Here is an 89,160-nt window from a genome sequence, read left to right on the forward strand (position 1 = left end):
CAGGCGTAGCCAAAGGGCAATGGCTGCTGGCCGAGCTGTCGATTCTCGCCACGGACCTGGCGGAAGTGCTGGGTGCGGCGTTGGCGTTTCACCTGTTGTTAGGTGTGTCGATTACCACCGGGGTCGTCCTGACCGCGTTTGACACGTTGATAGTGCTTGCACTGCAAGGGGCTAACTTTCGCCGTCTTGAAGCTATTGTGTTGGGGTTGATCGCGACCATTGGTGCCTGCTTCACCGTGGAACTGGTGCTGATCAAACCTTTCTGGCCTGACGTCGCTGCGGGCCTCAAGCCCAGTTGGGATGTGCTGAGTAGTCAGGAGCCACTGTACCTGGCTATCGGTATTCTCGGCGCGACAGTGATGCCTCATAACCTGTATCTGCATTCATCGGTGGTGCAGACCCGGGTCAATGGCAGCGATAACGCGAGCAAAGCCAGTGCCATCAAGTTCGCCCGGCTGGACACTATTGCCTCCCTGAGCCTGGCACTGTTGATCAATGCCGCCATCCTGATCCTTGCCGCCGCGGCTTTTCACAAGAGCGGGCATACCGACGTGGTGGAAATTCAGGACGCCTACCACCTGCTTGATCCTCTGGTAGGCGGAGCGGTGGCCAGCGTGTTGTTTGGCATCGCGTTACTGGCGGCGGGACAGAGCTCCACTTTCACCGGGACCATCGCTGGGCAAGTGGTGCTGGAGGGCTTTTTACAGGCGAAAATCCCGTGCTGGCAACGGCGTTTGATTACCCGCGCCCTGGCCTTGATCCCTGCGCTGATCGGAGTGATCTGGCTGGGCGATGGGGCGGTGGGCAAGATGCTGGTGCTCAGTCAGGTTGTGCTTAGCCTGCAACTGCCGTTCGCCTTGTGGCCGTTGATCCGCTTTACCAGTGACCGGCAATTGATGGGGCCTTTCGTCAACAGCCGCCTGGTCAAGACCGCGGCGTGGGGCCTGTTTGGATTGATCTCGACAGCGAACCTCACGTTGATGTGGTTTTGGGTGAGTTGAGTCAACGCTGAACTTTTACCCTTTAGGAGCTGCCGAAGGCTGCGAAAGCGTTATATCTGGCATACCCTCTTCGCAGCCTTCGCCAGCTCTACCATAGCCATGTTGATGGCGCGATGGGGCTGTCTACTCCGACGGAAATGGAGCGGCTTTTGAACAGCACAGCTTCACTGACGACTGGCCAGAAAAGCCCCGAAGGCCAGGTCTTCGAAACCGATCTCCCCGCACGCCTGGATCGTTTGCCATGGGGGCGCTTTCATACCCTGTTGGTTTTCGCCCTCGGCATTACCTGGCTACTCGATGGCCTTGAAGTGACGCTGGCAGGTTCGGTGTCCGGTGCGCTGAAAAGCAGCCCGGCGCTGCAGATGTCCAACAGCGATATCGGGCTTGCAGGTGCTGTCTACATTGCCGGGGCGGTACTCGGTGCTTTGTTGTTCGGCTGGCTGACTGACCGTCTGGGGCGACGCAAACTGTTCTTTATCACCTTGCTGCTGTATGTCGGTGCCACAGCGGCGACCGCGTTTTCGTTCAGTCTGGGCAGCTTTCTGCTGTTCCGCTTCCTCACAGGCATGGGCATCGGCGGTGAGTACACCGCAATCAATTCCACCATTCAGGAATTCACCCCCGCGCGTTACCGGGGCTGGGTTGACCTGACCATCAACGGTACGTTCTGGCTGGGTGCGGCGTTGGGCGCTGGTGGCTCTATCGTGTTGCTGGATCCGCAGTGGGTGGGCGGCGATCTTGGCTGGCGACTGTGTTTCGGGATTGGTGCGGCATTGGGGCTGCTGATTTTGTTGATGCGCCTGTGGTTGCCAGAGAGCCCGCGCTGGCTGTTGATCCACGGGCAAGCGGAGGAGGCGACCCGCATTGTTGAGCAAATCGAGAACCGGCTTCGCGATCAAGGCCATGAACTGCCACCTCTGACCGGCAAACCCTTGCGCCTGCATGCGCGCGATCACACGCCCATCCGGGAAATCTTCCACACCCTGTTTGTCAGCTTCCGCCAGCGAGCGCTGGTCGGCATGACGCTGCTCACCGCTCAGGCGTTCTTCTACAACGCGATCTTTTTCACCTACGCGCTGGTGCTCACCGATTTCTACAACGTGCCCTCCGAGCAGGTCGGCTGGTATGTGTTGCCGCTGGCACTGGGTAATTTCTGCGGTCCGTTGCTGCTTGGAAGACTGTTCGATGTGATCGGCCGACGCGTGATGATCAGCCTGACCTACGCCATATCCGGTGTGTTGTTGGCCATCAGCGGTTATCTGTTTCAACAAGGCTTGCTTGATGTCACCCAACAAGCGGTGGCCTGGATGGTGATTTTCTTTTTCGCGTCGGCGGCGGCCAGCTCGGCGTATCTGACCGTGGCAGAAACCTTTCCTCTGGAGATTCGAGCCTTGGCGATTGCTGTGTTTTACGCCTTCGGCACCGGTCTGGGCGGGATCATCGGGCCCACGCTGTTCGGTGAGTTGATTCAGACTCAGGACCGCAGCAACGTGTTGATCGGTTACCTGATTGGCGCAGCGCTGATGATGATTGCTGCGGGTGTTCAGGGGGTATGGGGCGTCGCGGCGGAGCGCAGGTCACTGGAGGAGGTCGCCAGGCCATTATCCCAGGCCAAAGACTGAGTCAGCAGTCGATACGCTGGGCGACGTCGCGCAAGTCTTCTACGGAGGCTTGCAACTTGTCGATCTGCTGGACCACGTCTGTGACATCCCGAGCGTGGATGGAGTGCTGTAAATACAGCAGATGCCCGGAAAGGTTGAGGGAAACACCTTCGAGATCGTTGGCAGTGCGCTGCAAGTCGCTCTGGATGTTTTTCAGGTCTTCGATGTTCAACGTATAACTCCGGAAGTCAGGGGCCGAGTGGCATTGACATCCAGGTCAAAGCAGCCATCGACAGAACAGAGATGGCCAATTGATATATTGCGCAAATTCAGCGTGTTTGTCGCGTGTTTTTTACTCGTCTTCCAGGTCGGACTCGGAATAGGAGTCCAGTAACGCGGCCAATGCCAGCGTGCGCTGCAGGCCGGTCGTGGTTTTCATGATCTCGGCCACGGCCTCGATGGCTGCCGCTTTGGCCTGTGCACGTTCTGCGTCGGTGTTGTTAGGTGTCGCGTCCTGAGCCGCGGCGATGATTGATTCTTCAAAACTGTTCATGGCTTGCGCTCTGCAAATGAAGGCATCTGGCGGGCAAATCTGTTTAGTTGCCCGTCCAGTGCGGGCCATTCTGCCTGATTCCAGCCACAAGAGTCAGGGGTGCTGTGCACTGGGTGATTTTCTTCAATACGCCGCCACGGCTGATCCCTACTTTGACCGGGTCATTTCTGATCAGGTTAAAGGTGTTCGAATGAGTGTGTTGGTGTCCATGGCGGCCTTTGCGCTGGCTTCTTCAATTACCCCCGGCCCGGTCAATATCGTGGCGTTGAGTTCGGGAGCGCGTTATGGCCTGGGGGCGGCGCTGCTGCACGTGACCGGTGCGACGCTGGGGTTCACCCTGCTGTTGATTCTGATCGGCTTTGGCCTGCATGAAACGCTGCTGCACTTGCCGTTTCTGACCCTGGCAATCAAATGGGCCGGGGTGGCATTCCTGTTGTACATGGCCTGGAAGCTGGCGTGGGATGACGGGCAACTGGACGTCGAGCGTGAGGGTGATAAACCTTCGATGCTGGTGGGCGCGATCATGCAGTGGCTGAACCCCAAGGCGTGGCTGGCGTGCATTGCCGGAATGGGGGCGTTTGTCGCCAGTGGCGAAACGCGCCTGATCTGGCAATTTGCGCTCATCTATTTTGTGATCTGCTATCTGTCCCTGGCGTGCTGGGCTTTTGCCGGGACCTTCCTGCGTCAGTATTTGAAAAGCGCGCTGGGCATTCGCGTTTTCAACCGCAGCATGGCGTTATTGCTGGTGGGTTGCGCGTTGTATCTGTTGGCGTATTAGGCTCTATTGCAGACGATATTGCCCCGGTGTTGCGGCCAGATGCTTTTTGAACGCACGTTGAAAGTGCGCCTGATCAGCGAAGCCCAGCTCCAGAGCCACGTCGGCGATCAACTGGCCGCCTTTGAGTTGCCTGCGAGCATGCTGGATGCGGCGGTTGATCAGGTAAGCGTGGGGCGTCATGTGGTAACGCTGTTCAAAGGCGCGAATCAGGTATGAACCGGACAGGTTTGCCGCATCGCACATGTCGTCAAGAGTGATCGGTTTTTTGAAGTTATCGTTGATGTACTGGGCTGCACGTTCGACTCGCTGCGTTGCCAGCTCCGGGCGGATCGAGACGCTACCAAGGGTGTGTTGCATCTTGCTGAAGAAAGCGACAGCGGTGCATTGCTTGTGCAGAACGTCAGCCTGGTTGTCGATCAGGGTGGTGTAGAGGTGATTCAGACCCCTGAACAGGTCGGGCGCAGTGCTGTGGGTTTGCGCAATCGGCTGAAAGTCATGATTGTGATCGAGGCCCAGTTCATGTTGCAGGCGGGTCAGCCATTGAGTGTCGACATACAGCATCAGGTATGACCAGTGCTGATCGGCGATGGGATTGCAGGCATGGACGTCGCCGGGATTCATCAGCACCACCGTACCCGCACGCACCTGCTGGCTGCTTTTTTCATGCAGATAAGTGCTTTGACCGGCCGTGATCGCACCAATGGAAAATATTTCATGGGAGTGCTTGGCATAACACAGCTTTCGCCCATCGCCCACCGAACGCGCCTCGATGAAAGGCAACTGCTCCTCACGCCAGAAGTAGGGCGCTTGTGGTGGTGGGTTCATGTGGTGTCGATCCTTTGAATTGAAATGGATTTCCTGCAGGAAGATCGGCCAGTGTCCCTGACACCGCGCTGTCTCGCAATAACCGGGATCTGTAGGAGCGCGCTTGCCCGCGATTCGGTCTGTCAGTCGTTGCATCTATCGCCTGTGCTGACGCTATCGCGGGCAAGCGCGCTCCTACAGGTAAAAAGCATTAAAAATCATGTGTTTATTCGTTTTTGATACGGGTTCCAGGTTGCTGCGCTCCAGGGTGGGATCAGGAACACCGGGGTGTAGCTCACAGGTTCGTATTTGCGGAGAGTAGCGCATCCTTGCCAACACTCAAGCCGTCAGCAATAAATCCCGCAGCCGGTCCAGCGCCGGGTCGATGTCCAGGGTTTCAATGGCACCAAAGCCCAGGTAGATACCGGCGCGGTCAGGCGTGGACTGGTAATACGGCGCCAGGGAGTAAATGCCTACATGGTGTTGGCGAGTCTGCTGGATGAGGTGATTGATATCCTGTGGCACCTTGCACCAGAGCGCCATGTGAAAGCCTGCCGTGGCCGGTATGACTTCAAACCATGGCGCAAGGTCGGTGGTAAAGCGGGCGAGAATACGTTCCCGACGCCCGGCATAGATCCCGTGACAGCGACGAATATGCTTTTGCAGTAAACCGTCGTCGATGAACTTGGCCAGCGCCCACTGATTCAGCGTACTGGTATGCCAGTCGGTCAGTTGCCGCGCCTTGATGACCGCTGCATAAATGGCAGCAGGCAACACCGCGTAACCCAGGCGCAGTTCCGGCAGCAGGGTTTTCGAAAAAGTCCCGACGTAGGCGACCACGCCATGGCGGTCCATGCTCTGCAGTGAGTCAGTAGGCTGGCCTTCGTAGCGGAATTCGCTGTCGTAATCGTCTTCGATGATAATCGCGCCAATCCGCCGCGCCTTGTCTAGCAAGGCCTGGCGTCGCGCCAGGCTCATCGGCATGCCCAGCGGCATCTGATGCGACGGCGTGACGTAGATAAACCGGGCGTCCTCTGGAATCGCATCGACCTGCATGCCGTCTTCATCCACGGGGACGCCCACCACCTTCGCGCCTTGCGCCGAGAATAATAGACGCGCCGGTCTATAGCCTGGCTCTTCCATGGCAACACAGCAGCCGGGTTCGGTCAGAACCCGTGAAATAAGGTCCAGTGCCTGTTGCGCACCGTTGCACACAACAATGTCATCCGCGACACAGCGCACACCGCGGGCGAAGGCGATATGCCCGGCTATGGCCTTGCGCAGAATCTCCAGCCCTTGCGGTTGACTGTAGAGGCCGGGTGTTTTGGCCAACTGCCGCAAGGCATGCTGCACGCAGCGTCGCCATTGCTCGGCGGGGAAGTGGTTATGGCTGATCGCGCCGCCAATAAAATCGCCGCGTCGGGTTTCTTCACGCGTGGGGTGACGCAAACCCAATTCGAGGTTTTGCCACCTTTCCAGAACGGCGGCACTGGCCAGATCACAGGCTTCCTGCTTGCGCGATTGCGCCGTAGGCAAGTTGTTGACGAAGGTACCGCTGCCAATCTTGCCGACCAGCAGGTTTTCGTAGGTCAGACGTGAATAAGTGTCGGAGATGGTTTTGCGCGACAGACCCAGTTGCGCCGCCAGCAAACGGCTGGGCGGTAACTGCACACCGGCAGCAAGCCGCCCGGATTCGATGCTGTCACGTAATTGCTCGTAGAGCTGATTCGCCAGATCTTTGCGGCCTTTGATGACAATGTGCAGTTCCATCGCGTGCTCCGGGGCGACCGCGACACGCGGCGTTGAAGGGGCGCCGATTCTTTCAGGGCGCGTTGTATTCGGCAATCAGCTTCTGCAGCCAGTCCATGAATACCCTGCAACGTTCTGGTAAATGTCGACGATGCGCGTACAACAGAGAAATTTTCATGGGCAGCGGACGATGATCGGGAAGGATCTCCACCAGATGGCCGCTGAGCAGGTGTTTGCGCATTCCCATACGTGGCGACTGGATGATCCCGAGGTTACCCAGACAGGCCGCCTCATAGGCCTGTACATTATTGACGGTAATGCTGCGGGGCATGGCTACGGTGCGGGATTTGCCCTGTTCCTGATATTCAAAGAACGCCGTATTGGCACCGAACGACATCACGTAATGGATCATCCGGTGTTGCTGCAGGTCGGCGAGGGTTTGTGGCACACCATGTTCGCTGGCGTAACCGGCGCCGACACAGTTAACCATCGACAAGTCACCCAGGTGGCGCGCAACCAACGTGGTGTCCGGTAAATCACCGACTCGCAGTACGCAGTCAAAGCCTTCCCGGATGAGATCCACGCGGCGGTCAGTGCTGCTGATTTCCAGATCGATGCCGGGATGTTCGGCGAGGAAATCGCTCAGGCGCGGCAGGACGATGTTGTGCGCCATGGCGGTGGGCATGTCGACTCGCAGACGACCGCTGAGCATCGCGTCGCTTCGAAACAGACTTTCCAGCTCGTCCATTTGCGCCAGCATATCTTTACTACGCTCATACAACACCGCGCCGTCCGGTGTGGCCTGCACTTTGCGCGTGGTGCGCAGCAGCAAGCGGGTACCGAGCAGTTCCTCCAGCGCCTGCACATGTTCGGACACCGTGGAGCGCGGCAGACTCAAGGCTTCACTGGCCTGAGTGAAACTCGACAATTCGGTAACGCGGACGAACGAGCGCAACAGTTCCAGTTTGTTCACGGTATGGCCTTTATTGTTCGTTTTTACCGATCACTGATTTCGGTTTGGCAGGGTTTATCGGTCTGTAAGCGAACAATAGACTTTTCCTCAATCGCTGCACACCTAAAGCTGAACTCACCAAACGAAGGGCATCATCATGAGCAGAAAAATCGCGATCATCACTGGCGCCAGCCGTGGCCTGGGTAAAAGCACTGCATTGAACCTTGCGGCGCAAGGCGTGGACATCATCGGTACCTATCAAAGTCGTCAGGCAGACGCCGAGGCCGTGGTGGCAGAAATCCAGGCGCTGGGTGGCAAGGCGCATATGCTGCAACTGGACGTAGGCCGCAGCGACAGCTTTGATGCATTCGCTGACCAGCTGCGAGGCGTACTGAAAGACGTATATGGTGCTGAACACTTCGATTTTCTGGTCAACAACGCGGGTACCGGCATCTATAACAGCATCGCCGAAACCACCGAAACGCAGTTTGACCAACTGGTGAACATACATTTCAAAGGGCCGTTTTTCCTGACCCAGAAACTGCTGCCACTGATTGCTGATGGAGGCCGGATCATCAACCTGTCCAGCGGCCTGGCGCGCTTCAGTATGGTCGGTTACGCGGCCTATGCGTCCATGAAGGGCGCAATTGAAGTCTGGACCCGCTATCTGGCGCAAGAACTCGGGCCACGGGGTATTAACGTCAACGTGCTGGCCCCTGGCGCTATTGCAACTGACTTTGGCGGTGGGACCGTACGGGACAATCCAGAGGTCAACAAAATGATCGCCTCCAGCACCGCGTTGGGCCGGGTTGGCGAAGCAGACGATATCGGTTCGGCGATCAGCATGTTGCTGGGGGATGGCGGGAAGTGGATCAATGGGCAGCGCATCGAAGCGTCGGGAGGGATTTTTCTTTAAATCAAACGGCAGCTTCCATTAAAAGAAGCTGCAATCCTGCGGATTTAAGCCGGTCCTGCAGGGTGTTTGCTCGCGATAACGTCAGGTCAGGCGATTATTTACCGACTGAAAAAACGTATCGCGAGCAAGCTCACTCCTACAGCGTTCAATGTCTACCGCAAGACATCGGAGTTTGACCTACAAGGCCAATACTTTTACTTCTTCACCGGCACGATTTCAGTGATCTGCCCGTTGGTGAGCTGTACCTGCACGTATTTGTCGTGGATCTGCACCCACTGAGATTCTTTGGCCGGCTCTTTCAGGCCACGCTTGCTCCAGTCCTTCAGGCCTTCTTCAGGACGGCGGAATTTCTCAGGTGCACGGGAACCCAGTTCCAGCTCATGCATGTTGTCCTTGGATTTTTCAATGGTCGGCTCTGGGGCATCGGCGGCCTGCACTGACAGGCTGGTCAAAGAAACGCAGCCAAGAATTGCCAGGCAAGCGACGAGTGATTTGCTCTTCATATACAGCTCCTAGGGCTCAGTGCGTAATGCTCTGTTCGTAGCTCTAGGACAGCTGCGGGGAAAAATCATTCGGTTTAAATCAACCCGGCGCATCCGATCCGTGAACCAGTACTCGCCCTGACGAGGCAGAGCGAGCAGCGATGTCGTCAGCGCTTCAGCGCTTGGGCGACAGTAATGGCAAGCGGCGTAGTAGGGCGTCCGATCAAGGCGCTCAATTGGCGGCTGTCGTCGAACAGTGCGCCCTTGGCGGCGGCTGCATCCGAGTCTGACAGCAGCTCTGCGACGAAGTCCGGCAGGCCTGCCTGCATCAGCGCAGCTTTGAAGTCAGCCTGCGGCAGGTCGGTATACGGCACGGTTTTGCCGGTCTGCTTCGATATCTCGGCGGCAAAGACGCTCAGGGTGTAAGCGTCATCACCTGCCAACTCATACACTCGACCAGCCTGATCTTCAGTCGAGGTCAGCACCGCCACGGCTGCATCCGCATAATCAACACGGGCCGCCGAGCTGATACGGCCCTCGGCGGCACTGCCGAACACTGCGCCATGTTCCAGCGCAGCAGGGACACCAGCGGTGTAATTCTCTGTGTACCAGCCATTGCGTAGCAGAACGAACGGCACACCGGATTTTTGCAGCGCGGCTTCGGTCTGGCGGTGTTCTTCCGCCAGACCCAACAGCGAAGTGTCAGCATGCAGGACACTGGTGTACGCGAGCAGTTTGACGTTAGCGCGTTTGGCTGCGTCGATCACGGCCTGATGCTGCGCGGCACGTTGGCCAATTTCACTGGACGAAATCAGCAGAATTTTTTCCGCACCTTTGAAAGCGCTGTCCAGGGTTGAGGCTTGGGAGTAGTCGGCGTGACGTACCTGCACGCCCAGTGCGGCGAGGTCGGCGGCTTTTTCCGGGCTGCGCACGGCGGCGATGACTTGCCCGGCGGGTACGGTAGCAAGCAGCTTTTCAATAACAAGACGGCCGAGTTGGCCGGTGGCTCCAGTAATGACGTACATGCTTGGTTCCTTGGATGTATTTAAGGGAAGCCAGAGCATAAACATGATGCTAACCTTTCGTAAGTACGTACAAAAAGGTAAGTGTCATGAATGGATCAGAGCAGCACAGCAGTTCATTGCTCGCAGCAGTAATCGACGCGCGAGTGGGCGAGGTGATGGCGGCGGATTGTCCGTCGCGGCTGGTGCTCAATCATGTGTGCAGTCGCTGGGGTGTATTGGTGCTGGTAGTACTGCGCAGCGGTATGCACCGCTTTAGCGAGCTGCGCCGCAAAATCGGCGGTGTGAGCGAGAAAATGCTCTCGCAGACCCTGCAGCATCTGGAGGCTGACGGCTTTATCGACCGCAAGTCGCTGCCGGTGGTGCCGCCCCATGTGGAGTATCGCCTGACGCCACTGGGAGAAGAAGTCGCTTTGCAGGTCGAGAACCTGACCAACTGGATCGAGCACAATTTGCCGCGGATCATGCAGGCGCGCGAAGAGATGGATTTAGCCAGGTTGATCTGAATCCCGTTTAACTCCGCTATCTCGTAGGACTGGCTAAAGCCGGTCCTACAAAGTGAAAGACAAAAAAATGCCCGGCGACATGACGAAGCCGGGCAAAGGGGAGGTGAATCGTTTACTTCGGCTGCAGGGCCTCGCGCACGGCTTTCACGTCCGCACTGGACACCGCAGGAGCCGCGTTGCCCCAGCTGTTACGCACGTAGGTCAGCACGTTGGCGACGTTGTCATCGGACAGCGCCCAGCCGAGTGCCGGCATGGCCGGTGCGGTCGGCGCTGCATCGGTGGCCCCGGCGCGACTGCCTGCCAGCACCACGCGGATCAACGACGATGGGTCGCTGCTGTTGATCAGCGGGGCCATCGCCAGTTTCGGGAACAGGTTCTCTGTGCCTTCACCATTGCCCACATGACAGGCTGAGCAGCGATCTGCATAAACCATCTTGCCTGCAACCATGGCGGGATCTTTCGCATCCACCGCTTTGGGCGGCGCAGCCGGTTTCGCGCCATCCTTGAGGTACACCGCCACGGCCATGAGATCCGCATCCTTCCAGTGTTGCGAGGAGTGCTCGACCTCTTCAGCCATCGGCCCGGAGGCAATGTCGAAACGGTTGGCACCGGTCTTCAGGTACTTGACGATGTCGTCCTCGGTCCAGCTGCCAATACCGCTGTGGGCGTCGCCAGTGATGTTCGGCGCGACCCAGTTCTGCAGGTTGGCACCGGTCAGAAACTGGTCATTCTTGTCGCCCCCCGTCAGGCCTTTAGGGGTGTGGCATGTGCCGCAATGCCCAAGGCCTTCGACCAGATAAGCGCCGCGATTCCACTGTTCGGACTTCTGCGGATTGGCCTTGAATTCGCCTTCCTTGAAGTTCATCAGGTTCCACGCCAGCAGGCTGGTGCGCACGTTGAACGGGAAGGGCAACTGGTTGGTTTCAACCTTGTTGTCCACCGCATCCAGCGTTTGCAGGTAGGCCCAGATCGCCTGATTATCCTGACGCGTGACTTTGGTGTAAGCGGTGTACGGCATGGCACCGTACAAACGTTTGCCGTCCAGGCCGTGGCCTTTGGACATAGCGTTCTGGAAGTCTTCGAACGTCCAGCGGCCAATCCCCGTGACGGGGTCAGGCGTGATATTCGCCCCCAGCAGTTTGCCGAAAGGTGTATCGAGCACTACGCCGCCGGAGAAGGCCGGTTTGCCGGGCAGGGTATGGCACGCGGTGCAGTCACCGAGCGTGGTCAGGTAGCGGCCCTTTTCCACCAGATTGTACGAGTCGGCACCTGTACCGGCGTGCGCGACGTTAAGGGTCAGCCCCAGTACGCCGACACAGACAGAAAGTAGAGTTTTCATACCGGGATCATCTCCCCAGGGCGCTTCAGGTATCGGGTGCGAATCGCATCGGCTGCCTTGAAAGCCAGTGCTGCGACAGTGCCGGTGGGGTTATAGCCAGGGTTCTGCGGGAAGGCCGAGGAGCCGACCACAAACAGATTCGGTACATCCCACACCTGCAGGTATTTGTTCACCGAGCTGGTCTTTGGGTCCGCGCCCATGATGAAGCCGCCAACGATGTGCGAGGACTGATACGGCGCGCTGTTCCAGTGCCCGGTCTGGGCGCTGTCGACCATTTGAATCGGGTTCATGCTCTTGGCGATTTCGTGGACCTTGCCCGTCACATAGGCAGCCATTTTGCGATCGTTTTCCGGGAAGTCGAAGGTGATCCGCAGCAATGGTCGCCCCAGTGGGTCCTTGTAGGTCGGGTCCAGCGACAGGTAGTTGCCGCGGATCGAATAGCTGCTGGCTTCACAGCCGATGGACATGCTGTTGGCGTAGTTCTTGACGGTCGCCTGCTTCCATTGCGAGCCCCAGGTTGGCGTGCCGGGTGGCACCGGGCGCGATTCGATAGGCGCTGCGCCGATAGGGGTGACCCGAGTGCTGCCGCCGCCGACGAAACCCAGACCGGAGTGGTCGAAGTTGTCGTTGTTGAATTCGTCGATGCCCATGCCAATGGCACCGCCGCCGATGAATGGGTTGAAGTTCTTGTCATCGAAGAACAGACGCACGTTGTTGGCGGTCTGGTAAGCGTAATTACGGCCCGTGGTGCCGGTATTGGTCACCGGGTCGTAAGGCTTGCCGACTCCGGATAGCAGCATCAGGCGTACGTTTTCAAAGATGAACGCGCTGATCACCACCAGCTCGGCAGGTTGCTCGAACTCTTCGCCATTGGCATCGACAAAGATGATCCCGGTGGCGCGCTTGCCAGTGCTGTCCATGGTCACGCGTAACACTTCACAATTGGTCTTGGCGGTGAAGTTCGGCTTGCGAATCAGGACCGGCAGTATCGTGGTGATAGCGCTGGCCTTGGAGTAGTTGGCACAACCGTAGTTGGTGCAGAAACCACAGAAAGTGCAGGCACCCATGGTCACGCCCAGCGAGTTGGTGTAAGCCCGGGAAACCAGCGCCGACGGCACCGGGAAGGGCTTATAGCCGAGGTTTCGGGCGGCCTCGGCAAACAGCGTTGGCGCGTAGGTCTGCTCGGTAGGCGGATTCGGATATTCTTCCGAGCGCGCACCTTCGAATGTGTTACCGCCTTCCTGAATCACGCCCTTGATGTTGCCTGCCTTGCCAGACACGCCGGCCAAGCGATCAAACTTGGTGTAGAACGGCTCCATCTCTTCCCAGTCCGTGCCCCAGTCCTGCAGGGTCAATTCGGCGGGCAGCTCTTTACCGTAACGCTCGGTCAGGTGGCTGTGCAGGCGGAATTCTTCAGGCTGAAAGCGAAAGGCAATGCCGGCCCAGTGGTTGCCCGCGCCGCCGGTGCCATTGCCGGGGTGAAAAGAACCCCAGCTGCGCATGGGCAAGGCTGTTTCCGTGACGTTGTTGCGGATGGTGCAAGTGTTCTGCCTGGTGCGCAGCATCAGATCCTGACGGCGCGCATAGCGCAATTCGTCAGTGGCCGAAGCGATGTTGAAGTCGGCAGCGGTGTCACGCCACGGGCCGCGTTCGAAGCCCATCACGTTCAATCCTTCATCGGCCAATTCGTTGGCAATGATGGATCCGGCCCAGCCGAGTCCGACAACCACCACGTCGGTGGAAGGTAGTTTTCTAGCCATGACGATTAACCCTTCTTCTGCCAGGCGGCGTTGCCGATGATGGAAATCGGTATGAGGTCGAGCTTCTGGTTGTGCCGCCCGATGTAGTCGCGGTAGTCATAGCGGGCACCGGGGAAGCCGATCATTTTCCACGACACCATGTCGCGGTTGCCGCCATAGACCGGGTCAGCAAAGAAGCCTTCCATGGTGTTGCCCAGCACCTGCTGGAAGAACAGTTTCGCGTCGATGTCCTCCAGCTCGATGGTGCCTTTCTCCAGGCCGGTCAAAACCTTGTCCCGTTCTTCACCGTTGAGGGCGCTGAAGGTTTTCTGAAACTGCTTCTGGCAGTACCGGGTCAGGGCAGCAAGGCCCAGGCGATAACGCTCACGGGGCACCAATGGCGATTGATCGCCCTGCATCGGCGTGCCTTTTTCAAAAGGGCCCTGCATGTACAGGCGATCAAAGGTCCCATATTCGCCCGCCAGTTGGCGGTCAATGAACACGGCGCAACCGGCGTCTTTACCGCTGACGCTCAGGTCGTCAGCCGGGATCAGGCGCTCGACAATGGCTTCGACTTCCCGGGCTTCGTCGGCGGTGAAAAATTGCCAGCCGGGGGTTTCGTAGTGCATCGGACCGTTGTGGTCAAAAGGCACCCATTGCGGTACGCCGGTCAGAGTGGCGGCCTTTGCGCTGGCAGCGGCACCGGCAGCCAGGGTGGTAGCGGAAGACACGAGAAGTTGGCGGCGGGTCAGGCCTTTGGGGGGTAGGTCAGGCATTCAGGGCTCCTGCGAACGCTTACGACAGGAGCGGGTCCCATCAGTAGCTGACGTATCGCGGTCAATACACGGTGTTTGTCCGGTGGAGGGACAAATGAAAGCTCACGTGAGGGTGTGACATTAGGTCTCTGGCAACGCCGCATGGACGTAGCGCATGCTGAGCAGGCAACAGCCAGTTTCCGAGATCATCTTTTCCGCACGTCCGCCATGATAGATATGTTGCCAAACGTTGCGCCGCACTCATTTCACAATGGACTGTTACGCTCAAAGTAATAATCCCCTGCTTGTTGCCTACCGTTCACGCTGATCAGGCGAGACAAATCCTCACTGAACAGGCACTTCTTGGTATCGTGCGCACCCTGTCGCGTGCGGAAACATCTCCTCACATATTTTTGCTGTGCGACCAGCATCTGTATTAGCCATCTACCGAGAAGCTGTAGAAATGCCCGATCCAATTCCTTTGAAGGATCACGAGAAAGATGCACGGTTGGTCAACAAGCGATTGATTGCCTGCGCATTGCTCGTGGCTATCCTGAGCGCGTGCCTTGTTGCGCGGATGTATTTCCTGCAAGTCACCGAGTTCGCCTATCACTCGACTATTTCTGAAAATAACCGTGTGCACGTGCTGCCAATCGCACCTGAGCGCGGCCTGATTTACGACCGTAATGGTGTGGTGCTGGCGGATAACCGGCCCAGTTACAACATGACGCTGACTCGCGAGAGGGCGGGGGATTGGCACAAGGTCATCGACGAAGTCATGGTGTTGCTCAAGCTGCCCGAGGAGGAGCGCATCCTCTTCGATAAAGACCTAAAGCAAGTGCGCCACCCGTTTGAACCCGTGACATTGTTGTACGAGCTGACCGAAGAGCAGATCGCAGTGCTGGCAGTGAATCAGTACCTGTTACCGGGCATCGACGTCGAGCCGCAATTCGTCCGGCATTACCCGTTGGGCGCGCACTTTGCCCACTCCATTGGTTACGTAGGACGGATCAACGAGAAGGAAGCCAAGCAGCTGGACTCCGTTGAGTATCGCGGCACTCAATCCATCGGCAAGACCGGTATCGAGCGTTTCTACGAGTCGGAGTTGCATGGCAAGGTCGGTTACGAAGAAGTCGAGACCAACGCCCAGGGGCGTGTGCTGCGGGTGCTCAAACACACCGACCCGACACCCGGCAAGAACATCACCCTGAGCCTGGATATCCATTTGCAGGAAGCTGCCGAAGCTGCACTGGGTGATCGACGTGGTTCTGTGGTGGCGCTCGACCCTGCGACCGGTCAGGTGCTGGCGATGGTCAGCAAACCGAGCTTCGATCCCAACCTGTTTGTGACCGGGATCAGCTTCAAGGAGTACGCAGCGCTGCGTGATTCCATCGACCGTCCATTGTTCAACCGGGTTCTGCGTGGTCTTTATGCGCCGGGCTCGACCATCAAACCCGAAGTGGCAATTGCCGGTCTCGACAGCGGTGTCGTGAACGCCTCGACCAAAGTCTTCGATCCGGGTTATTTCCAGCTGCCGGATTTTGATCACAAATACCGCAACTGGAACCACAGCGGCGATGGCTGGGTGGATATGGACGCAGCGATCATGCGGTCCAACGACACGTACTTTTACACGTTGGCACACAAGCTGGGCATCGACCGCATGTACGACTACATGAGCATGTTCGGACTGGGCCAGAAGGTCTCGCTGGACATGTTCGAAGAGTCGGCGGGGTTGATGCCGTCGCGTCAGTGGAAGCGTGCAACGCGTCGGCAGGCATGGTTTCCGGGGGAAACCGTGATTCTGGGTATCGGCCAGGGCTACATGCAGGTCACGCCGTTGCAATTGGCTCAAGCCACTTCATTGATCGCCAACAAGGGTGTGTGGGTGCGACCGCATCTGGCCATGGAGGTCGGCGGCAGCGCTCCGGTGGACGAGCATCCGATGCCGAACATCGTGCTGCATGATCCCAACGAGTGGAATCAGGTCAACATCGGCATGCAGATGGTCATGCACGATCCGCGCGGCATCGCCCGTGCGGCGGCGCAGGGCGCGCAGTACCGTATCGCGGGTAAGAGCGGCACGGCACAGGTGGTCGCGATCAAGCAGGGTGAGCGTTACGACCGTGCCAAAACCCTCGAACGCCACCGTGATAACGCCTTGTTCGTCGGCTTTGCCCCGGCCGATCATCCCAAGATCGTAGTGGCGGTCATGATCGAGAACGGCGAGGCGGGCGGCCGTGTCGCAGGTCCCGTCGTCAGGGAAATTCTTGATGCGTGGCTGCTGGACAAAGACGGCAAGCTCAAACCGCAATATGCGGCACCCGCCAAACCGGTTGAGCCGCACGTCTAGGTATTGCGGTTTTATGTGGGAGCCGAGCTTGCTCGCGATAAGGCTGGACGCTATCTATCGGATCACTTTGTTGCTTTCATCGCGAGCGAGCTCAGCTCCCACATAGACCGTGCAATTGCGTACGCCCCGCCGGTCCTAAGGTCGAAGGCAAACGAGCAAGCTTGCAGGCAAACATAAAATCTCCCGCAGGTGGGTGATTGGCTGTTGAGGCGAGTGGGCGGCAATTCGATTGGCCCGCGAAAGCGGTCGGGCTAAACCTGGTGAACCACATGTATAGGTTTCAGGCTGGTGTTTTCAGGCAATGATGATTGTGTCGGAGCGAAGGCTTTACATGGAATCTGCGTTTCACTGATCGACCTGTGTCAGATCAAAGGCTGAACTGTGAGCCACACAGTCGGTCGATCATTGATGCGTGCCAAGCCACTGGCTACGTTTTCCACCTGTCTCGACAAGGAAACCAGCATGTCCAAAACCATTGCCGATCACCTCGCTCAAACCCTCGCCAGTGCTGGCGTCGATCGTATCTGGGGGGTGAGCGGCGACAGCCTCAATGGCCTGACCGATAGCCTGGAAAGAATCGACTCGATCCGGTGGATGCACACTCGCCACGAGGAAGTTGCAGCCTTCGCCGCCGGTGCTGAAGCGGCAAGCACTGGGAAACTTGCGGTCTGCGCGGGTAGCTGCGGGCCGGGTAACCTGCACTTGATCAATGGCCTTTACGACTGCCATCGCAATCAGGTCCCGGTATTGGCGATTGCCGCGCATATTCCTTCTTCTGAAGTAGGCCTGGGCTATTTTCAGGAAACCCATCCTCAAGAGCTGTTCAAGGAGTGCAGTCACTTCGTCGAACTGGTCAGCACGCCTGAACAGTTTCCTCGAGTGCTTGAACGTGCCATGCGCGCAGCGATTGGTCAGCGTGGCGTTGCCGTCATCGTGTTACCGGGGGACGTCGCACTGAGCGATGCCCCGGACGCACTGGCCAAGTGGGTCGCTACTGCGCCACCGACGGTCACCCCAAGCGAGCCAGACATTCAGCAACTGGCCGATATCCTCAATGAATCCAAGGCAATCACATTGCTCTGCGGCGCGGGTTGCGCCGGCGCCCACGACGAAATGGTGGCATTGGCCGATCGCCTCGGAGCGCCGGTGGTGCATGCCTTGCGCGGCAAGCAGTACGTCGAATACGACAATCCGTTCGATGTCGGGATGACCGGGTTGATCGGCTTTAGCTCTGGTTATCACGCGATGCTGTCCTGCGACACACTGGTGATACTGGGCAGTAATTTTCCGTATCGGAACTTCTACCCGACGGACGCTAAAATCGTCCAGATCGATATCGACCCCACTGCTCTGGGTCGACGCACGCCGATTGCGTTGGGGCTGACTGGTGGCGTGAAGGAAACGCTCGCAGCGCTGCTGCCCAAACTGGATCGCCATGAGGATCGCCGCTTCCTCGACAAAGCGCTCAAGCATTACGCCAAGGCGCGCGAAGGGCTGGACGACCTGGCCACACCATCGTCGCCCGGCAACCCGATCCATCCGCAGTATTTGACCCGTCTGATTGATGAGCAAGCTGATGACGACGCTATCTTCAGCGTTGATGTCGGCACGCCAACCCTGTGGGCAGCGCGCTATCTGCACATGAACGGTAAGCGCAGCCTGCTGGGGTCGTTCAACCACGGCTCTATGGCCAACGCCATGCCTCAAGCGTTGGGGGCGAAAGCTGCGCATCCGGATCGCCAGGTGATTTCCCTGTGCGGCGATGGCGGGCTATCGATGCTGATGGGGGATTTGCTCAGCGTGCGCCAGCTGGACCTGCCGATCAAAATGGTGGTCTTCAACAACAGTTCGCTGGGTTTCGTGGACATGGAGATGAAAGCCAGCGGCTACGTGCCCCACGGCACTGATCTGTATGAGACCAACTTCGCCGGTATCGCCTTGGGTGCAGGCATTCTGGGTATTCGGGTGGAAAGCGCCGAAGAGTTGCCCGCAGCATTGCGCAAGGCATTCGATCACCCCGGACCGGTTTTGGTAGATGTCGTCACCGCCAAACAGGAGCTGGGTATCCCGCCAAAAATCAAACTGGCCCAGGCCAAAGGCTTCAGCCTGTACATGATGCGCGCGGTATTAAGCGGGCGTGGGGATGAGGTGTTTGAATTGGTGAAGACTAACTTGAGGTAATCCTGCCTTGCGGCAGCTGTCGTGCATCAAGCCCGGATTGTAGGAGCGCACGAGCACTGCGAGGCCGCGATAGCGGAATATCAGAAAAACCGCTATCGCTGGCCTCGTAACCTCGGTGAGGCTCCTGCAGATTGTGTTCAATCTGGAAGACTGCGTCACCTACCAGAGGTTACGTAGGCGCCGACTTCATGTTGTCGATCCACTAATATCTGTCACCTTCGGCAGAGTGTGTGAAATCTTTAGGCCTTAAAATCCATTATATGTAACCATTCATCGCGCACTAACTTGTCATACGTCCGACTATTTGGATCCAATAAATATATTTCTCCCGGCCACTATCCTTTTACACAAAGAGCCAGTACAAACGCCGCAATGTGTTCGCTGTTTCAGTGAACAGCTGTGCGCCGTAGTAACTCTTTTGTAATGGAAGTATCCGTAATGATGAAAAGTCTGGGTTTCAGCAGAAAGATTCTGCTCGCCGCCGCGTTGGTGGTCGTTGTCGCATTTACCTGTTTTATTGTCGTTAACGATTATCGACAACGTCAGACTTTGAAATCCAATGTCTTTGCTGAACTTCAACAGCTCGGTGGCTTGACCACCCAGAACATTCAGACCTGGCTAGACAGCCGCACGCAGCTATTGCAATCCATGGCGCAGCGGGTCGCTGCGGACGGCAAAGCGATTCCTGATCTGCAACGCTCCATTGGCATTCCTGCTTACACCGATAACTTCCAGCTCAGTTATTTCGGCGGCACAGACGGGGTAATGTTTTCGGTGCCTGCGGGTAACCGTGCAGCGGATTATGATCCGCGTGCGCGTGGCTGGTACAAGGCCGCGCAAAATGCGCCTGGCACTGTTGTGACTGAACCGTACATTGCGGCTTCCTCGGGCAAGTTGGTCGTGACACTGGCAGCACCGGTCAAGTACCAGAACCAGTTCATTGGCGTTGCCGGTGCTGATATTTCCCTCGACAGTATTACCAAGACCATCAACTCGCTGAACTTCGGTGGTCATGGTTATGCATTCATTGTCAGCGGTGATGGCAAGATTCTGATTCACCCGGACAGCAAGCTGATTCTGAAAAACATCAGCGAAGCCTATCCCGCTGATACACCGAAAATCGCCGCAGGTGTGAGCGAAATCAACTCTGCCGGCAAAGCAGAAATCATGTCGCTGACCAAAGTAGAAGGTGTTTCCTCGGCTAATTGGTACGTTGCGCTGGTACTGGATCAGGATGCGGCCTACGCAATGCTCGGCGAATTCCGCACCTCGGCTATTACCGCCATGGTCATTTCTGTGGTGATCATCATTGTGTTGCTGGGCATGCTGATCAGCGTCCTGATGCAACCGCTGCATCAAATGGGACGCGCCATGCGTGACATCGCAGACGGTGACGGCGACCTGACCAAGCGTCTGGCCATCACCTCCCAGGATGAGTTCGGTGAGTTGGCGCAGTCGTTCAACCGTTTTGTCGAGCGTATTCACGGCTCTATTCGCGAGGTGGCCTCAACGGCCGGTCAGTTGGGCGATGTGGCGATGCGTGTGGTGAAAGCCTCCAACTCGTCCATGACCAATTCCGACCAGCAGGCCAACCGCACCGAAAGTGTCGCTGCGGCTATCAACGAGTTGGGTGCTGCGGCACAGGAGATTGCCCAGAACGCTGCACGCACTTCTCAGCAGTCTGCCGATGCCAGCCAGTTGGCCAGTGATGGTCAGCAAGTCGTGCAGCAGACGATCAACGCGATGAACGAGCTGTCGACGAAGATCAGCGAATCCTGCGCCAATATCGAGAACCTCAACGGCAAGACCGTCAACATCGGTCAGATTCTGGAAGTGATCACCAGCATTTCCCAGCAAACCAACCTGCTGGCCCTTAATGCGGCGATTGAAGCTGCACGTGCAGGCGAGGCCGGGCGTGGTTTCGCGGTAGTGGCTGATGAGGTTCGCAACCTGGCGCACCGCACTCAGGATTCGGCGCAGCAAGTGCAGAAGATGATCGAGGAACTGCAGGTCGGCGCACGTGAGGCAGTGGTCACCATGACCGAAAGCCAGCGTCAGAGCGAAAGCAGTGTGACTGTCGCCAATCAGGCGGGGGAGCGGTTGAGCAGCGTGACTCGCCGTATCGATGAAATCAACGACATGAACCAGTCGGTAGCGGCTGCGACTGAAGAGCAAACAGCAGTCGTGGAATCTATCAATGTCGACATTACGCAGATCAACACGCTTAACCAGGAGGGCGTCGATAACCTGAAGCTGACGCTGGATGCTTGTTCGTATCTGGAAGAGCAGGCTGCGCGTTTGCAGCATCTGGTGGGCACTTTCAGAATTTGATCTGATTGTTGATTACCGCTAATACCGCAGGACCGGCTAAAGTCGGCCCTGCAGGTCGACGTTCAGGTGCAGGGCGTAGGCTGAAGGTAGGTTACTTGCCTGTCTTGACCGACTGCCCACCTGAAGGGTCAAAGCACTGGCTGTCATACCGAGGACTCTCGCACAGCGATTTCGCGGTCGGTGGAGGCGGGCGGGTTTTTTGGTATTGCTTGTAACTTTCCGTCTCATAGACCGTGAACTTCGCACGCCCGCTGACTTTCAGAACTTCAGTGGCTTTCAGGTTGATCTTGTGCGCGTGATCAACCGGCTCACCCTGGCGCAACATCTTGGGTGGGCCTGGTCTTTGTAAAGAGGTTTGGGCGTTGCTTTCGTCGCAAGGAACTGACGCGAAGCTGACGGAGCCCTGAGGCGATATGCATTTGAATATTTCGCTGCGAGCGGTGCCGCTTGCAAGCAGGGCGGTGATGGCTATCACCAGTGAAGGCCATTTCATGAACTGTCTCCGTGGATGGCGCAAAGCTACCACTGGCGCCGTGCAAGCCCCAGATATTTTTGCGCTGTCACCACGGCAGGGTTTCAAACTTGAGGGTTTTTTCGGCTGTCACTAAGGAACACTTGCAGCGATTTGGCCATGCTGTTCAGTTGTGCTTCCAAGGCTTCAATCTGTTTTCGATCAAAGGTGTTGAGTGGCAGATCGGCACTGAAGCGCGCTTGTGGTTCTGAAATGGTCAGAGGCTGGGTCGAGAAGCCCAATGCCTCCCTCAATAAGCCATTGATCAAGGTCTGATAGCCGATACCCTGACTATCTGCACGCTCCCTCGCAGCTTGAAGCACGATATCGTCCAGCATGATGGTAATTCGGCTTTTGCCTTTGCTTGCTGCGACTGCTCCGCGTTTTGCATTGGAGAAATCATATTGGTCTTTCATTGGATTATTGACCTCTGTATTGATTGATCTCCTGAGGCTCAGCCTTCCTGACAGAGATCAACCTGATGAAATTAGGGTCGCGGTAGGTATAAACCGCAACCAGTATCTGCCCGCTGCCATCGTCTCCAACTGTTACCCAGCGCTGCTCATCATGATCGTTGTCTTCAAGGGTGAGCGCGCTTGGGTCGTATAAGGCAGCTTCTGCATCGGCCAGCCGAACCTTGTGTTTGGCAAGGTTCTGTCTGGCTTTGGCGGTGTCGAACTGAATTCTGAACTTCATTATGCATATCTTATATGTATATTGAAAGGGTGGGTTTACCTGCGCGACGATCAGGCCAACGAAGGCTAGTCGTGCTGGCGGGGCTGAACCGAGCGGTATTGTTTCCGGCTGTTGACGCTCGTTCTGGAAGCGTTTTGCAACACCTCAACCTTTCACAAAACGGTTACCTAACCGTCACTTGCAGTTCACCCCACTGAAACACCCCAGGCCTACTGTCAGTTGCAACTCACAACAACCAGACAGAGAAGCCCATGAACCCAGCCATCCATGTCGAGCGTCTGAACAAGACTTTTGCGCGCAAACCCGCGCTGGTTGATTTGGCATTGTCTATACAACCAGGCGAAATGGTCGCGCTGATCGGTGCTTCGGGTTCTGGCAAATCCACGTTGCTGCGTCATCTTGCCGGGCTGGCGTGCTGTGATCGTGGCAATGGCGGGAGCGTGCAGGTGCTGGGGCGGGAAGTGCAGGCGGCGGGCCGCCTAAACGGCAAAGTGCGCAAGCTGCGTTCCGATATCGGCTACATCTTTCAGCAGTTCAACCTGGTCAACCGTCTCAGCGTGCTCGACAACGTACTGCTCGGTTGTCTGGGGCGCATGCCAGGCTGGCGCGGCAATCTCGGCCTGTTCAACGCCGAGGAAAAGCAACGCGCTTTGCAGTCACTGGATCGCGTCGGTCTTGTCGATCTGGCCGCCCAGCGTGCCTCGACCTTGTCGGGTGGTCAGCAGCAGCGGGTCGCCATTGCACGGGCGCTGACTCAGCGTGCTGAAGTGATCCTCGCTGATGAACCTATCGCATCGCTGGACCCTGAGTCCGCCCGCAAGGTCATGGAAATCCTCGCCGACATCAACCGCACCGACGGTAAAACAGTGGTCGTCACCTTGCATCAGGTGGATTACGCGGTGCGTTATTGCCCCCGCGCGGTGGCGCTCAAAGGCGGACGGATTCATTTCGATGGCGATGCACAGAATCTCAGCAGCCAGTTCCTCAACGACCTGTACGGCGCAGACGTGGACACCAGCCTGATGATTGCAGAGGAGGGCCGACGCATCGTAGCCCCACCTCGTCTGGTGCTGGCTCGTAATTGAGCAGCCACCCATTTTTTAAAAAAAACCGAACACAACAACAGCCAAATCCAAACTGAGGAGTGCTTCCATGTTGAACCGTATCGGTCGCGTCGTTGCGTCTGCCGCGTTGCTGGGCAGTTGCCTGCTGGGCACTGCCCATGCCGACGAGAAAGTTATCAACTTCGGCATCATGTCTACCGAGTCTTCGCAGAACCTGAAAAGCATCTGGCAGCCATTTCTGGATGACATGGGTAAGAAAACCGGGCTGAAGATTAACGCTACGTTCGCCTCGGACTACGCGGGTCTCATCCAGGGTATGCGCTTCAACAAGGTCGATGTGGCCTGGCTGGGCAACAAGGCAGCGATGGAGGCGGTGGACCGCTCCAACGGCGAAATCTTTGCTCAGACGTCGGCCGCAAATGGTGCGCCGGGCTACTGGAGCGTGATCATTGCCCGCAAGGACAGCCCGATCAATACCGTCGAGGACATGCTCAAGAATGCCAAGACCCTGACCTTCGGTAACGGTGATCCAAACTCCACCTCCGGTTATCTGGTGCCGGGCTACTACGTTTTCGCCAAGAACAACGTCGATGCCGCTACTGCCTTCAAGCGCACTTTGAACTCCAGTCACGAAGTGAACGCGCTCAGCGTTGCCAAGGGCCAGCTGGATGTGGCGACTTTCAACACCGAAAGCTGGGATCGCCTCGAGGTCACTCAGCCGGACATGGCTGCCAAGCTCAAAGTGATCTGGAAGTCGCCGCTGATTCCGTCCGATCCGATGGTCTGGAGCAAGGCTCTGTCGGATGAAAACAAAAACAAGATTCGTGAATTCTTTGCCGATTACGGCAACACCGACGAAGAGAAAGCCGTCCTCAAAGGCATGCAACTGGGCAAGTTCCTCAAGTCCAGTGATGACCAATTGCTGCCGATCCGTCAGTTGGATCTGTTCAAGCAGCGCACTGAAACCCTCGCCAGCACCAGCCTGAATGCCGACGAGAAAGCCAAGCGCCTAAAGGACATTGATGCGGGCCTGAGCAAGTTGCAGGAACGCCTGACCGAGCTTGAAAAGAAAAATACCGCCAGCGCGGGTTGATTGATCCAGGGCGCGCCTTTTCAAGGGGTGCCCAGCTCTCAAAAAAAGAACTATCCGAATTGGAATGTTTTTTCTGTAGGAGCTCACGAGCACCGCGAGGCAGCGATAGCAATCTGCCTGATACACCGCCATCGCGGCCTCGCGTTGCTCGTGCGCTCCTACAGGAATCGCGTTTGCTGTGCGACAGCGCGGCGTCCAGACCACGGGCAAACTCCTGCTGAACGAGATCCGATTATGACGAGCATGACCCATGTGGCTTATACCCAGGCCGCTGGTAAACGCAGTTGGCCGCAATATCTGGGCTGGGGCCTGTTCCTGGCCATGCTGGCCTGGGCCTGGAAGGGCGCCGAAATGAATCCGCTGGCGCTGTACCGAGACTCGGGAAACATGGCGACTTTCGCCGCCGATTTCTTTCCGCCTGATTTCCACGAGTGGCGTTCTTACCTCAAGGAAATGATCGTCACCGTACAAATTGCGTTATGGGGCACGGTGCTGGCGATTGTCTGCTCGGTGCCGCTGGGCATCCTCTGCGCCGAAAACATTACCCCTTGGTGGATTCACCAACCGCTGCGCCGGGTCATGGACTCGTTTCGCTCCATCAACGAGATGGTCTTCGCCATGCTGTTTGTGGTGGCGGTCGGCCTCGGTCCGTTCGCTGGCGTTCTGGCGTTGTGGATCAGCACCACCGGCGTACTGGCCAAGTTGTTCGCCGAAGCCGTGGAAGCGATTGATCCGGGCCCCGTTGAAGGCGTACGCGCCACCGGTGCCAGCGCCTTGCAGGAAGTTATCTACGGGGTCATCCCGCAGGTCATGCCGCTGTGGATTTCTTACGCGCTGTATCGCTTCGAATCCAACGTACGTTCGGCAACCGTAGTAGGGATGGTCGGTGCGGGCGGGATCGGTGTGATCCTCTGGGAAAACATCCGTGCATTCCAGTTCACCCAGACCTGCGCCGTGTTGCTGGTGATCATCGTCGTGGTCAGCGCTATCGACATCGTGTCCCAGCGTTTGCGCAAGCAGTTTATTTAATCGCATGGCACACCTTCGTCCCATAGGAACTGCCGCAGGTTGCGAAGCTCGGTGTTTCAAAAAAGCCGTTTCGCAGTCTTCGGCAGCTCCTGCAGAAGGAATTCATACGTTGCTTGAGAAAGGTGTTTTTTAGTCATGGACATGTCTAGACAACAAGCCGAACCGCTGTATCTCGAACTCGCCAACATTCTGCGTGCCGAGCTCGGCAGCTACACCGCAGGTGATTACTTGCCCGCTGAAGTTCAGCTCGCTGCACGTTTCGACGTCAACCGTCACACGATCCGCCGGGCCATCGATGAGTTGGTGCGCGAGGGTAGTGTGTTGCGGCGTCAGGGCAAGGGCACGCAGGTTTTGCAGCGCCCGCTGATCTACCCAATGCGGGCTGACAGCGCTTACAGCCAGTCATTGTCAGCCCAGGGGATTGGTGTCGACGCCACTCTGCTGCAACGTCAGGAATGCCCGGCCAGCGTCGAGGACGCCGAACATTTGCAACTTGATGAATACGCCCCGCTGATCGAACTGCACACCCTGCGCAAACTCGACGGCCATCCCGTAAGCCTGATTCGCCATCGTTTCTGCGCCACTCGCAAAGAGTTGTTGGCCAGTTACAGACGCGGCTCGCTGCGCCAGTTCCTGGCCGACCGCGACTTGCCGCTGACCCGAACCTTGAGCCTGGTTGGGGCGCGTCTGCCCAGTCGCGAAGAGGCGGATCTGTTGATGATGCCGCGTCACTTGCCAGTGCTCACCGTCCTCACCGTTTCCCGCGACAGCAGCGGTCGGCCGGTGGAGCTATCGCGCTCCACCAGTCGCTCTGACCGCTTCCAGTATCAATTCATCGTCTGATGGAGATGCCTCATATGAACCCTGCTACAGACCCCGCTATTGCTGCGCGTCAGCGCTGGATTGGTGTACTCGCCCGCGCCGTCGGCGACGAACTGAGCCGCCATGAATCAGCGTTGCGTGACGCCGAATATCAACTGATTCGCGCCCCGGAAATCGGCATGACGCTGGTTCGCGGCCGCATGGGCGGCACCGGCGCTCCGTTCAATGTCGGTGAAATGAGCGTAACCCGTTGCGTCGTTCGTCTGGCTGACGGGCGCACCGGTTACAGCTATCTGGCCGGACGCGACAAGCCCCGCGCCGAGCTGGCAGCACTGGCCGATGCTCATCTGCAAGGCCCGCAACAGCAGCACTGGCTCAGGGAACTGATCGAGCCGCTGGCCCGCGCCCAACTCAAGCGCCGCGCTGACAAGGACGCCGAAATCGCCGCCAGCAAAGTGGAATTCTTTACCCTTGTCAGAGGAGAAGACTGATGAATGCAGCTCTGTTGCAACCGGCATTCGCCGACCCGGTACTCGACGCCCAGCGCAGTTTTCGCGCAGCCCTCAAGGCGCTGGCAGGCCCGGGTGTCATCCACACTTTGCAGGCGGCACAACGACCCCCGGCACTCATCGGTCTTGATTCAGCCACCCATGCCTTGTGCCTCGCCTTGCTGGATATCGACACCGCATTGTGGCTGGCCCCGGCGTTCGACACGCCGGCCATTCGCGCCAACCTGGCCTTTCACTGCGGCTGCCCGGTTGTCACTGAGCGCCGCCATGCGCGATTCGCCTTGCTGGACGACAGCCAACTGCACGATCTGTCTGGCTTCGACCTGGGTAACGACCGTTATCCGGACCAGTCCTGCACCTTGCTGGTCCAGCTGTCGAGCCTTGGCGGCGGTAGCTCCATGAGCTGGCAAGGACCGGGCATTGAAAGCGAAAACAAAGTCGCCTTGCCGTTGAGCCACGCATTCTGGAGCCAGCGCGAACAGCACAACGATTTTCCCCGTGGGCTGGATGTGTTCTTCGTCGCCGACAGCGATCTGCTCGGCCTGCCGCGCAGCACCCGGGTCACACAAATTGCACAGGAGCGTGCCTGATGTACGTCGCCGTCAAAGGTGGCGAACAGGCCATCGATAATGCCCACCGCCTGCTGGCCAAAAAACGCCGGGGCGATACGTCAATTGCCGAGCTCAGTGTCGAGCAGATTCGACAGCAACTGCCGCTGGCCGTGGCTCGCGTCATGACTGAAGGCTCGCTGTATGACGAGCAGCTTGCGGCGCTGGCCATCAAGCAAGCAGCGGGGGACATGATCGAAGCGATTTTCCTGCTGCGTGCCTACCGCACGACGCTGCCGCGCTTCAGCGCCAGCCTGCCGATCAATACCTCGGACATGCAGCTCAATCGTCGCCTCTCCGCCACCTTCAAAGACGTCCCCGGCGGGCAATTGCTCGGCCCGACGTTCGACTACACCCATCGTCTGCTGGACTTCACATTACTGGCGGACGGCGAATACCCAGGCCCGCAGATAAAAGAAAACGCCGCTCTTGAACCCTGCCCGCGTGTTTTGGGTTTATTGGCCCGGGAAGGCTTGATCAAAAACGAAGCCGACAGCGGCGAAGAGGTCGCCGACATCACCCGCGAGCCCCTGGAATACCCGGCCAATCGCGCGCAGCGCTTGCAAGCGCTGGCCCGTGGCGATGAAGGTTTTCTGCTGGCTCTGAGTTACTCGACTCAGCGTGGTTATGGCCGCAATCACCCGTTTGCAGGGGAAATCCGTATCGGCGAAGTCGAGGTCTGGATCGAACCTGAAGAGCTGGGCTTCCCGATTGCCATTGGTGCTATCGAAGTGACCGAGTGCGAAATGATCAACCAGTTCGTTGGCTCGGCCACTGAACCGGCGCAGTTCACCCGCGGTTACGGTCTGGCGTTCGGCCACGCAGAGCGCAAAGCCATGGCCATGGCGCTGGTGGATCGCTCTCTGCGCGCCGAGGAGTTCAATGAAGAAATCCAGTCCCCGGCGCAGCAGGAGGAGTTCGTGCTCGCTCACTGCGACAACGTCGAGGCTGCCGGTTTCGTCTCGCACTTGAAACTGCCGCACTACGTCGACTTCCAGTCCGAACTGGGGCTGATCCGTAAGCTGCGTGCGCCTGCACACAAGGAGTCCAAGCCATGAATGCTTATCAGCAGGCGAAACCCCAGCCCCAGCGCGACGAGGCCTACAACTTCGCGTATCTGGATGAGCAGACCAAACGCATGATCCGCCGCGCCTTGCTCAAGGCAGTGGCTATCCCCGGTTACCAGGTGCCATTTGGCGGCCGTGAAATGCCGTTGCCTTATGGCTGGGGCACCGGTGGCATGCAACTGACGGCAGCGATTCTGGGCGCAGAAGACGTGCTCAAGGTTATCGACCAGGGTGCGGACGACACTACTAATGCCGTGTCAATCCGGCGCTTCTTTGCCCGCACTGCCGGTGTCGAAACCACCGAGCGCACGCCCGAAGCGACCGTCATCCAGACCCGCCACCGTATCCCGGAAACACCGTTGAGTGCCGAGCAGATTCTGGTCTATCAGGTGCCGATTCCCGAACCGCTGCGCTTCATTGAACCGCTGGAAACCGAAACCCGGACCATGCACGCCCTCAATGATTACGGGGTCATGCACGTCAAACTTTACGAGGACATTGCCACCTTCGGCCACATCGCGACCAGCTACGCGTATCCGGTGATGGTCGATGAGCGCTACGTGATGGACCCGTCGCCGATTCCCAAATTCGACAACCCCAAACTCGACATGAGCCCGGCGTTGATGCTGTTCGGTGCAGGGCGAGAAAAACGACTGTACGCGGTGCCGCCGTATACCAAAGTCGTGAGCCTGGACTTCGAGGATCACCCGTTCGAGATCCAGCGCTGGGAGCACAACTGCGCCATCTGCGGCAGTCGTGACTCTTATCTCGATGAGCTGATTATTGACGACGCGGGCACTCAGAGCTTCGTCTGTTCCGATACCGATTACTGCGCTCAGCGTGTCATCCATCAACAGGAGGCGGGCCAATGATCAGCGCGCAAGCCAGCCACGACATTACGCCTCTGCCCGAGAGCACCCAGCCGCTGCTCAAGGTACGTGACCTGACCAAACTGTATGGCCCCGACAAAGGCTGTCAGGGCGTCAACTTCGAACTGTATCCGGGGGAAGTGCTGGGCATCGTCGGCGAATCCGGTTCCGGTAAGTCCACCTTGTTGTCGCTGCTCAGTGGCCGCTGCCCGCCAGACCGTGGCGGCATCGATTATCGCGGCAAGGACGGCCAGATGCTCGATCTGTACAGCGCCACTGAAGCCCAGCGCCGGACCTTGCTGCGCACTGAGTGGGGGTTCGTCGAGCAAAGCCCGCGTGATGGTCTGCGCATGGGCGTGTCCGCCGGAGCCAACATCGGCGAGCGATTGATGGCGCAGGGCGTGCGCAATTATCAAGAATTGCGGGCGGCCGGAATTGACTGGCTGACTCAGGTGGAGATCGATCCGCTGCGCATCGACGACTTGCCGCGCACTTTCTCCGGGGGCATGCAGCAACGGCTGCAGATCGCCCGCAATCTCGTGTCCAGCCCACGACTGGTGTTCATGGATGAGCCTACCGGCGGACTCGATGTTTCGGTGCAGGCACGCTTGCTGGATTTGCTGCGCGCACTGGTGCGTGAGCTGGACCTGGCGGTGGTAATCGTCACCCATGACCTGGCCGTCGCCAGATTGCTGGCTGACCGCTTGATAGTGATGCGTCGCTCGCGGGTGGTGGAAACCGGTTTGACCGACCAGATCCTTGATGACCCACAGCATCCTTATTCGCAGTTGCTGGTGTCTTCGGTACTGCAACCGTGAACCGCCTTTTGGGGGACGTCTCATGAATACGCTGATCGAGGTCCGCGACCTCTCGAAAACTTTCACTTTGCACCAGCAAAACGGCGTGGTGCTCAATGTGCTGCGCGGTATGAACTTCACGGTTCGCGGCGGCGAGTGCCTGGTGCTGCATGGTGATTCCGGCGCAGGCAAAAGCACCTTGCTGCGTACGTTGTACGCCAACTACTTGCCCGCTGGCGGCAGCATTCGCGTGCAGCAGGACGGCCAGTGGCTGGAGTTGGTCGGCGCAGAGCCCCGGCAGGTGCTGGCGGTAAGACGCCAGACGTTGGGCTACGTCAGCCAGTTTCTGCGGGTGATCCCGAGGGTTTCCAGTCTGGATGTGGTCATGGAGCCTGCGCTGTCACGCGGTTGGTCAAAAGCCGACGCCAAGACCCGCGCCGAACAGTTGCTGACCCGCCTGAACATTCCACAACGCCTGTGGCAACTGGCACCAGGGACTTTTTCCGGTGGCGAACAACAGCGCATCAATATTGCCCGAGGCTTCATGGTGCCGTGGCCGGTGCTGCTACTGGACGAGCCGACTGCATCGCTGGATGACAGTAATCGCCAGGTGGTGCTGGAGCTGATGAATGAAGCCAAAAATGCCGGTGCCGCGTTGATCGGGATCTTCCATGACCGCACCGCCCGTGAGGCGGTTGCCGATCGCTATCTGGACATGACCCCGGTGGACCTGACCGCCAAGGAGCTGCAGCAATGCTGACCGAACAGATTCTGACCAATGTACAAGTGGTCACGGCCGATCAGGTGTTCAACGGCTCTGTGGTAGTGCGCGATGGCTTGATCGCTGACATGCAAACCGGCCGTAGCCAGTTGCCTCAGGCGCAGGATTTACAGGGTGATTTCCTGCTACCTGGCCTCGTCGAGCTGCACACCGACAACCTTGAAAAGCACCTGTCGCCGCGTCCCGGCGTAGACTGGCCGTCAGCTTCGGCCGTGCTCAGCCATGATGCGCAGATCATTGCGTCCGGCATCACCACGGTATTCGACGCGCTGTCTATCGGCGACGTGAATCCCAAGGGCAAGCGCATGCAGCAGTTGCCCGCCATGCTTGAAGCGATCGCCCACGCCAATGCGGCGGGTCTGACCCGTGCCGAGCATCGTCTTCACTTGCGATGTGAAGTCTGCCACCCGGATACCTTGAGCGTGTTCCGCGATCTGGTGGAGCAGCCGTTGGTGCAACTGGTTTCAGTGATGGACCACTCGCCGGGTCAACGTCAGTTCGCGCTTGAGTCCAAGTACCGCGAGTACTACATGGGTAAATACCACCTGACCACCGCGCAGATGGATGAATTCATCGTCGAGCAGGTAGCCAATTCCCGCGAATACAGCGACCGCTATCGCCGCGCCATTGTTGAGGATTGTCTGGCTCGAGGGCTGTCGGTGGCCAGCCATGACGACGCGACGCTGGCTCATGTCGAGGAGTCCGCGGGCTACGGCATGAGCATTGCTGAATTTCCTACCACCCTGGAGGCTGCGCAGGGTTGTCGGCGTCTGGGGATGAGCGTGTTGATGGGCGCACCCAACGTGGTACGCGGCGGTTCTCACTCGGGCAACGTGGCAGCCGTCGATCTGGCACAAGAAGGGCTACTGGATATTCTCTCCAGCGACTATTATCCGGCCAGCCTGTTGCAGGCGGCGTTTACGCTGGCCGGGCAGGGCGAGTCCTGCACGCTGCCTCAGGCGGTGGCGATGGTCAGTCGGGCTCCGGCGGTTTCAGCCGGGCTGGACGATCGCGGGGAAATTCGAGTCGGGTTGCGTGCCGATCTGGTCCACGTCAGGGCTGATAAGAGCCGGGCTGATCATGTCAGGGCTCAAGGTACGCTGCCGGTTATTCAGCAGGTCTGGCGACAAGGCAAGAGGGTGTATTGATGGCGGGCAGGTTGATCTATCTCATCGGGCCGTCCGGTTCGGGCAAGGACAGCCTGCTGGATAGCGCGCGCGATGAACTGACCCGGCGCGGTTGCCGGGTCGTGCAGCGCGTCATCACGCGTTCGGCGGAAGCCGTGGGTGAGTCCGCGCAGGCCGTGACCGTCGAGCAGTTTCTGGCCATGCAGGCGCAGGGTGACTTCGCCTTGAGCTGGCAGGCCAACGGCTTGCATTACGGCATCCCCAGACAGATTGATGAATGGCTGGCCGAAGGGCAGGACGTGTTGGTCAACGGCTCGCGTGCGCATCTGCCTCAGGCTCGCCAGCGCTATCCTGAGTTGTTGGCGATCTTGTTGACGGTCAGTGACGATACCTTGCGCCAACGCTTGCTTGCCCGAGGCAGGGAATCGGTGGCTGACATCGAAGCGAGGCTGCAACGCAACTCCCGTTTCACCGTTGAGTTGCTGGCCAGCGATTCAGCGGTACGCTTGCTCGACAACTCGGGAGCGCTGGAGCAGACCACCGAGCGCCTGTTGCAGTACATCGCCCATGAGCACGTATGCGTCTGACCTTGCTGGGCACCGCGGATGCTCGGCAGGTGCCGGTTTATGGCTGCCAGTGCCCGGCATGTCTGGCGGCAACGGCCGATCATCAATTACGGCGGCTACCGTGCAGTGGCTTGATCGAGTGTGGCGATCAACGCTGGTTGATCGACAGCGGATTGACCGACCTTGCCGAGCGTTTTCCACCGCGTACGTTGAGCGGCATTCTGCAGACTCATTACCATGCTGACCACGCTCAGGGGCTGCTGCATTTGCGCTGGGGGCAGGGACTGATCATTCCGGTACACGGGCCGCAAGATCCGGAAGGCTTGTCTGACCTGTACAAACATCCCGGTATTCTTGATTTCAGCCAGCCGTTCGATGCGTTCGAGACCCGTGAGTTCGGCGAACTGACCGTCATTGCATTACCGCTGCTGCACTCGAAGCCGACCTTGGGTTATCTCTTGAAAGGTGAGGGCAGGAGCATCGCTTACCTCACCGATACGGTGGGTTTACCCGATACCACTGCGCAATACTTGCGACGCGAGCCACTGGATGTACTGGTTCTTGACTGTTCGATGCCGCCGCAACCGCAAACCCCGCGTAACCATAACGATCTGAACCTTGCGCTTGAAATCATCGAGCACCTGCAACCGGGCAAGGCTGTGCTGAACCACATCGGGCACACGCTGGATGCATGGTTGATGGAGCATGGGCATGAGTTGCCGGAGCAGGTGGTCATCGCCAGAGACGGGATGCAGGTCTGATCTACGCCCGAACTTCGCCATACACCACCGCTCAAACGTGACAGATTGATCACGAAAGCGTGGTCAAGATGCATTTGCAGTATCCGGAGACTTACCTATGAGCAATGAGCCATACGCTACAACGGCCCCGAGCCGTGCTGAAGTCGATGCCTATCCGGGTGCGACCCTGATCCAGTTCGGCACCGATTGGTGCGGCTTCTGCAAAGCCGCCGAGCCCTTGGTCGACAGCGTGCTGGCAGACTACCCCGGTGTACGCCATCTGAAAATCGAAGACGGAAGCGGACGACCGCTGGGACGTTCATTCAGAATCAAACTGTGGCCGACGCTGATCTTTATGCGCGACGGCGTTGAACTCAGCCGTCTGGTACGGCCGAGTAATGTCAGTGCGATTGAAGAGGCGTTCGAAGGAATGGTTAAGCAGGGGTAGGGTGGTCAATGCGCTGCTTTTCATGGGGAACGGTGTGACGTGGGACCGGCTTTAGCCGGGAAGAGGCCGGGGCAGGCACTCCATATTCCTTGTCAGAAATACCGCCTTCCCGGCTAAAGCCGGTCCCACGTCAACTTGCCGATAACCATAGAGTCTCCATTTTTTCGCGCTTGGGCAAGATCCCACAGGCTCAACAGGCTTAACTATCCACCCGTCATATTCATGAACCGCACCACCTGCACTTCATCGTTGACGCTGAAGTTATGGCTCCAGGGCTTGAGCTGCATGGCATCGACAATTGCTTTCTCGAGCTTTTCCGGCTGGCCGGGATTGGCGCGCAGCACAGCCTTGAGGTCTGCGGAGTGCTCGTTGCCCAGACATAGCAACAATCTCCCCTCAACGGTCAACCGTACCCGATTACAGGTCGCGCAGAAGTTGTGGCTGTGGGGGGAGATGAAGCCGATACGGATATCCGGCGCTTCAGCCAGTCGCCAGTAACGCGATGGCCCTTGAGTGGATTCGGTGGAATTGATCAGTGTATAGCGCTCGGCGATGCGCTCGCGCACCTGCTCGCTGGAGTAGAAAGATTCGGCCCGGCTGTGATCGCTGATGATGCCCAGTGGCATTTCTTCGATGAAGGAGATATCCAGCTTGCGGTCGATGGCGAAGGCGACCAGATCGTTGATCTCATTGTCGTTGCGGCCTTGCATCACCACACAGTTGAGCTTGGTATGGACGAAACCGGCTGCGTTGGCGGCGTCGATCCCGGCAATGACTTTGCTCAGGTCACCGGTACGGGTCATTTCCTTGAAGCGCGCCGGATCGAGGCTGTCCAGGCTGATGTTCAGGCGGGACACGCCAGCGTCGAACAGCGGCTGGGCGAGTTTGTCCAGTTGCGAGCCATTGGTGGTCATGCACAGCTCACGCAGGCCGGGCAGGGCGGCAATCTGCTGACAAAGCCCGACGATTCCGGACCGAACCAGCGGCTCGCCACCGGTCAGACGAATCTTGCGCGTGCCCAAGGCTACAAACTGTTCAGCAACTTGATAAATCTCTTCAAGCGACAGAATTTGCTGGCGCGGCAGAAAAGTCATTTCCTCGGCCATGCAATACACGCAACGGAAGTCGCAACGGTCTGTCACTGACATCCGCAGGTAATCGACCTTGCGTGCAAAGCTGTCCATCAGGATACGGTCTGACATTTCCACCTTCTCAACACATTCTCCAACAGTCATATAACAGCACTGATCCGGGCAAGTTTCATACTTTTTGCGAGCTGGCGGTCGATGCTACAGGGTTATCGGCCGATGTCATGGTTTTGCCATAAGAAACGTAATAAGCCAGACCCACGAACACTGCGCCACCCACGGCGTTACCCAAAAATACCGCGACGAAGTTGTCCACGAACTGACTCCAGCTTAGTGCGTCGGCAAATATTGCCGCCGGAATCAGGAACATGTTGGCCACAACGTGTTGGAAACCGATGGCCACAAAGGCCATCACTGGAAACCATATGCCGAGGATCTTACCTGCAACGTCCTTGCTTGCGTAGGACAACCACACCGCCAGGCAAACCAGCCAGTTGCAGCCAATACCGGAAATGAACGCTTGCGCAAAATCGGCGCTGACTTTGCCGGTGGCAATGGCGACGGTTTTCGCCAGGAATGGGCCTTCAGTCAAACCCAACAGGTGACCAAAGAAAAACGCTACAAACAACGCACCCAGCAGATTGGCCAATGTCACCAGCAACCAGTTGCGCGCTACCGCCGAGAGTTTGATACGCCCTGCAAACATCGCCATTGGCAGGCTCATCATATTGCCGGTCAGTAGTTCGCCGCCGGCGAGAATGACCAGGATCAGCCCAATGGGAAACACGGCTGCGCCCAGCAGATTACCGAACGAGGCCCACTGCGCGGGAATCATAGTGCTGACGTGGATATCCAGCAGGAAACCCAGAGAGATGAAAGCGCCTGCCAGAAAGCCCAGAATCAGCACTGAAAGCATGGGCAGGTGTGCTTTCTTCACGCCTGCTTCGACGGTCATTTCAGCAATCTGTTGTGGGGTATTCACGGACATAATCATGGCTCTAGTGAAGCGACTTCGCGAGCGCGTGCGGGCACGCGACGGCTGACAGTCATCAGTCAATATTCGGGGTTTTAGCGTCCGGTCTGATTGCGCAACATGCGCCACGGCATGTTGGCAGGTTCCTGTTGTTCATAGGGGTGATTCGAGGCTTGCTCAGAGACGAGTGGTGCGCGGTACAGCGCGGTCGCATGCGGGCAATGCGGGCAATGCGGGCAAGCTGAGCTTGCCCACCGAATTAGTAAGCAAGCTACTGAGTCGAATTGCCGCAGTCCAATCGCTTGTTCCGATGAGGTGATCGATAGACTCAATCACCGGCCTGCAGGCCACGTGTAGTAAGGGTATTCGCCGCCCCTGTCACTGCGCGGTATCCAGCTTCAAGATGAGTTCCACCTGTGCGCCATGACCTGTGGCGAGCGGTTTGTTACTGCGCTGCACGGTCGCGCCGCAGCGTTTCGACAGCGCATCGACAAGGCTCAAGGCTAAAGGCGTGCCAGAAGCGGAGAAGGCGTTCAAGACTTCATCACTGAACCCCGGTCCTTGATCACACATGCAGATCCGCGCCGATGCCGCATCCAATGGCTCAATGTGCAGTTCGATACCTTCGCCATTGCTATGCTTGATTGCATTGTCCAGTAGCTCGTTGAGAATCAAGCCCAGGTTGGATGCAATTTGTAGCGGGACGAGGACCGGATGGGTGTGAAGGCTGAGCGCAATGGTCTTGCCGTACTGGGTCGCGATAAAGCCTCGTGCCAGATCAGGCAGTAACTGCGCGAGATCGACCTGGTTCAGACTATTGCGATGCAAATGCTCCTGAACCGCGCCAATGCCTACCACACGCGCGATAGCTGACTGCATCAGATTTCTGGCTTCATCACCTTGGGCGCGCAGGCTGGAAAGTTGCAGCAGGCTAATGATTAACTGCAGGTTGTTTTTAACACGGTGATTGAGTTCTGCGAGCAGTGCCTGCTGATTCTCGGCCATCTCTCGCTGTTCGGTGATGTCAACGCAACTGCCGAAGTAACCTGCAAACTGGCCGTCACGGTAAAACGGTGCGCCGCTGTCCAGCATCCAGCGGTACTGGCCATCATGGCGTCTGACCCTGTAAGGCTGTTTGAACGGCAGCCGCTCGTCAAACGCTTGGTGATAAGCCACGAGGCAATCGTCCAGATCGTCCGGGTGAATGTCATCTTTCCAGCCATAGCCACACAATTGCTGCTGGCTCTTGCCAGTAAAATCAGTCCAGGGTTTGTTGAACCAGTCACAATGCTTGTCGCTTCTGGCGCGCCAGATCATGATTGGAGCGTGGTCAGCCAATTCGCGAAACTCAATCTCACCGAGGGTCGCCGGCTGATTCTTCTCCTCAGGTTCGGATTTCATTAACGCTGACCGTAGGTAATCGTGACCGGGCTGTATGGAATATCTCCAAGGCATTATGAGCGGGTAGCTTGGCGAGGGACTGACCATCCAGTAATGCTCGGGCCACCTGTGCACACAGCGCAAGATCCTGCGGAGCGTAGGGCTTGCGCAACAGGCCAAGTGCGGCGTCTGCATTGGCTCTGGCGGTCAGAATCTGGCCGCTGATGAACATCGAGCTGAGGCCATGCTGGTCCAGCAGCCTGCGAGCCAGTGCGATACCCTCGTCATTGCCTCCCAGATTGATATCCACGAAGGCGATGTCTGCCCGTTGTTCACCAGCCAGTTCCAGCGCGTGGGACACATCGTGTGCGGGGCCGATCACTTCATGTTCAGCACCTAGCGTGGCGGCCGCAATCATCGCCAGGATCGGATCATCTTCTATCAGGAGGATGCGCATTCTTCATTCCTGCCTTTCAAACGGGTGACGCAAACGTGGGCTCGGAACTCGCCAGTTACGTCGCGAGGCAAAAAGCATTTACTCATGCAAATGCACGTCGTTGAAGATTGGGCTGCCCCTTGAATGAATGGTTCACAATGGTTTCAAAAACATTTAAACGAGTGTAAGTCAGCGTTGTTCCTTGCTCATACTGCGCTCATAGCGCTCCAAAAGCGGCTGAATGCTGACACCGTGCAACAGAATGCTCAGTGCTACGACTGACAACGTCAGGCTGATGCTGACCCGCACAACGTCATCCGGTAACCCGTGACCGAGGGCAAAGCACAGATAGAACAGGCTGCCGATCCCACGAATGCCGAACCAGCCGACCAGTGCCTTCTGACGTTTGTTGAGCAACCGTTTGCTGATCAGCAGCCATACCGCCAAGGGTCTGATGATGCAGAAAAGCACCAGCCCCAGACCGACTGCACGCCAATCCCAATATAAAGCCAGCGATGCGCCGAGCAGGGTGATCAACAGCACCTCCATCGAGCGCTCAACCAGGCTAGAGAAGGCCAACATATCGCCCATCATGACCCCCGCCGCCAATTGCGATTCACTGAGATCCTCTTTTTCCGCGACAGTGGTGCGCTCAATGCTGCCGCTCATATGGCCTATGACCGGTTGTGCCAGATGCTCGGCCGGGACGTCGGACTGGGTAATCTGCGCTTCTGCCTGTCGCAGGCCGAGGCCCGCGGCAAACACCGACAGAAAGCCAAACGCGCCCAAGCCATTCGCGACGACGTAAGCAATGGCAATCAATGCCAAGGCCAGAAAGTCATTAGGGGAGGTATCGCTGTCGGCATTTTTGATCCGCAGATAAATCATCAAGTGCCCGACGCCACGACCCAGGCCGTAGCCGATCAGCAGTCCCACGGGCACACCCCATAGCAGATTCTTTATTGCCCAGTGCTGTATCCAGTTGATGTCACCGGAACCATGGGTCAGAAAAAGCAGGGCAAAGATCACGAATGGAAAGGCGGTGCCGTCGTTCAGTCCCGCTTCACCTGACAAACCGAAGCGCAAACGATCAGAGTCCTGAGCGTTGTTGACCTGAACCAGCGAGGCAAGCACCGGATCAGTGGGCGAGAGCATGGCGCCCAACAGGATCGAAACACCCCAGGACAGCCCGAACAAGTAATGCGCTGCCAGCGCGGTGCCAGCGATGGTCGCCAGCATTACAGGGCCGGACAGCCAGTAAGCTGAATGCCAGGCCTTGCTGTTCAATGGGAGGCGCAACTTGATCCCGGTGCTAAACAATGAAAACAACACGGCGGCTTCGGTCAGACGTTCCAGCCAGCTGGACGCATCGCGGAAATCCAGATCCAGCATGTCTAGCCCGGCAGGGCCAATGGCAAAGCCGAACGCAAGGCACACAGCCGACGTCGTGACGGGTAGCCAGCGCAAATAAGAGGAAGTCAGCGCGAGCATCATTAGCAACGCGCCCAGTACAGTCATGCAAAGAATGAAACTCATCCGGCCTGTGTTCTCACAACGGGGCCCCGCAAATACGGGGCGATAGGGTTGTGACTGCTTAGGGGCGGGATAGTTGAAACATTTGGTATTAAAGGTATTTCACGGGCAAGCACGGCCCTGTAGGAGCCCACCGAGGTTACGAGGGCAGCGATCACAGAGTGTCAGACAGACCGCTATCGCTGGCCTCGCGACCTCGGTGAGCTCCTACAAGGACGAGGTGGCCGGGCGTTTTAACTACCGCTCTACAGTCCGGTTCCAGCGCGCGTTCCATTCTGGACGGGTCTGGTTGACCTGATCCCAATCAATGGTCACTGCGGTTTCCAGGTACTTGTTCATCGCCTCAACCTGACCCTTGGTCTTGTCAGTGGTTGGGGTTTTCGGGTTGGACGGGATCTGGTCCCCGAACTCCAGCGCTGGCGCCTGCGCTTCTGGCGTCAACAGGTAAGCCGCGAGCTTCTGCGCCAGTTCCGGCTGGTCGTTTTTAGCGATGGCGCACTCGGCCACGTTAAGCACCACGCCACCTTCTTTCGGCGGTGCGTACTCGACGGGCACGCCTTTGATCTTCAGCGCCGTTACCTGAGTGGGCGTGAGCGGGAACAGCGCGGCTTCACCGGTTTGCACCATCTCGGAAATCTTCGCCGAGCTGGCGATGTATTCCAGCACGTTCGGGCCTACGGTTTTCGGCCAGGCCTTGAAGCCCGGCTCCACGTTCGTTTCACTGCCGCCCTGAATGCGGTTGAACATCAGGAACCCATGCAACCCGAAAGTGGAGGAGGCCATGGACTGAAACACCACTTTCTCCTTGAACTTCTTGTCTGCCAGATCCATCCACGAGGTCGGCGCTGCCCAGCCTTTTTCAGTGAACATTTTCGTGTTGTAGGCAAGCCCGGTCACACCAAGGCTTACCGCAGCGGCTTCATCCTTGATCTTCGCTTTGGCCGGCAGATCGGCCAGCGACGGGCTTGGCTGCAACTTGTCGCACAAGCCCATGGAAATCGCCCGATACATGATGCCGTCATCAAGGAACATCACGTGCATCTGCGGGTTGTCTTTGCTGGCCTGAACCTTGGCGAGGATGTCCGAAGAGGTCCCCGGCACGATCACCACTTTGACGTTGTTGGCTTTCTCGAAAGCAGGCAACACCTGATCGGCATAGAGACGCTCCATGGTGCCGCCGTTCATGCCCAGATAAAGGGTCGTGGCGGCGTGGGCCGGGGAAGAGGCCAGTAACACCGCAAGGGGCAGACATGACAAGCCGGTAAATGCGATACGTTTTACGTTCTTCATTGCAGCGACCTTCCTCTGTGCAAAGTGATGAAATCAATGGTTAACGGTTTTACAGGGGTGGGCAGTGGGTTGAAAACGGCGGATGGAAAAAGCATCCAGGGCAATCGTTGACTGGCCGGTGCATACATACTCGGCGAGGGCTTCGCCGGCAGCGGGGCCGATCTGGAAGCCGGAACCTGCAAAACCGAAGCCATGCAGCAGGCCTGGTTGCAGCATGCTCGGGCCGAGTACCGGCTCGCGATCCGGCAAATAACCCTCGGTGCCGCTCCAGGTGCGAATCGCCTGGGCACCGGCCAACGGCGGGTATAGCTCGACCGCATTGCGCAGGATCTCCAGTACGGTGGCTTGCCCCGGCCTGGCGCGGGCCAGGTCCAGCGCGAAGCCCTGACCGCCGCCGAGTACGCAATTGCCTCTGGCGACTTGCCGGGCATAGATTCCACCGCCCTCGACACCTGTGCTGACGTCCATAAACATCGGCAGTGGCTCAGTGACCAACATGGCCGGGTGGCCCGATACCATCGGCACCGGCTCACCAAATTGCGCAGCCAGATCGCTGGCCCAGGCACCCGCGCAGTTGAGCAACCATGGCGCACGCAGGTTCAGGCCGTTGGCCGTGCGCACCACAAATGCCTGGCAGTCGTGGCTGACGTCATCCACCTTGGCTTGTTCGAAGATTTGCGCACCCGCTCGCCTGGCCGCCCGGGCGAATGCCGGGGAAACCAGACGGGGGTTGGCGTGGCCGTCGTCGGCGCACAAGGACGCGCCCACCGCGACATCCCCCGCCCAGGCAAAGCGCGCGCGTAACTGCTCGCGATCCAGCAATTGCAGGTCCAGTCCGAAGTCGCGGCTGGCTTCGGCGTAAGCGCGCAAGGCGTTCATGTCGGTTTCACTGCGGGCCAGTTTCAGATGCCCGGAGCGCTGGTATTCGCCGTCGATGCCAATCAGTTCACGCAAGCCGCTCCAGATGCCATGAGCCCGTTGCGACAATGGTAATTGGCTCAACGGCCGACCCTGACGGCGCACGCCTCCGTAGTTGACGCCACTGGAGTGCGAGCCGCAGAAGTCACGTTCAAGCAACGTCACGCGTTTGCCCTTCAACGCCAGAAACAAAGCGGCTGACGCGCCGACGATGCCACCGCCAATGATCAGCGCATCGCTTTCAATCACGGTGCTCATGACTGCGCCTCCACGCCAAACGGCAAAGGCTTGATCGGTGCCTGACCACGCAGCCGTCCAATGCCTTGCAGTTCCCGCCCGCTGCAGTGCGCGACGATTTCCGCTGCCGCCAGCCCGCACATCCGGCCCTGGCAACGTCCCATGCCGACCCGACACATGGCCTTGACCCGATTGATCTCCCAGTGACCTTCTTCGACGACGGTACGAATATCACCGGCGCTCACTTCTTCGCAGCGGCAGATGATGGTTTCGTCAGCAACCTTGGCGGCCCACTCAACGGGAAAGGGGAACGCTGTTTCCAGCCCGTGCCGAAAGCGCTGGATGCTCTGCAGTTTGTTTTTCAAATGCTCACTGCGTCCGCTATCAATGTTTTGCCCAGTGTCGGCAAGCAAGGTCAACGCGGCCAGCTCGCCGGCCATTTCTGCGGCATCAGCGCCCATGATTCCGGCGCCATCACCTGCAAGATAAACCCCCGCAATGCTGCTTCGCCCGGCGTTGTCACAAACAGGAAGCCAGGCACGGTTAAGCGCGCTCCACTGGAAGTCGCAGCCGAGCAGGTCTGCCAATTGCGTTTCACTGCGCAGCGCATGAGCAAAAGCCACGGCATCACAATGCAGCGTTTGTAAGGTGCCGTTGCGTTGCCACTGCACGGCGTTGACGCGCTTGTCACCGTCGATGCGTTGCAACGTCGCGCCTTGATGCACGGCGATGCCATGGGCGGTCAGCCAGGCCCGATAATACAAACCTTTGGCCAAGGTCAGCGGTTGACCCAACAGCGCGGGCAGGGCGCGGCACTGAGCGGAAAAGGGCGCGCTGTCGAGCACTGCAACCACGTTCGCGCCGGCTTTGGCGTATTGATACGCGACCAGGTAAAGCAGGGGGCCACTCCCGGCAAACACCACTTTTTCGCCAATGGCACATCCCTGATACTTCAAGGCAATCTGCGCCGCGCCCAGACTGTAGACGCCGGGCAACGTCCAGCCGGGCACCGGGAGAATGCGGTCGGTGGCACCGGTCGCGATGATCAAATGGCTGTAGTCGATGCTCCCTGCACGGTTTTCCTGCAGGGTATCGAGTCGCTGTTCTTCGGCGTTCCACACTAGCGTTTGCGGACGATAGTCAATGTGCGACGCCAAAGCATCAAGGGTCTGATGCACGGCGACGGCCTTGCCCGCTTCAAAGCCGTACAGCGCTTTTGGATCACGGCGGAAGTTTTCAGGCTGACGGCGATAAATCTGTCCGCCGCCCCGTAGGCCCTCGTCCAGCAAACAGGCTTTTACACCATGAGCATGCAAGGTTTGCGCAGCGCGAATGCCCGCAGGCCCCGCACCGACGATCACCACTGATTGCGCGGTATGCGTATTCATAGCTGCCGTCCCGGATCACGGCTGACGATTTGTCCACCTTCAAGTAACGTCGAACAGGCGCGCACCCGGCGACCATCGCCCAGGCGCACCCAGCAATCCTGGCACGCACCCATCATGCAAAATCCGGCGCGGGGTTCAGCGCTGAAGTCGCTGCCGCGCAAGTGGTCGCTGCTGGTCAATACCGCCGTGAGCAAGGTGTCGCCTTGCAGGCCGCTGGCAGGCTGGCCGTCAAGGGTGAAGGCCAGCGCCGGGCGGTCTTGTTCGGCCAAACGTTTGAGCAATGCCATGAGGTTCGCGCTCCAGGCCTCGGATTAATGTTTGCCGACCAGCACCCGATCCAGGCCATAAACCCGGTCGAGGATGATCATGGTGGCCGCGGTCAACGCGATAACAACCGCGGAAACGGCGGCCATCATCGGGTCGATGGACTCTGTGGCGTAGACATACATGCGCACCGGCAGCGTCTGGGTCGAAGGCGAAGTCACGAAAATCGACAGCGTCACCTCGTCGAAGCTATTGATGAACGCCAGCAACCAGCCACCGGCCACGCCAGGCAGAATCATCGGCAAGGTGATTTTGCGGAACAGCGTGAAGCGGCTGGCGCCCAGTGATTCGGCCGCTTGTTCGGCGCTGCGGTCGATGCCGATGGCTGCGGCAATCACCAGGCGCAGCACGTAAGGCGTGATGATCACCACATGGGCCAGGGTCAGCCAGAAGAAGCTACCGTTGACGCCCATCAGCGCAAACAACCGCAGCATCGCGACACCCAGCACCAGATGGGGAATGATGATCGGCGACAGAAACAACCCGTTAAGGAAGTTGCGCCCTGGAAACTGATGACGGGTAATCGCCAGCGCTGCCGGTACGGCAATAATCGTCGCCAGCGTAGCGGCAACAAACGCCAGAATCAGGCTGTTATAGAATGAGTCGATGAAGTCGGCACGCTCGAAGATCGCCCGGAACCAGCGCAGGGAAAAACCTGAGGTCGGCAAGCTGAGGGTGTTTTCTGGCGTGAAAGCCACCAGGCAGACCACCACCAGTGGCGCGAGCATGAATACCACGACCAAGGCGTGAAACGACAGGGCCAAAGGACCGTTTTTAGACATGGTTCATTCCCCCAGGGTTTTCTTGTAGCGGCCTTCAACCATGCGGTTCCAGGACAGCATGACCAGCAGGTTGACCAGCAACAGCGCCACCGCAATGGTCGCACCCATGGGCCAGTTCAGCTCGGAGAGGTATTGGTCGTAGACCACCGTGGCAACCATCTTCAGGCGGCGTCCGCCGAGCAGGCCGGGGATCGCGAAGGAACTTGCCGACAAGCCAAAAACAATCAATGTGCCGGACAACATGCCCGGCATGATCTGAGGCAACACCACCAGGCGCATTACTTTGGCCTGACTCGCGCCGAGGGACAGCGCGGCCTGCTCAGCCGCAGGGTCGAGTTTCTGCAGTGAGGTCCAGATCGGAATGATCATGAACGGCAGCATCACGTGCACCAGTGCAATGATCACGGCGAAAGGGGTGTAAAGCATTTTGATTGGCTGGCCGCCCAGCGCTTGTATGCCCTGATTGATCAGGCCATCGGCACCGAGCAACAGGCTCCAGCCGAAAGCGCGCACCACTACGGAAATCAACAGCGGCGTGAGGATCAGAATCAGAAAGATCGAACGCCAGGGCGTGCCCATGCGGCTCAGAATATAGGCTTCAGGCACCCCGATAACCACGCACAGCAAGGTCACCAGCGCACTGATCCAGAAGGTGCGCAGGAAGATTTCGTAGAAGTACGAATCGGTCAGCACCTCGCCATAGTTGGCCAGGGTATAAGAGTCGCTTTTAACCCCGACTTCATAGTCAAAGACGTTGAAAGACAGGATCAGCGTGAGTGCCAGCGGGACCAGCAGCAGGCAAGTGAACATCACCAGTGCCGGTGCCGACAGTAAATAGCCGCGCCCGCCGCGGCGCATATCGGCCAGCAGGCTCATGGGTGCACCTCGTCGGCATCCAGTACGCGCAGCAAACCGGCGGGCCAATCCATGCCCACCGCCGTGCCTTCTTCCATGGGCGCATCGCCGTCGTTGCGGCGCACCACGGTCAACTCGCCGATCGCGGTTTCGATGCGGTACAGCCATTGGCTGCCAAGGAAGTAACGGGTGATGACCTTGCCCTGCAAACGCCCGGTGCCAGCGGCCACCAGATCGATCTTTTCCGGACGAAGGCTGAGGGTCAGCGCACCGTCGCCCGGTGTCTGCCGCACTTGAGCACAGCCCTCGTTGTCCAGATCACCGGGCAGCATGTTGGCCTTGCCGACGAAGCCCGAAATGAACCGCGTACGGGGGTGTTCATAAAGTTTGTATGGCTCGTCAATCTGGGTGATACGCCCGGCCTGCATGACCACCACGCGGTCACTGATGGACAGTGCTTCTGCCTGGTCGTGAGTCACCATCAACGTGGTGATGCCGACTTCGCGCTGAATGCGGCGAATCTCGAACTGCATCTCTTCGCGCAGGTTGGCGTCGAGGTTGGACAGTGGCTCATCGAGCAGTAACACCGGCGGCTCAATCACCAGCGCTCTTGCCAGTGCAACCCGTTGCCGTTGACCGCCTGACAGTTCACGCGGGTAACGCTGGGCGTGCTGGCTCAGGCGTACCAGTTCCAGCACCGTAGCCACCCGGCGCTGAATATCCGCCGCTGGCACTTTACGCATGCGCAGGCCAAAGGCGACGTTGTCGGCAACGCTCATGTGAGGGAAGAGGGCGTAACTCTGAAACACCACCCCCAGACCGCGACTGCTGGGTTTGGCGTGAGTGATGTCACGGCCATCAAGGATGATGCGCCCGTCGCTGACATCAACGAAGCCGGCGATCATTTGCAGGGTAGTGGTCTTGCCGCAGCCCGACGGGCCGAGCAGAGAAACGAATTCGCCTTTCTCCACTGCCAGATTCGTGGCGACCACGGCGTCGATGCTGCCGTAGCGTTTGGAGAGACCTTCAAGCTGCAAAAAAGCCATAGCTGCGTTCCACCTTTTCATCACGCACAGCGTTGCAGTGCGTTTTTGTTATGGGCAGATGCGAAATGAAAGCTTTGCAGTTGCTGTGGACGTTGGTGCTCGCTCTGAGTCGGCTACCAGGTTTTGTTCAAATCGCCCTGTGGACTGAGATTAAGACGAAGACTAGGATGGGCGAAAGGGTGAATTTCACTGGACGATATATTTCTTTCAGTTCTTTCGTTCAATGAATTAGTTATCGAAAAGTGATCATATGAATTCCACTGAGCGGAATGAAAATTCAAAGGATACCGGTGTGGGTGCAGTCTCGCGGCTGTTTGCGGTGCTCCGTTGCCTGGGGGATTGCTCCGAAGAGGGCGAGCGCGTCACCCAACTCGCCCAGCAAGTCGGCCTCTCGCAGCCCACCACGCACCGCCTGCTGCGCAGCCTGATGGATGAAGGCATGGTCGAACAGGACCAGCGCAGCAAACGCTATCGGCTAAGCATCGAGTTCTTCGCTCTGGCAGCCAAAGCAGGCAAGACCAGCAACCTGCGCGACGTGGTCCGCCCGAGCATGCTGCGTCTTTCGGCATCTTTGGGCGACTCACTGTTCCTGCTGGCGCGCAGCGGTTTCGATGCTGTTTGCCTGGATCGCAGCGAAGGCCCTTACCCGATCCGCACCTTCACCGGTGATATCGGCGGGCGCGTTGCATTGGGCGTGGGGCAGGGTAGCCTGGCCATTCTCGCGTACCTGCCCGAAGAAGAGCGCGACACCGTCATCCGCTACAACCTGCCACGCCTCAAAGACTTCCATCTCTATGACGAAGTGTTCCTGCGCTCAGAAGTGGAAAACGTCCGCCGCCTCGGCTACGCCGCACGCAACACCGGCGCGCTGCCGGGCATGGCCGGTCTCGCAGTCCCGATATTCGACCGCGAAGGCCGCTCGGTAGCCGCCCTCAGCGTCGCCACCATCAGCGACCGCCTTGGGCCCGATCGGCTGTTGACCGTGGTGGAGTTACTCAAGCGAGAGGCGGCAGTGATCAGCGCAAGGATCAACCCTTTTGACCCGACGTTGCGGCGGCCGAGTCAGGTGTTTGGGCAGGTGGACTGATCGAAATTCATTTTCTGTAGGCGCTGCCGAAGGCTGCGATAGCGTTAAACCTGACGCACCGCCATTGCAGCCTTCGGCAGTTCCTACAGCTGGGTCTTTCAATTCAACGGTTTGTGTTTGGTTGAGAAGAGCTCTCAGTTGCGGGTCTCCAAAAAGAGCTTCGACGCTCGTTTACATAATTCTCGTGATACCACTCAACACGATCAGCGGCCCTCAAGAACCCGCCCCTCAAGCCGATGCGCAGACAGGCACGTTACGAGTCTCTCGTCCGTAACGCTTGCACAAGGAAGTCGAAATTTTCTGGTCTGCGCGCCGCCGCAGATCCTCCCCCCCGAGGTGTTCGTTCAATGGCTAAATCCCTTCGACTCCAGATTCTGGGCATGCTGGGTGGCAGTCTGGTGTTGGTGCTGCTGATTGCGCTGGCTTGTTTCCAGTTCCTTTCCAATAACGTCCAGTCTTACCGCGGCTTGCTCGAAGGTCCGGTGCATGCGTCGCAATTGGTCGACGAGGCCAACCTTGAGTTCAAGATTCAGGTGCAGGAGTGGAAGAACGTTTTGCTGCGTGGCAAGTTGCCAGCCGATCGTGACAAGTTCTGGGCGCAGTTCGAGGAACAGGAACGTCAGGTTCAGGAATCCCTCGGGAAGCTCGCACTGGTAGAGGGTGTTCCGGCTTCGACGCTGACCCAGGTGCAGAAGCTGAGGGATGAACACAAAGCTCTGGGTGTAGCTTATCGCAAGGGCCGCGACGCATTTGTTGCGGCGGGTGGCGATCCGGTAGCCGGTGATGTCGCGGTGAAAGGCGTCGACCGTGCCGCCAGTGAGCAGATGAGTCAGTTGGTAGACAGCCTGCGCAAGATCAGCGGCGAGCAGTCAGTGCTGATCAGCAACGCGGCCGACCGGACGATTCTGTTGGGGGCGTTGATCATGCTGGCTTCCGCGCTATTGGTCGGTGTGCTGACATGGTGGGTGGTCAACCGCAACCTGATCGCGCCAATCCGCATGTTGATCGACTACGTTGCGCAGTTGAGTCAAGGCAAGTTCGGCGAGCGGGTCAATATCACGCGTCAGGATGAACTTGGTCATCTGGCGGTCGCGGCCAATATCCTGCGGGATTTTCTGGCGGATACTTTTAACAGGCTCAAGCGCAGCACGTCGGATCTGGACACTGCAGGCAACGAGCTGAAGTCTATTGCGACGCTTATGGCTCAAGGCACCCACGAGCAGTTCGAGCGCACCGACCAGGTCGCGACGGCCATGACCGAAATGTCGGCAACGGCACAGGAAGTCGCCCGGCATGCGGCTCAGGCAGCCAAAGCTGCTGATGATGCGGATCACCATGCGCGGGAAGGTGACAAGGTCATGCAGTCGACCATGAGCACCATCAATCTGATGCGCAGTGAAATCGGCAATACCGCCAATGTGATTCAGCGGCTGGAAACCGACAGCGTGCGTATCGGCAAGGTGCTCGAAGTGATTCGCGGTATCGCGGATCAGACCAATCTGCTGGCGTTGAACGCGGCTATAGAGGCTGCGCGAGCCGGTGAAGCCGGACGCGGCTTTGCAGTGGTGGCTGACGAAGTGCGCACATTGGCGCAACGCACGGCGGTGTCGACTGCCGAGATCAACCAGATCATCAACTCGGTGCAGACCGGTGCCAGCGACGCGGTAATCGCAATTCAAGGCGGCCAGAGTCGTAGCGAAGAGAGTGTCGAGCAGGTCAGTAATGCCAGCGCCACGCTCAACCGTATCACCACCGCCGTTGAGGCGATTCGCGACATGAACCGGCAAATCGCTACGGCGGCTGAAGAGCAGACGTCAGTGGCTGAGGATATATCGCGCAATCTCACCGAAATCACAGCGATCGCCAGCACCAATCAGGACAACGTCAAACGCACCCAGGCGGCCAGCCATGATCTGCACGGTTTGTCCGTCGGATTGAACGACGTTATTTCCCGATTGAGCGCCTAGTCATTGCAACGGCTTGTAATAGCTCGCCCGCATCGGCACCATTCAGCGCAATCGCCCGCCAGGGCCTCGGTATCACGATAAGCATGGTTGGGCATGAGCAGCGATTTTAAGGACGAAGGGCCGGATAACAGCGGAGCGATTGAGTTTCCGGCAAAAGATGCGGCCGAGCGGTTGCAGCTCGCACTGGATGCCGATGCGATCATCGGCACTTGGGTGTGGCATGTGCAGGACAACCACGTCATTGGCGATGATCGATATGCCGCTACGTTTGGTTTGACTCCACAGGAGGCCGTAGAAGGCTTGCCGCTGGAGAAGGTCACGGCCTCCATCCACCCTGACGACAGGGCGCGCGTGGAAAGCGAAATCGGTCTGACCTTGCTGCGTGGCGGCGTTTTCAAATGCGAATACCGTGTGCTGCATCGCGACGGCACTTATCGCTGGCTGGAGGCCAAAGGCCGGGTCGAGTTTGATCAGGAGGGCAAACCGACGCGCTTTCTCGGCGTGCTTCTGGATATCGAACTGCGTCGCGAAGCTGAAGCTGAACGCGACCGGATTACCGCGCTGTTACGCACGTTTACGGCCGCGGTTCCTGGCGTTGTGTATGCCAAGGACCGCCAGGGGCGCATGCTGGTTGCAAACCGTGGCACCACAGAGCTGATCGGCAAACCTCCCGAGTTTTATATCGGTAAAACCGACCTCGATTATCTTGAGGACAAGGATCAGGCTCGGGTCATCATGGCCACCGATCAGCGGATCATGAATGGTGGCGTGTCTGAGCAAGTAGAAGAACAGGTCAGACTCGCTGACGGCTCAGCAGCGACCTGGTTGTCGGTCAAGGCGCCACTGTTTAGTGACACGGGTGAGGTCATCGGGCTGATCGGCTCGTCCATTGATGTAACGGCCAGGAAAAAGGCCGAAGCAGCGGTACAGGACCTTAACCTGACCCTGGAGCAACGTATCCGCGAAGCTATCATCGAGCGCGAGGTGGCTGAAGAAGCGCTACGTCAGTCGCAGAAAATGGAGGCGGTCGGGCAGCTCACGGGGGGAATCGCACACGACTTCAACAACCTGTTGGCGGGTATTTCCGGCAGCCTGGAATTGATGCAGATGCGCCTGGGTCAGGGGCGCGTTGCCGATGTGGATCGCTATCTGGTTGTGGCTCAGGGGGCGGTACAGCGGGCGGCGGCGCTGACTCACCGGCTGCTGGCGTTCTCGCGCCGTCAGACCCTCGCGCCCATCCCAACCAACGTCAATACGTTGATCATGGGCATGGAAGAGCTGATCCGTCGTACCGTCGGGCCTTCCGTCGACATACAGGTGCGTGCTGACGCAGATCTCTGGACTGCGTTGATTGACCCGGCCCAGCTGGAAAATTCGCTGCTCAACCTCTGTATCAATGCTCGGGATGCCATGCCTCATGGCGGTCGGATTTTGATTGAGACACGTAATGAATGCCTGGATGAAAGCCATGACCTTGATCCCGAAGTGCAGGCGGGCGAGTACCTGAGCATTCGTGTCACTGATAGCGGCTGTGGCATGACCGCCGAAGTGGCGGCCAAAGCCTTCGAACCATTTTTTACGACCAAGCCGGTGGGCGAGGGTACCGGGCTTGGGCTGTCGATGATCTATGGCTTCGCCCGGCAGTCCGGCGGCCAGATAAGGATTCGCTCAGAGGTTGATCAGGGCACGACGGTTTGCCTGCAATTGCCACGTCATGCGCGGGAAATAGATCCTCCGGAGTTTCCACTACCCGTCAGCAATGCAGTTTTGACGGGGCAGGGTGAGACGGTTCTGGTGGTCGATGACGAGTCATCGGTCCGCATGCTGGTGACTGAGGTGCTGAGCAGTCTTGGCTATGTGGCCATCGAAGCCGCTGACAGTCAGGCCGGGTTGCGCATTCTGCAATCGGACGTGCGAATCGATCTGTTGGTGACGGATGTCGGATTACCTGGTGGCATCAATGGCCGGCAAATGGCCGATGCCGGGCGGCAATGCCGACCGGGCCTGCCGGTATTGTTCATCACGGGCTACGCGGAAACCACGGTGCTCGACAAATGCCACCTTGAGCCGCTGACCGAAGTGCTCACCAAACCCTTCGCGCTCGAGGCACTGGCGTCCAGGATCAAGGAATTGATCAGGGCTTTGTGATGATCCTTTGAACGGGCTGTGTTTGAGTGTTTGAAATTTCCAGCTACCTCGGGTTATTCCTCGCTGCATTCGGTGCGGCGACGCTATTGCCGATGCAATCCGAAGCAGTGCTGGTGGGCATGCTGCTTTCCGGGCATTACACAGCGACAGCGCTGCTGCTGGTCGCGACCTTTGGCAACGTGCTTGGGTCATTGCTGAACTGGTTATTGGGCCGCTCGGTGGAGCGGTTTCGCCATAAGCGCTGGTTCCCGGTCAGCGAAACCAGCCTGGAAAAAGCCCAACGCTTCTATATGCGATACGGACGCTGGTCGTTGCTGTTGAGCTGGGTGCCGATCATTGGCGATCCACTGACGATGGTGGCAGGAGTAATGCGCGAACCGCTGTGGAGTTTTCTGTTGATCGTCACATTTGCCAAAGGTATGCGGTATTTGCTGATCACAGCAGCAACGCTGGGCTGGGCATGAATTAACGGTGGGCTATGATTGGTGATATCAATGAGCCATACTTTGCGCCTATTCATCCCATTCCCGCTGTTTTAGCTCCGAGAACTGTCTATGAAGCTGCTTGCCGTCGTGATCGTCGCGTTCCTGTCCATGGCCTCAGTCACCGCGCTGGCTCACAGCGGTGGTACCGATTCCAAGGGTTGCCATCGCAACCACAAGACTGGCGATTATCACTGTCACTGAGTGACGATTCCTGAAGGAGCGCACGAGCACCGCGAGGCGGCGATAGCGGTGTATCAGGCAGACCGTAATCGCTCGCGGTGCTCGTAAGCTCCTACAAGGCAGATTGATGAAAGCAGCCTGGCCACAGACCCCGTCACTGCGCGCCAAACACGCCCGTCCAGTAGATGCCCGCATCACTCTTGGGGTCCACTGCATACGCTGCGCCCAGTTCTTTGAAAGCCGGATTCATCAGATTGGCGCAGTGACCGGGGCTTGCCAGCCAGCCCTCGACAACCTTGGCGACGCTGCCTTGTCCGGCTGCGATGTTTTCGCCGATTTGCTGGCCTGAATAACCGGCCAGCTCCGCTCGATCACCTGGCATACGGCCGTCGCGATCCATGTGGTCGAAGAAATTATTGTTGGCCATGCCCCGGCTGTGGTTTTCAGCTGCCGACGCCAGTGCCGGGTTCCAGGTCAATGGCGTGGTCGCGGCCACGGCCTGAGCCCCGCATTGTCGAGCCTTGGCTCGCGCGGCGTTGATCAGCGCAAGCAGCTTTTGACCCTCGGCCTGCCAGTCTCCCAGACGCGCAGTCAGCAGTGGCCGAGCCAGTACGATGCGCCAGTCACGGCCTTCGCGGCTGACACCGATGTCGACAAACTGTGGGTCTAGCACCACCCGACAGAAGCTTTCCTGAATAGTATTCATGGCTGACTGCGCATCCCGAGGACCAGACAGGCTGATCGCCTGCACATTGACCATCGGGTAAGTGGCGCGCGCCATGGCCTGCTGCAGATCCACCGGGCTGGTCGCAGAAAGCACCAGACGAGTGTCCACAGTGAGAGGTGGCAACTCTTGTGAAACCTGATCGCCGCAACGCTGTGACTGGTTGCGGAAATTGTTGATGGAATCGACCAGTTGAGACTCTTCCGACGCCACAGCGGTGGCGGTAAATACCAAACCCAGTGACAAGGTGGCAAAACGCAAAAAAGATAAAGTAACGCGCATTAATGTCTCCTTGAACTGACCGCGCCCATGATGCGCGATTTTGCGCTGTGCTGCGAAATGCCATTTAGTGAAGCAATATTGAGGGTAACGAGCGCTGTCAGTTCAGTTCCGCAGGCCTCCCGTGGTCAGAAATTGGCTTGCAGAGCGCCCAGACCACCTTCGTAGACCTCTTGAAACAGTGCTTCGGCTTCTGCGTCGGAGATTCCGTCGGGGGTGAAACTGCCGGACCAGGTAACGATTGTCTCCTGATCGCCCGCGGCAGCCACCACTAAGGTCGCGAGATAGTTCGTCACCGGGAACGGACCCTCCACGATCGAGTAGCTGTAAGTGCGGTTGGCTTCGTCGAAGGTTTGCAGCTTTTCGACGATCACTGCGCCGTCAGCGGTGGTCAGCGTACGAACACGTCCGCCTTCAGACGATTCGCTGCTGACAATGAACGGCAGCCAGTCCGGCAGGGACAGAAAACCACCCACCAATTGCCAGACCTGGTCGGCGGATGCGGGTACACGAATGTTTGCAGAGGCTGTTGCCATGGTCTGTGCTCCTGAGTAAATGAGGGGGATAGTAAACGCAATTGCGTTGCGACTGACACCGTTGCGGTGATCTGTAATCCCGCAGTACCAGCTTTAGCCAGGAGGAGGCTGGTACATACGCCGCATTTTTATCGTCAGACATATCGCTCTCCCGGCTAAAGCCAGCCCTACCGGGGGATTTAGGAGTGCCTGCTTTTCATGGCGTTACCGGGTAGCATTCAGTGACTTCTTCGAGAAAAATTGAACATATGTCGTTTTCCCTCATCACCAACGGCTGCCCAGCTGTAACCGAACCGCCTGATGCACTTGAAACATTAGTCCCGTGGTGGAGCTTCACCAAGACGGTCCTCGCCGCAACAGCGCTGACGCTGGTTCGCGATGGCCTCGTCGGGCTGGATGATCAGGTGGCTGAAGGACCGTTTACCCTGCGCCAATTACTGCGTCATCAGGCTGGGCTCGCAGACTACAGCGAGTTGCCCGAGTACCACACCGCAGTGGCCAGCGGCGAGCGTGCCTGGCCTGCGGATGAAATGCTGCAGCGCCTGGACGCCAGTCGATTGCGTTACACGCCCGGCGAAGGCTGGCGTTATTCGAATGTCGGTTATCTGTTCGTGGCCCGCTTGATCGAGCGGCTGACGGGGCTTTCGCTCGAAGAGGCACTCGCTCAGCGCGTGTTGTCTGCGTTGGGAGTTACGCGGGCGCGTTCGGCGAACGCTGGTGAAGACATGCAGGCTGCGTGTCAGGGCATTGCCGCTGGCTACGACCCCGGCTGGGTTTATCACCGTTTGTTGATTGGGCCATTGGCAGAAGCGGCGCTGCTTCTGGATCGTTTGCTGGCGGGCGACCTGTTGCCTCGATGGTTATTAGACGAAATGCAGGCTGCGCTTGTCCTTGGTGGCCCGCTACCCGGGCGCCCATGGCTGACTCCGGGTTACGGCCTGGGCCTGATGCAAGGCGGCGTAGCGGGAGGCCTGACATTGAGCGGCCACAGCGGCGTAGGGCCGGTGAGTGTTATCGCGGTTTATCGCTGCACTCACGGCGGGACTGCCGTGACCTGCGCTGTTTTTCACGAAGGCCCGGATGAAGCCTTGGTCGAAGCCGAGTTAGTGCAGCGCATCACGTCAGCGCTAGCATCCTGACGCCTAACCGTTCACTTACACTCCGTAAGAGCGGCTTCAGCCGCGAAGGCGCCGGGACATTCGCTAAATCTGTCTCGTCAGCAATACCGCACTCCCGGTTAAAGCCGGTCGTGCGAATGCGCGGCGCTGCAGTTTTAAAGCTTCGCTTCTACCGCCATGAAGATTTCCTGCTTTTTGAAGCGGCCGCTGTTGTTCTGGAACTCAGCGATTGTCAGGCCATTGCTCTCAGCGATCTGGCTGACGATTTCTCGATTGGTCAGGCCGTTCTTCTCGTCTGCCAGGTAGCTTTCAATGGGTATCCATTTGGCCTCGGCGATCTCGTCAGTATCGATGACGTCGATGGCTTGAGTCAGCGGCTTGAGGCGGCAGATAAAGTGGATATTGGATTTGCCGAATTCATAAGGGTGCCGGGTGGTGAAGCCAAGAATGGCCTCGAAGCTGACCTCGATACCGGTCTCCTCCAGAACCTCGCGAACGATCGAGTCCTGAATCCGCTCGCCCGGATCCACGTGGCCGCCGGGCAGGTTAAAGCCCGTAAAGCCTTGATCCCTGACCACCAGAATTTCGTTGTTCTGATTGATCACGATTGCCCCGGCCCCGACGATATGCGTCGGAATAAACGGCACGTACGTCGATTCCTGCGGCTTTCTAACCAGCGTGAGGCTTTCGGGCAGGCAGCTGTGAAAGATAAAACCGTGTGCCACGAACTGCTCGATACTGCTGGTTCGGGAGATGGGCAGGGTGATCCAGGCCAGGCCCTTCTTTTCGGTTTCCATGAAAAGCAGAAAGCCCTTGATGGCGGCGTCAAGATCGGCTTTTTCAAAAGAAAAAGACGTCGGATCGATGATCACGCCGTTGTAATCGTTCAGCTTGTACTTCATTGAAAATCCTGGATGGCGTAGGTCAGTGCGGTGAGTTTAATCCTGTCCATTGATTTGCTTCCACTCAATGCCTGAGCGCAGCAAAGCTCCGCGGGCAGTCAATGCGCTGGTAAACGCCCCTTTTATAGGGCCGAACAGGGTCGACTTCGACAAAGGGTTTTTCGGTCTGATGTCGGCTGTGCTTGAGTTCGTAGATGCGTCAGGCCGGAAAAGATTTGCCCGCACCGGTCGGGCCGATCAGTAGCGTCGGTGCCTTGGAGTACGTTACCGTGACCGATGGCGATGGCCGGTGGAGGGAGCTTCACAACACCCTCAACGACGGAGCAGTTGCAGAGCAACATTGCCGTCATTGAGCGCCTGCCGGTTTCAGCAGCGCGGCTGGCCAAGGCCGCGCTGCCCGATTCACGGTTTATAAGCGGAAGCGGCTGACCAGATTATTGAACGACAGCGCCAGATTCGACAGCTCTTGAGTGGAGGCGCTGGTCTGGTTTGCGCCTGCGGCGGTCTGGGTCGACAGGTCTTGGATATTGACCAGGTTACGGTCGACTTCACGTGCCACGTTGGCTTGCTCTTCTGAGGCGCTGGCAATAACCATGTTGCGCTCGTTGATTTGCGAAATGCCTTCAGCGATTTGTTCCAGTGCTTCACCGGTAGCCTGAGCCAGGCTTTGGGTGTCCGTCACCAGAGACTGGCTTTTACCCATGGCACGAACGGCCTGGTCAGCGCTGGTTTGCACCGAGTTGATCATGCCTTCGATTTCCCCGGTCGACGCCTGGGTGCGGGCCGCCAAGGCGCGAACTTCGTCCGCTACCACCGCAAAACCGCGACCTTGTTCGCCTGCACGGGCGGCTTCAATCGCCGCGTTGAGGGCCAACAGGTTGGTCTGCTCGGCAATTCCGCGAATCACATCCAGCACCTTGCCTATATCACGGACTTGTACCGCCAGGTCTTCGACCATCGTGGTCGAGGCCGCGATTTCAGTCGTGGCATTGTTGATGGCGGACACTGCATTTCGGGCTTTGTCGCGACCGTTGGTGGCTTGCTGGCTGGTCGATCTGGATGCTTCGGAGGTAGACACTGCGTTACGCGCAACTTCTTCAACCGCCGAGGTCATCTCGGTAACAGCGGTGGCCGCTTGCTGGATCTCGTCGTTCTGGCGCACCAGGCCACGGCTGCTGTTATCGGTGACGGTGGTCAACTCTTCGGCTGCCGAGGCCAATTGATCGGAGGCGCTGGCGATTTGCTGGATGGTGCCTTTCAGACTGGTTTGCATATCGCTCAACGCGCTCAGCAACTGGCCACCCTCATCACGCCCGGTGCTGGCGATGTTCTGAGTCAGGTCTCCATTGGCAATGCGCTGAGCACTGGTCACCGCTGTTGCGATGGGGCGACTGATCAGGCGACTGATGAATAGGCCAAGAGCAAAGGCGGCAATGAACGCCAGCGTAATGCCGGTGTAAAGCGCAGTCTTTGCCGAAGACTCCATCGCGTCGGCGTCCGCTGCACCCTCGCCGATCTGACGATTGTTGGATTCAACCATGAGAGTCAGTTCGTCCATGACAATCCGGTAATTTTTTTGCAGATCACCGAGCAGCAAGGCGCGACCGCCCTCAAGATCACCGGCTTTCATGAGCGCTACGAATTTTTGCACCAACTCCTGATAAACCGGCCAGTCCTTATCCATTTTGTCGCCAGCGAGACGTTCGTCATCGGCCAGGGGGGTCTTGCGATAAGTCGAATAGGCCAGTTCGCTCGCCAGCTGATTAGCCTTCATGGACGCCAGAAGTTCATCTTTTTCGTTCTGCGGCGCATTGGCGCTGGTGGCGACGTACAGGCGGTACATGTCACGTGTTTGTTCCACAGCTTTGGCTTTCGCCTCTGCAGTTTTAGCCACCGACACCAGGTTGTTGCTGAATACCAGTTTCAGACTATCGGAGAGCTGAGAAACACCCCGGCTGCCAAGCACACCAACACCCAGGGTGATAAATGCGCAAAGCCCGAAGGCGGTAATCAGTTTGGTCGACAGTTTCGCATCATGAAGCCAGCTCATCGGCATGTCCTGCAGAGATTGTTCGAAGAACGTTGGGAGATGACCCGCTCTGCCTTTAATAAGAGAGTAGGTGCCGTAAGCCTATCGGCAAAACTGTTCTGTCCTTAAGGGCGGATTCATATAGCGAAGGTTTTTTCGGCTGGACGGGCAAGAGGCATACTCAACCACAATTCGTACATTTTCCCGGCTTTCTCATAAGCCAGACCGCTGGCACCTGCGACGATCCGTCCGTTGTGGCAACAGGCAAAGGCCTACACATTTGGAAACGGTTCGTAGATAATAACAATTCCCATTAGTGCCCGGAATTGTCCTCTGTGTTCATCCCTATGCGTCGCGCCTATTGCGTTTCCCTGGCTTTCGGCTGTGTGTTGCTGCCTGCCTTCTCTCACGCTGAAGACACCGTTACCGAGCTGCCTGCCACCGACATTCAGGCCGCTGGTGATATCGAAAGCAGCCCGTATGTTCGCTCCACCAGCAGTACCGCAAGCAAGTCAGAAGTGCCGATCAGGGATGAAGCACAGTCAGTCAACGTGGTAACCCAGCAGACTCTGGATGATTTTCAGGTCAAGTCGCTGGACGATGCGATGAAGTTCGTCAGCGGTGTTTCGCAATCCAACACGCTGGGCAATACCAAGGACGCGTTGATCAAGCGCGGTTTCGGCACCAACGACGACGGAGCCATTCTGCGCGACGGCATCCGTTCGGTAGTAGGGCACAACCTGGGGGCCACCACCGACCACGTGGAAGTCCTCAAAGGTCCCGCGTCGCTGCTGTATGGCGCAATCGAACCGGGTGGCCTGATCAACGTTGTCAGCAAGCAGCCTGAATACACCCGCAGCACGACCATCACCGGTTCCGGCTACAGCGAAGGCGGCGGTACGTTCAGCGTCGACACCACCGGGCCTGTCGAAGGTACCGGGCTTGCCTATCGTCTGGTTGCCGAGCGCGGCCACGAAGATTACTGGCGCAATTACGGGGTCAATGAGCACACGCTGGTGGCTCCTTCCCTGAGCTGGACCGGCGAACGCGCCAAGCTGACGCTGGCTTATGAGTACAACGACTATTCCAGCCCGTTCGACCGCGGTACGGTCTTCGCCAATGGCAAACCGGCTGCTGCGAGCTACAAGGATCGTCTGGATGAGCGCTGGGCCAAGACCGTCGGCATCAGCGAAACCGCTACCGCGAAGTTTGAGTATCAGCTCAATGATGACTGGAAGACGCGGGTGACGTATGGCTGGAACAATGATCGCTATAGTCTGGCGATTGCCCAGCCTGTGACGTTGACTGGCAGCAACTTGCGACGTGCCGCGAATGGCGGACATTACGATTATGAAACACGCTACACCAGCCTCGACTTTATCGGCGAGCAGCAATTGTTTGGCCAGCGTCACGACATTCTGGTCGGCGTGGACAATGAGGCGCTCGACAAATACCGGGGCAAAACTTATCGAAATGCGAACATTGCCAGTGGCGCAATCAATATCACTGATCCGCAGTACGGTCGGCTGGCTGAACCCAGCACTGTCAGTCCGACACAAAGCGATGCTCGCAATGAGCTGACTTCAACCTCTGTTTACTTCAAGGACAACTGGCATTTGAATGACCAGTGGATTCTGGTTTTTGGTGGACGTCAGCAGCATTACGATCAGTACGGTGATCAGGGGGTGGGCAGCAGCTTTCAAGTCAACCGCGACGACAATGGTGACACTTTCGTTCCATTCGCCGGGCTTGTTTATCAACCGACTGAAGCTCTGTCACTGTACGGCAACTACAGCCGGTCGTTTGTACCTAACGACACCGTCGATGATCAGGGTAATACCTTTGATCCTGAGAAGGGGCGCAGCTATGAGTTAGGCGCCAAATACAACCCTTCGGAGCGTCTGAACGTTAATGTGGCGGTGTTCGACATCGTCAAGAAAAACGTGGTCACAACAACCACCGTCAATGGCGTATCCGTGGCGGAACTGGCAGGTAAAGTAGGCTCAAGAGGCCTGGAGCTTGATGTCACTGGAAAGCTGGCTGAGCGTTGGGATCTGATCGGTACATACGCTTACACTCATACCGAAATTCTCGACGACCCGACCAACGAAGGCAAACGTCTGAACAATGCCCCGATGCATACTGCGAGCCTGTATCTCACTCACCACCTTGCATTTCCTGAACAAACGGGCCAATGGCATGCCGGTGGCGGCGCCCGTTATGTGGGTGAGCGCCCGGGGGATAACGCGAACAGCTTCTGGATGGATAGCTATACCGTTGCCGATGCTTTCCTGCGTTGGGATCTTCCAACCAAGGATTATAAGACCCGCTTACAGCTGAACGTTGATAACCTGTTTGACAAAGAGTACTACCCGTCCAACACAGGTACCGGCCAATTGCAGGTAAACGTAGGTGAGCCACGCACTGCGCGTCTGACCGCCAGCGTAACGTTCTAACTATGCTTGACGCTGGGAACTGTCGGTATTGCGCGCGACAGTTCCCGGATCTCCTTGACGTTTTACTTCTTGCAGGAGCCTTTGGCACACAGCTCTTTGACCGTCGCCTCAGTGATCGCCTGCAGACCTTCCTCGGTGATGACCTTCCAGTCGCTTTCCACGACCAGTTGCATGGATTCGCGCTTGTCAGTGATGAGACTGATTGGGGAGGGTTGACCTGTGGAGGTGATATTCAGGCGCGCTTTGTTGTTGACGGCAATTGAAAACGCACCGGGCGAAAACCACGACCAGAACTCTGTGATATGCACGGTCACAGCCTGGGTCTCACCGTTCTTTTCTGCAGCCTCGACCACCTGATAACCGGCCTTTCGATAACCTTCAGCGACGCTTTTGGCGATGAGTTGGGAAACGCTTTTGCCTTCGGGAAGCAATACGTCACCCATGGCCATGCCGTAGCTGTTGCGCTTCCTGCCGATGGCGCGCTCGGTGATTTTTTTGTCGGAAATTTCTTCAGCGTGTTTCAGGGAAGGCGTGTCTGCCTGCTTCGGTGCAGTTTCAAAACGACGCTCGTCGAGCGCGGTAATTATCACCTTCTGGCCTGTGCCATTTGCACTTTGTGGCGTCTGTACATGTACGACAGAGCGGCTGCTGACACAGCCGAAAAGTACGGTTGAAAGCATTAGAAGGGCGGCGATTTTCAGGTGTTTCATGACGGCTCCAGTCATTGTTTCTGTCCATTACTCGTGTGCGTACTGCCACTTCGGGTGGCTTTGCGGTGATGTCATTGTGCCTTTTTTGGCGCCGGCATCATGGCGATTCCCTTCCTGCAACACAAGTGCAACTTTTTTCGATCCGGATTTCTGCTAGCTTCGTCGGTCGACATCCATGGCTGATGAGCGCTATCAATGTTCACTATTCGCATCATGACGATGGACGACTACGACGCAGTCATTGCCCTGATGAGCAGCACGCCCGGCGTTTCTGTCCGGGACGCAGATTCTCGCGAGTCGACTGCCAGGTATCTGCAACGCAATCCCGGAATGAGCTTCGTAGCTGAGGCAGATTCCGGACTTGTTGGTTGTGTGATGTGTGGTCACGATGGTCGACGAGGTTATTTGCAGCATTTGCTGGTACTGGATAAGTATCGGCGGCAGGGCATTGCCAATGAGTTGGTGGAGCGCTGCCTTTCCAGTCTCGAACGTGAAGGCATTTTCAAGTGCCACATCGATGTCTTTAAAACCAACCACGCGGCTGCTGATTATTGGCGCAAGCAAGGCTGGCAATTAAGGACAGACATTGACCGGTACTCTTTCGTCCGGACCGGTAATGCCAACGCATGATGAATGAAGGGACATTGTGCTTGTATGGAACCAACGCTCTAGCTCGCGGTTCGAAGCAGTACATTCTCAATCAGGGACATTCACCCCATGCTTAAAACTCTTGCCTACAGTCTGATGCTGGCGTCTACGATTGGCCTGGCCGCTTGTGATCCGAAATCCGAGAACAAGGCGCAGGAAGCTCAGCAACACGCCGAAAACGCGAATGACAAAGCAGCTGAAGCGGCCAAAGAGAATGCCAAGGCTGCAGAGGCGCAGGCCGAGTCCAAAGAAGCCAAGGCCGAAGAAGATAAAACCTTCGTGCCAACTACTCAGGTTCCAGAGTCACTGAAGACACCTGAGAAAAACTGAGGAGCATGGTGTCAGCGTCATTCGACCCTGACACCATGCGTAGTGCGACAAAGAGAAGGCCGGTAGGACCGGCTTTAGCCGGTCCTACAGTTATTCTTCTCCGCAAACCCCACCGCAGAATCAGGCAATCACTCCGAAGGATCGGTCTAATTGCTCCCGCGTTATCGCCTTACTCTGAATGCGTATCGAGCTACCCGGCTCATCACTCAGATAAGGACAACAATCATGTCGAACATCAAAAACAAAGTGGTTGTAATCACCGGCGCCAGTAGCGGTATCGGTGAAGCGACGGCCAGGCTGTTGGCAGAGAAGGGCGCACACGTTGTGCTCGGCGCGCGGCGTACTGAACGGTTGGCGGAGCTCTGCAAGGAGCTGATTGCCGCCGGTGGGAGCGCGCAGTATCAGGCAGTGGACGTGACGGACCGCGCCAATGTGCAAGCCTTCGTCGATTACGCCGTCAACCAGTTCGGGCGTGTCGATGTGATCATCAATAATGCGGGCGTCATGCCGCTGTCCAGGCTGGATGCGTTGAAGGTGGCCGAATGGGACCAGATGATCGACGTCAATATTCGCGGCGTGCTGCACGGTATCGCGGCCGGTTTGCCGTTGATGCAGAAACAGCAATCCGGACAGTTCATCAACATTGCTTCGATTGGTGCTTATGCGGTGAGTCCGACTGCGGCGGTCTACTGCGCGACCAAGTACGCCGTACGGGCGATTTCCGAAGGCCTGCGTCAGGAGACCGGTGCCGACATTCGCGTCACCGTGATTTCCCCAGGCGTCACCGAGTCTGAACTGGCGGACAGTATTTCTGATGAAAGCGGGCGCGCCGAGATGCGCGAGTTTCGCAAAATCGCGATTCCGGCATTGGCCATTGCTCGGGCAATTGCCTACGCCGTTGAACAGCCAGCAGATGTCGACGTCAGCGAACTGATCGTTCGTCCGACCGCCAGCCCCTATTGATTTATCCGGTACCAGTATCGATTGCGAGGGTTTGCCAGCAGGCTAATATCTGGCAAACCCTTGTGCTTAACACTTGTACGATGACTTAAGCCGATGTACAACGAGCATCCCGTCCAACAATAAAACCACGGAGATGCACGATGGATTCATCGCAACGGGACACCACCGCCGACCACGGCCGCAGAGCATTCCTGAAAACCTCGCTGGCCGTATCCGCCGGGGTTGCTGCACTGGGTAGCGCTGCGCTGCCTCGACTTGCCAGCGCCGAGCCGTTGAGCCAGCGTTATCCGGATCCGCTGATCAACATCCTCGATGACAGCTTCATGGAGCTGCGCATCTTCAACGCCAGCGTTGAACGCCTGGCTACCGGTTTGCGCTGGGTTGAAGGGCCGGTCTGGATCGGTGACGGTCGCTACTTGCTGTTCAGCGACATTCCCAACAACCGCATCATGCGCTGGGACGAAGTCACTGGTGGCTTGTCGGTGTACCGCGACAACTCCAACTTTTCCAACGGCATGTGCCGCGACCGTCAGGGCCGCTTACTGGTCTGTGAGGGCTCGACGACGAGCAAGGAAGGTCGCCGCGTGACGCGTACCGAGTACAACGGCAGCATTACCGTGCTGGCAGATAACTACGAGGGCAAACCTTTCAATTCGCCTAACGACATCGTCTGCAAGCGTGACGGTTCGATATGGTTCACCGATCCACCGTTCCAGACCGGCAACAACTACGAAGGGCACAAAGTCACTCCGGAGTTGCCGCATGCGGTGTATCGCATCGATGGGACGAGCGGCAAAGTCAGCCGGGTGATTGACGATCTGGCTGGGCCTAACGGTCTATGTTTTTCACCAGACGAAAAAACCCTTTACGTGGTTGAAGGTCGAGCCAAACCCAATCGGATTATCTGGGCGATTGCCGTCAATGAAGACGGCACGCTGGGCCTTCGTCGCAAGCACATTGAAGGGTTGGAGTTCGCCGGCATCGACGGCATCAAGTGTGATGAAAGTGGCAACTTGTGGTGTGGCTGGGGCAGCAACAGTGATCCCAAGGCTGATCCGGAAAAGCTCGACGGCGTTCGAGTGTTCAATCCGGATGGCAAAGCCATCGGTCACATTTCCTTGCCGGAGCGTTGCCCGAACCTGTGCTTCGGTGGGCGTGAAGGCAACCGGCTGTTCATGGCGGGCAGCCACTCGGTTTATTCGCTGTTCGTGAACACGCGGGGTGCGACGTTCGTTTGATGGGGTAAAAACTACCGCAGTTTCTCGTGACGATATTGATCTGTAGGAGCTGCCGAAGGCTGCGAAGCATTGGTTCTGGTACGCCGCGATCGCAGCCTTCGGCAGCTCCTACAGGTCCTATGTTGCTTTGCGACAGCGTGGTGTCAGAGACACAGCGCTAACTCTTACATAACTACATGTCACCCCCCATCACTTCAACACCAACAACCGGTAAACCCCGGCGTCACTTTCAATGCCATGGGTGTCATGGGTGAAGCCCGGGAAGGACGTGTCGAAACTCTCCAGTGCCTTCAGGTAGGCCAATAGCGGTCCATCTGCAGGCCCCGCATTTTCGCCGGGCATCAACAGTGGAATGCCGGGTGGGTAGGGCACGATACCGGTGGCAACAATTCGTCCCGCTGCTTGTTCCAGCGTCACCAGCTCAACCTGATTCTTGACCAGTTTCTCGTATGCCTCCACGGGGCTGAACTCTGCTTGCGGCAACATGCCGAAAGCTTGAGCCATGGTCGCCGTGGTGCGATGTTTTTTCATGGCCGCGAAGATATCTTCGGCCAGGTCCCTGAGCCCCATGCCGGTGTAACGCTGCTGATTGGCCGCCAGCAAATCGGGCAGACACAGTTCCAGCTCCAGATTGCTGTCGTAGTCGCGTTTGAAGTCCAGCAGAGCGTTGACCAGCGTCCCCCATTTGCCTTTAGTGATGCCGATGGAGAACAGGAACAGAATGGTGAAGTCGGTGGTTTTCTCGACCACGATGCCCTGACGACCCAGATAGGCGCTCAGCACACAGGCCGGGATGCCGAAATCCAGCAACTGCCCGTCGTCGCCCATACCGGGGCTGAGCACCGAGACCTTGATCGGGTCGAGCATGCAATAGCCATCTTCGATGTTGCCGAACCCGTGCCAGACTTCGTCAGGGTGCAGAACCCAGCAATTGGGGTCGGTCTTGAGCGTGACCGGGTCGACTTCGTGAAATGCCACTGCGGCCCCATCCACTTGAACGGTTGGCGGCTGCCAGCAGGAGAAAAACCAGTCGTCACCTTTGAGCATCTCGCTTTTCATACGCGAGATCACCTGGCGGAACGCGATGGCTTCTTCAATGGATTCAGTGGTCAGAATCTCACCGCTAGGCGCTTCCATCATCGCCGAACTGACATCGCAGGAGGCCATGATCGCGTAATTGGGCGACGTCGAGGCGTGCATCATGAACGACTCATTGAAGCGTCCATGCGGGATCGGATTGCGTCCGTTCCGGACATGGATCATTGAGGCCTGTGACAGGGCCGCCAACAGCTTGTGGGTGGACTGAGTGGCGAATACCGTCGGTCGCGACTCATCGTGATCGTCCGGGCTGCCGTGCATGGCGAAGCGGTCGCGATACAGAGGGTTGAAGCGTGCGTAGCCATACCAGGCTTCGTCGAAATGCAGGCGATCAACGCTTTGTCCCAGCAACTCTTCGACACGCGTGACGTTATAAGTCAGGCCGTCGTAAGTTGAGTTGGTGACAATGGCGTGGATCGGAGTCGGGTCGATGCCTTCCTTGACCAGCGGGTTGTTGGCGATCGCCGCTTGAACACCTTCGCGGCTCAAGGTTTGCGGCAGAATCGGGCCGATGATGCCGAAGCGGTTTCGGGTCGGCACCAGATAGGTCGGAATAGCGCCGGACAACGTCATCGCATGCTCGGCAGACTTGTGGCAGTTGCGGTCGCACAGCGCAATCTGATCACGAGTGACGCTGGCCATCAGAATGACCCGGTTTGAGGTCGAAGAGCCGTTGGTGACGTAGTACGTGCGATGAGCGCCGAAGACTTTCGCTGCGTAACGCTCGCCTTGGCCGATAGGGCCGCTGTGGTCGAGCAGTGAACCCAGTTCACCCACTGAAATCGACAGGTCCGAGCGCAGCAGGTTTTCACCGAAGAACTCGTAGAAAGCCCTCCCTGCGGTGCTTTTCAAAAACGCCGTACCACCTGCATGGCCGGGTGTGTGCCATGAATACTCATAGCTGCGGGCAAACTTCAGCAGTGCGCCGAACATCGGTGGCAACACCGCCTGACGATAGCGCTCGATGGCGGCCAGTATCCGTCCGCTGAGAAACCGGCTGGTGTCCTCGGGCAGCCAGATGAAGTCGTCAGCGTGCTGCATCACCACCAGCGGAATGTTCGAGGCAGTGCTGCGATCGCTGATCAGAAACACCGGGACCCGCGTGTTGCGTTCACGCAAATTGGTCAGCAGCTTGATGCATTCCTCATGGTTGTCGCTTTTGTCCATTTCCCAACTGAGCAGTACGCACTGGACGGCCGGGTCCGAGCGCAGGATCGAGTTGGCATCGGCCAGGCTTTCGGAAACCAGAACACTGATGGAGCGTTCTTCGACATCACTGAGCAGTTGATTCAGGGCACGGCCGAACACCGTGCGTTTGTCGGGTGCGCTGCTCACCAATAACGCGAGCATGCCGAGCAAATGGCGGTATTCAGTCATGGTCTTGCCTCCAGGGGCGTGGAATTCAGGCTGTTGACGGGGATGGGGTCTGCGCTGAGGTGCTGCGCGCTGACAGTCTGTACCGGCACGCTATTGTTGACCGCCTCAAGGCGGATCAGCCGGTTGTTGACGAAGCCAAACAGGGTGTAGCCGAAGATGGTGGCGACGCCACCGAGCATCAGTGCCTGGGCGCCCGAACTGTACAGCGCCAGATAGCTGTAAGCGGCGGCTACCGTTGCCACGATGTTGGTGATCAGCGCGGTGTTGGGCGGTACGTTGGACACCTTCTGCATGGTCAGCAGTGCGGCCATCGACAGAATGTACGGCACCAGATTGGTGACCACCGCGAGATTAACGAGCGTGTCGAACTGTTTGCTGAGGTCCGGACTTATCGTCAGAAAACCCAGGGCTGTCTGGGCCGCCAGCAGTATCAGCATGCCCACAATGGGCGTACCAGCCTTGTTGGCTTTGGAGAAAATCGGCACGAAATAGCCGGTGTCCGCCGAACTCTTGAACACTTGTGCGATGGTGAATTGCCAACCCAGCAACGAGCCGATACACGCAAGCACCATCAGGCCCATGACGATGCTGCCGATCATGGGGTTGAACATTTTGGCAAACACCAGACCGAACGGCGCGGTGGACGCAGCCAGTTCCGGGTTGTCGACGATACCAGCGATCACGTTGGTCGAGACGATGTAGATAACCGCCGCTCCCAGCGTGCCGCCCAGTACCGCAATGGGCACGTTCTTCTCCGGGTTCTCCACAGCGTCAGTGTTGGCGCAGGCCGACTCCAGACCCAAGAACGCCCAGAGCGTAATTGCCACCGATGCCCCTGCGGCCTCGAACCAGCTTTTGTCATGGGGGTTCCAGCCTGCGGCGTAGACGCTGCTGTCGAACCAGAACCAGCCAATGGTCGAGACCAACACAACAGGGGCGATGACGCCCCACACGGTAACGGCGCCTATTTTGCCGGTAATACTCGCGCCACCGAAGTTGGCGAAAGTCGTCACCCACAACAGCGCGATAGTTGCCAGACCGACTTGCATGGAATCAAGTTGTACATTAAACAACACCTGGATGTAGCCAACAGCCGTAATACTGATGGCTACGTTGGCAATGAGTAGCGAAAGGCCATAGGTGTAGTTGGTTAGATAGTTACCCGCCTTACCGAAGGTATATTCGGCATAACCGCCCATGCCTCCGGTCTTTCGGCTGAGCATGCCGCAGCGGGCAAAAGCGTAAGCCAGGGCCAGAGAACCCGTGGCTGTGACGAGCCAGGAGAGAATCGAGATGGCGCCAACTTCTGCAAGTTTTGAAGGGAGTAAAACAATGCCCGAGCCTAACATGTTGACGGCAGTCAACATTGTTAGTTGGCTAACGCTCATTTTCTTGGCAGCTGACATTCCATTGCCTCTATCGAGAAAGCGGGGAAGTGTTAGCTATAGCAGAGCATTGAAAGGGCGCAAGTAATTAGCCGGTTAGTGGTAGATGACTGAAGAGCTGACTTAATTGAAAAGTGGGATTTTCTGATTGCGCGGGGTCAATGTTTTGCCAATGAATCAATGCAACCCTCGGATTGAAATGCACTTCCTGTAGGAGCTGCCGAAGGCTGCGAAGCATTCATCCTGACACGCCGCCATCGCAGCCTTCGGCAGCTACTACAGATTTTCATCGTTTGTCGCGAGACAGCGTGATTTCAGGGGCTGCGCCTTGAACATCCATATAGGGCTCAGCGTCGCGCCAGCTCGTGCTTGATGCATTGCTCGTAATAAGTCTGTTTGATCGCAGCGGGTTTGAGTCGCGAGGTGCTTTTATAGGTCTGCTCGGTGATACCCATGGCGGTCATGCGCATCCAGGGCTGATTGAACTTGCGGCCCTGGAGTTTCTTGCGTGCACCGTACAAAGTAATCCCGTCGAGTTTCGACTCCTGAGCGCCTGCGGCAATACCCGAACCCCATGTACAAATCGACCGGCCGCTCTGTGTGACTTCTTTGGCTTGCGACGCCGGTGAAACGCTGGCAAGCGCGAGCGTCGCTACGGTCAATAGAAGAATCCGCATAAATGCCAGCCCCTAAGCTTCTGAAAAGAAAGCAAGTTTGCCAAGCTCGGCTGGAGGCGAGGGGCCAGCAATCGGTTTTATTTAAAGGGCAAAACCGCCGGGGATTTTTCCTCAGCTGAAATGCTTCGTGACCGCATGCGGGGCATCTGGCACGTCCATGTTGATCTTGCGCCATGCGGCTTCGGCAAAGCTGTACACCGAAAATGCGATCAGACCTAGCGCCACGATCATCAGCACAATGCCTCCAGCGGGCAGATCCTGCAGGCCATTGAGCGCGTCTTTAAGACCGGGCGGGTGCATGGCGTCATAGCTCGAACCGCTGATGGCCAGCAACGCAGCGATTTCGATGAATGCCACGCCTCGGGCAATCAGGCCGAATTGCGATACCGGACGCACATAGCGCATCACCTCTTCATCGGCTTCGAAGTACTTCTCGAAAGAGGCTTTCCAGCCTTTGATGATGTGGGTGATACCCACGCCTAACGGCACCAGTGCTACCAGGTAAACGAGGATATTCGAATGATCCCACGACAGGATGGACGCCAGCAGGTCCTGGGTTTTGCCGCCTGAATCACCGGAGCTTTTGAGCGCACTGATTAGCAGGCCCAAGGCAAAAAACGCCAGTGCACCATAGGTCACGCCGCCTACCAGCAGGCCGGTGCGAATCACCAGGCCTTTTAATTCTGTGCCGTGATGGTCCACATCGCGAGTAGCCTGCAGGACGCGCCAGGCTGCAAATGCAAGCAGGCCGACCACCACAATCGCGACCATTACGTTGCCGAAAGGCTGACTCAATAGCGCTTCAAGGCTGCTGTGGCTGTCTTTGGGCTGAGACGAACCTTGCGCAGCGAGCAGGGCAAAAATACCAATGATCAGATACACCACACCCCGAGCGGCATAGCCGCTTCGGGCGAGGAGAGTGAGGCTGCGTTGCGTGGACATAAAAGGGATCTTCCTGAAAGTGATACAGGAGCAGACCGGTGTCGGCACGCGGGGTTCGCTTTAATTGGTGTGTAGCCGGTTCTGCGAAAACCATACCTCAATAGCGTGTGCGTTAATTTTGATAAAAGATCGCCGTGTGTCCCAATAACAACACTGATGCAGAACAGACACAGACCTGTAGGAGCTCACCGAGTTTACGAGGCCAGCGATGACGGTTTACCTGGCACGCCGCAATCGCGGCCTCGCGGTGCTCGTGGGCTCCTACAGATAATGCATTTCAGTCCAGTTGAGAGGCGATGCGGACTGCTCCTTATCGTGCGCAGGCAACCGCGATGGCTTTGCCCAGTGCTTCGGTATTGCCCTTGCCGCCAATATCAGCAGTCAGCGGGGCGTTTTCCGGTCCCATGGCCAACACGGTTTCAATCGCGGTGAGCACCGCTGCGCCTGCCTCTGGATGGCCAAGATGTTCAAGCATCATCGCACCGCACCAGATCTGCCCGATCGGGTTGGCAATGCCTTTACCTGCGATATCCGGTGCTGATCCATGCACCGGCTCAAACAGGCTCGGGAAGTGGCGCTCCGGGTTGATGTTGGCCGAGGGCGCAATACCAATGGTGCCTGTGCAAGCCGGACCCAGGTCGGAGAGGATGTCGCCGAACAGGTTGCTGGCCACCACTACATCGAACCAGTCTGGATGCAGCACGAAGTTCGCGGTGAGAATATCTATGTGGTACTTGTCGACGTTCACGTCCGGGTATTTCTTGCCCATTTCCACGACGCGCTCGTCCCAGTACGGCATGGTGATCGCAATGCCGTTGGACTTGGTCGCAGACGTCAGGTGTTTCTTCGGGCGACTCTGAGCCAGGTCATACGCAAATTTGAGAATGCGGTCGACGCCAACGCGGGTCATCACGGTTTCCTGAAGAACGATTTCGCGATCGGTGCCAGGGAACATCTTGCCGCCAACGCTTGAGTATTCGCCTTCGGTGTTTTCCCGTACTACCCAGAAATCGATGTCCCCGGGCTTGCGATTGGCCAGCGGTGCCTTGACGCCTGGCATCAGGCGGCAGGGGCGCAGGTTCACGTACTGGTCGAACTCGCGGCGGAACTGCAGCAGGGAATCCCACAGGGAAATGTGATCAGGCACAACGTCCGGCCAGCCCACTGCACCGAAGTAAATCGCGTCATAGCCTTTGAGAATTTCGAACCAGTTGTCGGGCATCATTTTGCCGTGGGCCAGGTAGTAATCGGCACTGGCAAAGTCGAACCAGTCCCATTGCAACTCCAGGTTGTGCTGCGCGGCCACCACGTCCAGCACGCGTACGCCTTCGGGCATGACTTCCTTGCCTATGCCATCGCCAGGGATGACGGCAATTTTGTAATGGGGCTTGCTCATGGATTTTTACTCCAGGGTTGATGGCTGACGAGGCTCAGTGTATGCAGTGTCCCCGGATTAATAATTAGTCATCCGCGAAAGCCATTCTTAGATTCAAGGAAACAATCGATGAGCATGATCGATGACCTGAGTTTCTTTCAGCAGGTCGCCACACGCAGCAGCCTGACTGAAGTCGCGAGGCAACTTGGGCTATCACTGCCTGCGGTAAGCAAGCGTCTGAGCCAACTCGAAGCGCGGCTTGGCGTGCAATTGCTGCAACGCACCACGCGCAAATTGTCGCTCACTCCGGAGGGCGTGCTTTACCTGGAAGGCGGGCGACCCATCTTGCGTCAGCTTGACGAGCTGGAAAGTGCTCTGAACAGTCGGCAGCCCACCTTGCAGGGGCGCTTGCGCATCAACGGCACGCTGGGTTTTGGCCGTCGACATCTGGCGCCCGTGGTGTCGAGCTTTGCCCGTCTGCATCCCGAGCTGGAGATTTCTCTGGAGCTGACCAGCCAGCCCGTGAGCTTGCTGGATGATCAGTTCGACATCGGTGTGTTCATGGGCGAGCCACCAGACTCGCGGCTGATTGGGGTTCGCCTGTTGGAAAACCCGCGAATATTGTGTGCTTCACCCCAATATCTGGAGGGGCGGCCGGCATTGAAGCGCGTGGCCGACCTGGCCGAGCACAACTGCATCTTGCTGCGTCAGTTTGGCAGTGATTACGCGATCTGGCGCTTTCAGAAGGACGATCAGGATTTTGCCCATAAAGTCAGCGGCACGCTGTCGAGCAACGACGGCGAGGTGGCACTCCGTCTGGCGCTGGAAGGTCACGGGCTGATCCTGCGGTCGCGCTGGGATGTGCAGGCACATCTGGAAAGCGGGCGGCTGGTGGCGGTACTGCAAGAATATCAACCGCCACGCGGCGATATCTTTGCGGTGTACCAGCATCGACGCCACATCCCGCAGCGTATCTCGCTATTCACCCGGTACCTCGCGCAAGAACTGACCAAGCGCCTGCCGTTTGCGGTGCCTGCGGCATTGTGAGTAAGCGGTAGCGCTCAATAACAAAATGCAAACCGTTGAATCGGATGCATGTTCTGTAGGAGCTGCCGAAGGCTGCGAAGCCTTCATCCTGACACACTGCCATCGCAGCCTTCGGCAGCTCCCACAGGTCCAGTGTTCGCCGCGAGACAGCGTGGAGCCATGGGTAGCGGAGCAGTGCCTTCCAAAAAACGCCATAACCTAAAATCATGTCAGCAATGATTATTGATGCATTGCCGGACCGCCCCCCGCTCTTGTAACGTCCTGTAGACCCGCTCGGTAACAATAAAAACTTAAAACCTGAGCATGCGTTGGTTTTTGCAGGGTGTTCAGAACAGGGTTTTTGCAGCTGCCGAATCATTCTACGTTCAGGAAGATTTGCCATGAAAACCGTTTCATTGGGTTCAGTCTTATCCCTGTTGTGCGTGTCGATATCGTGCGCGATGTCAGTATCGGCAGAAGAAATCACCTTCGTTTCCCAAGGCGGGGTTTATCAGGAGGCCCAGACCAAGGCGATCCTCGACCCGGCAGCCAAACGCCTGAACATCACCATCAAACAAGACAGTGTTCCTGACGCCTTGCCCATGGTCAAAGCCCAAGGCGCGGCAGGCAAGCCGGTCTGGGATGTGATCGATACGCCACCCTCCAACTGCATCCGGGGTGGCAATGAAGGGCTGATCGAGAAACTCGACCTGAGCAAAATGCCTAATGTGCAGGCCATGCCCGAAGCCTATCGCACGCCTTACTCGGTCGCTTACGAGTTCTATTCTTCCGTGCTCGGCTATAACACCAAAACATTGAAGAAGCTGCCTCAGAGCTGGGCTGACTTCTGGAATGTGAAGGAATTTCCCGGCACCCGCTCATTACGCAACGACCCTATGGGCACTTTGGAAGCCGCGTTGCTGTCGGACGGCGTGCCACGAGACAAGCTCTACCCACTGGACGTAGACCGGGCCTACAAGCGTCTCGAACAGATCAAACCCGATATCGCCGTCTGGTGGAGTTCGGGCGGGCAGTCCGCACAGTTGCTCAACGACGGCGAAGTGGACATGTTGATGATCTGGAATGGTCGTGCCAGTGCTGTGCGCAAAGACAATCCTGATATCTCGTTCACCTACAACGAAGGCATCCTGCAAAACACCCAGTTGTGCATCCTGAAGAACGCCCCGAATTACGCCACCGCAGTCAAGTTCGTCAACGAAGCGCTCTCGCCAGACCTGCAGGCCAACCTGCCGCTGTACATCGATTACGGTCCTGGCAACCCGGCCGCGTTTGGCACTGGAAAGTTGACCGCCGAACGTGCCAAAGAGCTGCCTAGTTCTCCGGATAACGCCGCGAAGCAGGCGCTGATGTCCGAGGAGTGGTGGTCGTCGGCCGCGGGTATTGCCGCGAAGGATCGCTGGCTCAAGTTTGTCCAGTAGGCCAGCGCTGTGAAAGGTACCGACTACCTGATTCTGGGCGGCGGTTCGGCTGGCTGTGTGTTGGCTGCGCGGCTGTCCGAGGACCCCGGCACGCGTGTGTGCCTGATCGAAGCAGGGCGCGATATTTCGGCGGGCAATATGCCTGCCGAGATGCGTAGCCGCTATCCGGGGCGGGCCTATCTGGATACGCGCAATATCTGGCGCCAACTGACGGCGCTGATGGGCAAGCGCTCCACCGAGCGCCGCTATGAACAGGCTCGGTTGCTGGGCGGAGGTTCGGCCATCAACGCCTTGATGACCAATCGTGGCGCGCCCGACGACTATGACGAATGGCAGCGACTCGGTGCTGAAGGCTGGAACTGGAACAATTGCCTGCCGTACTTCCGCAAGCTGGAAAACGATACCGACTTCGACGGTCCGTTGCATGGCAAGCAAGGGCCCCTGAGGATTCGCCGCACCGCGCAGGAATTTCTCTCACCCTTCGTCAAGGCGGTCATGAAGGTGCTGGGCGAAGGCGGACTGGCTACAAAAGCCGACCAGAACGGGCCTTGGGAGCCGGGTGTATTTGTTGGCGCAATCGGTGTCAGTCCTGAGGGGGAACGGATCCCCACGTCCGTGTGTTATCTGTCCGATGAAGTGCGCCAACGCAGCAATCTGAAAGTACGCACTGAATGTCTGGTCGACCGTGTGCTGTTCAAGTCTCATCAGGCGGTAGGCGCGCGCGTTGTCCTGGCGGACGGCACCTCGATTGATCTCTTTGCCAAGGAAGTGATTGTCTGCTCAGGGGCGATTCACAGCCCTGCGGTGTTGATGCGCAGCGGCATCGGGCCTGCCGATGAGCTGGTCCAGTCAGGCATTTTCGTCGTCGCGGATCGTCCAGGTGTCGGCCGTAATCTGATGGAGCATCCATCAATAGCGGTCTCGGCATTGTTGAGCAAAGCAGGGCGCACGGCGTTCCCCAGCGAACACCACGAGCAGGCCATCGTGCGCTTTTCTTCGGGTTTGCCGGACACCGTGCCTTGCGACATGCACGGCGCGATTCTCTCGCGTTCCGGCTGGCACTCTTTGGGCTATCGATTGGGCACGATGTTTTTCTGGGTCAACAAGTCGTATTCCCGAGGTCGTGTTCGGCTGGCCTCCAGTGATCCGGCTCAGGAACCTGAAGTGGATTTCTGCATGCTTTCTGATCCGCGGGACCTGGAGCGTCTAAAGCAAGCGTTGAAACTTGGCGCGGCGACGCTTTCAGCCTCGCAGCTCAGTGCACAGCGCAGCGTAACGTTTCCCTCCAGTTATTCGCCCAGGGTCGCTAAAGTGGCGCAGCCTGGGCTGGTCAATGGCTTGCTTCGCGGGGTCTTGAGTCTGCTGCTGGATATCGCCGGGCCGTTTCGGGCGTGGCTGATTCACCGGTTGGTGACTCAGGGGGTGACGCTGAAAAAGCTGGTTGCGGATGATGCGGCGCTGACCGACTTTGTCCGGAGAAATGTCGGCGGCACCTGGCACCCATCGGGCACGTGCCGTATGGGTCGGGCGGACGATCCGCAGGCCGTCACGCTCAGTGATGGAAAGGTGATTGGCGTCACTGGCCTGCGAGTATGTGATGCGTCGTTGATGCCTTCAATTCCGTGCGCGAATACCAACGTGCCGACCATCATGATTGCCGAGCGGATTGCGGATCTGATCAAGGCTGAAAGTCAGCAAAAATGATCCTGTAGGGCGCATTTTTGTGTAGGAGCTGCCGAAGGCTGCGAAATGGTTTTCTGAAACAACGCTTATCGCAGCCTTCGGCAGCTCCTACAAAGTCATCTACACGAATATTGCGTTCCGCGGCTCGACCGTTACGGCTGATACCCCACAATCGCCTTGGTCTCCAGAAAAGCCTCCAGCCCCCACTCGGCATATTCACGGCCATTCCCGGATTGCTTGTAACCGCCAAAAGGTGCGCCGGGGTTCCAGTCGGGATGGTTGATGTAGACACCACCCACTCGCAGTTGCAAGGCAATGTCTCGTGCCCGTTGCAGGTTTGATGACTGCACGTAACCGGCCAGGCCAAACACGCTGTCATTGGCCAACGCCACCGCGTGCTCATCATCGTCGTAGGCCTGAATCACCAGCACCGGTCCAAATATTTCTTCCCGGGCGATGGTCATGTCCGGTGTCACCCCGGCAAACACCGTAGGTTTCACGTAGTAACCACGTTCCAGACCTTCAGGCCGGCCCAGGCCGCCGCAGACCAGTTGCGCACCTCCCGCAATGCCTATGGCAATCATCCGCTGAATAGCCTGGAACTGCCGTTCGCTGATCACCGGTCCCATCGTGGATTGCGGGTCGCTGGGGGCGCCGACCTGATGAGCCAGGGCGGCGCGACGAGCGAACTCTACCGCTCGGTCATGCAGCGCCGCAGGCACCAGCATCCGGGTCGGTGCGTTGCACGATTGCCCGCTGTTGCCAAAGCAGCCGTTCACGCCGGAGGTCACCGCTTTTTCCAGGTCGACATCGTCCAGCAGGATGTTGGCCGATTTGCCGCCTAACTCCTGATGGACCCGCTTCACGGTCGGTGCGGCCAGGCGAGCGACCTCGACGCCGGCCCGGGTGGAGCCGGTGAAGGACACCATGTCCACGTCGGGATGGGCAGCCAGCGCTGCGCCCACCGTAGGGCCGTCGCCATTGATCAGGTTGAATACACCGGCAGGCACCCCGGCGTCATGCATGACCTCGGCAAACAACACCGCGTTCAACGGGGCGATCTCACTGGGTTTGAGAACCATCGTGCAGCCCGCAGCCAATGCCGGGGCGACCTTGCAGACGACCTGATTGATGGGCCAGTTCCAGGGGGTTATCAACGCGACCACGCCGACAGGCTCAAGGTTGATCAGCGTATTGCCGGTGGTTTTCTGAAAATCAAACGTGTCCAGCGTGCGTAGCAGTTGCTGCAGGTGACGCTTGCCAATACCGGCTTGCCAGTCGTAAGCCAGCGCTTTGGGTGCGCCGACTTCTGCCATGATCGCTTCGGCAATTTCGTCGTAGCGCTGCATGAACACGTCCAGAATCTGCTCGACCAGTAGTCTCCTTTCGTCAGGCGAGGTGCGCGCGAATGACGGGAATGCGCGCCTCGCCGCTGATACGGCGGCATCAACGTCAGCCTGATTACCCATGGCGATCTTGCAGAAGGGCTGCTCTGTCGCCGGGTTGACGACCGTCAGTTGCGTGTCGCCCGCGGGTGTTACCCAGCGGCCATCGATATAAAACTTCAGTGCATTTTCCATAATCGGGCGCAGTCTCGTTGGGAGGAGGGAACGTGACGAAGGAAGTGCTGAGTGTGAATGTCGGTCTCGGATCGCAATGGGCGTAGAAAGCACATTCAGTCGCTCGCAAGAATAAGCATCTATTTCTGCATCCGACAATTTACTAATAGTTGCTTCAGGCATAAGCTCAGGTCATGTCTAATCTTCGTCGAAAGCTTCCCAGTTCAAGTTCCCTGTTCGTCTTCGAGGCGGCCGCACGGTGTGGCAGCTTCACGCGGGCGGCGGATGAGCTGTGCGTCAGCCAGCCAGCGGTCAGTCGGATGTTGTCACGCCTGGAAGAACATCTCGGCGTGCAGCTTTTTGAGCGCATGCGCGGTGGTGCGCGACTGACCGAAAGCGGCAGTATTCTGTACCGCAGGGTCCAGGAAGGTTTTAGTACGATCGAGTCGGCAATCAGCGAAATCGAGTCCCGTGCCACGGGTATCGAAACGGTTACGCTGTCAGTGTCAACGGCGTTCACCACCCACTGGTTGATGCCCCGCATGAGCCGTTTCAATCAGCGTTTTCCCAGCGTGGACATGCGCTTTCAGTTGATGTCCGGCCGGATTGGCGGACCATTGGTGGATGTCGATCTGGGCATGCGCTACCTCGACTCAGGCAGTCTGAAAGCCACGGATATGCTGGTCATACCTGAAATAATGCTGCCAGTCTGCAACCCGCAATACCTCAAACAGGTCGTGCACGGCACAGGTAAAAAACAGCCGCCGACGCTGATCTGCATGGACAACCAGGACCGTGATTGGGCGCAGGATTTCGGCTCGTCCGGCCGCTCCGAAAATGCGTTGATATTCTCCGATTATGCGGTGGTGGTGCAGGCCGCCTTGTTGGGTCAGGGTATGGCGCTGGGATGGCTGACGGTTGTTTCCAACAGCCTGGTCAAAGGCGAACTGGTACCGGCCGTCGAGCAGCTCAGGGTCACGTCGCGGCGTTGTTGCCTGGTCACTCCGGCGAGTCGTCCGGTGCGGCCGGTGGTGGAAAATATCCGCGACTGGATCATCGAAGAAATGCGCGCTGACCTTCTGCAAGTGGATGCGCTTTACCCACATTTAGGCCTGGCAACCCACTTGGAACCGGCTCGTTGAGATCAGGTGTGCCGCACACAGTAAAAAAACCGTAGGTTATGCTTCGAGGCCCGTACAAAACGGAATATTTCATGGGGAGAGCAGGCAGATAATGGGTTTACCCAGCTTGCTTTCCCTTATGAATTATCTTGCGGAGCGCCTTATGTCATTCAAGCAATTCAAAGCCCTGACGTTCGATGTCGTTGGCACCCTCATTGATTTCGAGGCAGGCATCCTTGCTCACGTGCGTGAAGTGGCGGGCGAAGCGGGTAAAGCCTGCAGTAATGACGACATTCTCAAAGCCTATCGCGAAGCACGTGCCCAGACCGACTCGGGCTGGTGGCCGGACGATCTGGAGCGCTGCTACCACGTCATTGCTTCGAAACTGGGGCTGCCGGACAACGATGAATACGCCAAAGGCCTGAGCCTGGCGGTCAAAAACTTCCCGGCGTTCCCTGATTCGGTTGAAGCACTGAAGCGTCTGCGCAAGCACTTCAAGCTGGTTGCCACGACGAACTCGCGCATCTGGGCGCTGGATTTCATGGCCAAGACGCTGGACGAGCCGTTCGACGTGCGCGTGACCGTGGACGACGTCCGTTTTGAAAAGCCTGACCCACAGTTCTTCGCCTATACCCGTGGCGTATTGGCTACCCAAGGCATCCTGTTCGAAAACATCCTGCACGTTGCGCAGAGTCAGTATCACGACATCGGTGTGGCAATGCGTCTGGGCTATCAAACCTGCTGGATCGAGCGTCGTTTCGCCCAGAAGGGTACCGGTGGCACGCTTGAGTCCGAGCGAGTAGAGCCGCATTACCATTTCACTTCGCTGGCGCAACTGGCCGACGCAGTCGAGAAAGAACTCGGCTGAGGGTGCCTTGAGCGGGTTTGACGATTCTGGCGCCCGGGCAATGCCGCGAGCGCCTTTGTTCTTTTTAGCCGGATGCTGGCCATGACTGTTCAGAGCTTGTGGGCGGCAACTGCCCAATCTTCTCCTGCACTGCAATCGCTTGAAGGCGATCGCCAGTGTGACGTGGTGATCATCGGTGCCGGTTACACCGGACTGTCTGCGGCGCACCATATTGCCCTGAGCGGCCGTGAGCCGTTGATCGTTGAAGCCAATACGCTCGCCTGGGGCGCCAGCGGGCGCAATGGCGGGGTGGTTTCACCCAAGTTCCGGGTTGGTTTTCCGACGCTGATGGAGCGTTTCGGTCGTGATACTGCCCTGCACATGTATCGCACCGGTTATGCGGCAGTGGACAGTCTGGTGGAGATGGTCGACAGCCTTGGCTTGTCAGGGGCGCAACTGCACATGGGCGGGCATATCGCCGCCGCGCATAACGTTCATGCGTTAGGCGGGCTCGAGTCCACTGCAAACTGGATCAAACGGGAAACCGGTGGCACGTCTTCGCTGATGATCAGCGCCGAACAGGTTCGCGAGGCCACCGGATCGAAGATTTTCGCCGGTGGCTTGCTGACGCCGAAAGCAGGTGGCATTCACCCGCTCAACTACGCGCGTGGCATTGCAAAGAGCCTGACTGAGCGTGGGGTGAAGTTGTACATCAACAGCCCGGCCAACCAGGTTCGTCACGAGGCAGGCCGCGTCATTGTCATGACCCCTAAAGGGCGCGTCAGCGCGCGGCAGGTGATTTACGCCACCAATGGCTATTCCGATCAGACCCGGGCTACCGATACGTTGCATCGCCGATTGATCCCGTTTCGCAGCGCGATCATTGCGACTGAGCCGCTACCCGCTGATGTACTGGCGCAAATCATGCCGGGTGGTCAGGTATGTGGTGATACCAAGCGTATGTTGCGCTGGTTCAGGGTCGTCGGTGACCGGCTGATCTTTGGCGGGCGAGGTGCCTTTGGCAAGAACGATTCCGAGAGCGCCTTCCGTACCTTGCAGCGCAGCATGGGAGAGGTGTTTCCGGTACTGCGTGATCACCAGATTGATTTTCGCTGGTCCGGTCTGGTTGCCATGACGCTGGATTACCTGCCTCATGCCGGACAACTGGACGAACGCAGTTTCTACGCGATCGGTTACAACGGCGGCGGGGTTGCCATGTCGACTTACATGGGTGGGCAACTGGCAAAGATGACGGCCGGAGAGAAGGTCGATCTGGGTCTGCTTTGCGGAGACAAATTCAACCCTATTCCCCTGCACGCATTCCGCGCACCGGGCGTGCGTCTGGCGGCGGGTTGGCAGCAATTACTGGATGTGATTGGCCGGTGATTATGGCGCTACGCTGGTTCGCGTAAAACATTGAACCTGTAGGAGCTGCCGAAGGCTGCGATGGCGGCGTATCAGAATGAATGCTTCGCAGCCTTCGGTAGCTCCTACAGAAAAAGCTTTCTGTTGAGTTTTGTGGCCAGGAGCAACTGAGTGTTGTGCCTGTCACACCGCTCTAACCAGACTCCGCAGCGGCACGGTGCTTTTTACCACTGGTGACTTGATCACAATGTAGCTGAAGTACTTCTCGATGCCGATATTCTTGTCCAGGATCGACTCCATCAATTCCTGGTAGTGCTGAATGCTGCTGCACAGGAAGCGCACCAGATAGTCGTAGCCGCCGCTGATCAAATGGCATTCGAGCACTTCATCGATGTTGCGGATGCTCGATTCAAACTTCACGAAGTCTCCACGCTTGTGGTCGGATAGGGTGACTTCGGTGAAGACGGTGACCGAGTTGGCGAACTTGGCCAGATTGACGTGGGCTTCATAGCCGCTGATATAGCCTGCCGACTCGAGGCGTTTAACCCTTTGCAGGCAAGGACTGGGAGACAGACCGACAGCTTCGGCGAGGCTGACGTTGGTCATTCGCCCGTCTTTCTGCAATTGGACCAGGATGTTGATGTCGATACGATCGAGCTTCGTTGCTGCGTCCATGGTTCAGTCCTCGCAATTTCAAAATCCTGCCTGCACGCCTCAGGCATGCAGCGCTTTTTGATGCGCATGGACGAGGTCTGCCAGACTCGCGTACTCACAGCGATTGCCGTCCAGTGCCTGCGGTGAATGATTCCAAGGCAGGCTGTGACCCCGTCGCAATGTACACACCGGGAAATCCACCCGCTCATTCCACGGGTCATCGGTTTCCGTACTGCGCACCGGTAACAGTTCTGATCGCTCCAGCTCCAGTTGGAGTAACGCAGTATTCAGACTCATGTGCCAATCAATGCTGCTGGGTTCGATAACAGCGTCGAACGTCACCGGCAAGCGGCTGATCAGCGAGCTCACATTGATGCCGTGAGGTGGGGCGATCAGTATCAAACGGTAGAACTTGCTCAGGTACTGCAATGCACCTGGAACGTCTTCGAATATGGGCCAATGGTCAGAGGAGCTACTGAAAGCAACACTCTGATCCCAGTCAGGAATCATATGCAATTGGTGAGCCAGACGTTGGTATAGCTGGCCGTGAAACGCGGTATGACTGCCGTCTGACCCACTGCTGATCAACTCGTCGGCGATACGTCGATAAGCTTCGAGCAACTGCTCGTCATCGGGCGCGGATCGGCTATGCACTGCCAGCGGTCGAAGTCCTTCAAGGATGCCCCGTTCTCGATCAACCAGTGTTCCAAAGGAAAATCCCAATGCCTTGTACTGGGTGACTTTCATTGTTCGCTCCTGAGCAACCACTGTCGGTTCCGTCTAGTTTCAAACCAAAGCCCGGCACTGGGTGAGCAGGCCGGGCAGGTCATGCAACGCAGGTGCTCAGCAGGCTGCCGCCAATGCGCGATCAAGCATCTGCAAGGCTTCCGCCACTTGCTCGGAGGTGGTCACCAGCGGCGCAAGGAAGCGCACCACGTTACGGTGTACACCGCACTTGATCACCAGCAGACCCGCGTTACGCGCTTCGTCGATGACTTTCTGCGCCAGCGCTGCATCCGGGCTTTGCTTGTTATCATCGGCGACCATTTCGATGGCTTGCATGAAGCCCAGGCCTCTGACATCACCAATGCGTGGGTAGCGGGCTTGCAGGGCCAGCAGACCGTCCCGCAACTGCGCGGACAGTTTCTCCCCCTGGCCCAGCAGATCCTGCTCTTCGAACAGGTCCAGCACCGCCAGCGCCGCAGCACAAGCGACTGCATTGCCGCCATATGTACCGCCCAGGCCACCGGGCGTCGGCGCATCCATGATCTCGGCCCGGCCTACTACACCGGAGAGCGGCATTCCGCCTGCCAGGCTTTTTGCGACCGTAACCAGATCAGGTTTGATACCTGCGTGCTGGAAGCCGAACATGGTGCCAGTGCGGCCAAAGCCAGCCTGAATTTCATCAAGAATCAGCACGATGCCGTGCTGAGTGCAGCGCGCACGCAAGGCTTGCAGGAATTCATTGGAGGCGGCGATGAAACCTCCGTCGCCCTGTACGGGCTCGATGAGGATCGCCGCCACGCGATCGGGTGCAACATCGGTGGCGAACAGCTCATCCAGTTCCGCCAGCGCATCGTCGCTGCTGATTCCGCGATACGGGTTCGGGTAAGTGGCGTGATAAATCTCGGCCGGGAAAGGCCCAAAGTTCTGTTTGTACGGCTGGCTCATGCCCGTCAGGGTTACGCCGAGCAGGGTTCGTCCATGGAAGCCGCCGCGAAAGGAAATCACCGCCGTACGATTGGTATGGCCACGGGCGATCTTGATTGCGTTCTCTACGGCTTCAGCGCCGGAGGTGAACAGCACGCTCTTGTAGTGTTCATCGCCACCGATCAGCTTGTTCAGTCGCGCGGCGACCTGGATGTAGTTCTCGTAGGCCACGACCTGAAAGCTGGCATGGGAAATCTCGCCGACCTGGCGACGTACTGCCTCAACCACGCGCGGGTGATTGTGTCCGACATTGAGTACGCCGATACCCCCGACGAAGTCCAGATAGCGCTTGCCATCCACATCCCACAGCTGCGCGCCCTCGGCACGTGCAGCGACAACCGGATGAGCCGTGATGATGCCGCGCGGGATGTGCTGCTCACGCAGAGCGAGCAGCCGTTGGTTTTCAGTCAGTGCAGAATTCATCTCAATCTCCGTGATCGCCAGAGTGGCAGGTGATGTGATCAGGATAAGCACTGGCCAGAATCACAAGCACTGTAGTTGCCCGGGCCAGCGCTGTGATCGACTGTTTTGGAGGGAGGTTGCGAAATAATTCGCTGTGGAGTGTTGCAGGCAAACTTGAGTGGTTTGTAAATCCTGTGGAAGCAGAGCTTGCTCCTGTCAAATAAATGCACTTACCTGACGTGGAGTGTTTTTTTACAGGAGCGCACGAGCACCGCGAGGCCGCGATGGCGGCGCGTCAGACAAATCGCTATCGCGGCCTCGTGGTGCTCGTGCGCTCCTACAGTTCTGGGTTGATTCGCACAGCGCTGTGTCAGGGACACCTGGGCAGCTCCCACATAAAAGCCCTGCGTCAGACCACTGCCCGCGGCACAACAATGGTGTCTTCCGGGTGCAGGCGCATGAGCAGCGGGGAGCCAATCGGCGGCAGGCTGAGGTTACCTTCGTGATGGCTTGGCTGACGCAGGCTGACCGTCGGGCCGCCTTCCAGGTCGACGAACACCTTGAGGCTTTCCCCCTGAAAAACAATGTCCGAAACACGACCGCGCAGACGGTTCCATTCCGGGCCTGAGGTGTCGTTGTCGAGCAGCAGTTTTTCCGACTGCAATGCCAGAAACACATCGCCCGAAGGTGGAATAGCGCGGGTCGTACGCAGTGCCGTAGCCCCCAGATTCAGGCCGCTGTCACTGCGTTGCAGCGGGATCAGGGTGCTTTCGCCAATGAAACTGGCGACGAAGTCATCGGAAGGATGATCGTGCAAACGACGTGGCGTATCCACCTGCACCAACTGGCCGCCACGCATGATCGCGATACGGTCACTCATGGTCAGCGCTTCACGCTGGTCATGGGTGACGTAAATCATCGTTGCACCCAAGCGTTTGTGCAGGGCTCGCAGCTCAATCTGCATGGTCTCGCGCAGCTGTTTATCGAGAGCGGAAAGCGGTTCGTCCATCAGGATCAGCTTGGGTTCAAAGACGATGGCCCGGGCCAGTGCCACCCGTTGCCGCTGACCGCCGGAAAGGGCCGCAATCGAACGGTTTTCGTAGCCGCTCAGTTCCACTGTCGCCAACGCTTGCTTCACGCGACCCAGGCTTTTGGCAGCGCTTTCCCCTCTGGCGCGCAGGGGGAACGCAACGTTCTCGCCCACTGTCATGTGTGGGAACAGCGCGTAATTCTGAAACACCACGCCGATTTCACGCTTATGGGGCGGCATCAACGTCACGTCGCGCTCGCCAAACAGAATGCTCCCGGAGCTGACGCGGATGAATCCACCGAGGATGCTCAGCAGCGTTGTTTTGCCCGAGCCGGAAGGGCCCAGCAAAGACATGAATTCTCCCGCCTCAACCTTCAGGTTCACATTGTTCAGCGCCTTGAGGCTGCCGTAATCCTTGCAGACCTGATTGACGCTGACCGACTCAAAACCTTCAGTGAAATTCATGAAGCATCCTCCTGTGCAGAGCGGGTGTCTGCATCCATCTGAACACAGCCGCTGACCGTGTTCGTGCCGTTTTGAGCCGCCGGGATAACAGGATCTGCTGCCCGGCGGTGTCTGTGTTTGAGGCCGGCTGTCAGTCCAGACCGCCGATGTGCCAGGCCTTCACTTCGAGGAATTCGTCGAGGCCGTACTTTGAGCCCTCACGGCCGGTGCCTGACTGCTTCATGCCGCCAAAAGGAGCGACTTCCATGGAAATAATCCCGGTATTCAACCCCACCATGCCGAACTCCAGCCGTTCACCCACACGCCAGGCGCGGCGCATGTCTTGAGTGAAGTAATACGCGCCCAGGCCATAGGGAGTAGCGTTGGCCAGCGCCAGCGCTTCGGCTTCGTCCTTGAAGCGGAACAGCGGGGCCACTGGACCGAACGTTTCTTCGCTGGCCAGCAGCATGTCGGCTTTGGCGTCACGCAGAACGGTAGGCTGGACATACAGCCCATCGCCCTGAGGCGTGCCGCCAATCACTACACTGGCACCTTTTTCCAGCGCGTCGCCAATGTGTCGGGCGACTTTGTCGACTGCCGCAGCATTGATCAGCGGACCAATCGTGACGCCGGTTTGCAGGCCATCGCCGACCTTCAATTCGGCCACGGCAGCGCTCAGGCGCTCGGCAAAACGCTCATAAATACCGTCCTGAACCAGAATGCGATTGGCGCAGACGCAGGTTTGCCCAGCGTTGCGGAATTTGCTCTGCATGACCCCGGCAATGGCCAGATCCAGGTCCGCATCATCAAAGACGATGAACGGGGCGTTGCCACCCAGTTCCAGGCTCAAGCGTTTGATGGTGCTCGCACACTGGCTCATCAATAACTGGCCGATTTTGGTTGACCCTGTGAACGAGAGCTTGCGTATCGCCGGGTTGCTGGTCATTTCACCGCCAACTCCGGCTGGCAAGCCGGTCAGCACGTTGAATACGCCGGCCGGGATGCCCGCACGTTCTGCGAGTACCGCCAGCGCCAAGGCTGACAGTGGGGTCATTTCCGACGGCTTGACCAGCACCGGGCAGCCTGCCGCCAGCGCCGGGGCGCACTTGCGGGTGATCATCGCGTTAGGGAAGTTCCACGGGGTGATGGCGGCCACGACGCCAATCGGCTGTTTGAGCACAATGATGCGTCGGTCGGCGACCGGTGAAGGGATGGTATCGCCGTAGATGCGCCGGGCTTCTTCGGCGAACCATTTGACGAAGCTGGCGCCGTAGGCAATTTCACCGCGCGACTCGGTCAGCGGTTTGCCTTGCTCGGCGGTCATGATCAGCGCCAGGTCTTCCTGGTTGTCCATGATCAGCTTGAACCAGACTTCAAGAAAACGCGCGCGCTCGGCGGCCGGCACCTCGCGCCAGGCCACGAAACGTGCCTCAGCAGCGGCGATGGCGCGACGGGTTTCCGCGGCTTGAAGGGCCGGAACCCGGGCAATCACGCTGCCGTCGGCGGGGTTGGTCACGTCCAGCGTAGCGCCGTCATCGGCATCAATCCACTCGCCATTGACGTAGGCGCGCTCGACGAGAAGGGAAGGGTCACGCAGGGTATTTTTCAACATGATCAAGGTGCCTTGAAGGTCCGAACGATGGACTCATTGTAAAAATGTCTGCCCAGCGGGCGATGCCGAGATAGCCGCTGGTGCGGGTGCTAGATGCTGAATTTGCAGCGCTGGCGGCAGATGTTGCTATCCCGATATCCCTGTAGGAGCTGCCGAAGGCTGCGAAACGGTGTGTCAGACAAATTGCCTTCGCAGCCTTCGGCAGTTCCTACCGAGGTGGTGTTTTCAACTTGGTTTATTACGCCCCGCGATCACCACCAACAACAGTGAAGCCAGAATCAGGATCGAGCTGATGGCCGCAATCGTCGGGTCGATTTCGTCGCGCAGTGCGGTGAACATGCGCTTGGTCAGGGTCTGGTTGTCGCCGCCGGAGATGAACAGCGCGACCACGGTTTCATCCAGCGAGGTGATGAACGCAAACAGTGTGGCCGAGACCAGGCTTGGCTTGATCTGCGGCAGGGTCACGGCCATGAACGCCCGGAAGCGATTCATGCCCAGGCTGCGAGCGACCATTTCCTGAGACATGTCGAAGTTACGCAAACCTGCCAGCAGGGCGATGATCACGTAGGGCAGTGCCAGCATGATGTGCGCCAGAATCAGTCCGGTCATGGTGCTGATCAGACCCACCCTGGCGTACACAAAAAACACCCCGGCGGCGATGAGGATGATCGGCACCATCATCGGCAGCAGCAGAATGATTTGCAGGGTGCGCACCACCTTCAGGCTGGAGCTGTTGATCGCGTAAGCCGCGGCCATGCCGATGGGCAGGCTGACCAGCGTGGTAACAGCGGCGGTGATCAGGCTGACCCGTGCCGCCGACATCCACTCGGCGCTCTGAAAGAACGCCGCATACCAGCGCAGCGACCATTCCTTGGGCGGGAATTGCAGGAAGCGCGCTTCGGAGAACGACATCGGCACCACGATCAGTACCGGCAGAATCAGGTACAACAGAATCGCTGCCACCAGCACCGTGAACAGCGCGTGGGAAAGGCGGATATGACGCAGATAGGCGACCAGTTTCATTTAGCGCGCTCCCAGAATGCGTTCGATAGGGATGAACTTGTTGATCCCCCAGAAAATCAGGAACACCACTAGCAGTAACACCAGGCCTACCGCGCTCGCGGCGCCCCAGGCGTGATACAGCTCAACGTTGCGTTGCACCAGCATCGATACCAGGATCGTGCGACCACCACCGAGCAGCTCGGGCGTAATGAAGAAACCCAGGCAGATGACGAAAACCAGAATCGAACCGGCCATGATTCCCGGTGCCGCCATCGGCAAGAACACTCGGCGGAAAGTGTAAAAAGGCTTGGCCCCGAGGCTTTCCGAGGCTTGCATCAGGTCCTGCGGAATTTTTTTCATCACTGAATACAGCGGCAGAACCATGAACGGCAGCATCACATGCAGCGTGCCAATGACCGTGCCCGTGGTGTTGTGCATCAGGTTCAACGGCTGATCGATGATCCCCATGTCGATCAACGTCTGGTTGACCAGCCCGCGGCGTTGCAGCAACACCAGCCAGGCGTAGGAACGCACCAGCACGCTGGTCCAGAACGGGATGATTACGCAGATCAGAATCAGATTGGCCCAGAAGCCGTGCAGGCGTGACGCGGCATAAGCAATAGGGAAGCCGAGGAAGACCGACAGTACAGTGACGATGAGGCTGATCTTGAAGGTCAGGACGAACGTGTCCCAATAGATCCGCTCTTCAAAAATACGCAGGTAGTTGGCGAGGGAGAAGCCTTCTTCAGTCTGCACCGACTGAAAGGCCAGCCAGCACATCGGCAGGATCAACAGCACTATCACCATGAACAGCGCCGGGGTGAGCAACAACATCATTGAGGTGTGTTCCTTGCGCTCCTCACGGGCAAGGGCATCGCTGTTGGTCAGCGGCGGTTGTTGCTGATTGTCGGATTCAGGCAGGGATTTGGCGAGATAAGCATTGGACATGTCTTTCTCCCGTCACTTGTTCTGGCTGAAGCGCTGGAAGGCGCCGTGCTTGAGTGTTGGCATGTGAACGACTCCCGAAAGATGGGGCAGATGCTTAAAACGAGTGTCTTTCTGTTCCGGTCGCTCTGCGGGACCGTGCAGTTTCCAATGTACCCAGATGTCGGCAAATGAAGCCGCTGAAATGCGCTGCGCGAGAGTGCTTTATTGCGTAATGAGGCGTGCGGACGGCATGTCCTGCGTTGAGGTGTCTGGAAGAAAGGATCGTCACTGTAGGAGCGCACGAGCACCGCGAGGCCGCGATAGCGGTGCGTCAGGCGGGACGCTATCGCGGCCTCGCGGTGCACGTGCGCTCCTACAGGTTGTAGTAGTAATTACTTCTTCTGCACAAACGACAACCAGCGTTCTTCTGCCTTGATGCCCTCGGCAGACGCCCACCATTTGGCCGACAGCAATGCCTGACGGGAGATGTTTTCAGGTGAGGAGGGCAGCTTGGCAGCACGTTCTGCCGGGATGGTGCCGGTCTCGAAGGCTTTCGGGTTGAGCGGGCCGTAATCAATGATCATCGGCAGTGCTGCCTGTAGTTTCGCGTCGATGGCTTCGTTGACGAACTTCATCGCCGCCGCTTTGTGCGGTGTGCCCTTGAGGACGCAGAGGGAGTTGGTTTCCAGAATGCCCTGATTGTAATCGAAGGCCACTGGCGCGCCGTCGGCCTGAACAGCCGTGATACGACCGTTCCACGCTTGAATCATGTCCACTTCGCCATCGCTGATCAGCTGTGCCGACTGACCGCCCGACGTCCACCAGGTGGAAATGTGCGGTTTTATCTCTTCGAGTTTCTTGAAGGCGCGCTCCACGTCCAGTGGGTACAACTTGTCGGGCGCGACGCCGTCGGCCAGCAGGGCTACTTCCAGGGTCGGGCGCGGCAAATTACGCAATGAACGCTGGCCCGGGAATTTCTTCGTGTCCCAGAAATCCGCCCAGGTTTTGGGTGCCTTGTCGCCCTTGAAGGCGTCGGTGCGATAAGCCAGCACCGTGGAGTAGCTGATGTAGCCCACGCTGTACTCATCTTTGAGATCCGCCGGTAATTGCACTGCGTTGGGGATCAGCGCCGGGTCAAGCTTTTCGAACAGGCCTTCCTGCTGACCGCGCACGCAGTCGCCCGTCGGTAGATCCACTACGTCCCAGGTGACTTTGCCGCTTTCGACCTGAGTCTTGATGATTGGGTAGGCTTTGGGCGAACTGTCCTGCTTGAGCGTCAGGCCAAGTTTTTTGGCCGCCGGTTCCAGGATCGCCTTGCTCTGCGCCTCCTGATAGGCACCGCCCTGAGACACAAACGTGATGTCTTCAGCGAACGCCATATTGGCGCAGCCGGTGAGAATGGCCAGGCTCGCCAGCTTGAAGGTGCGGATAGTGGATGCTGTCATGTAAAGGGCTCCCGATAGTTGGCAGATGTCATAAGCGAGCTGGAAATTTTTGTTGTCGGTCGCTCTGCGGGACCATGCCTTTAATTTACTGGCATGCCGGGAAATGAAGCGGGCACAAATGCGTGGCACAAAAGTGCTTTATTGCGAAAAAGGCAGGAGGGACGGCATGTCATGCGTTGCGCAGAGGTAGAGCCTGATCCC

At 57.9% G+C, this 89,160-nt stretch carries 82 protein-coding genes and 4 pseudogenes (1 of these 86 cut by a window edge); 41 read left to right on the plus strand and 45 right to left on the minus strand.

The window, feature by feature from the left end; genetic code table 11:
- Together AUC60_RS17520 and AUC60_RS17525 are read left to right on the plus strand one after the other, a co-directional pair.
- On the plus strand, nt 1–1,001 hold the 3' portion of the coding sequence (locus AUC60_RS17520) for an Nramp family divalent metal transporter (RefSeq protein ID WP_167384370.1). Its footprint begins 307 nt before the window's first position; only the last 1,001 of its 1,308 coding nucleotides appear in the window; its start codon lies off the left edge, out of view; the stop codon is at nt 999–1,001.
- 149 nt (nt 1,002–1,150) lie between these two features.
- A complete protein-coding gene (locus AUC60_RS17525; protein ID WP_405624170.1) occupies nt 1,151–2,623 on the plus strand; it encodes an MFS transporter in 1,473 nt (490 codons plus the stop codon).
- A 1-nt stretch (nt 2,624) separates the two neighbouring features.
- On the opposite strand, the gene AUC60_RS17530 is transcribed toward AUC60_RS17525, so the two are convergent.
- A complete protein-coding gene (locus AUC60_RS17530; RefSeq protein WP_193441871.1) occupies nt 2,625–2,834 on the minus strand; it encodes a hypothetical protein in 210 nt (69 codons plus the stop codon).
- Nucleotides 2,835–2,954: 120 nt separating this feature from the next.
- Complete coding sequence (locus AUC60_RS17535) at nt 2,955–3,155, minus strand: hypothetical protein (protein WP_087270193.1); 201 nt, start codon at nt 3,153–3,155, stop codon at nt 2,955–2,957.
- A 190-nt stretch (nt 3,156–3,345) separates the two neighbouring features.
- Between AUC60_RS17535 and AUC60_RS17540 the strand changes: the two genes are divergently transcribed.
- Entirely contained in the window at nt 3,346–3,933 is a 588-nt protein-coding gene (locus AUC60_RS17540) for a LysE family translocator (RefSeq protein ID WP_167384368.1), read from the plus strand.
- A gap of 3 nt (nt 3,934–3,936) precedes the next feature.
- Here the strand turns inward: AUC60_RS17540 and AUC60_RS17545 are convergent, their stop codons facing one another.
- The 3 genes from AUC60_RS17545 to AUC60_RS17555 all read right to left on the minus strand — a co-directional run bounded on the left by AUC60_RS17545 (nt 3,937) and on the right by AUC60_RS17555 (nt 7,459).
- Nucleotides 3,937–4,758: an AraC family transcriptional regulator gene (locus AUC60_RS17545; RefSeq protein WP_087270196.1), complete on the minus strand. Its 822-nt coding sequence runs from the start codon at nt 4,756–4,758 to the stop codon at nt 3,937–3,939.
- Nucleotides 4,759–5,076: 318 nt separating this feature from the next.
- Nucleotides 5,077–6,507, minus strand: a complete 1,431-nt coding sequence (gene pdxR / locus AUC60_RS17550) for a MocR-like pyridoxine biosynthesis transcription factor PdxR (RefSeq protein ID WP_087270199.1) — start codon at nt 6,505–6,507, stop codon at nt 5,077–5,079.
- A 52-nt stretch (nt 6,508–6,559) separates the two neighbouring features.
- Nucleotides 6,560–7,459 (minus strand): LysR substrate-binding domain-containing protein, encoded by a 900-nt coding sequence (locus tag AUC60_RS17555; protein WP_087270203.1) that lies wholly within the window; start codon nt 7,457–7,459, stop codon nt 6,560–6,562.
- A 136-nt stretch (nt 7,460–7,595) separates the two neighbouring features.
- Between AUC60_RS17555 and AUC60_RS17560 the strand changes: the two genes are divergently transcribed.
- A complete protein-coding gene (locus AUC60_RS17560; protein WP_087270207.1) occupies nt 7,596–8,354 on the plus strand; it encodes an SDR family NAD(P)-dependent oxidoreductase in 759 nt (252 codons plus the stop codon).
- 194 nt (nt 8,355–8,548) lie between these two features.
- On the opposite strand, the gene AUC60_RS17565 is transcribed toward AUC60_RS17560, so the two are convergent.
- Nucleotides 8,549–8,857 carry an RcnB family protein gene (locus AUC60_RS17565; protein WP_087270210.1) on the minus strand — a complete coding sequence of 103 codons (309 nt, stop codon included), beginning with the start codon at nt 8,855–8,857 and terminating at the stop codon, nt 8,549–8,551.
- 146 nt (nt 8,858–9,003) lie between these two features.
- Nucleotides 9,004–9,861, minus strand: a complete 858-nt coding sequence (locus AUC60_RS17570) for an SDR family oxidoreductase (protein WP_087270213.1) — start codon at nt 9,859–9,861, stop codon at nt 9,004–9,006.
- Between the two features lie 86 nt (nt 9,862–9,947).
- On the opposite strand from AUC60_RS17570, the gene AUC60_RS17575 reads away from it, so the two are divergent.
- Nucleotides 9,948–10,364 carry a winged helix-turn-helix transcriptional regulator gene (locus AUC60_RS17575; protein WP_087270216.1) on the plus strand — a complete coding sequence of 139 codons (417 nt, stop codon included), beginning with the start codon at nt 9,948–9,950 and terminating at the stop codon, nt 10,362–10,364.
- A gap of 112 nt (nt 10,365–10,476) precedes the next feature.
- On the opposite strand, the gene AUC60_RS17580 is transcribed toward AUC60_RS17575, so the two are convergent.
- Genes AUC60_RS17580 through AUC60_RS17590 form a run of 3 tightly spaced genes read right to left on the minus strand, consistent with a single transcriptional unit; the run spans nt 10,477 to nt 14,218 of the window.
- Nucleotides 10,477–11,703: a c-type cytochrome gene (locus AUC60_RS17580; protein WP_087270219.1), complete on the minus strand. Its 1,227-nt coding sequence runs from the start codon at nt 11,701–11,703 to the stop codon at nt 10,477–10,479.
- A complete protein-coding gene (locus AUC60_RS17585; protein WP_087270222.1) occupies nt 11,700–13,463 on the minus strand; it encodes a GMC family oxidoreductase in 1,764 nt (587 codons plus the stop codon). Before AUC60_RS17585 ends, AUC60_RS17580 begins: the two co-directional genes overlap by 4 nt.
- A 5-nt stretch (nt 13,464–13,468) precedes the next feature.
- The gene (locus AUC60_RS17590) at nt 13,469–14,218 is read right to left on the minus strand and encodes a gluconate 2-dehydrogenase subunit 3 family protein (protein WP_087270225.1); all 750 of its coding nucleotides are present in this window, start codon (nt 14,216–14,218) and stop codon (nt 13,469–13,471) included.
- Between the two features lie 442 nt (nt 14,219–14,660).
- Between AUC60_RS17590 and mrdA the strand changes: the two genes are divergently transcribed.
- The 4 genes and pseudogenes from mrdA (at nt 14,661) to AUC60_RS28580 (ending at nt 21,062) form a co-directional block, all read left to right on the plus strand.
- Entirely contained in the window at nt 14,661–16,550 is a 1,890-nt protein-coding gene (gene mrdA, locus AUC60_RS17595) for a penicillin-binding protein 2 (RefSeq protein ID WP_087270229.1), read from the plus strand.
- Nucleotides 16,551–17,012: 462 nt separating this feature from the next.
- A complete protein-coding gene (gene poxB, locus AUC60_RS17600; RefSeq protein ID WP_087270437.1) occupies nt 17,013–18,731 on the plus strand; it encodes a ubiquinone-dependent pyruvate dehydrogenase in 1,719 nt (572 codons plus the stop codon).
- A gap of 441 nt (nt 18,732–19,172) precedes the next feature.
- A pseudogene (locus AUC60_RS28575) lies at nt 19,173–20,204 on the plus strand (HAMP domain-containing protein); the annotation flags it as partial.
- Nucleotides 20,205–20,297: 93 nt separating this feature from the next.
- A complete protein-coding gene (locus tag AUC60_RS28580; protein WP_405624205.1) occupies nt 20,298–21,062 on the plus strand; it encodes a methyl-accepting chemotaxis protein in 765 nt (254 codons plus the stop codon).
- A 91-nt stretch (nt 21,063–21,153) separates the two neighbouring features.
- Here AUC60_RS28580 and AUC60_RS17610 read toward each other — a convergent pair whose 3' ends face one another.
- The 3 genes from AUC60_RS17610 to AUC60_RS17620 all read right to left on the minus strand — a co-directional run bounded on the left by AUC60_RS17610 (nt 21,154) and on the right by AUC60_RS17620 (nt 22,269).
- Nucleotides 21,154–21,555 (minus strand): DUF4124 domain-containing protein, encoded by a 402-nt coding sequence (locus tag AUC60_RS17610; RefSeq protein WP_087270231.1) that lies wholly within the window; start codon nt 21,553–21,555, stop codon nt 21,154–21,156.
- Between the two features lie 83 nt (nt 21,556–21,638).
- Nucleotides 21,639–21,989, minus strand: coding sequence for a BrnA antitoxin family protein (locus AUC60_RS17615; protein ID WP_087270235.1), 351 nt, complete (start codon nt 21,987–21,989; stop codon nt 21,639–21,641).
- A 4-nt stretch (nt 21,990–21,993) separates the two neighbouring features.
- Nucleotides 21,994–22,269 (minus strand): BrnT family toxin, encoded by a 276-nt coding sequence (locus AUC60_RS17620; RefSeq protein WP_087270238.1) that lies wholly within the window; start codon nt 22,267–22,269, stop codon nt 21,994–21,996.
- Nucleotides 22,270–22,520: 251 nt separating this feature from the next.
- Between AUC60_RS17620 and phnC the strand changes: the two genes are divergently transcribed.
- The 14 genes from phnC to AUC60_RS17690 all read left to right on the plus strand — a co-directional run bounded on the left by phnC (nt 22,521) and on the right by AUC60_RS17690 (nt 33,789).
- Nucleotides 22,521–23,354 (plus strand): phosphonate ABC transporter ATP-binding protein, encoded by an 834-nt coding sequence (gene phnC / locus AUC60_RS17625; RefSeq protein ID WP_087270241.1) that lies wholly within the window; start codon nt 22,521–22,523, stop codon nt 23,352–23,354.
- 67 nt (nt 23,355–23,421) lie between these two features.
- Nucleotides 23,422–24,426: a phosphonate ABC transporter substrate-binding protein gene (phnD, locus tag AUC60_RS17630; RefSeq protein ID WP_087270243.1), complete on the plus strand. Its 1,005-nt coding sequence runs from the start codon at nt 23,422–23,424 to the stop codon at nt 24,424–24,426.
- Nucleotides 24,427–24,660: 234 nt separating this feature from the next.
- Entirely contained in the window at nt 24,661–25,455 is a 795-nt protein-coding gene (phnE, locus tag AUC60_RS17635; protein WP_087270246.1) for a phosphonate ABC transporter, permease protein PhnE, read from the plus strand.
- A 135-nt stretch (nt 25,456–25,590) separates the two neighbouring features.
- Nucleotides 25,591–26,298, plus strand: coding sequence for a phosphonate metabolism transcriptional regulator PhnF (phnF, locus tag AUC60_RS17640; RefSeq protein WP_087270248.1), 708 nt, complete (start codon nt 25,591–25,593; stop codon nt 26,296–26,298).
- Nucleotides 26,299–26,312: 14 nt separating this feature from the next.
- Entirely contained in the window at nt 26,313–26,768 is a 456-nt protein-coding gene (gene phnG, locus AUC60_RS17645; RefSeq protein WP_087270251.1) for a phosphonate C-P lyase system protein PhnG, read from the plus strand.
- Nucleotides 26,768–27,376, plus strand: coding sequence for a phosphonate C-P lyase system protein PhnH (gene phnH, locus AUC60_RS17650; RefSeq protein WP_087270253.1), 609 nt, complete (start codon nt 26,768–26,770; stop codon nt 27,374–27,376). The genes phnG and phnH overlap by 1 nt, the downstream gene beginning before the upstream one ends.
- Nucleotides 27,376–28,452 (plus strand): carbon-phosphorus lyase complex subunit, encoded by a 1,077-nt coding sequence (locus tag AUC60_RS17655; RefSeq protein ID WP_087270256.1) that lies wholly within the window; start codon nt 27,376–27,378, stop codon nt 28,450–28,452. The genes phnH and AUC60_RS17655 overlap by 1 nt, the downstream gene beginning before the upstream one ends.
- Entirely contained in the window at nt 28,449–29,333 is an 885-nt protein-coding gene (locus AUC60_RS17660) for an alpha-D-ribose 1-methylphosphonate 5-phosphate C-P-lyase PhnJ (RefSeq protein WP_087270259.1), read from the plus strand. Before AUC60_RS17655 ends, AUC60_RS17660 begins: the two co-directional genes overlap by 4 nt.
- Nucleotides 29,330–30,148, plus strand: coding sequence for a phosphonate C-P lyase system protein PhnK (phnK, locus tag AUC60_RS17665; RefSeq protein ID WP_087270262.1), 819 nt, complete (start codon nt 29,330–29,332; stop codon nt 30,146–30,148). The genes AUC60_RS17660 and phnK overlap by 4 nt, the downstream gene beginning before the upstream one ends.
- A gap of 22 nt (nt 30,149–30,170) precedes the next feature.
- Nucleotides 30,171–30,887 carry a phosphonate C-P lyase system protein PhnL gene (phnL, locus tag AUC60_RS17670; RefSeq protein WP_087270265.1) on the plus strand — a complete coding sequence of 239 codons (717 nt, stop codon included), beginning with the start codon at nt 30,171–30,173 and terminating at the stop codon, nt 30,885–30,887.
- A complete protein-coding gene (locus AUC60_RS17675; RefSeq protein ID WP_087270268.1) occupies nt 30,881–32,056 on the plus strand; it encodes an alpha-D-ribose 1-methylphosphonate 5-triphosphate diphosphatase in 1,176 nt (391 codons plus the stop codon). The genes phnL and AUC60_RS17675 overlap by 7 nt, the downstream gene beginning before the upstream one ends.
- Entirely contained in the window at nt 32,056–32,622 is a 567-nt protein-coding gene (gene phnN / locus AUC60_RS17680) for a phosphonate metabolism protein/1,5-bisphosphokinase (PRPP-forming) PhnN (RefSeq protein WP_087270271.1), read from the plus strand. Before AUC60_RS17675 ends, phnN begins: the two co-directional genes overlap by 1 nt.
- Nucleotides 32,613–33,362 carry a phosphonate metabolism protein PhnP gene (gene phnP / locus AUC60_RS17685; RefSeq protein ID WP_087270275.1) on the plus strand — a complete coding sequence of 250 codons (750 nt, stop codon included), beginning with the start codon at nt 32,613–32,615 and terminating at the stop codon, nt 33,360–33,362. The genes phnN and phnP overlap by 10 nt, the downstream gene beginning before the upstream one ends.
- 97 nt (nt 33,363–33,459) lie before the next feature.
- On the plus strand, nt 33,460–33,789 hold the full coding sequence (locus tag AUC60_RS17690; protein WP_087270278.1) for a thioredoxin family protein: 330 nt from the start codon (nt 33,460–33,462) through the stop codon (nt 33,787–33,789).
- Between the two features lie 203 nt (nt 33,790–33,992).
- On the opposite strand, the gene moaA is transcribed toward AUC60_RS17690, so the two are convergent.
- The 12 genes from moaA to AUC60_RS17750 form a co-directional block, all read right to left on the minus strand.
- The gene (gene moaA, locus AUC60_RS17695) at nt 33,993–34,991 is read right to left on the minus strand and encodes a GTP 3',8-cyclase MoaA (protein WP_087270282.1); all 999 of its coding nucleotides are present in this window, start codon (nt 34,989–34,991) and stop codon (nt 33,993–33,995) included.
- Nucleotides 34,992–35,049: 58 nt separating this feature from the next.
- Entirely contained in the window at nt 35,050–35,865 is an 816-nt protein-coding gene (locus AUC60_RS17700; RefSeq protein ID WP_087270285.1) for a formate/nitrite transporter family protein, read from the minus strand.
- A 363-nt stretch (nt 35,866–36,228) separates the two neighbouring features.
- Nucleotides 36,229–37,251: a sensor histidine kinase gene (locus tag AUC60_RS17705; protein ID WP_158099133.1), complete on the minus strand. Its 1,023-nt coding sequence runs from the start codon at nt 37,249–37,251 to the stop codon at nt 36,229–36,231.
- Nucleotides 37,235–37,687, minus strand: coding sequence for a response regulator (locus AUC60_RS17710; protein ID WP_087270291.1), 453 nt, complete (start codon nt 37,685–37,687; stop codon nt 37,235–37,237). The genes AUC60_RS17705 and AUC60_RS17710 overlap by 17 nt, the downstream gene beginning before the upstream one ends.
- A gap of 168 nt (nt 37,688–37,855) precedes the next feature.
- Nucleotides 37,856–39,202, minus strand: a complete 1,347-nt coding sequence (locus tag AUC60_RS17715) for a cation:proton antiporter (protein WP_087270294.1) — start codon at nt 39,200–39,202, stop codon at nt 37,856–37,858.
- 234 nt (nt 39,203–39,436) lie between these two features.
- A complete protein-coding gene (locus tag AUC60_RS17720) occupies nt 39,437–40,489 on the minus strand; it encodes an ABC transporter substrate-binding protein (protein WP_087270297.1) in 1,053 nt (350 codons plus the stop codon).
- Between the two features lie 33 nt (nt 40,490–40,522).
- Nucleotides 40,523–41,656 (minus strand): NAD(P)/FAD-dependent oxidoreductase, encoded by a 1,134-nt coding sequence (locus tag AUC60_RS17725; protein WP_087270443.1) that lies wholly within the window; start codon nt 41,654–41,656, stop codon nt 40,523–40,525.
- Nucleotides 41,657–41,661: 5 nt separating this feature from the next.
- A complete protein-coding gene (locus AUC60_RS17730) occupies nt 41,662–43,032 on the minus strand; it encodes an FAD/NAD(P)-dependent oxidoreductase (RefSeq protein WP_087270300.1) in 1,371 nt (456 codons plus the stop codon).
- Nucleotides 43,029–43,319 (minus strand): (2Fe-2S)-binding protein, encoded by a 291-nt coding sequence (locus AUC60_RS17735; RefSeq protein WP_087270303.1) that lies wholly within the window; start codon nt 43,317–43,319, stop codon nt 43,029–43,031. Before AUC60_RS17735 ends, AUC60_RS17730 begins: the two co-directional genes overlap by 4 nt.
- A 24-nt stretch (nt 43,320–43,343) precedes the next feature.
- Entirely contained in the window at nt 43,344–44,138 is a 795-nt protein-coding gene (locus tag AUC60_RS17740; RefSeq protein ID WP_087270306.1) for an ABC transporter permease, read from the minus strand.
- Nucleotides 44,139–44,141: 3 nt separating this feature from the next.
- Entirely contained in the window at nt 44,142–45,014 is an 873-nt protein-coding gene (locus AUC60_RS17745; RefSeq protein WP_087270309.1) for an ABC transporter permease, read from the minus strand.
- Entirely contained in the window at nt 45,011–46,039 is a 1,029-nt protein-coding gene (locus AUC60_RS17750) for an ABC transporter ATP-binding protein (protein WP_087270312.1), read from the minus strand. The genes AUC60_RS17745 and AUC60_RS17750 overlap by 4 nt, the downstream gene beginning before the upstream one ends.
- Before the next feature lie 250 nt (nt 46,040–46,289).
- Between AUC60_RS17750 and AUC60_RS17755 the strand changes: the two genes are divergently transcribed.
- The 5 genes from AUC60_RS17755 (at nt 46,290) to AUC60_RS27675 (ending at nt 51,927) form a co-directional block, all read left to right on the plus strand.
- Nucleotides 46,290–47,126, plus strand: a complete 837-nt coding sequence (locus AUC60_RS17755; RefSeq protein ID WP_087270315.1) for an IclR family transcriptional regulator — start codon at nt 46,290–46,292, stop codon at nt 47,124–47,126.
- Between the two features lie 347 nt (nt 47,127–47,473).
- A complete protein-coding gene (locus tag AUC60_RS17760; RefSeq protein WP_087270318.1) occupies nt 47,474–49,093 on the plus strand; it encodes a methyl-accepting chemotaxis protein in 1,620 nt (539 codons plus the stop codon).
- Between the two features lie 93 nt (nt 49,094–49,186).
- Entirely contained in the window at nt 49,187–51,241 is a 2,055-nt protein-coding gene (locus tag AUC60_RS17765) for a hybrid sensor histidine kinase/response regulator (RefSeq protein ID WP_087270321.1), read from the plus strand.
- 26 nt (nt 51,242–51,267) lie between these two features.
- The gene (locus AUC60_RS17770) at nt 51,268–51,705 is read left to right on the plus strand and encodes a YqaA family protein (RefSeq protein ID WP_087270324.1); all 438 of its coding nucleotides are present in this window, start codon (nt 51,268–51,270) and stop codon (nt 51,703–51,705) included.
- A gap of 90 nt (nt 51,706–51,795) precedes the next feature.
- On the plus strand, nt 51,796–51,927 hold the full coding sequence (locus tag AUC60_RS27675) for a YHYH domain-containing protein (protein WP_122395202.1): 132 nt from the start codon (nt 51,796–51,798) through the stop codon (nt 51,925–51,927).
- Nucleotides 51,928–52,060: 133 nt separating this feature from the next.
- Here the strand turns inward: AUC60_RS27675 and AUC60_RS17775 are convergent, their stop codons facing one another.
- Nucleotides 52,061–52,912, minus strand: a complete 852-nt coding sequence (locus AUC60_RS17775; protein WP_087270327.1) for a CAP domain-containing protein — start codon at nt 52,910–52,912, stop codon at nt 52,061–52,063.
- A 125-nt stretch (nt 52,913–53,037) separates the two neighbouring features.
- A complete protein-coding gene (locus AUC60_RS17780) occupies nt 53,038–53,445 on the minus strand; it encodes an SRPBCC family protein (protein WP_087270330.1) in 408 nt (135 codons plus the stop codon).
- A gap of 248 nt (nt 53,446–53,693) precedes the next feature.
- Between AUC60_RS17780 and AUC60_RS17785 the strand changes: the two genes are divergently transcribed.
- Nucleotides 53,694–54,584, plus strand: a complete 891-nt coding sequence (locus AUC60_RS17785) for a serine hydrolase domain-containing protein (RefSeq protein ID WP_087270332.1) — start codon at nt 53,694–53,696, stop codon at nt 54,582–54,584.
- 134 nt (nt 54,585–54,718) lie between these two features.
- Here the strand turns inward: AUC60_RS17785 and AUC60_RS17790 are convergent, their stop codons facing one another.
- Both AUC60_RS17790 and AUC60_RS28160 read right to left on the minus strand, forming a co-directional pair.
- Nucleotides 54,719–55,465: an NUDIX hydrolase gene (locus AUC60_RS17790; RefSeq protein ID WP_087270335.1), complete on the minus strand. Its 747-nt coding sequence runs from the start codon at nt 55,463–55,465 to the stop codon at nt 54,719–54,721.
- Between the two features lie 72 nt (nt 55,466–55,537).
- Nucleotides 55,538–55,724, minus strand: a pseudogene (locus AUC60_RS28160) (sigma 54-interacting transcriptional regulator); the annotation flags it as partial.
- 14 nt (nt 55,725–55,738) lie between these two features.
- On the opposite strand from AUC60_RS28160, the pseudogene AUC60_RS28585 reads away from it, so the two are divergent.
- Nucleotides 55,739–55,894 (plus strand): annotated as a pseudogene (locus tag AUC60_RS28585) (hypothetical protein); the annotation flags it as partial.
- Here AUC60_RS28585 and AUC60_RS28685 read toward each other — a convergent pair.
- Nucleotides 55,875–57,515, minus strand: a complete 1,641-nt coding sequence (locus AUC60_RS28685; protein ID WP_087270338.1) for a methyl-accepting chemotaxis protein — start codon at nt 57,513–57,515, stop codon at nt 55,875–55,877. The pseudogene AUC60_RS28585 and the gene AUC60_RS28685 overlap by 20 nt on opposite strands.
- Before the next feature lie 326 nt (nt 57,516–57,841).
- On the opposite strand from AUC60_RS28685, the gene AUC60_RS17800 reads away from it, so the two are divergent.
- On the plus strand, nt 57,842–59,950 hold the full coding sequence (locus AUC60_RS17800; RefSeq protein ID WP_087270341.1) for a TonB-dependent siderophore receptor: 2,109 nt from the start codon (nt 57,842–57,844) through the stop codon (nt 59,948–59,950).
- A gap of 62 nt (nt 59,951–60,012) precedes the next feature.
- Here the strand turns inward: AUC60_RS17800 and AUC60_RS17805 are convergent, their stop codons facing one another.
- Nucleotides 60,013–60,660: a YajG family lipoprotein gene (locus AUC60_RS17805; RefSeq protein ID WP_087270344.1), complete on the minus strand. Its 648-nt coding sequence runs from the start codon at nt 60,658–60,660 to the stop codon at nt 60,013–60,015.
- Nucleotides 60,661–60,909: 249 nt separating this feature from the next.
- On the opposite strand from AUC60_RS17805, the pseudogene AUC60_RS17810 reads away from it, so the two are divergent.
- The 4 genes and pseudogenes from AUC60_RS17810 to AUC60_RS17825 form a co-directional block, all read left to right on the plus strand.
- A pseudogene (locus AUC60_RS17810) lies at nt 60,910–61,221 on the plus strand (GNAT family N-acetyltransferase); the annotation flags it as partial.
- Between the two features lie 156 nt (nt 61,222–61,377).
- Entirely contained in the window at nt 61,378–61,638 is a 261-nt protein-coding gene (locus AUC60_RS17815; RefSeq protein ID WP_087270350.1) for a hypothetical protein, read from the plus strand.
- Nucleotides 61,639–61,863: 225 nt separating this feature from the next.
- Nucleotides 61,864–62,601, plus strand: a complete 738-nt coding sequence (locus AUC60_RS17820; RefSeq protein WP_087270353.1) for an SDR family oxidoreductase — start codon at nt 61,864–61,866, stop codon at nt 62,599–62,601.
- 140 nt (nt 62,602–62,741) lie between these two features.
- Nucleotides 62,742–63,839, plus strand: coding sequence for an SMP-30/gluconolactonase/LRE family protein (locus AUC60_RS17825; protein WP_087270356.1), 1,098 nt, complete (start codon nt 62,742–62,744; stop codon nt 63,837–63,839).
- 189 nt (nt 63,840–64,028) lie between these two features.
- On the opposite strand, the gene AUC60_RS17830 is transcribed toward AUC60_RS17825, so the two are convergent.
- From AUC60_RS17830 to AUC60_RS17850, 5 genes are all read right to left on the minus strand, one after another.
- A complete protein-coding gene (locus tag AUC60_RS17830) occupies nt 64,029–66,314 on the minus strand; it encodes an Orn/Lys/Arg family decarboxylase (protein ID WP_087270361.1) in 2,286 nt (761 codons plus the stop codon).
- Nucleotides 66,311–67,720 carry a putrescine-ornithine antiporter gene (gene potE / locus AUC60_RS17835; protein ID WP_087270364.1) on the minus strand — a complete coding sequence of 470 codons (1,410 nt, stop codon included), beginning with the start codon at nt 67,718–67,720 and terminating at the stop codon, nt 66,311–66,313. The genes AUC60_RS17830 and potE overlap by 4 nt, the downstream gene beginning before the upstream one ends.
- 326 nt (nt 67,721–68,046) lie before the next feature.
- Nucleotides 68,047–68,376, minus strand: a complete 330-nt coding sequence (locus AUC60_RS17840; protein ID WP_087270367.1) for a hypothetical protein — start codon at nt 68,374–68,376, stop codon at nt 68,047–68,049.
- 111 nt (nt 68,377–68,487) lie between these two features.
- On the minus strand, nt 68,488–69,318 hold the full coding sequence (locus AUC60_RS17845; RefSeq protein WP_087270369.1) for a DUF1206 domain-containing protein: 831 nt from the start codon (nt 69,316–69,318) through the stop codon (nt 68,488–68,490).
- A 310-nt stretch (nt 69,319–69,628) separates the two neighbouring features.
- Nucleotides 69,629–70,714, minus strand: coding sequence for a tartrate dehydrogenase (locus AUC60_RS17850; RefSeq protein ID WP_087270372.1), 1,086 nt, complete (start codon nt 70,712–70,714; stop codon nt 69,629–69,631).
- Between the two features lie 108 nt (nt 70,715–70,822).
- On the opposite strand from AUC60_RS17850, the gene AUC60_RS17855 reads away from it, so the two are divergent.
- From AUC60_RS17855 to AUC60_RS17865, 3 genes are all read left to right on the plus strand, one after another.
- Nucleotides 70,823–71,740, plus strand: a complete 918-nt coding sequence (locus AUC60_RS17855; RefSeq protein ID WP_087270375.1) for a LysR substrate-binding domain-containing protein — start codon at nt 70,823–70,825, stop codon at nt 71,738–71,740.
- 380 nt (nt 71,741–72,120) lie between these two features.
- Nucleotides 72,121–73,158: an ABC transporter substrate-binding protein gene (locus AUC60_RS17860; protein WP_087270378.1), complete on the plus strand. Its 1,038-nt coding sequence runs from the start codon at nt 72,121–72,123 to the stop codon at nt 73,156–73,158.
- A 9-nt stretch (nt 73,159–73,167) separates the two neighbouring features.
- Entirely contained in the window at nt 73,168–74,862 is a 1,695-nt protein-coding gene (locus AUC60_RS17865) for a GMC family oxidoreductase (RefSeq protein WP_087270380.1), read from the plus strand.
- Between the two features lie 131 nt (nt 74,863–74,993).
- Here the strand turns inward: AUC60_RS17865 and AUC60_RS17870 are convergent, their stop codons facing one another.
- Nucleotides 74,994–76,421, minus strand: coding sequence for an aldehyde dehydrogenase family protein (locus AUC60_RS17870; RefSeq protein ID WP_087270383.1), 1,428 nt, complete (start codon nt 76,419–76,421; stop codon nt 74,994–74,996).
- Nucleotides 76,422–76,594: 173 nt separating this feature from the next.
- Here AUC60_RS17870 and AUC60_RS17875 point away from each other — a divergent pair, with 173 nt between their 5' ends.
- From AUC60_RS17875 to AUC60_RS17885, 3 genes are all read left to right on the plus strand, one after another.
- Entirely contained in the window at nt 76,595–77,542 is a 948-nt protein-coding gene (locus AUC60_RS17875; RefSeq protein ID WP_087270386.1) for a LysR family transcriptional regulator, read from the plus strand.
- 142 nt (nt 77,543–77,684) lie between these two features.
- The gene (locus AUC60_RS17880) at nt 77,685–78,389 is read left to right on the plus strand and encodes an HAD-IA family hydrolase (protein WP_087270389.1); all 705 of its coding nucleotides are present in this window, start codon (nt 77,685–77,687) and stop codon (nt 78,387–78,389) included.
- An 81-nt stretch (nt 78,390–78,470) separates the two neighbouring features.
- Complete coding sequence (locus AUC60_RS17885; protein ID WP_193441872.1) at nt 78,471–79,754, plus strand: NAD(P)/FAD-dependent oxidoreductase; 1,284 nt, start codon at nt 78,471–78,473, stop codon at nt 79,752–79,754.
- A 162-nt stretch (nt 79,755–79,916) separates the two neighbouring features.
- Here AUC60_RS17885 and AUC60_RS17890 read toward each other — a convergent pair whose 3' ends face one another.
- The 8 genes from AUC60_RS17890 to AUC60_RS17925 all read right to left on the minus strand — a co-directional run bounded on the left by AUC60_RS17890 (nt 79,917) and on the right by AUC60_RS17925 (nt 88,959).
- The gene (locus AUC60_RS17890) at nt 79,917–80,408 is read right to left on the minus strand and encodes an Lrp/AsnC family transcriptional regulator (protein WP_027900155.1); all 492 of its coding nucleotides are present in this window, start codon (nt 80,406–80,408) and stop codon (nt 79,917–79,919) included.
- Between the two features lie 39 nt (nt 80,409–80,447).
- Nucleotides 80,448–81,134: an HAD family hydrolase gene (locus tag AUC60_RS17895; RefSeq protein ID WP_087270392.1), complete on the minus strand. Its 687-nt coding sequence runs from the start codon at nt 81,132–81,134 to the stop codon at nt 80,448–80,450.
- Between the two features lie 96 nt (nt 81,135–81,230).
- Entirely contained in the window at nt 81,231–82,520 is a 1,290-nt protein-coding gene (gene gabT, locus AUC60_RS17900; RefSeq protein ID WP_087270394.1) for a 4-aminobutyrate--2-oxoglutarate transaminase, read from the minus strand.
- A gap of 388 nt (nt 82,521–82,908) precedes the next feature.
- Complete coding sequence (locus AUC60_RS17905; RefSeq protein WP_087270397.1) at nt 82,909–83,994, minus strand: ABC transporter ATP-binding protein; 1,086 nt, start codon at nt 83,992–83,994, stop codon at nt 82,909–82,911.
- A gap of 130 nt (nt 83,995–84,124) precedes the next feature.
- On the minus strand, nt 84,125–85,585 hold the full coding sequence (locus tag AUC60_RS17910) for an NAD-dependent succinate-semialdehyde dehydrogenase (protein WP_087270400.1): 1,461 nt from the start codon (nt 85,583–85,585) through the stop codon (nt 84,125–84,127).
- A gap of 225 nt (nt 85,586–85,810) precedes the next feature.
- Entirely contained in the window at nt 85,811–86,608 is a 798-nt protein-coding gene (locus tag AUC60_RS17915) for an ABC transporter permease (protein ID WP_087270402.1), read from the minus strand.
- Nucleotides 86,609–87,535: an ABC transporter permease gene (locus AUC60_RS17920; RefSeq protein WP_087270405.1), complete on the minus strand. Its 927-nt coding sequence runs from the start codon at nt 87,533–87,535 to the stop codon at nt 86,609–86,611. It abuts the gene before it with no gap.
- Nucleotides 87,536–87,906: 371 nt separating this feature from the next.
- Nucleotides 87,907–88,959 carry an ABC transporter substrate-binding protein gene (locus AUC60_RS17925; protein WP_087270409.1) on the minus strand — a complete coding sequence of 351 codons (1,053 nt, stop codon included), beginning with the start codon at nt 88,957–88,959 and terminating at the stop codon, nt 87,907–87,909.
- Nucleotides 88,960–89,160: the final 201 nt, after the last annotated feature.

The sequence above is a fragment of the Pseudomonas caspiana genome (assembly GCF_002158995.1).
Taxonomy (GTDB): Bacteria; Pseudomonadota; Gammaproteobacteria; order Pseudomonadales; family Pseudomonadaceae; genus Aquipseudomonas; species Aquipseudomonas caspiana.

What these genes read in the sequence shown, in the direction of transcription:
- AUC60_RS17755 (WP_087270315.1), top strand. Translation starts at nt 46,290, where the DNA reads ATGAATTCCACTGAGCGGAATGAAAATTCAAAGGATACCGGTGTGGGT.
- AUC60_RS17735 (WP_087270303.1), bottom strand. Translation starts at nt 43,319, where the DNA reads ATGGCATTGCTCAAACGTTTGGCCGAACAAGACCGCCCGGCGCTGGCC.
- mrdA (WP_087270229.1), top strand. Translation starts at nt 14,661, where the DNA reads ATGCCCGATCCAATTCCTTTGAAGGATCACGAGAAAGATGCACGGTTG.
- phnC (WP_087270241.1), top strand. Translation starts at nt 22,521, where the DNA reads ATGAACCCAGCCATCCATGTCGAGCGTCTGAACAAGACTTTTGCGCGC.
- phnF (WP_087270248.1), top strand. Translation starts at nt 25,591, where the DNA reads ATGGACATGTCTAGACAACAAGCCGAACCGCTGTATCTCGAACTCGCC.
- AUC60_RS17815 (WP_087270350.1), top strand. Translation starts at nt 61,378, where the DNA reads ATGCTTAAAACTCTTGCCTACAGTCTGATGCTGGCGTCTACGATTGGC.
- AUC60_RS17675 (WP_087270268.1), top strand. Translation starts at nt 30,881, where the DNA reads ATGCTGACCGAACAGATTCTGACCAATGTACAAGTGGTCACGGCCGAT.
- AUC60_RS17820 (WP_087270353.1), top strand. Translation starts at nt 61,864, where the DNA reads ATGTCGAACATCAAAAACAAAGTGGTTGTAATCACCGGCGCCAGTAGC.
- phnK (WP_087270262.1), top strand. Translation starts at nt 29,330, where the DNA reads ATGATCAGCGCGCAAGCCAGCCACGACATTACGCCTCTGCCCGAGAGC.
- AUC60_RS17925 (WP_087270409.1), bottom strand. Translation starts at nt 88,959, where the DNA reads ATGACAGCATCCACTATCCGCACCTTCAAGCTGGCGAGCCTGGCCATT.
- AUC60_RS17610 (WP_087270231.1), bottom strand. Translation starts at nt 21,555, where the DNA reads ATGAAATGGCCTTCACTGGTGATAGCCATCACCGCCCTGCTTGCAAGC.
- AUC60_RS17705 (WP_158099133.1), bottom strand. Translation starts at nt 37,251, where the DNA reads ATGAAATCCGAACCTGAGGAGAAGAATCAGCCGGCGACCCTCGGTGAG.
- poxB (WP_087270437.1), top strand. Translation starts at nt 17,013, where the DNA reads ATGTCCAAAACCATTGCCGATCACCTCGCTCAAACCCTCGCCAGTGCT.
- AUC60_RS17790 (WP_087270335.1), bottom strand. Translation starts at nt 55,465, where the DNA reads ATGAAGTACAAGCTGAACGATTACAACGGCGTGATCATCGATCCGACG.
- AUC60_RS17850 (WP_087270372.1), bottom strand. Translation starts at nt 70,714, where the DNA reads ATGAGCAAGCCCCATTACAAAATTGCCGTCATCCCTGGCGATGGCATA.
- AUC60_RS27675 (WP_122395202.1), top strand. Translation starts at nt 51,796, where the DNA reads ATGAAGCTGCTTGCCGTCGTGATCGTCGCGTTCCTGTCCATGGCCTCA.
- AUC60_RS17895 (WP_087270392.1), bottom strand. Translation starts at nt 81,134, where the DNA reads ATGAAAGTCACCCAGTACAAGGCATTGGGATTTTCCTTTGGAACACTG.
- potE (WP_087270364.1), bottom strand. Translation starts at nt 67,720, where the DNA reads ATGTCAGCTGCCAAGAAAATGAGCGTTAGCCAACTAACAATGTTGACT.
- AUC60_RS17840 (WP_087270367.1), bottom strand. Translation starts at nt 68,376, where the DNA reads ATGCGGATTCTTCTATTGACCGTAGCGACGCTCGCGCTTGCCAGCGTT.
- pdxR (WP_087270199.1), bottom strand. Translation starts at nt 6,507, where the DNA reads ATGGAACTGCACATTGTCATCAAAGGCCGCAAAGATCTGGCGAATCAG.
- AUC60_RS17830 (WP_087270361.1), bottom strand. Translation starts at nt 66,314, where the DNA reads ATGACTGAATACCGCCATTTGCTCGGCATGCTCGCGTTATTGGTGAGC.
- AUC60_RS17715 (WP_087270294.1), bottom strand. Translation starts at nt 39,202, where the DNA reads ATGAGTTTCATTCTTTGCATGACTGTACTGGGCGCGTTGCTAATGATG.
- AUC60_RS17825 (WP_087270356.1), top strand. Translation starts at nt 62,742, where the DNA reads ATGGATTCATCGCAACGGGACACCACCGCCGACCACGGCCGCAGAGCA.
- phnL (WP_087270265.1), top strand. Translation starts at nt 30,171, where the DNA reads ATGAATACGCTGATCGAGGTCCGCGACCTCTCGAAAACTTTCACTTTG.
- moaA (WP_087270282.1), bottom strand. Translation starts at nt 34,991, where the DNA reads ATGTCAGACCGTATCCTGATGGACAGCTTTGCACGCAAGGTCGATTAC.
- AUC60_RS17590 (WP_087270225.1), bottom strand. Translation starts at nt 14,218, where the DNA reads ATGCCTGACCTACCCCCCAAAGGCCTGACCCGCCGCCAACTTCTCGTG.
- AUC60_RS17730 (WP_087270300.1), bottom strand. Translation starts at nt 43,032, where the DNA reads ATGAATACGCATACCGCGCAATCAGTGGTGATCGTCGGTGCGGGGCCT.
- AUC60_RS17785 (WP_087270332.1), top strand. Translation starts at nt 53,694, where the DNA reads ATGTCGTTTTCCCTCATCACCAACGGCTGCCCAGCTGTAACCGAACCG.
- AUC60_RS17545 (WP_087270196.1), bottom strand. Translation starts at nt 4,758, where the DNA reads ATGAACCCACCACCACAAGCGCCCTACTTCTGGCGTGAGGAGCAGTTG.
- AUC60_RS17540 (WP_167384368.1), top strand. Translation starts at nt 3,346, where the DNA reads ATGAGTGTGTTGGTGTCCATGGCGGCCTTTGCGCTGGCTTCTTCAATT.
- AUC60_RS17565 (WP_087270210.1), bottom strand. Translation starts at nt 8,857, where the DNA reads ATGAAGAGCAAATCACTCGTCGCTTGCCTGGCAATTCTTGGCTGCGTT.
- AUC60_RS17535 (WP_087270193.1), bottom strand. Translation starts at nt 3,155, where the DNA reads ATGAACAGTTTTGAAGAATCAATCATCGCCGCGGCTCAGGACGCGACA.
- gabT (WP_087270394.1), bottom strand. Translation starts at nt 82,520, where the DNA reads ATGAATTCTGCACTGACTGAAAACCAACGGCTGCTCGCTCTGCGTGAG.
- AUC60_RS28685 (WP_087270338.1), bottom strand. Translation starts at nt 57,515, where the DNA reads ATGAGCTGGCTTCATGATGCGAAACTGTCGACCAAACTGATTACCGCC.
- AUC60_RS17700 (WP_087270285.1), bottom strand. Translation starts at nt 35,865, where the DNA reads ATGTCCGTGAATACCCCACAACAGATTGCTGAAATGACCGTCGAAGCA.
- phnP (WP_087270275.1), top strand. Translation starts at nt 32,613, where the DNA reads ATGCGTCTGACCTTGCTGGGCACCGCGGATGCTCGGCAGGTGCCGGTT.
- AUC60_RS17575 (WP_087270216.1), top strand. Translation starts at nt 9,948, where the DNA reads ATGAATGGATCAGAGCAGCACAGCAGTTCATTGCTCGCAGCAGTAATC.
- AUC60_RS17760 (WP_087270318.1), top strand. Translation starts at nt 47,474, where the DNA reads ATGGCTAAATCCCTTCGACTCCAGATTCTGGGCATGCTGGGTGGCAGT.
- AUC60_RS17690 (WP_087270278.1), top strand. Translation starts at nt 33,460, where the DNA reads ATGAGCAATGAGCCATACGCTACAACGGCCCCGAGCCGTGCTGAAGTC.
- AUC60_RS28580 (WP_405624205.1), top strand. Translation starts at nt 20,298, where the DNA reads ATGACCAATTCCGACCAGCAGGCCAACCGCACCGAAAGTGTCGCTGCG.
- AUC60_RS17745 (WP_087270309.1), bottom strand. Translation starts at nt 45,014, where the DNA reads ATGAGCCTGCTGGCCGATATGCGCCGCGGCGGGCGCGGCTATTTACTG.
- AUC60_RS17880 (WP_087270389.1), top strand. Translation starts at nt 77,685, where the DNA reads ATGTCATTCAAGCAATTCAAAGCCCTGACGTTCGATGTCGTTGGCACC.
- AUC60_RS17800 (WP_087270341.1), top strand. Translation starts at nt 57,842, where the DNA reads ATGCGTCGCGCCTATTGCGTTTCCCTGGCTTTCGGCTGTGTGTTGCTG.
- AUC60_RS17920 (WP_087270405.1), bottom strand. Translation starts at nt 87,535, where the DNA reads ATGTCCAATGCTTATCTCGCCAAATCCCTGCCTGAATCCGACAATCAG.
- AUC60_RS17780 (WP_087270330.1), bottom strand. Translation starts at nt 53,445, where the DNA reads ATGGCAACAGCCTCTGCAAACATTCGTGTACCCGCATCCGCCGACCAG.
- AUC60_RS17875 (WP_087270386.1), top strand. Translation starts at nt 76,595, where the DNA reads ATGTCTAATCTTCGTCGAAAGCTTCCCAGTTCAAGTTCCCTGTTCGTC.
- AUC60_RS17765 (WP_087270321.1), top strand. Translation starts at nt 49,187, where the DNA reads ATGAGCAGCGATTTTAAGGACGAAGGGCCGGATAACAGCGGAGCGATT.
- AUC60_RS17660 (WP_087270259.1), top strand. Translation starts at nt 28,449, where the DNA reads ATGAATGCTTATCAGCAGGCGAAACCCCAGCCCCAGCGCGACGAGGCC.
- AUC60_RS17860 (WP_087270378.1), top strand. Translation starts at nt 72,121, where the DNA reads ATGAAAACCGTTTCATTGGGTTCAGTCTTATCCCTGTTGTGCGTGTCG.
- AUC60_RS17750 (WP_087270312.1), bottom strand. Translation starts at nt 46,039, where the DNA reads ATGGCTTTTTTGCAGCTTGAAGGTCTCTCCAAACGCTACGGCAGCATC.
- AUC60_RS17655 (WP_087270256.1), top strand. Translation starts at nt 27,376, where the DNA reads ATGTACGTCGCCGTCAAAGGTGGCGAACAGGCCATCGATAATGCCCAC.
- AUC60_RS17910 (WP_087270400.1), bottom strand. Translation starts at nt 85,585, where the DNA reads ATGTTGAAAAATACCCTGCGTGACCCTTCCCTTCTCGTCGAGCGCGCC.
- AUC60_RS17585 (WP_087270222.1), bottom strand. Translation starts at nt 13,463, where the DNA reads ATGGCTAGAAAACTACCTTCCACCGACGTGGTGGTTGTCGGACTCGGC.
- phnG (WP_087270251.1), top strand. Translation starts at nt 26,313, where the DNA reads ATGAACCCTGCTACAGACCCCGCTATTGCTGCGCGTCAGCGCTGGATT.
- AUC60_RS17560 (WP_087270207.1), top strand. Translation starts at nt 7,596, where the DNA reads ATGAGCAGAAAAATCGCGATCATCACTGGCGCCAGCCGTGGCCTGGGT.
- AUC60_RS17915 (WP_087270402.1), bottom strand. Translation starts at nt 86,608, where the DNA reads ATGAAACTGGTCGCCTATCTGCGTCATATCCGCCTTTCCCACGCGCTG.
- AUC60_RS17890 (WP_027900155.1), bottom strand. Translation starts at nt 80,408, where the DNA reads ATGGACGCAGCAACGAAGCTCGATCGTATCGACATCAACATCCTGGTC.
- phnN (WP_087270271.1), top strand. Translation starts at nt 32,056, where the DNA reads ATGGCGGGCAGGTTGATCTATCTCATCGGGCCGTCCGGTTCGGGCAAG.
- AUC60_RS17570 (WP_087270213.1), bottom strand. Translation starts at nt 9,861, where the DNA reads ATGTACGTCATTACTGGAGCCACCGGCCAACTCGGCCGTCTTGTTATT.
- AUC60_RS17775 (WP_087270327.1), bottom strand. Translation starts at nt 52,912, where the DNA reads ATGCGCGTTACTTTATCTTTTTTGCGTTTTGCCACCTTGTCACTGGGT.
- AUC60_RS17710 (WP_087270291.1), bottom strand. Translation starts at nt 37,687, where the DNA reads ATGCGCATCCTCCTGATAGAAGATGATCCGATCCTGGCGATGATTGCG.
- AUC60_RS17805 (WP_087270344.1), bottom strand. Translation starts at nt 60,660, where the DNA reads ATGAAACACCTGAAAATCGCCGCCCTTCTAATGCTTTCAACCGTACTT.
- phnE (WP_087270246.1), top strand. Translation starts at nt 24,661, where the DNA reads ATGACGAGCATGACCCATGTGGCTTATACCCAGGCCGCTGGTAAACGC.
- AUC60_RS17855 (WP_087270375.1), top strand. Translation starts at nt 70,823, where the DNA reads ATGAGCATGATCGATGACCTGAGTTTCTTTCAGCAGGTCGCCACACGC.
- AUC60_RS17615 (WP_087270235.1), bottom strand. Translation starts at nt 21,989, where the DNA reads ATGAAAGACCAATATGATTTCTCCAATGCAAAACGCGGAGCAGTCGCA.
- AUC60_RS17905 (WP_087270397.1), bottom strand. Translation starts at nt 83,994, where the DNA reads ATGAATTTCACTGAAGGTTTTGAGTCGGTCAGCGTCAATCAGGTCTGC.
- AUC60_RS17720 (WP_087270297.1), bottom strand. Translation starts at nt 40,489, where the DNA reads ATGAAGAACGTAAAACGTATCGCATTTACCGGCTTGTCATGTCTGCCC.
- AUC60_RS17870 (WP_087270383.1), bottom strand. Translation starts at nt 76,421, where the DNA reads ATGGAAAATGCACTGAAGTTTTATATCGATGGCCGCTGGGTAACACCC.
- phnH (WP_087270253.1), top strand. Translation starts at nt 26,768, where the DNA reads ATGAATGCAGCTCTGTTGCAACCGGCATTCGCCGACCCGGTACTCGAC.
- phnD (WP_087270243.1), top strand. Translation starts at nt 23,422, where the DNA reads ATGTTGAACCGTATCGGTCGCGTCGTTGCGTCTGCCGCGTTGCTGGGC.
- AUC60_RS17845 (WP_087270369.1), bottom strand. Translation starts at nt 69,318, where the DNA reads ATGTCCACGCAACGCAGCCTCACTCTCCTCGCCCGAAGCGGCTATGCC.
- AUC60_RS17580 (WP_087270219.1), bottom strand. Translation starts at nt 11,703, where the DNA reads ATGAAAACTCTACTTTCTGTCTGTGTCGGCGTACTGGGGCTGACCCTT.
- AUC60_RS17620 (WP_087270238.1), bottom strand. Translation starts at nt 22,269, where the DNA reads ATGAAGTTCAGAATTCAGTTCGACACCGCCAAAGCCAGACAGAACCTT.
- AUC60_RS17885 (WP_193441872.1), top strand. Translation starts at nt 78,471, where the DNA reads ATGACTGTTCAGAGCTTGTGGGCGGCAACTGCCCAATCTTCTCCTGCA.
- AUC60_RS17740 (WP_087270306.1), bottom strand. Translation starts at nt 44,138, where the DNA reads ATGTCTAAAAACGGTCCTTTGGCCCTGTCGTTTCACGCCTTGGTCGTG.